Below are 115,343 nucleotides of genomic sequence, written 5' to 3' on the forward strand. Positions count from 1 at the left end.
TTTCTCTTCTCTTTCTATTTCTAAAGTGTTTTGAGACATTGTTTATTTTTGGATTTTTGCAAAAATACACCTAAAAAACAGTTATTCATCTTATTTTAACGTAAAATAAATGATTTTTTTAAATAAGATTTTTTATGAGAAGTGTTTTTATAAGTCGATTTTATCTAAAATTGCCTCAAAATCATACTTATTTTTCCATTTCTGTTGAATAGTTTGCTGTTGAATTTCTAAAATCCGGGATTTAAATTCAGATAAAATTCCGTTAGAAATTATAAAATTTACAGCTTGTTCGAAAGAATTGAACATGCTTTTGTAGAATAATTCCTGCTTTATAAAATTTCCTGAAGAAAACGTTTGCGCTATTTCGATATTATACAACATCAAATCGGCAATAATAAAAGGATCAACTCCTAACACAATAAAATGTTTGATCATTTTTTGCGCTACAGAACGACGCATTTTTGCTTTTGGACGCCATTTTGCATTCGGTTTTTTAATCGGAAAATATTCGTGAGAAATCTTTGTTTTACTTTCCTGTAAAAGTTTGTCTTCTTTTGGATTAAAAACAAAATCGTAAAAGGTTTTTACCGGAACAAATTTCTCGTATAATTCGATAATTTGTTCTTCGAGTTGTTCCTTGTTTAATTCGGCTAAATATTTTTTTAAATCGCGCTTACTCATTATCAAAGTTTAAGAATACAAAAATAAATTAGTTTCCGGATTCATACCACAAAAACCAACGATAATACTTAATTTTGCTTGTATAAATTCAAAAAACAGATACATGCTCAAGATTTTCAAAGTTACTGCAATTTTAGAAGGAATCTCCTATTTAGTTTTATTCGCAAACATGCTTATTATTAAAAATAACAATCCGGAACTTTATCATACTATATTACGCCCGCTAGGAATGACGCATGGTGTATTGTTTATTGGATATATTATATTGGCATTTTTACTAAGAAAATCTCAAAATTGGGATTTAAAAACCTTTGGAATTATTTTGATAGCCTCTCTTATTCCGTTTGGAACTTTCTACATTGAGAAAAAATATTTAGAAAATAATGCATAAGCCTTTGGATAAAATATTTAACTTTTTATATCCGCTCTTTAGAGATTGGGGAATGAGCCGCAACTTTGCGTCTTATATCAGCCTTATCTTTAATATCGCCATTATGGTGGCTTTGGCTTTTGCCATTTATTATGTTGCAAAATTTGTGTTAGTTACTTTGACCGCCATTTTTGCACAAAAAACCAAAACAAAGTTTGACGACTATTTAATTCACAACAAAACCACAAAATACACGGCGTATTTAATTCCGTTTTTCTTTATTTATAAAGCCGTTCCAATAATTTTGGATCGATACGAATACTGGGAATCTTTGTTTGGAAAAATCGTTGGGATTTACATCGTTTTGATCAGTTTGTGGATCATTAGAACGATTTTTAATGCTTTACGTGATTACTTAAAGCAAAAACCAGAATACAGCGATAAACCAATCGATAGTTTCGTTCAGGTTATTATGATTGTGCTCTGGATTTTTGGAGTTGCGATGATTATTTCCACTTTATTCGGAATCAAGAAAGGCGAATTGCTCACTATTTTAGGAACACTTTCGGCAATTATTATCTTGATTTTCAGGGATACAATTTTAGGATTTGTTTCGAGTGTTCAGGTTGCCATTAACGATATGGTTCGTATTGGTGACTGGATTACGATGGATAAATTTGGTGCCGATGGAGATGTTATTGAAATCAATTTAACAACGGTAAAAGTTCGAAATTTTGATAATACAATAACTACGATTCCAACGTATGCCTTAAGTTCAGATTCTTTTCAGAATTGGCGCGGTATGCAAAAATCGGATGGAAGACGTATTAAAAGACATGTTTTGATTAAAAGCAGCAGCATTCGTTTTTTGAATGATGAAGATTTGAATCAGATGAAAAAGGTACAGCTGATTAGCACTTATATTGAAACCAGACAAGCTGAAATTGAGAAATATAACGATTTACGCGGCATTGATAAAACTCTGGCGTTAAACGGACGTAATATGACTAATTTAGGTTTGTATCGAAAATATATCATGCAATATTTGATCACACATCCAGGTTTGAATAAAGATATGCATATGATGTGTCGTCAACTACAATCGTCTGCACATGGTGTTCCTTTGGAAATTTATGCGTTTTCGAGTGATAAACGCTGGGCAAACTACGAATATATTATGGCTGATATTTTTGATCACATAATGGCTTCTGTAGAATATTTTGATTTAGAAATATTCGAATTGCCTTCAAAGATTGGTCGATTCGAGTAGGTTTATTTTGTTTCAGGTTGTTAGCCTTTGGACATAATTTAACTGCAAAGTTCGCAAGGTTTTTTCGCAAGGTTCGCAAAGACAGCTTTGCATTCATAGCGTAAATCTTAGCGAACTTTTCGGTTAAATTATGTTAAAGTAAAAAAAACTGAAACTAATTTTCAATCCTTTCGAAAACAAACTGAGAGTTGTTGTACTCTATAGGAACGTCTGGAAGAAAAAGCGGAAGATTAAAATAGGTTCCAATAACACCTTTCCCTAAAATCAGTTTATTATCCTTTTGCAATAAAGCGATTGGAGTTCTTTTCCAGCTTCCTCCATTTGAGATAAAATGAAAATCACCTCTAAGTGTGTCTCCATGCATGTCTCCTCTTACATCGCCTGAATCTTTTCCGATTTTATGATATAGTATTTCATAACGTCCGTAAAATCTTTTATCGTTTATTTTAAGGTCTAGAATTGCGGTGTCTTTGCCATTTACTGCTCGATAAAAAACATGATTGTATTTATCCTTTTCTTCTTTAGAATTGCAGGAAAATAAAAATGCAGAAAATAAACAAACGGTAAGAAAATTTTTAAGCGTCATCAATTGTTTTTTTAAGCCTGGTTAAAATGAAGTTATACTACTTACTATGTTGGGAAAAATTTATAAGCGATCTTTTACGAATTCGATTTGGGTTTTTCCGTGGGCTTTTGGTTTACCATCTTCATCCAGATTAACCATCGTGGTTTGATCGATTGTAATAATAATTTCACGTGTCATCATGTTTCGTACGGCACATTTTAAAACCAGTGATGTATTTCCGAATTTAACGACATCTATTCCAATTTCTACAATATCACCTTGGCGTGCAGAGCTTTTAAAATTGATTTCCGACATGTATTTAGTAACCACTCTGGTGTTTTCTAACTGAATAATGGTGTATAATGCCAGTTCTTCATCAATCCACGCTAATAATTTTCCGCCAAATAAAGTTCCGTTTGGATTTAAATCTTCGGGCTTAACCCACTTTCTGGTATGAAATCGCATAATTTTAATTTATAAGAATAAAAATAGATTTTTTGTATTGGAATTTTTTCTAAATTTAAAGAAAAAACATGGCAGATAGAGACACTTTTTTAAGAGAATTCAGAGGCGAAACTTTAGGAACTGTAAGTGCTCAATCTTCGGCAGATGAGTTGTTTCAAAATCAGACGATTAGGCCTATTTTAAAACTGCAAAATGATTTGTTTATTGCGGTGTTTGTCAACTATGTAAATAAAAACAAAGCCGATTTCTATTCGTACACCGTCGAAAAGAAACTCCAGGTCATAGAAAATTCCATTCAGAAAGACATTAAATTCAGAAATTCTTTAAAAGGAATTGTGATGGCACTTTTTACGATTGAAGAATATGAAACGTACATTCAAAATTCTTCAAGCTTAAACAAAAGAATGATGAATTTATTGATTGATCGCTTGAAAAGTCAGGTGCAGTTGTTTGAATTGGAATCGAATTCGAACTAGAGATTTATGTTAATAAAACCTTACCATTATTTGTACTATAGAACATATGAAGTCATTTTAAAAACTAATAAAACTTCTCCTGAATCATCTACAGCAAGATTTTTATCTATTTTGTTTCTAATTAATATAGGAAGCATATATCTATTTTTTTTTAAAGAATATAATAATATTATTTTTTTTGCCTTTTGTAGCATTGGTTTTGGTTTGTCCATTTATAATTTGAAATATTTTAATAACGCAAGAAGTAAATCAATTATTTATGAATTTAAAAATTTAAAAATAAATTTTGTTACTAGATTTTTAGTAGATAGCTACCCATACTTAACGTTTATAGTATTTTTTAATTCTTTGAAATTAAGTTACATTACTATGATTTATTATTTAGCACTATTAATATTATTTAAGTTGATTACTTATTTTTGGAATGCCTAGTTTGATATTGTTACTAATTAATCGTAATTATGCTTGACCAATTCCGAAATAAATTCCCTCTAAACGATTCAAAATGGATTGAATATACAAACCATTTCAATCGGCTTGAAGTTGCTGCAAAAACGATACTTCTGGAAGAAGGAGAAATCTCAAAAAAGCTTTTTATAATTGAAGAAGGATGTATCAGGGTTTGGTTTAATAATAACGGAAAAGATTTAACAACTCAGTTTTTCTTCGAAAATCAAAGTGTAGCTTCTATCGAAAGTTTCATGAAAAAAATACCAAGTCCGGTTGTTATGGAAACCATTGAACCTTCTGTTATTTGGTGGATCTCTAAAAATGATCTGGATAAAATTTTGGAAGAAATTAAAGAAATTCCAGAATTAAGAGATCGTTTCATCAACATGCTTTTTGAACGTACTTTTGATTATATGAAGCATTTTGTTTCCTTTATAAAAGACTCTCCTACTCAGCGTTATCTTAATTTAATTGAAGAAAGGCCTCAGGTGCTGCAGCGAGTGCCACAACATTATATTGCTTCGTATCTCGGAGTAAGCACTGTTCATTTAAGCCGAATCAAAAGTCAATTGCTTCACGCAAAATAATTGAATTTTACTAAATAACTTATATGATAAATTATAAGCCAAGTTTAAATGAGCTTATATAACTTATATGGTGGGAAATTTCATTTGATAACAAATGTTATCGTCGGCTCCTGTAATGCTCTCTAACTTTGCATGATAAAATTAAATAATTATGAAAGCAGCAGTAGTTTATAAAAGAGGCGAATCGCCAAAATATGCAGAATTTGCAGAACCAATTCCACAGAATGAAAATCAAATTTTACTTTTGGTCAAAGCCGTAGCCATTACCAATTTAGATAAAGGAAAAGCAAACGGTAAACATTATTCTTCGGAGAATCTCAGTGAAAACGGATTTGTTGTAAGCAGTGATGCCGTTGGTTTATTGGAAAACGGAACAAGAGTTTACGCTCGCGGAATAACCGGTACAATGGCAGAGAAAACAATTATTGATAAAAATATTTTGGTGCCATTACCAGAAGGAATTAGCAATACGATAGCGGCCGCAATGCCAAATGCAGTTGCAGGCTCTGCGATGGCACTTAAATTTAGAGCACGAATAAATCCGGGAGAAACTGTTTTGATAAACGGAGGAGCTGGTTTTACAGGACAAATGGCTATTCAGATTGCAAAGCATTACGGGGCAAAAAGAATAATTGTTACCGCAAGAAATGAAAAAACATTTCAAAAGCTTTTAGAATTAGGTGCTGACGAGATTATCTCACTAAAACAAGACGATGAAGTAATTAAAAAACAACTGAAGGGAATTCATCAGACTACATCAATTGATATTATTTTGGATTATTTGTGGGGACACACAGCAGAATTAATTCTTTCAGCCTTAAAAGGAAATGGCTCCTTTTCTCATAAAGTTCGTTATGTAAATATTGGGGGAATGACTGGTGATTCGATTCAATTGTCAGCTGGAATTTTGAGAAGCGTTGATCTTCAATTATCAGGTTCAGGTTTAGGAAGCTGGTCGAAAGAAGAAGTGAAATTACTATTTTCAGAAATACTTCCGGAAATGTTTCTTTTAGCTGCTCAAAACAAAATCAAAGTAAATATCGAAGAAGGTGATTTAACAGATATTGAAAAGATGTGGAATGCCGAAGTTTCAGATGGTAAACGTATAGTTATAAATATCTAATAAAAGAAAAATGGTTTGATAAGATCGTAATCGCATCAAACCATTTCTTTAAAATCTTAGTAATTTATTCTTTTGAAAGCATTAACTCTTTAATATATTTCACGGGAGCGCTTCCAAAACTCAGGAATTTTTCATGAAATTTTTTCAAATTAAATTTATCTCCTTCTTGTTTTTTAAGTTCTTCCCTTAAATTATAAATCTCAGTATATCCTGTGAAATAAGAACATAGTTGTACCTGAGATAAAGTTACGCGCTTCCACTTCCCTTCTGCCTCTGCTTGTTGCTGAAAAGCTTCTCTCGTTAACAAAATCATCGCTTCTTCCTTAGACATATCCTTAGTATGAACACTAATGTCTAGAATAGTATTGCAAGTTGTTCTTAAATTCCATTTATAGTACATCAACCACATTTCATCAGAGTTTTTGTAGCCACTTTCCAACATCATTTTTTCAGCGTAAACCGCCCAACCTTCTACCATGGCACCGTTTCCTAAAATTGATTTTATAATACTTGGCGACTGATTACTGTAAACCAATTGTGTATAATGTCCTGGAATCGCTTCGTGAATATTTAAAATTTGAAGAATATAGTCATTGTATTCACGCAGGTAACTTTCGGCATTTTCAGCCGTCCAGCCTGACATACTACCTACGTTATAATAGGTATTTGCATTCTTATCATAAGGCCCGGCTGCAGAAATCGAAGCTCCGGCTACACCTGCCATATAAGCTGGTTCCTTACGCACTACTAAAGGTTTTGATGGATCTATATATAATAAATCTTTGGCTTTAACGTAAGCAGCTAGTTCCGGAATTTGTTTCTCAATTTCTGACTGAAATCTCTCCGGAGTTGTATGTTGCAATGAAATTTTATCAATTACCTGTTTGATTAATTCCAGTTTGTCTGCTGGTTTAGGAGCATTTCCTTTGTATTTTTTCCAAAGTTTATCAGCCAAAACAAACATTTTATCGTGCAAATCATTTTTATGATCAACGGCAATCTTATAGATTTCATCAGCAGTGTAACTGGACTGAATGTCAAAATTGAATTTTTTGGCATATAAATCAGCACCTAATCTAAAAGAACGAGGGGTTTTATTCGGAAGGTTTTGTAGCCATTCTGCATAATCTTTAATCGCTTTTATTGAAACTTTTGCTTTGTCCTGTATTTCTTTTTTCTCAGCAGCACTCAATTTGCTTTTTGCCAGTGCCTCATTTAAATCGGCTTCAAAAACTGTAGAACCTCCAATGTTTTGTGCAATGGCAAGATCTGTATGTTCAATTGTTGGATTTTTAATATTCTTTTTGGCAGCTTCATAATAAGCTGGTATAGCATTCATTTTAGCATTAAAAGCACGCAAACGAACTTCTAATGAATCATAATTTCCATTTAAAATTTCTGCAAAAGAACCGCAAACATTGTATTCAGAAGGATTCCATTCAGACGATTTTAATTCTTTGATGCTAAATACCGATGCTTCCAGTTGATTTTTTATCATTTGAAAGTCAGTCTTATTATTGTCAGACAAACTTTCAATATCGTATTGCTTTAAAGAGTCTAATTGGGTATTGGCAAAATCAAGTTGTACTTTTGTTTCAGTAGCATCTGGAACTACCAAAATACTATCTAATTTATGATAGCCAACACCGGAAGCCCAACCTGGATTTATTTTCCATAACGAAGTAACAAATCCCTCCTTGTATTTGTCAAACTTCTGATCTAAAGCTTTATCGGTAGTTTTAGTGTTTTTATTACAGGAAAAAAGTAATGAAATGGTAAAAATGGAAACAAACAGTTTTTTCATAGGTTAGGTTTTTATGTTTTAAAGATAGAAAAAATGTTCATTCTGCAAAGCAATTTGATCTTTGTAATTAATATTTCAATAAATCAAACAAAACCTCTTCAAAACGATTTTTCGACAAAAATTGATCTTCTAATGCTTTTGTAAACGGAATTGGTGAATCTAAACTGGCTACTCTTTTTACAGGAGCATCCAGGTATTCAAAGCATTTCTCCATAATTAGAGCCGAAATATCGCTGGCAATTCCACCAAACATAGTGTCTTCCTGATAAATAATGACTTTTCCGGTCTTTCTTACTGAGGCAAAAATAGTTTCCGTATCTAAAGGCTGAAGTGTTCTTAAGTCTATTAAATCAGCATCAATTTCAGGATTTTTTTCCAGGGTTTCTAATGCCCAGTGAACAGGAGCGCCAAAAGCAATAATAGTTACTTTATTTCCTTCTTTTAAAACTGCTGCCTTTCCTAACGGAATAGTATAATAATCTGTTGGAACATCCTGATAAATACTTCTGTATAATTGCTTATGTTCAAAAAACAAAACCGGATTCGGATCATTTACCGAACTATTCAATAAACCTTTTGCATCATAAGGAAAAGCCGGATAGACAACTTTTAAACCTGGCGTTTTGGTGAACCAGGCCTCGTTTGTCTGAGAATGAAAAGGTCCCGCCTGAGTACCACCACCACAAGGCATACGAACTACGACATCGGCTTTTTCTCCCCAACGATAATGTGATTTTGCGAGTAAATTTACAATCGGATTAAATCCTGTCGAAACGAAATCAGCAAACTGCATTTCTACAATTGCTTTGTATCCATTAATTGACAATCCCATTCCTGCTGAAACTATTGCACTTTCGCAGATTGGTGTATTCCGAACTCTGTCCTTTCCAAAAAACTCAACAAAGCCATCTGTAATTTTAAAAGCACCACCATATTCGGCAATATCCTGACCCATAATAATCAGGTTTTTGTGCTTTTGCATGGACTGCTCCAAACTGTTTCTGATGGCATCAATAAATCGAATATTTTTAGTTTCTGATGAAGGTGTAACTTCTTCAAAAATAAAGGATTTATAGACATCATCTAATTCTCCACTATAAGTTGGTGCGATTTCAGGTTCAGCATTTGATATAGCTAAATTCTCCTCAATTTCCAGTTTAATTTCATCATGAAGCTGCTCATCAAATTCAGCTGTTAAAACGCCAATTTTTGTCAAATAATCACGGTAATTTGTTACTGGATCTTTTACAGCCCATTCGGCCATCAATTCCTGAGGAACATATTTAGTACCGCTCGCTTCTTCGTGCCCACGCATTCTAAAGGTTTTAAATTCTAATAAAATCGGATGCGGATCGTTTTGCATTTCTACTTTTAATTCTGAAAGTTTATTATACACTTCCAGAATATTATTTCCATCAATAATATGGCTTTCCATGCCATAACCAATTCCTTTGTCAGCCAGATTTGTACATTGATATTGCTCGTTTGTTGGCGTTGAAAGACCGTAACCGTTATTTTCAATAATAAACATAACAGGTAATTTCCATACGGCAGCAATATTTAAGGCTTCGTGAAAATCTCCTTCACTTGTAGCACCTTCACCTGTAAATACGGCAGTTATTTTTTTATTGTTTTGAAGTTTATCGGCTAAGGCGATTCCGTCTGCAACTCCTAATTGCGGCCCCAAATGCGAAATCATTCCTATAATTTTATATTCCTGAGTTCCAAAGTGAAAACTACGATCCCGACCTTTTGTAAAGCCATTTGCCTTTCCTTGCCACTGAGAAAACAGACGATGTAAAGGAATATCGCGTGTAGTGAAAACGCCTAAATTTCGGTGCATTGGCAAAACATATTCTGATGCATCCAAAACAGAGGTCACTCCTACCGCAATTGCTTCCTGTCCTATTCCAGAGAACCATTTTGATACTTTTCCCTGACGAATAAGGATTAACATCTTTTCTTCGATCAAACGGGGTTTGAGGAGTTGTTTGTATAATTCCAGCAATTTTGCATCAGTAAGGTCTTGTCTGTAAAAGATCATAAGGGGTTGGTTTTTAGTATTCCAAATATAGATATATATAACAATTTTATTTGTTTTTGTTATATATTTTTTATTTTAATATAACTTTTAAAATTCAATTCTAAAATATTCTCTACCTTTGTTATTGAAAGGTTTTACGACACCTTTCCTCTTAAAATAAAAAATGTAAAGTATGCAAAACATTCCTAGTGTAGACTTACGTGATTTCCTTTCGGACGACCCGAAACGTAAACAAAAATTTGTAAATGAAATCGGCAGTGCATTTGAAAACATTGGCTTCGTAGCCCTAAAAGGTCATTTTCTTGACGACCAGTTAGTAGACGAGCTTTATAGCGAAATTAGAAAATTTTTCGCTTTGCCAGTAGAAACTAAGCATAATTATGAAATTCCCGGTATTGGCGGACAAAGAGGTTATGTATCTTTTGGAAAAGAACATGCCAAAGGACGTAAAGAGGGAGATTTAAAAGAGTTTTGGCATTTTGGTCAATATGTTGATGCAGCTTCAAAATATGCTTCAGAATATCCGGACAATGTTGAAGTAAAAGAATTACCACGTTTTAATGTTGTTGGTAAAGAAGCGTACCAAATGCTTGAAAAAACAGGCGTTTATGTATTAAGAGCTTTGGCTTTGCATTTAGGTTTAGACGAGTTTTATTTTGATCAGTATGCTAAAGATGGAAACTCAATTTTAAGACCAATTCATTATCCTCCAATTACTTCTGAACCAGAAAACGCTATTCGCGCAGCTGCTCACGGTGATATCAACCTGATTACACTTTTAATGGGTGCTCAGGGAAAAGGACTTCAGGTTCAAAATCACGATGGAGAATGGATCGACGCTATTGCAGCAGATGACGAATTAGTAATTAATGTTGGTGATATGTTGTCAAGACATACCAATAACAAACTAAAATCAACAATTCATCAGGTAGTAAATCCGCCAAGAGAATTATGGGGAACATCTCGTTTTTCTGTGCCGTTTTTTATGCATCCTGTGAGTGATATGCGCTTAGATTGTTTAGAAAACTGTATTGATGCAGAAAATCCTAAGAAATTTGAAGATATTACAGCGGGCGATTATTTATACGAACGTTTAGTAGATTTAGGTTTAATTAAAAAATAAACTTTTAAATCACATTTTTTTAAATTCCAAATTCCAATGCAAACTTGGGATTTGGAATTTAATTTTTTACAACCTAAATTTATTGGAATTTATTTTTAGAATAAAAATTTATGGACTTACAAGATCAATTAAAAAACTTATTTCCGGATCACGTTGAATCAAATGAACCTGAAGAAATTCAGGAACAAGAGCACATGCTTTATGTTCAGAAAGAACCGATGATCTGCAAATTTGAAAAACGAAAAGGAAAAGCAACCACCATAATTGAAGGTTACGAAGGATCTGATGAAGATTTTAAAATTCTGGCAAAAGAAATTAAAACAAAACTTAGTGTTGGCGGAACTTTTAAAGACGATTCCATCATCATTCAGGGAGATTATCGCGACAAAATAATGGCGATTTTAAAAGAAAAAGGCTTTAAAACGAAGAGAGTTGGTGGATAAAATGTTTTTTTAGTTTCATGTTTCAAGTTTCAAGTTGTTCGTGAAGTTAGAAAACCTAAGAACCATAGCCACTCAGAACCTTAGCACCTTAAAAAAAATGATACAACAATCAGAATTAATACTAAATCCAGACGGAAGTGTTTACCACTTAAACCTACGTCCAGAACATATTGCACACGATATAATTTTTGTGGGAGATCAAAATCGAGTAGAGAAAATTACTCAGTTCTTTGATACTATTGAATATTCGACGCAAAAAAGAGAATTTAAAACGCAAACCGGAACTTATAAAGGGAAACGAATTTCTGTAATTTCAACCGGAATTGGTCCTGACAATATTGATATTGTTTTGAACGAATTAGATGCTTTGGTAAACATCAATTTAGAAACTCGTCAGCCAAAAGAACAATTAACTTCACTTAATATCATCAGAATTGGAACTTCGGGTTCTTTACACGCTGATATTCCTGTAGATAGTTTTGTAATGTCAAAATTCGGACTAGGATTAGACAATATGCTTCGCTCCTATTTAATTGATGCTGTTTCGCAGGATGCATTGGAAGATGCTTTTATAATGCATACCAATTGGGATATCCGAAAAGGAAGACCTTATGTAATTCCGTGTTCTGAAACATTAGAAAAAATTATTGAATCAGATAAAATGTTTAAGGGAATAACAGCAACTGCGGGTGGATTTTATGGTCCGCAAGGGCGCGTATTACGTTTGAATATTCAGGACGGGGAATTAAACAATAAAATGGATAGTTTCAATTTTGATGATCACAGAATCACCAATTTAGAAATGGAAACTGCTGCTATTTATGGACTTTCTGCACTTTTAGGTCATAATGCACTATCTTTAAATGCTATTATTGCAAATCGTGCTTCAGGAACTTTTAGTGAAGATCCTTACAAAGCTGTAGATGCGCTTATCGCCTATACATTGAATAAATTGGCTCAAAAGTAATTAAGGATTTATCAATTAGAAAATTAGATAATTCATGCAAAATGCTATTCTTAAATTTGATCAATTGTTGAATGAAAATTCAAATTATTTTCCAACAATTGATCCGGTTATATTAGAAGAAAGAAAACCTGGAAAATGGTCTAAAAAAGAAGTTTTAGGGCATTTAATTGATTCTGCCATTCATAATTTAGTTCGTTTTACAGAAATTAATTATGTAGCAAAACCTTATCGTCACAGACCTTACAATCAAATTGATTTAGTGAATTTAAATCAGTATCAAACAAAAGATATTAATGAGCTAAACCAATTATGGCTTTCGTTAAACAAACAAATCATACGAATTATGAAATCTGTTGATGAAGAAGCTTTAGATTATAAAATTATCTTAAGCGATGATTCAGTTATTGATTTAAGATTTCTGATGACAGATTACGTAGAACATTTAGAACATCATATAAATCAAATTAGATCATAGATTATGTTTTTAAGAGTTGCACGACATACTAATGATTTACAGAGAATCGAAAATTTTTATATTGATATTCTCGGTTTTGAACGATTAGGAGGTTTTCAGAATCACAATAATTACAATGGTGTTTTTATTGGGAAATCGGGTTTGGACTGGCATTTTGAATTTACACAATCTGACTCAAAAGCCAAGCATACTTTTGATGAAGAAGATGTAATTGTGCTTTATCCGAAAACAATTTTAGATTATAATAAATTGGAAGATAAGCTTGTACGTAATAACATTTCAATAATAACTGCAATTAACCCATTTTGGAATGAAAATGGAAAAATGTTTCAGGATCCTGACGGATATCGAATTGTTATATCACCGTTGAAAGCAATAATTGACGAAATAATTAGATAATTAGTCAATTAGAAAATTAGATAATTTAGGTTATCGCCAAAAAAATGAAGCTTAAAAGAATTACAAAATTAAATAATGGCAGAGACGCATAAAAAAATCCTATTTAGATATTATAGTGATTTATTAGAAGATACGGTTGTAGAAACCATGTGGGCAGAAATTATTGATTTAGAAAAGGGATATTTTAAATTAGATAACATTCCGTTTTTTGGACCTTTAATTGCAACGGATGACATTTTCTTTGCAGAATTTGATGAAGATGAACAGCAGCTGACATATAGAAAAACTATAGAAACTTCTGGAAACTCAATTGTTCAGGTCATAATTTTAGAAAAAGGTTTTGACAAGGAAATTATAAGGGAAAAGCTCACAGAAGTTAATTGCGAATCTGAAGGCATGAATGAAACGCTCTTTGCCGTCGAAATAACGGCAGAAATTGATTATTCGGTTGTTAAAAACATCTTGAATGAGTATGTAGAGCTTGAGGTTATTGATTTTGGAGAACCTTGTCTTTCAGAAAAACACAGAACAGACTTATTAAAAAACTAAACAAACTTAAAATACGCATACCAAACATCTTAACTTAAACTTAAACTAATGAAAACTGTAAAAATTGTAGGTGTTCCCGAACACTTCAATTTGCCATGGCAACTATGCATTGAAAATGGCGAATTTGAAGCAGAAAATATTGATTTACAATGGAAGAATATTCCTGAAGGTACAGGAAAAATGTGTCAGATGTTGCGTGATGGTGAAGCTGATATTGCCGTTATTTTGACCGAAGGTATTGTGAAGGATATTGTAGCAGGGAATCCAAGTAAAATTGTTCAAATTTATGTGCAATCTCCTTTAATTTGGGGAATTCACGTTGCTGCGAAATCGGATTTTCAGACTGTTAAAGATCTTGAAAATAAAAAAGTAGCAATTTCCAGATTAGGCTCAGGTTCACAATTGATGGCATATGTAAATGCACATGAACAAGGCTGGGAAACAGATGATTTGCAATTTGAAATTATAAATACAATTGATGGTGCTGTTGAAGCTTTGACAAACGAAACAGCCGATTATTTTATGTGGGAACGTTTTATGACAAAACCGCTTGTTGATAAAGGTATTTTTAGACGTGTCGGCGACTGCCCTACTCCATGGCCTTCCTTTGTAATTACAGTTCGTGATGAATTTTTGAAAAAAAATCCAAAGGTTGTAGAGAAAATCCTTGAAATCATCAACAAAACAACGCATGATTTTGCACAGATTCCGGATATTGATAAAACTCTTGCGGATCTTTTCAATCAAAAAACCGAAGATATCCAGGAATGGCTGAAGTTAACACAATGGTCTCAAAAACATTTAAGTGAAAAAGCATTCGATAAAATTCAAAATCAATTATTTGATCTGGGAATTATTGATAAAAAAAGTACTTTTGTTGAAACGGTAAAAGCGCTGTAGAAACTGCTTTTAATTCTTATGATGAAATTCCCTAAAATCGACTTTCCGCAATTAAAATCCAAATTACAGGTGAAATCACCTTGGGATAGGATTATTATTATGCTGTTGAGTCTTTTAATTACCATTCCGGTTTTCATTATTCTGCATCAAAATTTAATCGATCTGAAATGGGCATTCAATTTAGATCGTGTTTTTATTTTTATAATCGTTTTTGCCGCAATTTTCTTTTTTTTAATGTTGCTGCGAACGATTATTATTTTGTGTATTGCTTTGTATCTCCTGGTTTTATTCTACGGAACGGTAATTGGGAATTATGGTTTCAATGAAATTTCGGAAGATTACAATTCGATGATTTATACCATGTCTGATAATCCATATCCGCAAGATATTATTGCAGCAAAACTGCTTCCTTTTCCAAATAAATCCAAAATTATCAACGCTATAGAATATCAAAATCCGAAAGTTCGCAATTTTGCTATTATGGCCACAACCAAGCATTTTAAAAACGTAAAAGGATATTCAGATTACAGAACTATTATTCAGTGTTTTGCTGTTTTTAAAGAGATTAATGGTCGCTGGAATTATGTCAACGATCCTAAGGAAGGAGATTATATTGCCACTGCCAGCGAATCACTGGCTTATTTTTCGGGGGATTGTGATGATCACTCTATTTTAATGGCTGCTGCTGTACGTTCTATTGGGGGAACCCCAAGACTTATACATACAAAAGGACACATTTATCCTGAAATTCTAATTGGCTCTTTAATTGATTTGGAAAAGGTCAATTATCTAATTAAAAATGTGCTTTTCGTAAAAGAAAGTTATGGCAAAAAAATCCATTATCATATAGATGATCGTGGTCAGGTATGGATGAATCTTGACTATACTGCAACTTATCCCGGTGGACCATTTTTGTATGAAGAGATTTTAGGAGCCCTTACGTTAAACTAGGTTTTTAGAAGATAAAAGTAGTCTGAAATAATTATTTAAAAATCACTAAGAGACTAATTATTAGATATTTTCCTAAAAAAAAATAAATCGAATATATTTTTTTTGTAACTTTTCATGTTTAATTTTTAATCTCAAAACCATGAAAAAATCTAAATTATTTATCCTCGGAATTACATTGTTGACATTATTAATGATTTCATGCCACAGTAAAAGAAATAAATTGGTGAATTCCTGGAAAATAACAGCTGTTGAAAGTAATCACGTCGCACTTTCGGATTCAGCAAAACATGTTATTTTAACATCCGGAAATCTAACTTTTACAGAAGATGGACATGTAACAGGATTCTTACTGCAGCCCATTACAAATGGTACTTATGCATTGACAAAAGGAGGTAAAAGTTTAGTTATTAAAGACGAAACTGGTACACCGTTTCCAAGCGAAAGCACTATAACTGATGATGAGCTGATATTAAAATTAAAAGAAGTAAAAATTACACTAAAGAAAATTTAAGTACAAAATCCATTTTACAGCAATTTAAAATAAAAGAATAACATACCACAACATACAATAAGCTCCTGAATAACTTAGTTATTAGGAGCTTATTTCTGTTTATAAACGAGACATTTTATCGTAAATTTGAGTTCTGTCAGTTTAAATAAAAAAGATGCTTCAAATCGTTGAAAAAAATAAAAATCACATAACCGATTTACAAAGAATATTTCTGGAAGTCCGCCAAAAAACATTTTACTGGCTGGATACTCATAATTATAAGCTTACCGATTTTGATTCTGAAACGGAAGCTGAGTTTGTTCTCGTAGCGATTTATAATGATAAAGTTGCCGGATTTATTTCGTTATGGCTTCGGGGCAATTTTATACATCACTTTTACATTGATGATGAATATCAGCAGCATAAAATTGGATCCAAATTACTTGAAGAGGCTATTCAAATAATGAAAGCTCCTATTACATTAAAATGTTTAGAAAGGAATACCAGAGCTGTTGAATTTTATAAAAACAAAGGTTTTGTGATCACAGAAAAAGGAGTTTCAGATCATGGCGACTATCTTTTATTTACGCTTCATAATAAAGAATAAAACTTAAAAAGCCCTAAAAACTAAATTGTTCTTAGGGCTTTTTAAGTTTGTATCAGAGTTTATTTTGCTTCAGACAGCCCTCTCGTTAGCCAGCCTCTTTTGTTGGCTGTGGCAATAGCATAAGGTGTAATCCAGAATAAACTGAAAGTATAAAAAATACTGTATGAATATGCCCAGAAAGCCTCAGACAAGCTGTATCTTTTGGCATAGAACAATACAGAGAAGCTAGAAACTATTAAAATGCTTAAGAGTGTAGAACTAAAGAATAAAATTGGATGTATCGCTATAAAAAACAGCATAAACAGCAAGAATGGATATGCCATAACAATCTTTAGTGATTGATTTAAGAATAAAAGACGTGCTCCAAATTTAGATTCCTTTCTAAAATCCGTGAAAACGTATTTTGCCATCATTAAATTCTCACGTACATTACTTCTACCCCATCTGATAAACATTTTGTATAAACCAACATATTCTTCGGGAACATTTGTAAGTACGACTGCATTTCTTTGAAACAGAACGTGTAATCCTTGTTTCAAAATCATATTCGTCATTGCGCGATCTTCACCAATGTCAGACGGTTGTCCCATAAAAGTTTGCTCAATCCATTCTGGCAAACAATTAAATACCGCATCGCGTCGGTAAGCTGCTGCCGCGCCCGGTGTACATAGTACTGAACCCAACATGCTCTCGGCAGAACGCATGAATTCAAAACTCATTACGAAACTTACATTTAGCATTTTAGGCAATAACGCTTTTTTATTGTTTAAAACGTGAACATTTCCTGCAACCGCACCACATTTCTCATCGATAGCAAACGGGCTTACAAGATTTCGTAAAGTATCTTTTTTTACAATGGAATCACTATCAACTGTTACGAAAATTTCTCCCGTACCCAATTCAAATCCACGGTATAAAGCATGACGTTTTCCTTTATTTTCCGGCTGTTGGTAAATCTCCAAACGATCTCCTAATTTTAGTTTGGCTTGTTGCATCCAGTACCAGGTATCATCTTTACTTCCATCATCGATTGCTAGTAACTGTAGTTTTTGTTCCGGAAAATCACTGTTTGCAAGACTTAATAAAGTGTCCCATACTAATTTCCCTTCGTTATACGCCGGTACAATTACGGTACAAGTTGGTAATAATTCATCTGAAACAGATTCAATTGGTTTATATCTAAAATACAAGTATAAATTATATAGAAATGAACCTGTCTGAAAGAAGAATAAAGCTGCTGTTACAATTAAAAAAGGCAGTCCCCAGGCAGAATTTATTCTGTCTATATGAAACTGATCAAAATCTGATTGTAATTTATAAACTAAGAAAGACCCCGCAAGCATTAGTACAAATGTGCCGAGAAGCACAATAAAACTTAATGGGTTTACGTTTTTCTTAAAATCTTTATGAAAATATTGATTCTTAATATTAAAAATGGAACTGTTTAATGGAAGTTCATTTTTATTGCTAATATTGTTTGAAGTGTAAAATTGTTCCTGAATAATTGTTTCGCTTTTCATAATGGGCAATTGCTGTTTCTTAATGGCTTTTATTAAATTGGCATTCCTTTTGAATATTATCTAATCGTCAAAATGATAATAATATACTATTCGCAGAAATTGACTATATCCCATTTTACAAGCCTTATGCCATTATCATTTAAAATTGACAATGAGTATATTAGAGATTTTAAACTAAAATAACTATGTGTAAAGATTATACACTTGTGAAAAGTTTATACTAAAATGCTCAAAAAAAAAGCCTCCAAATCTCTTGATTTTGGAGGCTTCTCATTTTAAAAAAGAATTACTTGACGTTATTATTTTTATCTTTTAGAATTTTACCTTCTTTGGTAAATTCAAGGTCGATGTCATTTGTTAAATCAACATCCAGATCTTTGTGTCCAAAATCAATATGCGTTATTTTTTCATTTGGATAATTTTTAAAAACATAATCTTTGATAGAAGCAGGAATAAATTCGGTCGGAATTGGTTTATCATCGCCATCAACTTCACGATAAGATCCATCTTTCCAGAATTCAACTTCAGTTCCGTCTTTTAGTTTCACCTCATATCCTTTTTCACCGTGTTCGGCATCTTTTTTAGCAATTTCTACGGACGTATAACTGAAATATTTTTGAAGAAATTCCTGTGCTGGTTTAGGCAATTCCGTTGTTTCAATTTTTTTCTGCGCTTTCGCCGATATTACAAAACCTAGTAATAAAACGGCCATTATGATTTTCGTTTTCATGATTTCTATATTTTATTTATCGTATATAGCTAATTTACAACAACTAAAAATGTATACAAATCAATTTAAGAAAGCTTTAATTTTTAATGAAGCGCTTTTTTATCTATTTTTATTCCTTTAAATAACAACTTCAAAAGATAGAATGACTATAGAAAAAGCAATAAGCGCCGATCATCAAATTTTGACAGATATCACCAAAAAATCAAAAGCTTACTGGGGATATTCTGATGAACAAATTGAAAACTGGTCCCAATTTTTAACCGTAACTTCAGTTTATATTGAGGCAAATGCCGTTTATAAATTAACTCTGGAAAACAAAATCGTGGGTTATTACTCTTTTCTTTTTGAGGATGAAGAAACGGTGAAACTGGATAATTTATTTGTCTTACCGGAATATATTGGCAAAGGGTTTGGAAAAATCTTAATGAGACACTTTTTATCAGAAGTTGATAAAACAAGCATTACTAAAATAGTCCTTAATTCAGAACCTAATGCAGAGCAGTTTTATGCAAAATTGGGTTTTGTAAAAACAGGACAAATTGAAACTTCTATAAAAGACAGATATATGCCAATAATGCAATTAGAATTAAAACCTATAGAATTATAAATAAACAAATTATATGAAACTTATAGCAACTTTTTTTATTCTGTTTTTAAGCCTGAATATTTCTGGGCAAGAACTACCAAGTCCATACAATGCTGGCTATGAATTTCCTATTGGCGCAAAATTTACCATTAAATTAAATACTACTGATCCAAAAAACATCACATACTCTATTATTAAATTTGAACCTTTTACAGAGATAATCAATACTTTTGGAAAGGATGATTTATTTGAAAAAACGGGTGAAGAAGGGACAATTGACTTCTATTTTTACATAGGAACTCATGGAGAAAGTGAAAAGGAAAAGAATAACAACATGCAAGTGCTGCTGACTTTTAAAAACAGGACAAAATTTTCTTTGAAATACATTTCAGAAATTCAGCGTAATGAAGATGGTGGTTTTAAAGAAACATCAAATATGGGGGCTTATCCTGGTGCTGTAGGAAACGAAATGTGGCCTTACATGATTAATATGATACGTTTACGAGATTTTGAAATCTCTAATAAATAATTTAAAAGATTTGCAAAAATGGCAACAGTGACTTTTCCGGCAACTCCAGACTGCGAAATTGTAAGTACCCGAATTTTAAATTTTTCTCAGGAACTTGTTTTTAAAGCCTGGACAGATCCAAATCATTTAAAAAACTGGTGGGGACCAAAAGGATTTACCAATACATTTGAAGAGTTTGACCTTAGACCTGGCGGTAGATGGAAATTCGTAATGCACGCACCGGAGCAAGGAAACTTTCAAAATGAATGCGAGTTTGTGAAAGTTGAAAAACCAACTGAAATCGCCTGGATTCGAATTTCTAAACCTTTATTCAATATAGTCGCTACATTTGAAAAAATAGCTGATTCTGAAACTAAAATTGTTTTCAGAATGGTTTTTGAAACTGCAGAAGAATGTGCTAAACTAAGGCCATATGTTGTAGATAAAAATGAAGAGAATTTTGATCGTCTTGAAGCTGAATTGGATAAAATGATAGTATAAAATTACATTTCACTATTTGCCAAATGCCAAATAATCAAAAAATAAATTTGACTAAATTGCAGTATGAAAGAGTTTATAGAATACATATTGCAATTTGGAAACCTAAACCAGCAGCAACTTGATTTAATTTCAAAAAAAGCAACAGAAAGAGTTCTTCATAAAGACGAATATTTTTCTGAAGCAGGGAAAATTGCACAGGAAGTTGGTTTTATTCTGGAAGGAATTATCAGAGTTTGTTACTATAACAACAAAGGCGAAGAAATTACTAAATATTTTATTGATGAAAATAATCTGGTAGTTGATCTGGAGAGTTTTGACAATGATATTTGCTCTAACGCTTATGTTCAAGCTATTACAGACTGCAAAATGCTAGTCTTTTCCAAAAAGGACTGGAAGGATCTTTTAGATATTATCATTCCATGGGAAGCCATTGTAAATAAGATTATTTCAAGAGCATTGCGACAAAAAATAGAAAGAAGAAGTCCGTTAGTTTCAGAAGATGCTACAACACGTTACTTGATGTTTCTCAAGATTTATCCAAATGTTGTAAATCGAATACCCCTTTCTTATATCGCTTCTTATTTGGGAATTACACAATCTTCTTTGAGCAGGATAAGAAAAAACATTCATTAAAATGCTTTTTGTCATTTGACAAATGATTCTATTTTTAAAGTACGCAACTTTGCTTCAATAATTTAAAACAATAAAAAAATGAAGATAGTATTAATTACAGGAGCTAATAGAAGCATTGGCTTAGAAATAACAAAACAGCTTTCAAAAAAAGGATTATTTATTTATTTAGGTGCGCGTGACCTTGAAAAAGGTAACGAAGCTGTGCAGCAATTAAATAAAGAAGGATTTGAAAACATCAAAGCGATTGAAATTGATGTTACAAAGCCTGTTTCAATAGAAGCTGCCAGAAAAACAGTTGAAACCGAGCAGGGAAAATTGGATATACTAATAAATAATGCAGGTATTAGTGGCGAATTTCCTCAAAGTGCGTCAAGTGCATCAATTACAGCCATTCAGCATGTTTTTGATACCAATTTTTTTGGTGTAATTAGTGTTACACAGGCATTTTTAGAATTGCTTAAAAAATCAGAAGCTCCAAGAATTAGTAATATTACTTCTGGTTTAGGATCTTTGACCTTACACAGCGATCCAAGTTGGAAATATTACGATTTTAAAGCAACGAGTTATGTGACCTCAAAAGCTGCTTTAAATGCTTTCACGATTACACTGGCCCACGAACTTAAAGATTTACCATTCAAAGTAAATGCTATTGATCCTGGTTACACAGCAACAGACTTTAATCACCACAACGGACCGGGAACTGTTGAAAGCGCTGCAACCTTCATCATAAAACACACAGTAACAGCTAATGATGCGCCTACCGGTATGTTTTATAGTAATGATATTGAAGATGAAACCGAGGTTAGTCCTTGGTAAAAATCTAGTTTGACCTTTATTCGAAAAACCTCCATTATTTCTAATGGAGGTTTTCTGTATAATGAATTGAGTAAATTATTTACCGGTAACTTAAAAAATCCAGAAAACATACACCAAAAATAAAACAGTAACATTCGTATGTGTTTTTATTTTTCGAGTAATTTCAATTCCAGTTCTTTTACCTTGTTTTCCAGATCAGTAATGTATTTTTTTTGAGGTAATAAGGCTTCTTCTATTTCTTCTGTTGTATAACGCGGTGTAATATGTTGTGGGCAATTCCAATCGTAAGCCTGAATTTCAAAAATCATCATTCTTTCAGGACGGAATTTATAATCTTCAGGTTTTAAAGAATCATATAATGCTTCATGGTCTTTCAGTTCTACAATTTTTGCCTTAGCATAGATTTTTAATCGTGCTCTTTGTGGATACGAAACCATTATAAGCGCTACTTTTTCATTTTTAGAAATATTCCCTGTCGAGATATATTGCCTGTTACCTGCAAAGTCAACGATTCCAATTGTTTTGTTGTCAATTACTTTAATAAATCCAGCCGGTCCGCCGCGATGCTGAATGTACGGATAATCATTTTCTCCAAAACTTGCCATATAAAAACTATCCCTGTCGCTAATAAAGTTACTTTCATTTTCTGTCAATCCATCCACAACTGACATTTTTTCCATTCGATCATAAGAGTTTCTGCTTCCCGCTTCTTCCTGAATCTTTTTAATGTTATCTGTAAAGGCTAATTGTGCGTAATTCATAACTAATATTTTAGATTTTACAACTTTACTTCTGGAGAATTCGAATTTTATAATTCCTGAATCTGTCTGATCATCTGGTTAGTAAACCCCCATTCATTGTCGTACCAGGCCATTACTTTTACCAAATCCCCATCGACAACTCTTGTCATTTCTAAATCGACAGTAGCGGCAAAAGGGCTTTTTATAATATCAGTGGACACAAGTGGTTCATCTGTTACAGCAACTACTTTATGATAACGCGCCGTTTTTGATTCTTCGATTAAAATCGAATTAATTTCTTCAACAGTTGTTGGTTTTTCTGTTACAAAAGTAATGTCAGATATTGAGCCAACAGGAACCGGAACTCTCACGGCAACCCCATCAAATTTTCCAAGATATTGCGGTAATGCTTTAGTAGTTGCTATTGCAGCACCCGTAGCGGCTGGCGCTAAATTTATTCCTGCTGTTCTTCCCATTCTGGGTTCTCTTTTAGACGGAGCATCAACCAATGTTTGTGATGCTGTATAAGCATGTGTAGTATTTAAAATGGCTTTTTTAATACCTATTCGTCGTCCTAAAATTTCAATAATCGGACTTATATTATTCGTTGTACAGCTTGCACATGAAAAAACAGCAACTTTTCCATCTTCGGTATTGACACCATGAACCACTGTTGGTGTATCTTTAGTCGGCCCAGATATCACAACAAATTTAGAACCAGCGGTTAAATGTTTTTCTGCGTCTGCTTTATTGGTAAAAAATCCTGTACTTTCTATTACTACATCAACTTGTAAGTCTTTCCAGGGTAATTCTGCAGGATCTTTTATTGCTGTATATTTTATCTTGTGATCATCAATTAATATAAAATCGCCTTCAAAACTTACTTTCTTATTGTACTTGCCATAAATACTATCGTATTTTAATAAATAAACTGCATTTTCAATTGTCATTAAATCATTAATTCCTACCACTTCTAAATCTGGAGAATCCAAAATTATTTTCAGTGATGATCTTCCAATTCTACCAAAACCATTAATTGCTATTTTTTTCATGTTGTTTGATTTTAATTATATAAGACATTACAAAGTTCAAAATATTTCAGTCATTGGGGTTTAACAGATTTTCCCGAAGAGTTGGCTATTTTTCTTTAAGTACGAAAAAATCATCAATTCTTTTTAATCCTAAATGTGAATTAATAAATATACAACATTAATAATCAATAAAGTAGTACGTTTTTATTATGAAATAATTAAATCCTGCAAATGAAGAAGTCTAGTTAATAATTACATTTACACTTTATAACTTAGACAAGTATTTATGGTTTATAAAGGAACTTCATATGAATTTTTATTGTTGACAGAAATCAATGCTGAAAATAAAAAACTGGCTTTTGGAGCGAAAGACACTGAATTAACATTACTTTGGAATACAGGTTCGGAGATGAATATTTCTGTTGATAAAGTCAAATACAGATTAGCTCAAAATGAAATTATTTTTCTGACTGAATTCCATCAAATTGATTATTTAGAAGTTGAAAGTGCCAGGATGTTACGATTCAATCAGAACTTCTTTTGCATTATTAATAATGACAATGAAGTGGGAAGCAAAGGACTTTTATTTTACGGAGCGATGGGAATTCCGATAGTTCCTCTTTCAGAAAACCATATTCAAAGTATGGAAACTACTTGGGATATTTTGTTATCTGAAATGGATGCCAAAGACAATTTACAGATCGATATGTTGCAGTCGATGCTAAAACGTGTATTGATTTTGTGTGCAAGAAGCCTGATGGCTACAGCAAATTATGTCAAACTTGAAAATAGTCAGGCCGATATTATAAGAGAATTCAATTACCTCGTTGAAGGTCATTTTGCTAAACATCACGATGTAGCCTTCTATGCTTCTAAATTGAATAAATCGCCAAAAACCTTATCTAATCTTTTTGCTGTTTTTTCTGAAAGACCTCCACTGAGTATAATTCATGATCGTATTATGATTCATGCCAGAAAGCAAATTGCGTATACACAATTATCTATAAAGGAAATTGCTTATGATCTTGGTTATGAAGATTTGCAAACTTTCAGTCGGTTTTTTAAAAACAAAGAAGGAATTTCTCCAGTTCAATTTAGAGAAAAAATTAGCTGATTGTGTTTAATATTGTAGGATTAAGTATTCATAATAAAGATATTGCTTATATTCACCAAAAAGAAATTAATCAGGAAACAGCTGTATTAAAACTAGTAAAACATGAAAAATTTTCTACTTCTTTCTCTTATATTAATTACTCAATCCTTTTATGGACAAGACAAAGTCGTCAAAAAACCCGAATATGTAATCGTAATAAACAATGACATCGTGTCTATGGAAACAGTCGAAAAATATGGTGCCGATGGGTATGTAAAATCGATGACCAAAGGAGTTTCAGAAAAGGAAAGAAATGAATTAGCTAATAAATTTGGAGATAAAATTGGAGATAAGGAATTTATAATTATAGTGGGAATTTACACAGAACAGGAAAAAATTGAAAGAGACAAAGAAATCAATTCCCAACCAGTAGCAAGCAAAAGTGTAGCTCAAAATGATGAAAAAGAATATATTTTAAATGTAAATGACAGAGCAACAGATTTTACTTTAAAATTAATAGATGGTAAACAAATAAAACTTTCTGATTTAAAAGGGAAAGTTGTTTTGGTAAATTTCTGGGCAACCTGGTGCGCACCGTGTTTAATGGAATTTTATGATATTCCATCAAAAATCATCGAGCCATTTAAAAAGGATGATTTTGTGTTTTTAGCAATTTCGAGTGGAGAGACACAAGAAAAAGTATTAAATAAAGTGACCAAATTAAGAAAAGACGGAATTAACTTTAATTATGGCGTTGACTCGGATAAAAAAATATGGAATAACTATGCAACGGCTTCTATTCCTAAAAACTTTTTAATAGACCAAAATGGGGTTATAAAATATGTGGCAACAGGAAATGCTCCGGATAATTTGGATATTATAGCAGCTGAAATAAAAAAATTGCTTGCTAAATAAAGTACATTAGTTATGTTTAAATTGCCTCTTATGAAGTTAAACCTTATCGTTACAGGACTTTTTGTTATTTTTTCTAATTGCCTTTTTGGGCAAAATAATTTTTCAAGCAATCCTTTAGATGCCATCTTTGAAACCCGGGATTCAAAAAATTTCTGGGAAGCATTTGACAAAATGGACCAATCAAAACAAAATCCGTTTGTTGAATACATGCAAAAAGGTTCACCAGGTGTTAAAGGATTTACGGAGAACAGAATACTTAATGCAGATTCTCTTTTTTCTGCTGTAAAGAAAAGAAAAGCAGATTATGAACTTTCAAGAAATGTTTTAGAGGGTCTTCCTTCTAAGGAAAAGAGAGTAAGAGCTATTTATAGTGCCCTAAAATATTGGTATCCGAACGCAAAATTCCCTCCTATTTATTTTGTTTATGGAAGATTCAATTCTGGCGGAACTTCTTCTCCCGAGGGAATTATTATAGGAACTGAAAAACTTACAAATTTAGATGGAATTTCAGGTTTAATTGCACACGAACTTGTTCATTACCAGCAGAAAATAGAAGGTAAAGACATGTTATTGAAATGGTGTTTACTTGAAGGTGGCGCAGATTTTATAGGAGAACTTATTTCTGGAGACGCAATAAATCAGCAATACTATCAATATGGAGAACAAAACAAGGATAAATTAGCTCAGGAATTTGTAACGAGACTAAAAAATGCTGATTATCAGGATTGGTTGTATGGAACCTCTAAGAAAGATGACAGACCAAATGATTTAGGATATTGGATGGGCTATAAAATAACAGAAGCTTATTTCAATAAACAAAAAGATAAACAAAAGGCAATTGAAGAAATACTCAATATAAAAGACCCGATGCTATTTTTAAAACAAAGTGGTTTTTTAGATGTTTATATTGAAAAATATCAAAAATCGAAAAAAGAAAGTTTTGATGATTTTTTCAAATAAAAAAAACTCCTTAATTTCTTAAGGAGTTTTTTGGTGGGCGATGAGGGGTTCGAACCCCCGACCCCCTCGGTGTAAACGAGGTGCTCTGAACCAGCTGAGCTAATCGCCCTATTTTACTAGGTTGCTATCGTTTGTGATTGCGAGTGCAAATATACAGCTAGAATTCGTATTTGCAAGTGTTTTTAGAAAAAAAATGAAATATTTTTTAATGATTTTATTTACCTTCCTATTTTTCAGCTTCTTAAAAAGGAAATAAAAAGTATCGTTTTCTTATTATTTAGTTAAAAATTGAAAACTGAAAAGGTAATTTAGAATATTCTTTTGTATTCACTTGTTAGAGTCTTACATTTGCATACCTTAATTGTATACTCAAATGGCTAGATTTCAAGAAAACGATTTACCTAAAGCTAAATTAGACTCTAATTCCCTTCAAAAAGCAATCCGAATTTTTAAATATGGTAAAGGCCACAAATGGAAATTTTTCCTTGGCTTGATTTTCCTTTTATTGACCAGTGCTACTGCCCTCGCCTTTCCTAAGTTAATGGGAATGTTGGTTGACTGTGTAACTAATAAAGACTTAAGCAGGGCAAATGAAATTGCTGTTGGACTTATGGTAATCCTAACGTTACAGGCCATCTTCTCCTTCTTTAGAATTTCTTTATTTGTGAATTTTACGGAGAACTCGCTTTCAAATATACGTTTTGCGTTATATGAAAACCTGGTAAAACTACCAATGGGGTTTTATTCTCAAAAACGTGTTGGAGAATTAAATAGCCGCATTAGCGCTGATATTTCGCAATTGCAAGACACTTTTACAACTACAATTGCCGAATTCTTACGTCAGTTTATTTTAATTGTTGGAGGTTTTGTTATTTTAGGAAACATTAGCCCTAAATTAACTTTAATGATGTTGGCTATTGTGCCAATTGTGGCCGTAGCAGCTGTTATTTTTGGAAGATTTATTCGTAAATACGGAAAGAAAACACAAGATAAAGTAGCAGAAAGCCAGGTAATTGTTGAAGAAACTTTACAAGGAATCAGCAACGTTAAAGCTTTTGCCAATGAATGGTACGAAATTCAGCGTTATAAAAATAAAATCAAAGAAATTGTAAAAATCGCGATCAAAGGCGGTCAATACAGAGGTTACTTTGCTTCCTTTATCATTTTATGTCTTTTCGGATGTGTGGTTGCTGTTGTTTGGTACGGTATTACATTAACAATTAAAGGAGAAGTTGAAGGTGTGGGCGATTTAATTTCATTTGTACTTTATACAACCTTTATTGGTGCTTCTTTTGGTGGAATTGCCGAGATGTATGCTCAAATTCAAAAAGCAGTGGGAGCAACAGAACGTGTTTTTGAATTATTAGAAGAAACTCCGGAAGCCATCAATGCAAATCCAAAAACAACACCTATTGAAAAAATAAAAGGTACTGTTTCTTTCAAAAATGTAGCTTTTAGTTACCCGTCCCGTAAGGAAGTTGAAGTTCTAAAAGATGTAAATTTCAGTGCCGAATTCGGTCAGAAGATAGCGATTGTAGGCCCTAGTGGTGCTGGAAAATCAACCATTTCTTCTCTATTATTACGTTTTTACGATATCACTTCAGGAGAAATCCTGGTGGACGGAAAAAACATTTACGATTATGACCTGGAAAATCTACGTGGAAACATGAGTATTGTTCCGCAGGATGTAATTTTATTCGGAGGAACAATTAGAGAAAATATTGCCTACGGAAAACCAGATGCTACCGACGAAGAGATTATGTTAGCAGCAAAACAGGCAAATGCCTTAAATTTTGTAGAAGGTTTCCCGGAAAAATTTGAAACATTGGTTGGAGAACGCGGTGTAAAATTATCTGGTGGGCAACGTCAGCGTATTGCAATTGCAAGGGCTTTACTTAAGAACCCAAGTATTTTAATTTTAGATGAGGCGACATCCTCTTTAGATAGTGAAAGTGAAAAATTAGTTCAGGAAGCTTTAGAAGTATTAATGCAAGGAAGAACAAGTATTATCATTGCACATCGTCTATCAACTATTAGAAATGCAGATAAAATTTTAGTTTTAGATAACGGAAAAATTACAGAAGAAGGAACACATCAGGAACTTATAAATCTTGAAAATGGTATTTATAAAAACCTTAGTAATCTTCAATTTAGTAATTCTTAATGAATTAAAAATAACACTAACTACCTTTAAACTATTGAAATGCCACATTTACGAATTATTCTGATTTTATTATTTATTGTCTTAAATACTATTAGTGTTCTTGCTCAAGATAAACCTTTCAACGTTGTCAATATCTCTAAAGACGGGGCCCAATATATAAAATTCGGGATGAATCTTCAGGTTTGGGGACGCTATTCAGAATTGAATGCAGGAAGTAAAATTGGCACAAATGAAGTGGATGATACATACGATATTGTAATCAGAAGATTGCGTTTGCAGGCAATGGGAATGCTTACAGAGAATATTTTCTTCCATTTGCAGTTTGGTCAAAACAATATCAATTTTACACAGAATAATGGTCCGTCTAATGCTCCTCTCTCTGTAATGGATGCTTTAGGAGAATATCATTTTAACAAAAGTCTTCATATTGGTGGTGGATTAACAGCTTGGGGAGCAGGAACAACACGTTATTCTGCAAACAGTTCTTCTTCTCAATTAACTTTAGATACGCCAATGTATCAGCAGTTTATAAACACATCATCAACTTTCGGAAATAGAAATTTAAGTATTTACGCAAAAGGAGATTTAGGAAAGTTTAATTATCGTACGGCTATTACGAATCCATATCGTACTACAGCAAATAATATTGGACTGAATTCTACTGTTAGTACAGAAACACCTAGAGCTCAATATTCCGGAATTCTAACATATTCTTTCTTCGATAAAGAATCACTGGAAGATGCTTATCATAAAGGAACTTATTTAGGAACAAAAAAAGTTTTCAATATGGCATTGGGTTATTTGACTCAGGCAAAAGCAATGTGGCACCTTACACCGGATGCAACAGTTGTTTATGATGATATGAAAGTTTTAGGTTTTGATGTTTTTTACGACAGTCCGTTAAGCGAAAAAGGCAATGCTATAACCGCATACGCAGCTTATAATAATTGCGATTATGGTAAAAATTACATTCAATCTGTGTCGACACCAAATCCTGCTGTTGGAGACGGAAATTTAATTAACGGTTCCGGAGCTGGTTTTATTGGTGTGGGTACAGGAAATATCTATTATGCTCAATTGGGTTATTTATTTGCAAAGTCAGACAATCAGACAAAAAAAGGACGTTTTCAACCTTATATAGCAACTCAAATTGCTGCTTTAGAAGCTTTAGACGAACCAATGACAATGTATGAATTAGGAGCAAACTATTATACCACAGGAACTTTAGGTCCAAAAATTAGTTTAAATTACCAGAATAGAGCTGTTTATGATAAAACACTGGTTGGGCAATACAAACAAAGTGATCGCTTAGGAATGGTCGTTTTACAATGCCAGGTTTCTTTCTAAAAAAACATAAAAATTCCAATAAAAAAAATCCAAATTCCAATCGTTACAATTGAAATTTGGATTTTTTTATTGACAGATAAGCACTGCGACTATAAACTGAGACTGAAAACTATTTTTTTCCTTTTCTTCTCTTACGTTCTGCTTTAATCATTGATAATTCACGGCTTGTTTGCCCGGCTACAGAAGTATTTTCTTCAGCACGACGAATTAAGTATGGCATAACATCTTTTACTGGTCCAAATGGTAAATACTTCGCCACATTATAACCGTTTTCGGCTAAATTATAACTGATATTATCGCTCATCCCGTATAATTGTCCAAACCAGATTTTGTTATCGTTTTTGGCAATTCCTTTTTGCTGCATCATTTCCATCAATTTATAAGAACTCAATTCGTTGTGAGTTCCTGCAAAAATGGACATTGTTTCCAAATGATCTAGCATATAATGAACAGCTGAATCATAATTTACATCCGTTGCTTCTTTAGATACGCAAATTGGCGAAACATAATTTTTCTCTTCTGCTCGTTTGTTTTCTTTTTCCATGTAAGCGCCACGAACTAATTTCATTCCAATAAAAAAGCCTTCTGCTTTAGCAATTTCATGTAATTTTTTCAAATAGTCCAAACGATCCCAACGGTACATTTGCAACGTATTAAAAACAATAGCTTTCTCTTTGTTGTATTTACGCATCATATCGGTAACCAAATCATCAGCAGCATCCTGCATCCAGCTTTCTTCACCATCAATCAATAAGGCAACATCTTTTTTGTGCGCTTCACTGCAAACTTTGTCAAAACGTGCTATTACTCTGTCCCACTCTGCTTGTTCTGATGGACTTAAAGTTTGTTTTTCGCCTAATTTTTCATACAATTCAAAACGCCCTAAACCTGTAGGTTTGAAAACGGCAAATGGAATTGCCAAACGTTCTTTAGCAAATTCGATTGTTTTTAAAGTCATTTCTAAAGCGGCATCAAATTGTGCTTCTTCTTCTTTTCCTTCAACTGAATAATCCAAAACAGATGAAACGCCTTTTGTAAACATTTTATCTACTACAGTTATACAATCATCCTCATTTACTCCTCCACAAAAATGATCAAAAACCGTTGCACGAATTAATCCTTCCACAGGAAGATGTGCTTTGATAGCAAAATTAGTAACAGCAGTTCCAATTCTTACCAAAGGTTCGCTATCAATCATTTTAAAAAGAAAATAAGCTCTGTCAAGTTCAGTATCACTTTTAAGTGAAAATGCTACCTGAGTGTTATCGAATATTTTTTCCATTTAGGTTGTTTTTTGTGCAAATATAGAGAGAGTTTTGAATATTATTTATAAAAATAGGCCCTATTTTGCATTCAATACTGTTAAAGTAGCAAAGCAGACTTTAACAAAAAAGCAATATTTTAAAAAATGACAAAAAATTACCACAAAATAGAATTTCGTTATTTAATACCATTTTATTTAAGCCGTTTTTACAACAAATTATAGACAAAGTTTGAATATTATTTAGTTAAAAATGCCGTATTTTGTGGTTCAATAAACCAAAGATAAATATGCAATCGATTCAAGCCAATAATTATCTCGTACATTTCAACCAAAATGCATACGAAGCTTTAAATACACACTTAAAAGAAAATAAATATTCTAATTTGTTTATTATAGTTGATAATGAAACAAATGAACATTGCCTTCCTAAATTTTTACCTTTACTTGAAACCGATTTAAATATCGAAATTATTGAATTTGAATCTGGAGAAGTAAACAAAAATATTGAAACCTGTATTCAAATCTGGAATGTATTAACAGAGCTTGGTGCCGATAGAAAATCACTTATAATCAATGTTGGAGGTGGCGTTGTTACTGATTTGGGCGGCTTTGTAGCTTCCACTTTCAAACGTGGTGTTAACTTTATCAATGTTCCAACAACATTATTATCTATGGTTGATGCTTCTGTTGGAGGAAAAACAGGAGTTGACTTAGGAAATCTTAAAAATCAGATTGGCGTTATCAACGTTCCTCAAATGGTTTTGATTGATACTCAATATCTGGAAACGTTGTCTCAGCCCGAAATGCGCTCTGGTTTGGCTGAAATGCTAAAACATGGTCTTATATATGATGCTGCTTATTGGAAACAGTTTTTAGATTTACAATCTATTGATTATGCTGATTTTGATGAACTAATTTATCGTTCGGTTGAAATCAAGAATGATATTGTAATTCAGGATCCAACAGAAAAAAACATTCGTAAAGCATTGAATTTCGGTCATACATTAGGTCACGCAATCGAAAGTTATTTTTTAGAAAGCGACGTTAAGACCACTTTATTACACGGCGAAGCAATTGCAATTGGAATGATTTTAGAAAGTTACATTTCTTTGCATAAAAATTTAATTTCTGCTGAAGAATATGCTGAAATTAAAACAGCTCTTAAAAATATTTACGACGATGTTGAAATTGAAGAAAATGACATCGATCCGATATTGGAACTCCTTATTCATGACAAAAAAAATGAGTACGGATTAATTCAATTTGCCCTGATTGAAGGCATCGGAAAAATTAAAATTAATCAATCCGTTGAAAATAAATTGATTCTCGATGCGTTTCAAGATTATAAATCTTAAACTTTTTTTAATCAAAAGGATTGCTTTAGGTATATATTATTTTTTACATTTGCCACGATGAAAACAAACAACAAACAAAGACACTTTAGTTCTTATAGAAACCGTCTCAATAGTTCTTTATTAAGAATGTTGAATCGTTTTTATAATAGTAAAAGTCCGTTTTGTTTTGAGGTTTTTCTTTATTCAAAAGCAGAGAATGAAAAATTAGAAATTGTATTTGCCAATATTAGGGTTTGAATTTTAGATTTTGCAACGTATAAAATCTAAAAATTACAATTTAAAATATATTAAATGAATACTAAATATTCTGATCTAATTAATCAAACTTATTATTTCCCACAAGAGGAATTTAAATTAAACAAAGACAACTTACAATTTCACAATATCGATTTGATGAAATTGGTTGAACAATACGGCACCCCATTAAAATTTACCTACTTGCCACAGATTTCTGAAAACATTAATAAGGCAAAAGCCTGGTTCAGAAAATCGATGGAAAAAAACAAGTACGAAGCAAAGTATTACTATTGCTATTGTACAAAAAGCTCTCATTTTGAATATATTATGAATGAGGCTTTTAAAAACAATATTCATGTTGAAACTTCATCTGCTTTTGACATTAATATTGTGGAGAATTTGTTAGAAAACGGTAAAATCAACAAGAGTACGTATGTAATTTGTAATGGTTTTAAAAGAGACGAATATATTACCAATATTGCAAGGCTAATCAATAACGGACATAAAAATACTATTCCGATTATTGATAATTACGAAGAATTAGATTTGCTTCAGGCTGAAATAAAAGGTAAATTTAAAATTGGAATTCGTATTGCAGCTGAGGAAGAGCCTAAATTTGAGTTTTATACTTCAAGATTAGGTATTGGATACAAAAACATCGTTGCCTTTTATAAAAAACAAATTCAGGAAAATGATAAATTAGAGCTTAAGATGCTTCACTTTTTTATCAATACCGGAATTAACGATACAGCATATTACTGGAATGAGTTAGTAAAATGTATTAAAGTATACATCGCACTTAAAAAGGAATGCCCTACTCTTGATGGTTTGAACATCGGAGGTGGTTTCCCTATTAAAAACTCTCTTGCATTTGAATATGATTACCAATATATGATTGATGAAATTATCAATCAGATTAAAATTGCATGTGATGAAGCCGAAGTTGATGTTCCAAATATTTTCACAGAATTTGGATCGTTTACTGTAGGTGAAAGCGGTGGCGCAATCTATCAGATTTTGTATCAAAAACAACAAAATGATAGAGAGAAATGGAACATGATTGATTCATCATTCATTACCACTTTGCCGGATACTTGGGCTATAAATAAACGTTTTATCATGTTAGCGGTTAACCGTTGGAATGATACATACGAGCGGGTTTTATTGGGAGGATTGACTTGCGATAGTGACGACTATTACAATTCAGAACAAAATATGAACGCTATTTATTTGCCTAAATACAACAAAGAAAAGCCATTGTACATTGGTTTCTTTAATACCGGAGCGTATCAGGAAACAATTGGAGGATACGGAGGTTTACACCACTGTTTGATTCCGCAGCCAAAACATATCTTAATAGATCGTGATGAAAATGGAATTATTGGAACCGAAGTTTTCTCTGAACAACAGACTTCTGACGATGTTTTAAAGATTTTAGGCTACACAAAAAAAGTATAAAAAAAAACTTGCAAATTAAATGTTAATATCCATAAAATTATTAATTTGCAGTATCATCTAAAAGGTTAAACTTTTAATTCAAAAAAAAACAAAAAAAATGAAAGGACCAATCAGTCAGTTTATTGAAAAACATTATTTACACTTTAACTCTGCTGCTTTAGTTGATGCTGCAAAAGCATATGAACAACAATTGGCAAACGGTGCTAAAATGATGGTAAGTATGGCTGGCGCTATGAGTACAGCAGAAATTGGTAAAATTTTTGCCGAAATAATTAGACAAGATAAAGTACAGATTATTTCTTGTACCGGAGCCAATCTAGAAGAAGATGTCATGAATTTGGTTGCACACTCTCACTACGAAAGAGTGCCAAATTATCGTGATTTAACACCAGAAGACGAATGGGCTTTGCTTGAAAGAGGATTAAATCGTGTTACAGACACTTGTATTCCGGAGCATGAAGCATTTCGTCGTTTACAAAAACACATTTACAAAATCTGGAAAGATGCTGACGATAAAGGAGAACGTTATTTTCCTCATGAATTCATGTACAAAATGTTATTGTCAGGTGTATTAGAAGAATACTATGAGATAGATTTAAAAGATAGCTGGATGTACGCTGCCGCTGAGAAAAATTTGCCAATTATCGTTCCGGGATGGGAAGATAGTACAATGGGAAATATCTTTGCTTCATATGTAATTAAAGGCGATTTAAAAGCATCTACCATGAAATCTGGAATTGAATATATGACATTCCTTGCTGACTGGTATCCAAAAAATAGCGCTAACGGAATTGGATTCTTCCAAATTGGTGGTGGTATTGCTGGTGACTTCCCTATTTGTGTAGTACCAATGTTGTACCAGGATATGGAAATGCACGATATTCCATTTTGGAGTTATTTCTGCCAAATTTCAGATTCAACAACCAGCTATGGTTCGTATTCTGGAGCAGTTCCAAATGAGAAAATCACTTGGGGTAAATTAGATATCAAAACCCCAAAATTTATTATTGAGTCGGATGCAACAATTGTTGCTCCATTAATTTTTGCCTATTTATTAGATTTATAGTATATTTTTATGAAAAGAGTTATAGTAGACTACGCTAAACTTACCAATGAAATTTTGAACCTTTTGGTTGAGAAATTTCCTGATGGTTATGATGATTCGGATGTTATCCGTTTTAGAAATGCTAAAAACGAATTGATCGAAGCTGTTGAAGTTCGTACTGAAGACACTATTTATTTAGTAAAAATTAGTACTAAACTTGCTGATAGAATCGAGAATTACGATGAAGATGATGATATTGATCTTGACGTTGATACAATTGAACCAGTAAAAGGTTTGGATCTTGATGATGATAGTGACGATGACGAAGAAGATGAAAAAGAAGACAAACCAGATGTTGATGGTGGTGATGACGATGATGAAGACAGAGATCCGGATGATATTGCAGACGAAGATGATGATGAAGACGATGAAGATTAATTTATCTCTTTCAAAATAAAGTAAAGGAACTCCTATTTGAGTTCCTTTTTTTTATTACCCCAATTAAACTTGATATTTAATATAGATAATAAATTTAATATTAATATATTTTGTAAGAAATTTCTTTAAATTTAGCGTTTAAAAATAACAGCCAAATGAATACAGAACTACTACACGCCAAATTAAAAGAGAATTTTGGATTTGAAAAATTTCGTCCCAATCAGGAAACAATTATCAATACCATACTTGCTGGTCAGGATACTTTAGCGATTATGCCAACTGGTGGTGGAAAATCAATATGTTTTCAATTACCCGCTTTAGTTTTGCCTGGAATTACGATTGTTATTTCACCCTTAATCGCCCTGATGAAAGATCAGGTGGATAGTTTGAAAACTAACGGAATCAATGCCTGTTATATTAATAGTAGCCAATCAAGTGAAGAACAGCAATTTTATATTGACAATTTAAAATCGAATAATTTTAAACTTGTTTATATTGCTCCGGAAAGTTTATCTTATTTAGATGTTATTTTTAATGAATTGACAATTAGTTTGATTGCAATTGATGAAGCGCATTGCATTTCATCCTGGGGACATGATTTTAGACCCGCTTATACCAATTTAGGTTATCTAAAAAACCGCTTCCCTTCTACTCCAATCCTTGCATTGACTGCCACAGCTGATAAAGCAACCCGAACTGATATTACCAAACAACTAAATTTAAAAAATCCAAAGACTTTTGTTGCTTCATTTGATCGACAAAATTTAAGTTTAGAAGTTCGCCCGGCACTTGATCGCGTAAAACAGATTATTGATTTTGTAGAAAATAAACCCAACGAATCTGGAATAATTTATTGCTTAAGCAGAAAAACAACAGAAGAATTAGCTCAGAAATTACAAAAAAGTGGTGTTTCGGCAAAAGCATATCATGCAGGTTTAGAAAATAAACTTCGTGCAAAAACACAGGATGAATTTATAAATGACGATTGTCAGGTGGTTTGTGCTACAATTGCTTTCGGAATGGGAATTGATAAATCGAATGTGCGCTGGGTTATTCATTATAATTTACCCAAAAATATTGAAGGCTATTATCAGGAAATTGGTCGCGCCGGACGTGATGGATTACCAGCAGAAACAGTCTTATTTGAAAGTTATGCCGATGTAATACAGTTGCAAAAATTTGCTTCTGAAGGTTTAAATTCTGATGTGCAATTGGCAAAGTTAGAAAGAATGAAGCAATATGCCGATGCATTAAGCTGTCGTAGAAAAATTCTACTTTCTTACTTTGGAGAATTAGTTAAAGAGAATTGCGGTAATTGCGATATTTGCAAAAATCCTCCAAAATTTTTCGACGGTACGATTCTCGCGCAAAAAGCACTGTCAGCTATTAGTCGCTTAAAAGAATCTGAAACCTTAGCTGTGATTGTAGATTTTTTAAGAGGTTCAAAAAACGCCTATATCTACGAAAAAAATTATCAAAGCTTAAAAACGTACGGAATTGGTGCTGACATTTCATGGTACGACTGGAATCAATATTTGATTCAGTTAATTAATTTAGGATATTGCGAAATTGCGTTTCATCAACACAACAAGATTTTATTAACAGCTTTTGCGAAGAAGGTTTTGTTTGAAGGAGAAAAAGTAAAATTAACAACAGTCGTTAAAAAAGTAATTGATAAAAATGAAATTAAAGAAGTAAAAGCTAAAACAGTTAAAAATTCTCTTTTTGAAATACTTCGAAAACTACGTTATGAGATTGCCAAGGATGAAGATGTTCCTGCTTATGTAATTTTTAGTGACGCTGCATTAAGACAAATGGAAACATTACGGCCAATGAGTGATGAGGAATTCCTGGCAGTTGAGGGAGTTGGTAAAGCTAAACTTGAAAAATACGGCTCAGAATTTATAGATGCAATTATTTATTACGAAAAAGTAAAAAAGGAAAAAACTAAAGTAAAAAAAGAGGGTAACACTTATAAAACGACTTTAGCACTTTTTAACGAAGGTAATAGTATTGAAGAAATTGCAGGAAAAAGAAATTTAGGACAAACAACGATTATTTCACATTTGGCAAAACTATATGCAGATGGTGAAGATATAGATTTAAGTCCATTTGTGACAGATGATGAAGTGAAACAATTACATAAAGCGCAAATTGAGCTTGAATATCCAACAGCATTAAAACCTTATTACGATCATTTTGAAGAAAAATTATCTTATGATAAGATACGCTTTGGCCTCGCTATTGTCGAAAGGAATAAATAGAATTTATTATATTTATAATTATAGAAATTTATGTGAATAGAAATTCTAAAAACAAAAAATCCTGTGAACATATTTTCACAGGATTTTTTTATTCTTAAATTTTTTCAGATTTTATAAATATCTTTCCTGAAAAACATTTTGATGATGCTTTTGATGTCCAATAATTACATGTCCCAAAGCTCGAGCCGAAAGCTGATGCGTTGAAGCTGTTCCTAATCTTTTAAGTTGTTCTTCAGAAAGACTTTTGTAAAACAATAAAGTTGAATGTCTTACCGCAGAAAATTCCGTCAACAATTCCTGAATGCTTCTTCCGTTTGCATTTGTATTAACTACATAATCATTTTCTTCAAATCCCGGTAAAGCTGTTTTATCATTTCTTGAAAAACGAAGCGCACGATAAGCAAAAATGCGCTCACAGTCAATTAAATGCTGAATGATATCTTTAATCGTCCATTTTCCTTCCGCGTAGCGATAATCAAATTTATCTAACGGAATATTTTGAACAAATTTTATAAAATCATGAAGCGAAATTTCTAATTCCTCAATCAAATTAATTTCTCCGGCTTCCTGAATGTAATTTGCAAAAGGTCCGGAATATTCAGTTTCTGGTAATTTCATTGATTCAATTTTTAAGCCGAGTTTCTACTCGCATTTGTATTTCCGAAAAGCGATCTCGTTACTATTTTTTCATAAACTTTGATCAACTCTTCATTCCCGCTTTTATTGTTATTCAATTCATTAATTCTCAACAAAGCATATTGTTGTATTGTCAACAATGGCAATACAATACGCTCTCTTATTTGAATTGATGCTATACCATCAGGATAGTTTTCCATTAGGGTTTTATGACCCGCAATTTTAAGCAGAAGACGTTTTGTTTCTGAAAATTCATCGTAGATAATTTGCCAGAATTCTCCAAACTCAGGATCATTTCGCATATATGCTGTTAATGGTAAAAATGATTTTGCCAATGACATCATACTGTTTTCCAGAAGTGTTTTAAAGAATAATGAATTATGATACAAATCACTCACTTTATCCCATTGCCCACTTTCTTCAAAATATTTTAAAGCAGAACCTACTCCAAAAAATCCAGGTACATTTTGTTTTAACTGACTCCATGAACCAACAAACGGAATCGCTCTTAAATCAGCAAAATCCAATGATTCTGATTTGCTTCTTTTTGATGGACGGCTTCCAATATTGGTTTTAGAATAATATTTCAGGGTACTCATCTTCTCTAAATACGGAATGAATTTTGGATGATTCTTAAAACTTAGATATTTATCATATCCTAAATCAGCCAATTGTGTCAAAATTTGAGTTTCATCAGCACTTAATTCGTTATCTTCTTTACTAAAGACCTGATTAGTAACACCAGCACTTAACAAGTTTTCGATATTATAACGACAAGAATCAAGAGTTCCAAAATTCGAACTAATCGTTTGCCCCTGAACTGTAATCTGAATTTCGTTGTTTTCAATTTTTGGTCCTAAAGAAGCGTAGAATTTATGTGTTTTTCCACCACCACGTGCCGGAGGTCCACCACGTCCATCAAAGAAAATAGCATGAATTCCGTACTTTCTTGAAATTTCAGTCAATGAAATTTTAGCCTGGTAAATACTCCAGTTGGCCATCAAATAACCACCATCTTTAGTTCCGTCAGAGAAACCAAGCATAATAGTTTGTTTGTTTCCTCTTGCCTGCAAATGCTTCGAATATTCAGGATTGGTGTACAACTGCTCCATAATTTCGTGCGCATTCTGCAAATCATCAACCGATTCAAAAAGCGGAATAATATCAACAGTAGGATTCTCCCAATTATTCAAACGAATCATGGCGAAAGTTTCCATTACGTTCAGAGCGCTTTCGTTGTTACTAATAATATAACGATTGGCACCAAATTCACCATTAGCTTTTTGAATAGTCTTGATTGCCTGAACTGATTCTAATGTCGATCTTGTTATTTCATCATTAAAATCAGCTGGATTTAAATCTCCTTTAACTTTAGATAAAACATCTAATTTTTCACTTTCAGATAATTCAAAGTAGTTTTCCGGGAAAATTTTTGAATCTGAATTTAAATAATGATTTACAACATCTTTAAAAACAGCATCATGAATTTTACTATTCTGACGAATATCTAAAGTTGCAAAATGAAAACCAAATAAATTGATTTTTACCAAAAAAGCTTCCAATTCATCAAGATATAGCGATTGGTGTTTTTCGATAATTATAGTTCTTATTTTATTTAATTGCGATAGTAATTCTTCTAAAGTAATGTAAATTTCACCTTTAGAATAAAAAACAGAACGGTAAAGTTTATGTTCAAGTTCGGATACCAAAGTATCTACACCTGAGAATGTTAACTTTCTTTTTAGGTTTCTCATCTCAACATAATAACACTTTAAAATAGAAGTACGCAAACGTTCTGCTACTTTCAAAGTAATTTCAGTTGTAACAAAAGGATTTCCATCACGGTCACCTCCCGGCCAGAAACCAAGTTTGATTAATTGATTTTTAATAGCACTTCCGTGTAGTATGTTTTTCTGTAAATAGTGCACAATTTCTCCCGAAGTTGCATAAAACACATTCTCTAAATACCAGATCAAACTTACCGCCTCATCGTATGGATTTGGTTTTTCATTCTGAATAAAAGGTGTTTTTCCTAATTGTGCTAATAATTGTTTTATTTTTAATAAATCATTTAAACGAATAGCATCCGTTAAATCATTGATAATTCCTAAAACTGGTCCAGGGTAAAATTGCGTTGGATGTGCCGTTAAAACGGTTCTTACATTAAAGTTTTCAAGAAACTCTATTAGTTCTTCATTCTTCTCTTTAGCATCTGTTTTTTCTTTGATATCACGCAAAGATCCGCGTCCTTCCATGTTATTAACAGCAGGAAAAGCAGCATCTTCAATAGCATCAAATAGTACAATCTGACGTTCTATATATTGAATAAATCGAAACATTAGATCGATTTTTTCTGTCTCAGAAGCGTTATTTAGGTATTTATTTGAGAAAAAATCAAAAATTTCTTTCGGTGTTTCCTGTTTTCTAAAACCCGTTTCGCAAGTTTCTGTAAATAAAGGAAGTAAAACTCCTGTATTATCAATAGAATCAAAGGGTAATGTTATAAAAACACTATTATAAATGTGGTATTTTGAGAGAACATCTTGATTAAAACGTTCAATTTTTGGCAACGTGTACATAATCGTGTTGTAGTTGGTTGGTTAATTAGTCATAAAAAAACCCCAAGAATAAACTTGAGGTTATATTTTAATATAGCATTCAAGAAAATATTACATATTTTTAAAAATAGTGTGCATCAAACGCTTCTTATCGTTTATACTTTCTTCTAATGAAATCATAGTTTCAGTTCTGTAAACTCCGTCAATATCGTCAATCATAAAGATAACTTCTTTTGCGTGTTTAGTGTCTTTTGCTCTAATTTTGCAAAAAATATTAAATTTTCCTGTTGTTACAGAAGCCACTGTTACGAATGGAATTTGATTGATTCGCTCTAATACAAATTTAGTTTGAGACGTATTGTTAAGGAATACACCTACATAAGCAATAAATGAATACCCTAATTTGTCGTAATCTAAGGCTAATGAAGATCCCATTATTATACCGGCGTCTTCCATCTTTTTTACTCTAACATGTACTGTTCCAGCAGATATCAATAGTTTTTTTGCAATGTCAGTAAACGGAACTCTCGTATTGTCTATTAACATATCTAAAATCTGGTGATCTACTTCATCTAAACGAAATTTACTCATAATTCTTTAATTAATATTACTAATTGCTATTACAAAGTATAAAAATATATATAAAAAACAACAAATTCACATAAAAATTAACTTTTTATCAATCCGTTAACAAATTTAACATTTTTATTTAAATAAAAATCTGCTTTTTCGTTCACTTTCGGAAAAGTATTATGATTATCTGAATAATTTGCTCCCTGAGCGTCATATTCGTAATGTCCAAAATAATTTTCCAATTCACCTACTTCTGCGATGTAAGCGTTAAAGTGAATCTCATTTTCAATCAATTCTTCTTTGTATTGTGCGACAAAATTCGTAATAATTTCGATACCATCATAATTTATTTTGATGTTTTTATACATAAAATCATAAAAAACCACTTTATTTTGTGAAATATTCAAATAATCATTAATTCTGTTATCAACTAAATCGTTTTCGCAAAGCAGTTTAAAACTCGAAATTAATGAGAAAAATAGGAACTTTCGGGTGATTTCGCGCTCATAATCATTAGGAAAATGACCTGCCTCAAATAAGATTGTAGGCACACCTAAAAATTGAAAAGTATCTCCTATACAGTTGATATTGAACGAATCATCAAAACGTCCAACCTGTCCAGGAATATACTGTTGTAGTGTATCATTGATTCCGGCAATTAGATTTATCGCTTTTAATCTGTTTTCGTTTATTTCTCTTTCTTCATTATACGAAGGCGCTAAAAAAGAAACTGTTGCGGGTTTACCAGTATTACCAGCTCCAAAAATAGTACGCTGATCATGAAGATTAAAACAATAATGCGGCATAAATGTTTCAAAAACCCCTCTAAGGATCTTACTCTCTGGCTGAGTCAGGTTTTGAGAGTCTCTGTTTAAATCAATTTTATTAGCATTTTCACGCGTATATAGTGCTGCTCCATCAGGATTTAATATCGGAATAGTATAGAAAGTAAATTTATCAAGTAATTGCCTCGCGAAATCAGAACCGCTGTTCAATACATTTATAAAGTCAAAAAGAGCTTTAGTTGTGGTACTTTCATTACCGTGCATTTGGGACCAGAGATAAATACGGGTTTCTCCTGTACCAATTTGGTAACTATATATAGGTTTATCCAAAACCGACTTGCCAATAATCTGGACCTGATTATTACTATTTAATTTGTCTAATAAAGGCTGAATATGATCTAATGTCAAGTAACGTCCTTCTATAGATTGTTCTTTGTGCAGGTTAAATAATTCTTCTAAATTCATTGTCTTTTGATTAGTTTACAAAAGTAAACATCTTTATTTTTACAATTGTAAACATTTAAAAAAGACGGTAATTTATAATTGTAAACAAGATTCTAGTGCGTTTTTAGACTATTCTACTATTATCAATTAACATTTGTTATTACTTCATGTTAAAACAGTTTAATTACTAAATTTCAATAAGTTACATATTGTTATTTAAAGCTATAATTCTCTATTTTAAAGCTTTAATATGCGATTTACATCTGTAAAATTGCTTTATTAGTTTCTTTTGATTACATTTGTAAACATGACTTTTTAAAACAATAATTTACAATGGTAAACATAGATGATTTTGTAAAACGACTTGAAATTATACTAGATTATTATGGTCTAAATGCGTCTTCTTTTGCTGATAAAATTGGGGTGCAACGTTCTAGTATGTCTCACCTACTTTCTGGCAGAAACAAACCTAGTTTAGATTTTGTTATGAAAATTATGGATGTTTTTCCTGATGTAGACTTATATTGGATATTAAATGGAAAAGGGAGTTTTCCAAAAGTGGAGGAACAAACTCAAAATTCAAATAACGAAATAGTTTCAGAAATTGTAAAACCACATTCCCCTCGTTCATCTTCAGAAAATTTTGCTTCAGAAGATTTATTTTCTGAAATGAATTATGAAGAAGAAATAAAAACAGAAACCAGAAATGCTGTTGAAGTTAAAAACTCAAATTTCATTTCAAAAGAAGACGAAATTGAGAAAATTGTATTTTTTTATAAAAACGGGACATTTAAGGTATATATCCCGTGATTCGAAATTTTCGCGTATTTTAAAATTTTTAAAATTATTTTTCGTTTAAGCGATTCTCACGCAACTGAAAAAATATTAAAAATTTACAATTTAAATCCATTTTGAGGAATTTTACCTAAGACTCCTTCATAATGTTTTTTCAAAATATTTAAATCGTCTTCATAGTCACCGGTCGGATAAAACGGCTTTCCTAAATTAACCTCTTTTTTACCCCAATCAAAAGCCACAGGAATAATAGGCACATTTGCTTTAAGTGCAATATAATAAAAACCACTTTTAATTTCGGTTACTTCTTTACGTGTTCCTTCAGGAGCTACTGCTAAACGAAAAACTTCCTTACGTTTAAAAATAGCCGCAATTGAATCAACTTTGTTTAAGCCACCTGAACGATCTAAAGGCTCACCTCCTACACTTCTGAAATAATATCCAAAAGGGAATTTAAACAACTCTTTCTTTCCAACCCAGTTCATTTCTAATCCTGAAATTCCACGGGTAAAAATTCCTAAATAAAAATCATGATTACTTGTATGTGGCATCACCATCATCACACATTTTTTCACTTCCGCATTTTCAATTCCTCTTATTTTCCAGCCCATTAGCTTAAAAAAGATGAATTTGTACAATTGTTTCTTCATTAAAATTTATTATTTCGTGCAAAATAAAAGATTTAAAATGGTATTTTTGAGTAAAAGCTTTACAAATGATCCAAAAAATTTTCAGTTATCTGATTCCAATCAAAATTTTCAAGAAAAAATCGGCAAGAAGCAAAATGATCGAGGTTACCTGGGCAAATGGCGAATTGGTTTTAGACTCTGAAAACACAAATTATTCGTACGGAAGTTTGCAGCGTATATTAAGGTATGGACTACGTAACATCGGGTATAAAGCCATACTTGATATGGATCATATTTTATTATTAGGAGTTGCCGGAGGAAGTGTTGTGAAAACGCTGGTTGATGAAATCGAATACAAAGGTAAAATTACCGGTGTCGAAATTGACTCAGATATGATCCAGATTGCAAATGATTATTTTAACCTAAATAAGATCAAACAACTTGAAATTATAATTGACGATGCTTTTGAATTTGTTTTAAAAACCAAAAACCAATACGATCTTATTATTATTGATATTTTTGAAGATACAAAAATGCCCAATTTTTTATTTGAACGTTTTTTTAGTGAACGTGTTTGTTCGCTTTTAAAAGATCAGGGTTTTGTACTTTTTAACACAATGATTCTGGATGAAGCACATAATGTCAGAAATCGGAAGTATATTGCAGAAATAAATTCTAAACTATTCTCCTCAAAAATGTTACCCAGAATAGAAGATCATAATGAATTAATAATAATTGAAAAAGTTGCCTAAATTTTACTTTTTATGAAGACCCTAGTTTCTATTTTAAAAGCCTTTCCACCTACTAAAATTATTGATGCCAGTATCGATTTTTCAAATTATATCCCTTTAGATTTATCAATTACGAATAAAGAGTTAATGGAAAGCAAACCAGAAAACGCTACTGAATTTGAAATTTTCATTTCTAATTACCTTAAAAACAATAATGCCGAAGTTGCTTTTGGCGGTTATATCGAAGGGCGGACCTTATATAAAAGAAGTACAATTTTTAAAAACGATTCTGTTCCGGAGCGAAATATTCATATAGGTCTTGACTTATGGACAAAAGTCAATACATCAGTTTTAGCACCGCTTGACGGAAAAGTACATAGTTTTAAAAATAATATTGGTTTGGGTGATTACGGACCTACCATCATTTTAGAACATGAAGTTGAAAATGAGAAATTTTATACTTTATACGGACATTTATCGTTAGAAAGTATAAAAGACCTTAGTGTTGGGAAGCAATTTAAAAAAGGTGAACAAATTGCAACTCTTGGAAATGCGGCTGTTAACGGAGATTATGCACCACACGTACATTTTCAGATTATACAGGATATTGAAGACTATTGGGGAGATTATCCCGGTGTTTGCAACAGTAATGATTTGAATTTTTACATCGAAAATTGCCCCGACCCAAACTTATTATTAAAAATAACATAAATAGTTATGAAGAAAGCAGTATTGATTATATGTTTGTTGTTGTTAATTGGATGCAAATCCAAAACGGTAAACCGCGACACCGAAGATTTAAAAATAAAACAAGTTCCAACTACCGAAGTTAATGCTAATCAGCAAAAGAAAGCATATGATTTGGGCAAGCGGGTTTTAGAAACGTGTAACACGTCAAAATTTAAACCTTTTAATGAAACGGAAGTTACAAAATCGGTTATGGATAATACAACCGAAGAAAGATTGACAAAAACCTGTCAACGATTTAGACAATATTACGGAAGTTTTATTGATTTGAAATTAGACGGTGTTTACAGAACTAAACAAGAAGTCATTTACCGCTATCATGCTTTGTATACAAAAAAAGTAGCGAACAAAGAATTAAGAGTTTTTGTAAATGAAGACAATTTGGTTTCGTCAATAAAATCAATGGATTGGGATGAAAAATTTGATTCTAAAATAGAAGGTCAATAAACTAAAACTATGAAATTTAAAATACCCTTTTTAATATTGCTGTTACTTTCAACTTTTGCAAATGCTCAGGAAACAATGAGTGTAAAAGGCTCAAAAGGGTATCCGGCGACACAAAATTATACTTTTATCTGTGAAAAATATGCTTTTTCAGGAGAGACAAATGTTCAGGTTGCGAAAACAGAAAAAGGTGGTATTTTAAAATTATCAATTGCTACTGCCAATGCCGAAGCAAGAATTTCCGGAGGTGTTTATGTCGATTTGGCCAATGGCGATGTTATTGCCTGCGTCGACAAAAATATAAAAGAAACTGTCGATGGCAAAACAACATCATACTACTACTTCACTCCTGCCGAAGTGCTCAAACTTAAAAAGTCAGACATTCAGGGAATCAGATTTATTGTAACCGGAACTTCGAAATCTTTTGGGAATCAAACGGGTTATTTTACGGCAGTGAACAAAATCGATTATTTTTCGACAGCATACGATAAATCAAAAAAAACATTTGATACAGCAATTGCAATTAGTGCATTATAAATAAAATATTTAGTATAATTAATCTTATATTTATATTCTAATTTTATTTTAATGAACGCCAACGAAAATTTAATTGCAAAATTTTACACTGCTTTTGCAAATGCCGATGCCAAAATAATGAGTGAATGTTATCATCCAAAAGTTCATTTTATAGATCCTGCTTTTGGTTTACTAAAAGAAGACCAGGTCTCTAAAATGTGGGAAATGTTAATCCTTAAGAGCAAAGGCAATATCAAAATTGAGTTTTCAGCTATTAAAGCAGACGATTTTACAGGCTCCGCAAAATGGGTTGCTACTTACAACTTCAGTAAAACAAATCGAAAAGTAATCAACAAAATTTCAGCTGAATTTGTTTTTCAGGATGGCTTAATTATTAAACATACCGATCATTTTGATGTATGGAAATGGTCCAAACAAGCTTTTGGAGTTTCAGGATATTTGCTGGGCTGGACAGGTTTTTTTCAGGATAAAATTCAAGAGCAGGCCTTATTGTCACTTAAAAAATTTCAGGAATCAAAATAATTTTCATAAATTGAAAATTCAAAATTTGTGATTAGTTAAATATATTTCCGCCTTTATAAAATATCTGCCTCATTCAAGATTTATTTTAGTTGCTTTTATTATTGAATTAATCGTTTTAATTTTCAATACTCATGAAAGAAGTTTTACATAAAAAATTAAATCAATTACAGGCAACGGCAATTTGCGGAAATGACATTAGTTCTTCCTGTTTGTATGTTTCAGCGCTAACTATTTTATATGCAGGACAATATGCCTGGATTTCTTTATTAATTGTAGCTGCTGTATTATTCTTGTTCAGGCGAATTTATGGCGAAGTTGTTGGTGCAATACCTTTAAACGGAGGTGCTTACAACGTTTTATTAAATACTTCTACAAAACGTCTTGCTTCTCTTGCTGCAACATTAACTGTTTTGTCTTACATGGCAACCGCCGTAATCTCGGCATCTGAAGGAATGCATTATTTACATGGAATTTTCGAAGGATTAAATGTTACCATAGCAACCGTAGTTGTTTTGATATTGTTTACCGGACTTGCTATTTTAGGAATTGGAGAATCGGCATTTGTTGCCGTCATTATTTTTCTAACCCATCTTGCAACTTTAAGTCTCCTTGTTTTAGCATCACTATGGTTTTTATTAAATAATGGTCTGGAAACATTTCATGTCAATTGGCAAACTCCACTTGCGTCCGGAAATATAAAAACAGCTCTTTTTCTGGGCTTTTCAGCTGCTATGCTTGGGATTTCAGGTTTCGAAAGTTCTGCTAATTTTGTTGAAGAACAGGAACCGGGTATTTTTCCAAAAACACTACGAAATATGTGGGCAATTGTCAGCTTTTTCAATCCTGTAATTGCCATATTATTAATAAGTGTAATTCCGCTTACTGAAGTGGGTGCAAACAAAGAATCTCTTTTGGCACATCTCGGAGAAACTACAGGCGGATCCTGGCTCGCATGGCTAATTTCTATAGATGCTGTTTTAGTTTTATGCGGTGCTGTTTTAACTTCATTTGTTGGTGTTTCGGGATTGTTAAACCGAATGACCTTAGACCGAATCCTTCCAAATTTTTTCCTGAAACAAAATAAAAGAGGTTCACATTATAGAATTGTAATTAGCTTTTTAGTGCTTTGTATATCAGTACTTTTTGCCACAAGTGGCCACTTAGAATCGCTTGCAGGTGTTTATACTTTTTCATTTTTGGCCGTAATGGCCCTATTTGGAATTGGGAATTTATTACTCAAATTCAAACGCCGAAAATTACCAAGACCCGAGCGTGCACGCGGTATAGCCGTTGTTGTTGCAGTACTTTTCATCATAGCAGCCTTTATCGGAAATATGAAACTGAACATCAATGCTTTTTATACCTTTTTGCAATACATGATTCCGTCTCTAATTTTTATAGGAATTATGCTGAATCGTGTTATGCTCATTAAACTTTTAATTGAAGCTTTAGAATATTTCTATCAGCCATTGCGAAGAATGGTAATTGTGAGCAACCGATATTTGCAAAAAATGAGTGTCGAAATTAATTCTCAGGAATTTGTCTTTTTCACCAAAGGCGATGATATCGCAATTTTGAACAAAGTATTGCAATATGTTGAAAATAATGAGACAACCAAAAAACTAAAAATAGTTCACATCCAAAGTGATGGCGCAAACAACGAAGCTTTAAAGAAAGATTTAGAAGTTTTAGACCGTGCTTACGATGATATTGATATTGAATTCCTTGAAATAAAAGGTGTTTTTGGTCCTGAAATTATAGATGAACTCTCTGAGAAATGGAAAATTCCAAAAAACTTCATGTTCATCGGTTCACCCGGAAATAAATTCTCCTATCGCGTGTCCGACTTAGGCGGTGTTCGTTTAATCATGTAACTTTTGATTTTTCAGGAGCAAATCTATCTGTTTTTTCCAGACCACCCGTCCCGCTTTCGCCTATATCTTTGTTCGTTCCTCTCAAAGGATACCGGCTCTATCGGGGCTAAATTAGAAGTTTAGTTTTCATAATACAGACATAACGCATAATTTAACCGCAAGGTTCGCAAGGTATTTACGCAAGGTTCGCAAAGTTTTGATTTAATCTCGAAAAGAAGCCAAGTCGTAAAGTTTATTTTCAAGTTTTCACCCAAAGCTTTGCGAACTCTGCGTTTATCAACGTTTACAATATAAAAAAACTTTAGCGTACTTTGGGTAAAATTTCTACGATTTAAACCAGCCAGCAACTAATTCATCTTCAAATGAAGTAGCGTTCTTATGAACAAATTCATTGGTTTTATTATTATAAGCATAATCTAAAGCCCAGGTTTCATGATTCTTAGCCAGGTCTTTAATGCTTTCGCAAACATAAGCGATTTCTTTGTCTGTTGTAGTGGGGTGAATAGACATTCTAATCCATCCCGGTTTTTTGATCAAATCTCCAATGGTAATTTCGTTAACCAGTTTATTCGAAGTTTCCTGATCAACATGCAATAAAAAGTGACCGTAAGTTCCGGCACAACTGCATCCTCCTCTGGTCTGAATTCCAAATTTATCGTTTAATAATTTCACACCTAAATTAAAATGTAGGTTCTCAATAAAAAAAGAAACTACTCCTAAACGATTTTTATGTTGTCCAGCCAAAATTTTAATATTCTCAACAGGTTCCAACGTTTCAAAAACATACTCAACAATTTCGTGTTCACGTTGTAGAATATTTTCAATTCCCATTTCTTCTTTCAGTTCAATGGCCAAAGCGGTTTTAATAACCTGTAAGAATCCTGGGGTTCCGCCATCTTCACGATCTTCAATATTGTCTACATATTTATGTTCTCCCCAAGGGTTTGTCCAGCTTACTGTTCCTCCACCAGGACAATCCGGAATCATATTATTATATAATTTTTTATTGAAAATCAAAACTCCTGAAGTTCCGGGACCACCCAAAAATTTATGAGGAGAAAAGAAAATAGCATCCAAATACGCTTCCGGATCTGAAGGATGCATATCAATTTCTACATAAGGTCCTGAACAGGCAAAATCTACAAAACAAACTCCGTTATGTTGGTGCATTAATTTTGCAGCTTCATGAAAAGGAGTTTTCAAACCCGTTACATTTGAACAGGAAGTAATCGAAGCAATTTTTATCGTTCTGGTACTATATTTTTCTAATAATTGTTCTAAATTTTCAAGACTAAAAAGTCCTTTCTCGCATGATGGAATGATTTCAACATCTGCAATCGTCTCCAACCAGGAGGTTTGATTAGAATGATGCTCCATATGAGAAATAAAAACAACAGGTTTCTTTTCTGCCGGAACTGTGGTAAAATCTTTAAGGTTTTCAGGAATTTTTAAACCCAAAATTCGTTGAAATTTATTGATTACACCGGTCATACCGGTTCCATCAGTGATTAAAACATCATCCTGATTCGCATTAGCATGACGTTTAATAATATTTCTGGCATGATGATAGGCTTTTGTCATGGCAGTACCTGACACAGTAGTTTCAGTATGTGTATTCGCTACAAAAGGGCCGAAATCATTAAGAAGTTTCTCTTCAATAGGTCGATATAGTCTTCCGCTGGCAGTCCAATCCGTGTAAATAATCTGTTTTTTACCGTACGGAGACGTAAATTCCTGATTAATTCCAACGATATTTTTACGAAAATCCTGAAAATAAGTTTCTAAAGTGATGGTATTATTTTTGCTATCCATTAGTGTGCCTGAGTTTGATGCAAATATAATGTGTTTTTTATAAAATTGCGAATTTATCAATTGTAAACTTCAAACGTTCAATAACTGATTAGTATATTTAACTAATATGTGATTTTTTTAACAAATTATCATAATATTCTATCGGATTAATAGGACATGTAAAACTTAACAATACTATTCTATGGGAAATTTATCAGTAGCTACATTTGGTGGTGGATGCTTTTGGTGTATCGAAGCTGTAATTCAGCGTTTAAATGGTGTAGTGTCTTTAAAATCAGGTTATTCTGGAGGTTTCATTAAAAATCCTCCGTATCGTGAAGTTTGTACTGGCAGAACCGGTCATGCCGAAGTCATACAAGTTACTTTTAATCCTGACATAATTTCATACCATGACTTAATTTTTATATTTATGACTAGTCATAATCCAACAACATTAAATCGCCAGGGCGCTGATGTGGGAACACAATACCGTTCTATCGTTTTATACCACGATGCAGAACAAAAAGAAATAGCGGAACAGGTTTTTAAAGAAGTAAAACCATTTTACGAAGATCCGATTGTAACAGAATTGACAGCTTTTGAAGTTTTTTATGATGCTGAAGAAGATCATCAAAACTATTACAACAACAATCAGGATGCCCGTTACTGTCAAATCGTAATTGATCCTAAAGTTCAAAAATTAAAAAAAATGTACGCAGACAGATTGGTAAACTAATTTAAAAGCTTTTAACATAAAAATTTCCGCCACGAATTCACGATTTTTTTAATACTACACGCAATCATTCGTGAATTCGTGGCTGTTTTTATAGATATAGCAGTATTTTTAATCTGTGTACTTTGTAGCAAAAAGAAAAAAAATCTAATGAAAAATTTAAAAATAAATAATCGATTTACAGTTGAACTACCTGCTGATCCTGATGAAACCAATGAGATTCGTCAGGTAAAAAACACACTATTTTCCTTTGTAAATCCAACAAAGCCTTCTAATCCAACTTTAGTTCATGCTTCTGAGGAAGTTGCCGAAATGGTTGGAATAACCAAGGATGAAATTCAGTCAGAAGCATTTTTGAATGCCTTTTCAGGTAAAGAAATTCTTCCTGAAACACGTCCGTATGCCATGTGTTATGCAGGCCATCAATTTGGGAATTGGGCTGGACAATTGGGCGACGGTCGTGCTATTAATTTAACCGAAGTTGAACACAATAATGCCTTTTTTACCTTGCAATTAAAAGGTGCAGGAAAAACTCCTTACTCAAGAACTGCAGATGGTTTGGCAGTTTTACGATCTTCAATACGTGAATATTTATGTGCTGAAGCGATGTTTAATTTAGGCGTTCCTACTACCCGATCACTTTCACTTATCTTGTCTGGTGATCAGGTATTGAGAGATGTTTTATACAACGGAAATCCTGCTTACGAAAAAGGAGCTATTGTTTGTCGTGTAGCGCCATCTTTTATACGTTTTGGAAGTTTTGAAATGCTTACGGCACGAAACGAACTTAAAAATCTAAAAGAGTTTGTTGAATATACTATCAAACATTATTTTCCTGAAATAAAAGGAGAGCCAAAAGAGCAATATCTGCAGTTCTTTAAAACCGTTGCAGACACGACGCGTAAGATGATTATCGATTGGCAACGTGTTGGATTTGTTCATGGTGTTATGAATACGGATAATATGTCTATTCACGGATTAACGATTGATTACGGACCTTACGGCTGGCTGGAAAACTATGATCCAAATTGGACTCCCAATACTACAGACTCGCAAAACAGAAGATACCGTTTTGGTAATCAACCTCAGGTCGCACAATGGAATTTATATCAGTTAGCGAATGCACTTTATCCGTTAATTAATGAAGCAGAACCTTTAGAAAACATCTTACAATCATTTATCTCTGATTTTGAATCAGATTATAAATTAATGTATTTAAGTAAATTAGGATTATTTACTTCAACTGAAACTGACAGTAAGCTGATTGAAGGTTTAGAAACTGTTTTACAATTATCAGAAACAGATATGACGCTCTTTTTTAGAAATTTAAGTAAAATAACAAAAACAGATTCTGTCGAAAATGCTATTGAAAAAATTCAGGTTTCTTTCTATTTACCGGAAGAAATTAAAGGAGATATTTTAGATTCCTGGAAAAAATGGTTTACTGTATATCTTCAAAGATTAAATGCTCAGGAAGTTACAGATGAATCCAGAGCAGAAAAAATGAATCAAGTTAATCCTAAATATGTACTTCGAAATTATATGGCGCAATTAGCTATCGATGCAGCAGATAAAGAAGATTACTCTTTAATAAACGAACTGTATTTACTTTTACAAAAACCATACGATGAACAACCAGAATTTGAAAAATGGTTTGCAAAACGACCTGATTGGGCACGTTCAAAAGTAGGTTGTTCTATGCTTTCTTGTAGTTCTTAATTTATTTTGCCACAGATTAAAAGATTTTAATGATTGATCTGTCAAATCTTTAATCTGTGGCAAACTTTTTTTATTTAGAAGTTATGTGATCCACAATCATAGCGGCATGAACACGGGAGTTTTCTATAAACCACTTATGTGTTTGCATTCCACCACAAACTACTCCGGCCAAAAATAATCCCTCCACATTCGTTTCCATTGTTTCGGGGTGGTATATTGGTATTTTTAATTCATCTTCAGAAAGTTGAATTCCCATTTTTTCCAGGAAAGTCAAGTCTGGTTTGTAGCCTGTCAAGGCTAAAACAAAGTCATTTTCAATTGTTACTTTTCCGTTTGGCGTTTCAATTTCGACTTCATTCTCCCTAATTTCGCTAATATTGGATTCAAAATACGCTGTAATACTTCCTTCTGCAATTCGATTTTCGATATCTGGTTTTACCCAATATTTCACTCTGCTGTTGATTTCGTTTTTGCGAATGACCATCGTGACGTTTGCTCCTTTTCTCCAACATTCCAAAGCAGCATCCACAGAAGAATTGTTTGCGCCAACGATTAAAACATTGCGAAAAGCATATTCATGGGCTTCTTTGTAATAATGACGTACTTTTGACAGCTCCTCGCCTTTTACCTTCATTTCAATCGGAATATCATAAAAACCGGTTGCTATTACTACGTTTTTAGCTTGGTATGAATTCTTATCAGATACAATAGTGAAACTTGAATTTTGTTGTTTCTGAACACTAATTACTTTTTCAAACAAATGAATCGAAAAATTAAAGTATCTATGAATATTTCGATAATATTCCAATGCTTCCTGGCGTCCTGGTTTCGGGGCCAGACAGTTAAAGGGAATGTCTCCAATTTCTAACCTTTCGGCTGTAGAAAAGAAAGTCATATACAATGGATAATTGAAAATACTATTTACAATGGCCCCTTTTTCTATAATTAAATAACTTAAATTCTTCTTTTGAGCTTCAATTGCGCAAGCCAGTCCTATTGGTCCGCCTCCAACAATGATCAAATCATATTCTGTCATAGATTTATTATTTTACCCAGGTTTTAAAAGGATTTTTACTCAAATAGGCATTGTAATAACGTTCATCATTTGTAACTTCTTCTCCCAGCCACACTGGTTTCTCAAAAGATTCTGTTTCTGACTCCAGTTCAATTTCAGCCATCACCAGGCCTTCATTTTCACCATAAAATTCATCTACTTCAAAAACATGTTTTCCAGCTTTTATCTCAAAACGTGTTTTCTCAATTTTTCCTTTTTCGCATAATTTTAGCAATTCCTGCGCTTCATCAAGGGGAATTTCATTTTCCCATTCAAATCGGGACATACCACCCTGATGACCAATTCCCTTTATAGTAAGAAAGCCTTTTTGTCCTTTAATTCTAACTCGTACAGTTCGCTCCGGAAGAGAACTTAAATAACCTTGCGCAATTTGATTTTGGGTAAAAGCCTGCTCTTTAAAGTCATTAGATTTTACTAGAAACTTTCTCTCAATTTCTATCATTTTAATAATGTAATTATTTTTACTGCAAGTTACTCAATTTAATTCAGTGTTGAAATGGAGATGAAGATATAGATTGACAAAACAACATCGTTATAACTGACTCAAAACTAGGTAAATAACACAAAAATAACTTACTGGTAACACATTCTGTATTTATTTTTTTGTTAAATTTGATAGAATCTTAACTTCTTTCCTATGTCTAAAAAAGCACTTTATGTATTAGGCATTGCTATAACAATTATTTTAGGTACTTTTTTGTATGTAAAATTTTGTTGCAATTGCAGTATGACAACAACAGCAATCGATACTGAAAAAGTACCGTCGGTCGCAGTAAAGGACACAAACCTTGTTCCTTTTGTTCTTAATGGTTCAGGAATTGATTATCGAACCAATGATAATTTAAAATTCCTTAAAAGCAGCTCGGCAGTTATTATTCCTGTTAGTGATTCTGTTACAATTGGAATTGAAAATCTTAAAACATTTTTAGTCTCAAATCCTAAACAAAAAATTACGATAACAGGTTATGCAACTTCTGACGAAACCAACACAACCACTTTTGAAAATCTGGGATTAGCAAGGGCAAATGATGTGAAAAATTATTTCGTTTCTAAAGGTTTATCAGGTGCTCAATTTGATACTAAAGGTAAAATCATTGAAACGTGGAAAATGAATGCTGATACACTTTTGGGACCTGTCGAATATAACTTTGATACAGTTGATACTACAGCAGTTTCTAATGATGAATGGACTATTTTAAAAGATAGAATCAATGCCGATCCTTTAACGCTGCACTTCAATACTAATAAAACAAGCGACAATTTAACTGGCGTTGAAAAACAAAAAGTGACCGATATTGTAAAATATATGGATCATATTAAAGATGCTGCTATTTTAATTGTTGGACATACAGACAACGTTGGTAATCGTGATGCCAATATTGTTTTGGGGCAAAAACGTGCAGAATTTTCTAAAAACTATCTAAGCAAAAATGGCATTGATGGCACGAGAATTTCTTTGGAATCAAAAGGACCAGATGAACCAATTGGAGAAAATACTACTACAGACGGTAAAGCAAACAACAGAAGAACAGTAATTACAATTAAATAATTAAAATATACTATTATGAATATACCTTGTATCTTAATACCTGCGCTCGTGGGGTTAATCTGTGGAATTTTAGGCTATTTATTGGGAAAAATGGGATCATCCAAAACTGATGATTCGCTTGCTTTGTCCTTACAGGCAGATCTCGATGCCTGCAAAGCAAATACGAAGAGTTTAAATGCCAAGATTTCATCTTTAGAAGCTGATTTGGCTGCGAAAGCAACTGTAATAAATACATCTCATTCTTTTGCCGCAAACACAGCGCCTCTGTTTTTATTTGATGCCGGAGTGGCAGCAACTGCATTTGGCAAGAAAATAAAAGAAAATGATTTAAAAATTGTCGAAGGAATCGGTCCTAAAATTGAAGCTTTATGCAATGCGGCCGGAATTACAACCTGGAAAGATTTGTCTGAGTCTTCCACAGAAAAACTACAAGCTATTCTGGATGCGGGCGGCGAAAATTATGCTATTCATAATCCAAGTACATGGGCCAAACAAGCCTTGTTGGCTTATGAAGGTAAATGGCAGGAACTTAAGGATTGGCAGGCAGGATTGCTTGGCGGGAAAGAGTAAAAAAAGGTTGAATGTTCAAAGTTGCAGAGGGAAGTTTTATTTCCTCTGTTACTTTGATTTTTTTATACTTTTTATAAAAGGTTTTTACTCCAATCTTTAGAGCTATTGTACCATAATTTTCCTTTTGAAACTTCAAGCGGACAATCGAAATTGTTTGTGTATAGCGCACCTGTTCCTAAGCCTTGCGGCATTTTTGAGTGTAAGGTAAAAGTCCATTGTGCAATCGCGTTTAGACCAATATTACTTTCTAAGGCCGAGGTTATCCACCATCCAATATTGTATTTATTTGCTAGATCAATCCATTCCTGGGTTCCTGTAAAACCTCCAACAAAACTTGGTTTCAGAATAATATATTGTGGTTGAATTTTTTGTAATAATGCTTCCTTATCTTCTAATGAAAATACACCTATTAATTCTTCATCCAAAGCAATTGGAAAAGGTGTTTTTTTACACAATTGAGCCATAGCAGATATATTTCCTTTCTTAATGGGTTGTTCAATACTATGTAACTGAAATACTTTTAATTGATGTAATTTATCTAAAGCTTCATTTAAAGCAAAAGCACCATTGGCATCAACTCTGATTTCTATTTGTTCTGCAGAAAAATGGCTTCTGATAAACTGCAATAATTCAAGTTCCTTTTGAAAATCTATTGCTCCGATTTTAAGTTTTATACAATCAAATCCTTGTTCTAATTTCTCTTCGATTTGCGCTTTCATAAAAGAAGCTTCTCCCATCCAAACTAAGCCATTTATTACAATTGATTTAGAATTATTGGTGAAATCAGAAGGAAATAAAAGATAAGGATTTTCGCTTTTAAGAGATAAAAAAGCCATTTCTATTCCAAATTGTATCGAAGGAAATTCTAATAAGGCTTCCAAAAGTGCAGTTTCTCCCAAATGGATATTCTGGCAGGCCCAGTTGAGTTTTTCTTCGTAATCATCGCGATCATCAGCACTTAAGCCTCGCAAAATACCACACTCGCCTACTCCTTTTTTACCATTTTCTTCAAGAACAATAAACCAGGTTTCTTTTTCAGTCATAACGCCTCGTGACGTCCCCGAAGGACGCTTAAATTCGAGCATATATTTGTGGTAAGTCGCTTTCATTTTTTAGGTGCTAAGTTACTAAGACACTAAGATGCTGAGAAACTAAAAACTTAGTGTCTCAGCATCTTAGCAACTTAATTATAGAGCTTTAATACTTTTTCGAAGTCTTTGGATGGTAATCCCGCTTTTTGAAAAATTTCAAAGTCTTTTTTTGTCTTGTCCTTCCAGCTTAAACTGTCTGTTACGTTTTGAGTTTGGTATTTTTTATAGATTACTTTTGCTTCACTATAATCATCACTAACCAAATAAACATGAGCCAAATTTAATTTTACTAATAACTCGGTATCATCTAATTTTTCGCCTTCTTTAAGGAATTTAATGGCTTTTGCATATTGTTTAGTCAAAATATAGCAGTAACCAATAGATCCATAATCAATTGCTGTTGCTTTTCCGTCATTAATAATGGTGTTCAGTTTCTGAATTGCTTCGTTGTATTTTTGGAGTTTTATTAAAGTTGAAGCCTGAACTCTCAAATCGTTATAAACGTTTTTAGAAATATCGGCATCTTTATAACAAGCATTTCCAAAATCTTTATAGACTTTATTTTTTTCGATTGGCAATAATTTTTGAAACTCTGTGTAACGATATTGCTTTATAATTTTATCTAAAATGCAGACACAAAAATCATCAGAATTGGCCATTTTTTGAGCCATTGTTGATGTTTTACACAAACTGATAATTTCGTTTTTATTGTCCTGATTCCAGCCACGGTTTAATTTAGTATCGACCCAAGGCACAACCTCCAAAACAATTTTTTGATTCAGAAGCCAGTTTTTGCTGTGAAAACCAAACCAAATTGTACTGATATCTTGCCCTAAACAAGAAGATTTGTCTAATGATAAGCGTTTTGCATCTTTACTTACTTCGTTTACCTGTGCATAGCATGCTTTGTCTGTTTTTCCATCATCGATGTATTTTTTTGCATTTTCTTCTGAAGTAAAAAGCGCATAAGTACAATTATCGTCTCCGGAAATTTTTGACATTAAAAAAACTGCTCCGGCAGATCCCTGGCTGATTCCGGTTGGGTCTGGAATCGCTTTCAATACTGAAACCAGACTGTTTGCCATTTGCTGGTTTTCGTCTAAAAGTGTAATTCGGTACACAATTTCTGTGGTTCCAACAGGAAGATCTTCTGTTTTTAAAGTGATTCGGTCACGTGCAGAAACTATAATTTCTTTAGTAGTGGCGCGCTCTTTGTCCCAATAACCATCTTTTTGAGCAAAAGCGTTGTATGAAACTGTAATTAAAAGAGATAAAATTATTTTTTTGAAATTCATATTTCTGGTAATAAGTTTTTTAGCCACGAATGCACGAATTAAAATTGGATTATAAATTTATTTTGATCTTTTAATGATGACATATATTATGCCAAAGTAAAAATGCTCTTTTGAAACTAGCTACCCTAGCCCCGATAGAGGCGGTATCCTTTTTTGAGGCGATTTTTCATCGCCTCAAAAAAGATATAGCCGAAAGCGGGAAATAGCTCCTGAAAATTATTACAATTCAATAGATTCTCCGATTCCGAGAAGCATTAAGTCTTTTCCTTTATCGAAAAATTTGCGGATTGATTCTTCGTGATTGATTTCGATATAACCAAAAGTATCAAAATGATAGCCTAAAATTTTATCGCATTCGACAAAATCAGAAGCGATAATAGCATCTTCAACATCCATTGTAAAATTATTTCCAATTGGAAGAATAGCCAAATCTAATTTGGTACGCATCGGAATCAATTTCATATCCATTGTAAGTGCCGTATCTCCGGCGATATAAATATTTTTATGCTCGCCTTCTATTACAAAACCACCAGGATTTCCTCCGTAACTTCCGTCAGGAAAAGAACTGGAGTGAATTGCATTTACATATTTTACTTTTCCGAAATCGAATTTCCAGCTTCCGCCATGATTCATTGGGTGTGCATTATAACCTAGTTTGGCATAATAACTTGTAATTTCTGCATTAGAAACGATTACTGCATTGGTACGATTAGCAATAGCTTCAACGTCTAAAACGTGATCACCATGTGCATGTGTCAGTAAAATGTAATCTGCTTTTAATGTATTTATATCAATTGCCGCAGCCTGAGGATTTCCAGTAATAAAAGGGTCAACAAGAATGTGTTTTCCTCCAACTTCGATACCTAAAGAAGCGTGTCCGTAGAATGTAATTTTCATTTTTTTTAAATTTATAGTTAAACCTTGATTTTATCTTCCGCCAAGGAATAGATTAACAATGATGTCTGAAATTAATGAAATCATACATACTGTCAATAGTATTGAAAGTAAAAAAGTACTTAATGCCACCTTTTTTAATTCCGGATCTAAAAGTTTAGGGTTTTGATTTTTATAAACGGTAATTAAATGTTTAGTTAAAGGAATATAAGCTAATAAAAACAAATACTGATCAAAACGATAATCGCTTAAAATGGCAAAAACTACTACCAAAATCATTGCTGTAATGATTAATGTAAAATGATACATTTTAGCATTTGCATCACCAATTTGAACAACAATAGTGTTTTTTCCAGATTTTCTGTCTGATTCTTCATCACGCATATTATTCAGATTTAAAACCCCCACACTTAATAATCCGATAGCAATTGCAGGTAAAATTAAAAGTGGATCTACTTCTTTAGAATATAAAAAGTTAACACCCAAAGTACTTACCAATCCGAAGAAAATGAAAACAAAAACGTCTCCAAAACCTTTATAACCATAAGCTGAATTACCAACTGTATATCGAATTGCTGATACAATTGCAGCGATTCCTAACAACAAAAAGAAGATAGAATATCCGAAATTAGATTCGCCAAAAGCAAAATAAATCAATACAATAGCAGATAGTAAAGTCAATGCAGCAGTAATTATGATGGCTTTTTTCATGGCCTGAGGGGTAATTAATCCGCTCTGAATGGCACGTTGCGGACCAACACGGTCAGCATTATCGGTACCTTTTACACCATCTCCGTAATCATTTGCAAAATTGGATAAAACCTGTAAACCCAGCGTTGTTAAAAGAGCAAAACCAAAAATTTTCCAGCTAAATACCTCAGTTGGCGTATTGATTGTTGCAGTTGGGTTTGATAAGGCGTATATACTTCCTACTATAATTCCGGAAACTGATAAAGGCAATGTGCGCAGTCTGGCGGCTTCAATCCAATGTTTCATTCTTTCTATTTTGTTTTATTTTGTTTTTTTAGTTTCATGTTTCAAGTTTCAAGTGTTGGGTTTCGTAACCTGAAACCTGAAACTTGAAACAATTTTTAACTTTTTATGGCAACCATTTATTTTCCCCGAAGTTCGGTTTTCTTTTTTCAAGGAATGCATTTCTACCTTCTTTTGCTTCTTCTGTCATGTAAGCTAAGCGAGTTGCTTCACCAGCAAAAACCTGTTGACCAACCATTCCGTCGTCAGTAAGGTTCATGGCGAATTTCAGCATTTTTATAGAAGTTGGTGATTTTTGAAGAATTTCCTGGGCCCATTCGTAAGCAGTTGCTTCCAATTCATCGTGTGGAATCACAGCATTTACCATTCCCATATCCATTGCTTCCTGAGCTGAATAATTTCTTCCTAAAAAGAAAATTTCACGTGCTTTTTTCTGACCTACCATTTTAGCCAGATAAGCAGATCCGTAACCACCGTCAAAACTGGTTACATCAGCATCTGTTTGCTTAAAAATAGCGTGTTCTTTACTTGCCAAAGTCATATCGCAAACCACATGCAAACTGTGTCCGCCACCCACTGCCCAACCCGGAACAACGGCAATAACCACTTTTGGCATAAAACGAATTAAACGTTGTACTTCCAGAATATTTAAACGATGTTGACCATCTTCTCCAACATAACCCTGATGTCCACGTGCATTTTGATCGCCACCACTGCAAAAAGAATATACACCATCTTTAGTTGACGGGCCTTCAGCAGAAAGTAACACTACTCCTATCGAAGTATCTTCTTGTGCATCGTAAAAAGCCTGGTATAATTCTGAAGTTGTCTTTGGACGGAAAGCGTTTCTTACATTAGGTCTGTTAAACGCTATTCTTGCAACTCCATTACATTTTTTATAGGTGATATCTTCAAATTCTCTGGCAGTAATCCAATCCATTTCTATTTGTTTAGTTTTAATAATTATAGTGTAAAAATAAAGCATTTTTATATTTTGACCTACTCAAATCGACCTAAGTCTGCGCTAAAATAACTTTAGAATGTAACAAATACCCTTTACTTACAAAAAATAACATTATTTAACATTGGATTTTAAAAATAATTGAGTAATTTTACACCCTAGAAATCAATGAGATACATTTTATTTCACTGATTTAAGATTGATTTTCTTTCACTGATTTATTAACCTAAAAAATGACTTTTTTTGAGAAAAATTAAAAATTTTGTCGCTCATTTTTTTACGGTTTTTATTAGTAAACCTTTGACTAATGAGCAAATGATTTACGCGTTTGTTAAAACTTCAAAAAGGAGATAGTAACACCTAAGGTTAAATGTTAGAATTGTTTAAGTAATTAGTATAAAATTGATTACGAAAAGAGGAAAAATGCTAACCAAAACATTCTATAAGTTATTTATCAACCAAATGGATTAGCCGTGAAATTGATTTTTTGCTTTTAAGATAAACGTAATGATTGTTTAAAGACATACCAGAGGAAAGAGTGACTTCTAAAATTTTTAAAGTTGTTATTCTTTTGATGGATTCGAATAATTTTATTTCTGTTTTTTTTTAATTACAATTTTTTTTAAAACTGAATAAAAAGAGAAAGGCTGCTTGTAATGAGCAGCCTTTCTTGTTATAATAATTCTTGCGAATAAATTCCAATTTTTTAAATTCCAAATTCCAAAATGGAAATTCTCATTATTTTTAAGTTGGAATTTGGAATTTAGTTTTCTTTTACCAAATAAATCCCGTCATCTTTGATTTCGATAAGTTTATCCTTATACAACGCTCCAATTGCTTTTTTGAAGGTCTTTTTACTCATTTTTAAAACCGTTTTTATGTCTTCCGGATGTGATGCATCATTTAATCGTAAGAAACCACGATTGGCACGTAATTCATCCAAAATCTTTTCTGCATTTGGCTCAATGCTTTGATAACCTTGCACTTGTAATGCTACGTCAATTTTATTATCAGGACGAATGTTTTTGATAAACCCAATCATTCTGTCTCCAGTTCTGATCGCGTCATCATAAACTTCATCTTTATATAGTAAACCTTTATGTCTTTCATTGATGATTACATTGATTCCCAATTCAGTAATATGAGAAACAATCAAATCAACTTCTTCTCCTTTTTCAACGGTAAGCTGATCATTTGATAAAAACTGGTTCAATTTACTTGAAGCCACCAAACGATTGGTTTTTTCATCCATATAAAGGTAAACCAGATAACGCTTTCCTTTTTCCATAGGACGCGCTTGTTCTTTAAAGGGAACCAAAATATCTTTCTCCATTCCCCAATCCATAAAAGCACCTACCTGATTGATGTAATTTACTCTTAAAAGCGCAAATTCATTCAATAATATATAAGGTTCTAATGTAGTTGCAACCGGGCGTTGTTCGTGGTCTAAATAAACAAATACAATAAGCTCCTCGCCTATTTCAAATTCATTTGGCACGTATTTATTGGGTAATAATATATCGTGGATTCCTTCAGGATCTTTTTCAGGATTTCCTAAAAATAATCCAACTTTGGTATCGCGTAATATGGTAAGTGTATTGTATTTTCCTATTTCAATCATTATAATAAGGTTCTGAGGTGCTAAGCAACTAAGTTTCTAAGGTGCAAATGTACGAAGTTTGAAAATGGGAAACAGAAAAATATTTTGGATAAAAAAAAAGCAATAGCGATATCATCTTCGTTTAACCTTTTTAATTAAATTTGAGAACCTAAATTAACTCCAAATCAATGAAAAAAATTACTTTTTACTTCGTTTTCGCCTTTTTATTATTTTCTCAGATGGGTATTTCGCAGGTTGCTGAAGATCCTGAAATTAAAAAGATGATTTCAGAAGTTAAAGCCGAAAACCTCGAAGCAACTGTTCGAAAACTGGTAACTTTTGGAACCAGACATACTTTAAGCGACACCAAAAGCAAAACAAAAGGGATTGGTGCTGCACAACAATGGGTAAAATCTGAATTTGACAAATATGCATTAGAATCTGGGGGAAGACTGACTTCAACAATTGATTATTTTACCTATAAAGCAGACGGAAAGCGAGTAAAAGTTGATAGCCAGCTTGGGAATGTAATGGCGACTTTAAAAGGAACTGATCCTACTGATAGTCGTGTACTAATTATAAGTGGACATCTTGACTCGCGTGTTTCAGATGTAATGAATATTAAATCTGATGCACCGGGAGCTAATGACGATGGTTCTGGCGTTGCAGCTGTTATTGAATTGGCCAAAATAATGAGTAAACGATCTTTTCCTGCTACGATTATTTTTGTTGCTGTTGTGGGTGAAGAACAAGGACTTATTGGTGCCCGACACCTGGCTGAATTTGCTAAAGCTTCAAATTGGAATATTGTTGCGATGCTGAATAATGACATGATTGGTAACAGCTTATCTAGTGGAACTAATTTAAGAGACAATACACAAATACGCGTATTTAGTGAAACTATCCCTTATTTAGAAACGGAGGAAGAAGCTAAAATGCGTAAGTCAATTAATCGTGATAATGACAGCCCTTCAAGACTATTGGCGCGTTATATTAAAACAACTACAGAACAATATGTTGATCAGCTTTCTGTAAAATTAGTGTATAGAAACGATCGTTTTTTAAGAGGAGGCGATCATACTCCTTTTAGCCAAAACGGATTTACGGCAGTACGTTTTTGTGAAATGAATGAAAATTTTGATCACCAGCATCAGGATTTGAGAACAGAAAATAATACTAAATTTGGAGATCTTCCTGAATTTATGGATTTTGATTATTTAAGAAAAAATACCTGTGCCAACTTAGCCGTTTTAGCGAATCTGGCATGGTCTCCTAAAGCTCCGGTAAATGTTGGAATTGAAGTTAAAAATCTTTCTAATTCTTCTACTTTAATTTGGAGTGCTCCGGAAGATAAAACGCAATATGGTTATCAGATTCTAATGAGAGAAACGTCTTCATCGCATTGGGAAAAGACATTTTTTGTAAAAGATACTAAAGTCGAAATCCCTTATTCTAAAGACAATTATTTCTTTGCAGTACAGACCGTTGATGCTTTAGGTCATGCAAGTATACCTGTTTTTCCAATTCCGATAAAATAACAAGTCAGTATAAAAGAAAAGCGCCATCAGGCGCTTTTCTCTTTTTATATACTATTTTCTAAACCAACTCTTTAAAATATTGTTTTAGAATAACATCATTTTGTGCAGTAGGTGTGAAAATTTCTAAAATAACCGGTTTGTCATTTTGTGAATATAAATTATCTATTTCGGTTTCTAGCGATTCTGTATCAGACGCGGTCAAATACCCGAATTGATACATTTTGGCCAAATGCTCGGCAGTTAAATGATGAGAAGTTTCGAAATAGGTATTAAAAACAGGCTTTTCCTCATGTCCCGGTAAAATTCTGAAGATTCCTCCTCCTCCATTATTAATCAAAATAATTTTGAAGTTTTTTGGGATATAGGCATTCCACAACGCATTGCTGTCGTACAGGAAACTAATATCTCCAGTTATAAAAACATTTTGTTTTCCACTTCCTACCGACGCGCCAATTGCTGTTGATGTGCTGCCATCAATTCCGCTCGTTCCCCTATTACAGAAAACCTCTATTGATGGATCGATGTGAATTAATTGTGCGTATCGAATTGCAGAGCTGTTGCTAATTTGTAGCTGACTATTTTTTGGCAAGGATTCGATAACTTTTTCGAAAACTTTAAAATCTGAAAAAGAAGTTTTAGCTAAATATTCACTTCTTCTTACTTTTCTCAAATTGTAAATTTTCGCAATTTTTTTTGCATAATTGCTTTCAGTAAAAGTTGTTTGCGCTAATAAATCTTTAAAAAAATCATTTGGCTGCATTACAAAGTGTTTTGTCAAGGCATTGAATGTATCGTAAGCTCTTAAAGTATCGATATGCCAATGCTCTTTCGGTTTGTGTTTGCGCAAAAATCCTTTTATACGTTTAGACACAATCATACCGCCAAAAGTCACTAAAACATCCGGATTAAGCTCTTTAAAATCAACATCTTCAAACGGTGTAATTAAAGTATCAATGCTATTAATAAAATCAGGATGATGCAGGTTTGAAGTCGTTTCTGTCAATACTACAACAGACGGGTCTTTTGCAAGGTTATCTATAATTTCGTGATCAATAACATTAGCTTCGTTAACGCCAACCAGGATTAATTTTCGTTTGGCTGAATTCCAGATTGAAACAAATTGGGCTACATTTTCGATCGTTTTGGTTCCGAAAATTTCTTCTGAATGCGTAATTTTTGGTTCAACTGAAAGTGTTTCTACCATTTCATACAAAGGTTCTTCAAACGGAGCATTAATATGAACCGGACCTTTTTGAAGAATTGCCGTTTCTATGGCTTTATTGATTTTTAAATCATTTTCTTCAGAAGCTTCTTCGCTTAAATTGGCATTAAAAACCGAGTGATTCTGAAAAACATTTTGCTGACGAATCGTTTGTCCATCTCCAATATCTATCTTATTTTGAGGTCGATCCGCAGAAATTACAATCAGGGGAATCTGACTGTAGAATGCTTCGGCTACAGCCGGATAATAATTTAATAATGCAGAACCTGATGTACAAACAATTGCAGTTGGTTTTTTAGTTTGCTGTGCAATACCCAATGCAAAAAAAGCTGCGCAACGTTCGTCTGCAATACTATAACAGCTAAAATTAGGATTTTGTGCAAAACCAATCGTTAAGGGTGCATTTCTTGATCCGGGAGAAATAATAATATTGGTAATTCCTTTTGCTAAACAAATTTCGATAATGCTTTGTGCAAGCGGTATTTTGGGGTAAATCATTCTTATGGCGTATTATTTTTAAAGAAAATCTAAACTTGAAGATTTTTTTTGATACCACAAAGTTACAAACTTCGCATTTGATTTACTTATAAATTGGGAAGATATTAAGGCTGTTTTTAGAAAAAGGAAATATATTTGTAAAAGCGATTTTTCGATCAAAATAAATTTTATATGCGTTTTATTTATCTTTTTTTACTTTGTATTTCCTTACAAACCGTAAAGTCACAAAATCAATTTGTTCCTGACGACATGTCTTATAAGAAAGCTCTGGAAACTGCAAAAACAGAAGGAAAACCTCTTTTTATAATGCTTTATGCCGAATGGTGTCCGCATTGTAATCAGATGAAAAAAGAAGTTTTTAGTGATCCTGATGTCATGGCTTTTTTAAAGGAAAATTATGTTTGTATCTGGAAAAACATTGAAAAAGAAGAAGGATTAGCTTTAAAGAATAAATACAACACCAAATCACTCCCTACTTTTTTATTTTTGGATGATAATGAAACGCTTTTGTATGCCTTGAAAGGTGAAATGAAAACTGCCGAATTCATGACAGAAGTAAAATATGCATTGAATTCCAAAATGCAATTACCTTATTTAGAAAAGGAATTTCTTTCGGATCCAAGTAATCCAACCAAGTTTTTTGCTTACTTAAATACGTTAAAAAAAGGAAAAGACAGAACCGAATTATCTGTTCCTACACATATTTACCTTAAAACGCAATCTGACGCACAATTGGTTAGCGAAACCAATTGGAGAATTATAGCCAATGGAGTTACTGATATTAATTCGAGAGAATTTCAATATGTCTTAAAACATCAAAAAGAGTTTGCTGCTGTAGCTTCACAAAATCGTGTAGATCGCAAAGTTGAAAGTATTGTGACCGAATTGCTTCGACCGTTAGTTGATAATTTAGATACCGTAAACTATTACAAACAAAGAGAAGTTGCAAAATCAATACGATTGCAAAAAACAGATTCTTTGGTTTTTAAATTTGATTTGACTTTGGCTGAAAGAACTGAAAAATGGCAGTTTTATAAAAAAGTAACACTTGCAGATACACAGAAATTAGTTTGGAACGATGCCAGCTTTTTAAAAGATATTGGACAAACTTATTTGAAACATATTAAAGATACCGAAAGCCTTAAAAAATCTATTTTCTGGGTTAAACATTCTTTAGAACTAAATGATTCTTATGACGGAAATTTACTCGCAGCCAGACTTTACAATAAAATTAAAGACAAAAAATTAGCTTTACAATATGCCAACGATGCCAAAGTTATTTGTACCGAAATGACCTGGAATACGAAAGAAGTTGACACTTTGTTGGCGGAACTGAATACTAAATAAAAAAAGATAGTCACGAATTCACGAATTATTTGAAGAACATAGACAAAATGATTTGTGAATTCGTGGCGGAAAAAATAAAAATATTAAAAACCATGAGCCTTACTCTTAGACCTGCCGTAAAAAATGATTTAGGAAAAATCCTTGACATTGTAAACTATTCGATTTTGCATACTACAGCCAATTATAGCTATGATATTCAAACACTTGAAGTGCAAACAAAATGGTTTGAAGATAAAACTGCAAAAAATCTTCCTATTGTTGTGGCTGATTTAGATGGCGAAGTAGTTGGGTTTGGAAGTTATGGACAATTCCGTGAAAAAATCGGTTACCAATACACAGTTGAGCATTCCGTTTATGTGGTAGATAATGTAATTGGAAAAGGAATTGGATCTCAACTATTAACCGAATTAATTCGTCTGGCGAAAGAACAAGGATATCATGTAATGATTGGCGCTATTGATGCTGATAATGCGGGAAGTATTGCTTTTCATGAAAAATTTGGTTTTGTAGTAACAGGAACAATTCGCGAAGTGGGATACAAATTTGATCATTGGCTTGATTTGGTTTTCATGCAGCTGATATTAACTTAACCGCAAGGGGCGCAAGGATTTTTACCTTAGCTTAAAATGAGAAAACGCAATGTTCACAAAGCTTTATCAATAAACACTTTATGAACTTTGTATAGATGTTTCAAAAATAAAATTCAATCAAAAAAAATATTGGAGATAAATTCCTTATTAGAGAGCGGGTATCTTAAAGTTAGTGAAATTCATGATATCTATTATGAAGTTTGCGGTGCTGTCGATGGCGAACCTTATTTATTTGTGCATGGTGGTCCTGGTGCAGGATTTTCAGAGCAAGACAAGCGTTTTTTTGATTTTAAGAAACATAAAGTTATCTTTTTTGACCAAAGAGGATCTTCAAAAAGCAAACCTTTTGGCTGTATAAAAGAAAATACTACTCAAGATCTTGTTAATGACATTAATGTTCTTTTAAAACATTTAAACATCCATAAAATCAATGTATTTGGTGGTTCATGGGGAACAACACTAAGTCTTGTGTTTGCGATTCAGAATCCCGAAAGAGTAAAAAGCCTTTTATTACGAGGTGTTTTTTTAGGTGACAAAAAATCGATAAATCATTATCTAAATGGTGGAGTTGAAAATGAATTCCCGAAGGAATGGAGCAGATTTAAGCACAATGTTCCAATAGATTCAGCTGTAAGTATATCTGAATATTATTTGGATCAAATGCTGAATGGAACCGTAGAAAACAGGTTTTTTTATTGTTATGAATGGGTATTTTACGAAATATCTATTTTTAAAAAAGGAATCACGGAAAAGGAGATCAAAGCTATTATTGAAGAATTTCCGTTTGAATCCTTAGCGATTATGGAAGCGTATTATTTAAGTAATAAATGTTTTATTGAAGAAAACTACATTCTAAATAATACGTATGTTCTCGATGATATTCCGGTAACCATCATTCATGGACAACAGGATTCAATTTGTCCGGTTGAATATGCTGAAACATTCCATCATAAACTTAAAAGAACTGTTTTGTATATTGAAGATGCCGGACATTCAGATTCAGAACCGGCTATTGAAAAAAGAATTATTGAGGTTTTGAAAGGTTGAAACTGATTAATCGTAAATAAAAAAAATCCACAAACCTGAATTTACATTCAAGTTTGTGGATTTTTTGGTTTAGATCATTTTGAATTAACTTTTAATCCAATTGATTACTTCTGGTTCTGTAACTAGTGTTTTTGGTTTGATCACTTTTACTAACTCTCCTTTTTCGTTGATTAGGTATTTTTGAAAATTCCACTCCACTTCAGAATCCTGTAAACCGTTTTTAGATTTTTGCGTTAAGAATTTATAAACCTCGCACATATCGTCACCTTTTACAGATACTTTGTCCATCATTGGAAAAGTTACACCATAATTTTGTTGACAAAACGTTTGAATTTCTTCATTTGTACCTGGTTCCTGAGAAGCAAAGTTATTTGCCGGGAAACCTACAATTACAAACCCCTTGTCTTTATACTCTTTGTAAACAGCTTCAAGATCTTTATATTGAGGCGTTAATCCGCATTTTGATGCGGTGTTTACAATCATGACTTTTTTTCCTTTTAAAGAAGCAAAATCAAAAGTATTTCCTGATAAATCTTCCACTTTAAATTGATAGATGGTTTGTTTTCCCATAACTTTTTCTGTTTTAGATTTATTGATACTTGTTTGAGCCTGAAGTTGTGCTGCCATTAAAAAGACTGCACTACAAACTAAAAATGCTATTTTGTTCATCGTTTAATTTTTTATAAAATTAGTTAAAATCTATTTTACGGAAAGAATTTGATTGCTTTATTTTTATTAAACATAAGTTAAATAAAAAAACGAAGCCTAACGTTAATCAGACGTTAGGCTTCTCCCCATACAAACAAATCAAACCATGAATTAATATTGTCCTATTTATGTTATAAAATAAAAGTTGGTGCTATCCTGAATCTTATTTTATAGTTACTTTATATTTTATTATAGTTGATGCCTCCCGGTTATATTGAAAATTATTTTAAAACTCTAATTCATATTCCCCAGCTGATCTTTTCTAGTGGCATGTATAAGGAAAATTCTAATTCGTTTTAATCTGGAAAATACAGTCTGCAAATAATTTTCGGGTTGGAAGTCCGAGGACATCAACTATTGAATCTTATGTATTTATTTGAATAAAATCACTTTGACAAACTGAACCATTTAAGACCGAATTATAAAGCCTGACAATTCCTTTTCGGGGATTATGGCTATTAAAATTTGATAACGCCAAAACCGTAGTCAGACCTACAATTAAAATTTTTAATTTATTCAGATTTTTCATAGCTTTCTATTTTTTATCGTTTTTAAACCTAAAAAATTCTTTAAACAAATGTTAAAATAACTATTACTGTTTTATTCTTAACATGCTCATTATAGCGCAACAAAAAGAGCTTTTTATAAAAATTGCTATTTTATCAGGCAGTAATTTTCATGTTATAATAGCATTTACGTAATTGGATTGTTTTTGGTTTAAAAAAAATGAAAAAAAATACTATTTTTTTTAAAACCCCTTATTTTACTAGGGATTTGACTGTTAAAAAAAATGCGTTTTTCAAAAAAAAATCAATTATCTTTATCTCAGGTATTACAATATTGTTTAATAAATTTTGTTTAAACTTAAAAAACCTTAAATCTATGAGTCAAGAAGAATTATTAGTTTTGATCTACAAGAAAGACGAAAGAGCTTTTACCCACTTGTATGATATGTATTCGAAAAGTTTGTTTTCGGTAATTAATGTTTTAATACGTAACAGAGAAGAAGCTGAAGATGTTTTGCAGGAAGTTTTTGTCAAAATCTGGAAAAACATCGATTCATATAATGAAAGCAAAGGCCGATTTTATACGTGGATCCTTAATATCGCTCGTAATACCTCTATCGACAAGTTAAGATCTAAAGATTTTAATAACAGTCAAAAAAACCTTCCCTCAGATAATTTCGTACATCTGTTAGACGACAGTAATAAATTAGTGAATAGAATTGATACTATTGGAATTCAGGAATTCGTCAAAAAACTGAAACCAAAATGTATAGAAATAATTGATTTATTATTTTTTAAAGGATATACCCAACAAGAAGCTTCAGAAGAATTGGCAATGCCATTGGGAACTATCAAAACGCAAAACAGAAACTGTATTAACGATTTACGTAATTATTTAAAAATATAATGGAAGCACAAGAATATATTGACTCAGGAATTCTAGAACTATACGTTTATGGTTTGTTAACCGAAACTGAAAATATAGAAATAGCTGAAATGGCTAAAAAAAATCCGGAAATGGATCAGGAAATTATTGCGATAGAAAAGGCTATTGTAGCTTTATCATCGAGCTTCTCTCCTTTCCATTCGGTAGCCAATTTCGAGAAAATCAAAGCACGTTTAGAACTGAAACATGGTAAAGTAGTCGAAATGAAGCCAACTTCTAAATGGTCACAATATGTGGGCTGGGCTGCTGCAGTTTTATTACTTTTAGGACTTGGATACCAAACTTTAGAACTAACAAAAACCAAAGATGCAATTGCAACTGTTGGTAATGAAAAAAATAAAATTGAAAGAGATTTTGCTTACTTAGATCAACAAAATAAAGAAACCGAGAAAAATTTAACCATCGTTAGAGATATTAAAAATACCGGAGTAACTCTTGGTGGTCAAACAGTTTCACCAACATCATTTGCAAAAGTATATTGGAACAAAGACACTAAAACTACTTATATTGATGCTGCAGGTTTGCCAAAACCACCAAAAGGAATGGTTTACCAGGTTTGGGCTTTAAAATTAAGTCCGGTGCTTACGCCAACGAGCATTGGTTTATTGAGCGACTTTGAAGGAAACTCAAATAAAATCTTTGCTGTAGATCGCACCAACGAAGCTGAAGCCTTTGGAATTACGCTTGAACCAGCCGGAGGAAGCTTAACACCAACAATGACACAATTATATACTTTAGGAAAAGTTTAAAAACGTAGCCTGGCAAAATTCAAAACGCATATTAATTTATTTAATGTGCGTTTTTTTATTATTTTTAATTCCACTAACAAACAAAAATAAATCATGAACGGAACTTTATTATTAAGAATTGCTGTTGCCATAATACTTTTAACCCATTCCGTTTTTGGAATGTTTAATAATGGAATAAATGATTTCGGAAATTTATTTTTGAATCAGATAGGCTTCGCTCCTTTTGGCGTATTTCTGGCCTGGTCAATTAAATTATCACATGTTGTAGCAGCAGTGCTTTTAATTCTGAATAAATTTATAAAACTGGCCGGATTTGTAACCATCTTTGTGTTGATTATGGGGATTATTACAGTTCATTTTAAAGAAGGCTGGTTTGTTGTTGGTGGAGGAAGAAATGGTATGGAATATAACTTTTTACTAATTGTAGTACTATTGGCAATTATGTTCCCAAATGGCTGGAATAAAAATACGATCAAATAATCCGAATTAAAAAAAATAGAAACAGAATGGAAATAAACTGCAAAAACTGTCATCAGGTTTTCACTGGTCATTATTGCAATAACTGTGGGCAGCCTGCTGATACACATAAAATTAATGCACATTTTTTGTGGCATGATATTCAACATGGGTTGTTACATTTTGATGCAGGAATTCCATATTCTTTAAAACAGCTATTTACAAGACCAGGACATACCATCAGAGAATTCATTGAAGGAAAACGTGTCAAACATTTTAAACCTTTATCATTAGTTGCAGTTCTTGGGGCTTTTTATGGTTTTCTATTTCATTATTACCATATTGATTTATTTCCAAAGGATACTGATTCAGGTGTAGACTTACATGATTTTGGCGAATGGACTGCCAATCACTTTGCATGGACAACTATTGCAACTATTCCTATTTATACCATTGGAACTTATATAGCATTTAGAAAACAAGGTTACAATTTTTTTGAATTTTTTGTTCTGAATACCTTTAAAGCTTCACAAAGACTTTTTGTGCAAATTTTGACATTTCCGATCTTATTGTATTTAAATAGTACACATCATGGGGAGAAGTTTACAACGATAACTTATATAATTGGCCTCCTATTAATCTTTTGGACCAATGTTCAGTTTTTTAATAAAATGTCAAAAACAAAAGCCTTCTTTTTGACCATATTAAGTCATATTATTTTTTGGATTTGTTTTTTAATTATCTTGATTACAGCACTTGCAATTATGGGAAAACTTCCGAAATAGATTTTGAGTAAGAATAAAAAAAGAAAATAAAATATTATTTTCTTTTTTTATTTCTATCAATATCGTAATATTGCAATATAAATATAAAACAATGGGAGCAAGTAAATCTGATCATTTTACGGATCAACAAAACGAATTAGCTATTCTGACAAAAGCATTAGGTCACCCGGCGCGAATTGCTATTATAGAATATCTGTTAAAAGTAAATACCTGCATTTGTGGTGATATTGTAAACGAATTGCCTCTTTCGCAGCCTACAGTTTCACAACACCTAAAAGAACTTAAAAATGCCGGCTTAATCAAAGGTAACATTGACGGAAACGCGATTTGTTACTGTATAAATGAAACTGGTTTTGAAAAAATAAAAGGTTTCTTTCAAATTATCACGCTTCATATTGAGAAAAATAAAAAAGAATGTTGTTAATTATTAAATCAAATTATTATGAAACTTTCAGAAATTAAAAAATTACTTACTACTGTTGAAACAGTAAATTTTCAATTACCAAACGGAAGCTTTGTTCCGGAACATTTTCATGTGACCGAAGTCGGTTTAATTACTAAAAACTTTATTGATTGCGGCGGAACAGTTCGAAAAGAAACCGTTGTGAATTTCCAGCTTTGGGATGCTAATGATTTTGAACACCGTTTAAAACCACAAAAATTAATTCATATCATCGAACTTTCTGAAAAAGTTCTGGGCATAGAAGATTTTGAAATTGAAGTGGAATATCAGGATACTACTATTGGTAAATATGATTTGGATTTCAATGGAAAAAATTTTGAATTAATCAATAAAAATACTGCTTGCCTGGCACAGGAGCAATGTGGAATTCCATCAGAAAAATCAAAATTTAAACTTACGCAATTAAACGCCGCTACTGCTAATTCTTGCACACCTGGTGCCGGATGTTGCTAATTGATTCTATAAAAATGTCAAATTCAAGCACCTTATTTCCTGAATTAAATGAAATCGTTTCTTTATTTGATTTTGGACAGATTACAACAGAAAGAAAAGAAACATTACAACCTTTGATTGATTTTATCCAGTCGAAAGCAAATGATAATCTCGAAATTAGATTAAATTTTATTTGCACTCACAATTCAAGACGCAGTCATTTATCTCAGATTTGGGCACAAACAGCAGCTTATTATTTTGACGTGAAAAATGTTTTTTGTTATTCCGGCGGAACAGAAGCTACTGCTCTATTTCCAAAAGTTGCAGAAACCCTGAAAAAATCAGGGTTTCATATTGAAATACTTTCTGAAGGAAATAATCCTGTTTATGCTATCAAATTTGCAGCAACACAATCTCCGGTTATCGGATTTTCAAAAACATATGATGCAGTTTTCAATCCGGAAAGCGGTTTTGCCGCCATTATGACTTGCTCACAAGCTGATGACGGCTGTCCTTTTATTGCGGGAGCAGAAAAACGTATTCCAATTACTTTTGAAGATCCAAAAGCTTTTGATAATTCACCCCAACAAACTGAAAAATATCAGGAACGAAGCTTGCAAATTGGAACTGAAATGTTTTATGTTTTTTCTGAAATAAAAAAATGATATGCCCCTAAATCATTGTAAGCCAGTCGCAGTGGAGGTTCCAGCTTTAATTGCTTTAGTAAATGTTGCTTTTTGGTTTAGAAAAAAATATTTCTCTTAAACATTCAAAACCTATTTTTTCATTAAACAAAAATAAGTTTGCCTAAAAATAATTCATAAAAAAAGGTTCAACATTGCGTTGAACCTTTTTTATGAATTAATAATTACTCCGAAATAATTATCTATTTTTTGACTTTTTTAGTTTTGTAATATTTACGGTATTTTGGATAAGTAACAATTCCAATTAAAGTAATTGTTCCCAATGAATAATAAACCCAGCTTAATGAATGCGCTTCTCCACTAGCGTAGGAGTGTAATCCAACTAAGTGAAAATTTACTCCATAATAGGTAAACAAAATTGAAACAAAAGCATACATCGTCATTAGGTTAAAAAACCATTTTCCTCTCAAAGATGGTACAAAACGTGCGTGAATTACAAACGCATAAATCATAATCGAGATTAAAGCCCAGGTTTCTTTTGGATCCCATCCCCAGTAACGTCCCCAGCTTTCGTTAGCCCATTGTCCTCCTAAGAAATTACCAATAGTCAGCATGATCAAACCAATTGTAATTGACATTTCGTTGATATAGGTTATTTCTTTGATGTTTAATTCCATTTTGGCTTTGTTTTTCTCATTAGTGAAGAAAATCAATATCAGGGACACAAAACCTAAAATCATTCCAAGTGCGGTAGGTCCGTAACTTGCCACAATAACGGCCACGTGAATCATTAACCAATACGAATTCAAAACAGGTTGTAAATTTGCAATTTCAGGATCAATCCAGTTTGCGTTTGATGCCATGAAAATCATTGCCGTCACAAATGCTGCAGATGCTACTGTAAGTTTTGATTTGCGATCGAAAGCCAATCCAAAGAACATTGTCGACCACGCCACATATACAATTGCCTCATAAGCGTTACTCCAAGGTGCGTGACCTGAAATGTACCAACGTCCAATTAAAGCTACAGTATGAAACGCAAATATGATTCCTATTAATATATGAAAACCATTTACGGTGATACGCAACCACTTTTTATCAAAAAAGATACTAAAAAGTGTAAAAATCAACATAAAGATTCCTGCAAGCGAATACCAATAGAACATTTTTGGTAAAATATTGTATTTGTTATACGCAATTTCAAGATCAATTTTTTGTTCACTTGGACGTACTTTACTTCCGAATTTCTTCTGAAAACCGTTGATGCTTTCTACTAATTGATCGGCAGTTTTAAAATCTTTTGAAATTGATCCATTATTTAGTGCACTGAAATACAAAGGCAGAATTTGCTTCACATAAGTGGCATCCATTCCTTTTAAACCAGCGTGTTCAATCTCTAAATAAGAAATCCATTTGTTATTTGGGTCGTTTGGAATCGGGAAAATTTTCAAAATACTTCCGCTTAATGCCGATTCCATCAAGTTTACTTTTTTATCTGCTTCGATAAAGTCTTTCTCAAAACTATTTGGATTTCCTGCTTTATAAGCAGCATCTAAATAAGGTGCAAGTTTATAATTTCCGTTTTCATCAAAGAACTTTACAAAAGGTGCTAATTTCATCCCTTTTTCAATACCAATAATTTTACGAATACTATCATCTTTTGTATTAAGATAAATGATCGGAACTTGTATCCAAACCTGGGCATATTGTGTCATAGACAAAAATACCTGATCAGAATTCATTCCGTTATAAGTATCGCTTTGACTTACCTTTCTCAACAATTCAGATGAAAACGTATTTATTGGTTTCATTCTACCTCCGGCATCCTGAATAATCAAACGGCCAAATTTGGCTGCATGCTCTTCCGGAGCTTTGTAAATTGACAATAATGAATCTAGTTGCTTTTGACTTGGTGGTGCGGTAACATGATTAGCATGATCGTTTGGATCTGCAGTATGATTGTGATCATGACCAGGAGTGTGAACGTGTGGTGCTTGTGCAAAACCACTCAAACTGATCATTAAAACCAAAATAGTAATCAGTTTTTCTTTTTTCTCTTTTACTTTCTCTAATTTTCTTTTTAAATCTGTAAAACGAGAACCTTTGGTAAACATAATGGCCATCAATCCAAAAAATAACATAAAATATCCTAAATACGTAATTGAAGTTCCCCAGAAATCGTGGTTTACCGAAAGTACTGTTCCTTTTTCATCCGGATCAAATGAAGATTGGAAAAAACGGTAACCTTTATAATCTAAAACGTGATTCATATAAATTCTGGCATCAAAAGTTTCAGCAGAATCCTGAACAGTAACTTTACTTTCAAAAGAAGAATAACTTTTTTCTGTTCCCGGATATTTGGTAGCAATAAAATCATTTAATTTTACCTTAAACGGTAAAACATAAGCTTTACTTCCGTAGAATAAACTATATTCAACTTTTCCAATTTTAACGGTTTGTGGCTCTCCTACTGAACCTTTAGAACCTAAAAGGCGTACTTGTTTTTCTTCTCCGTCTGCTTTTACAGTTACAATTAAAGCATCGTGATGTGATTTTGCTTTAAAATCATTATTTGATTCATAGTCAATAACCCCTCTAACCGCAGGATCAGGAAAAACAATTCGGATATCGCCAATGCTGTATAAAGAACGCATCATTAAAGGCTGTACATTATCTTTTGTAACAGTTCCCTTCAATTTATCTGCCATTCGCATAAATTCTCCTTCAAAAGGTGTTTGAATCGTATATTTTTCTCCCGTTGTAGTGATATTGATTGCACCATCAGTATGCTTATTCAAAGCAAATAAAACATTGTGAATATTCTGAACTTCACCTTCTTTTAAGTAATGTTCTTCACGTCCGCCTGCTCCGGCTTCAACCAATTTAATATATAAAGTTCCTTTAGGATCTGGTTTCACGGTTTCTTTAGCTCCCATTATATAGTTTACGTACGAAACTTCAAAAGGAGTTTCATCAAATTTTCCTGAAAGCGTAAAATCATTATTAGTAACAGGTGAAAATAAAAGACTTTTCTCAAAAACCCTGCGTTTCATTTCTCCTTTATATTCTCCGTCTGCAAAGACAGTAAGGAAGGTTTTGTCTGAATAAATTTGATTTTCTGCAGCGCCTTCACGAATGGGCATCATACCTTCATAACTAATATAGCGCGTAATAAAAGCTCCTAAAAGAATAAAAATAAAGGCAATATGTAGTAATAATGTTGCCCATTTTTCCTTTTTTAGTAATTGGTAACGTTTGATGTTTCCGAAGAAGTTGATTAGGAAAAAGACCATTATAGCCTCGAACCACCATGTATTGTAAATTAAAATTCTGGCAGTATCAGTATTGTACTTACTTTCGATAAAAGTTCCAACACCCATTGCGATTGCAAATGTTAAAAAAAGAACGGCCATTAATCGTGTAGAAAACAAAAAAGAGAATATTTTTTTATTCATTTCTGAGGAATTACATTGTATAAAAGTGCCACAAAAGTACTTAAAAATGTTGAGTTTCAATATTTGCCTTTTGTTAATAAAAACCAAAAAAGAATACTTTGATATTTAAATTTCATTAACAATCATAATGTAAATACAGTTTAATAATTTCTTTGATACTAAATATTTTTTATTAGATTTGTGTAATCGATTACATTATGTATTTGTTTTTTATGCTAGTTATTTTTTTGATATTACTAAAAAACAAACTCATTTATAAGAATTAGCTACTAACAACCAACCTTCATATAATTAAAAGCATGAAAACAAAACCAATTAACTTCCTCTTTATTGCCCTGACCGTTTTGCTGTCAAACTGGTCAATGAATGTAACTGCCCAAAATTCAAAACCTTATGATTCTTACGAAAACATTGAATTTAAAATGGCAAAAATTCAGGAACCAAAAATTCCAAATAATACAGTAAACATAAAAGATTTTGGAGCTATAAATGGCGGGTATACCTTAAATACTAAGGCTTTCGTCGATGCCATTGATGCCGTTTCAAAAAAAGGTGGTGGAAAAATCATTATCCCACCAGGAATCTGGCTGACTGGCCCAATTATTTTAAAAAGTAATATAGAATTGCATGCCGAAACTGGCGCCCTAATAAAATTTTCAACGGACAAGAGTTTATATCCGCTTATTCAAACCAGTTTTGAAGGATTAAATACGTGGCGTTGCATCTCTCCTATTTATGGTAAAAACCTTGAAAATATTGCCTTTACGGGAAATGGTGTCTGGGATGGTTCCGGAGAAGTTTGGAGACAAGTTAAAAAAAGCAAACTAACTGAAAGTCAATGGAAAAAATTTGTCGCTTCAGGTGGTGTTTTAAATGACAAAAAAGAAAGCTGGTATCCCTCTGAAACTTTTATGAAAGCTTCTGTTGGTGCAGATCAAAATGTACGTCTGGATTTAAAAACCAAAGAAGAATTTGAAGCCATTCATGACTTTCTTCGTCCGGTAATGGTGAGCATTCAAAATAGCAAAAGAGTTCTTTTTGACGGACCTGTTTTTCAAAATTCACCAGCCTGGAATATCCATCCTTTGATGGTAGAAGATTTAATTGTTCGTAATGTTACGGTCAGAAATCCTTGGTATTCTCAGAACGGAGATGGCCTTGACGTTGAATCCTGCAAAAATGTACTGGTCGAAAATTCTAGTTTTGATGTTGGTGATGATGCCATTTGCATCAAATCTGGAAAAGATAAAGATGGTCGTGAAAGAGGCATTCCATGCGAAAATATTATTGTGAAAAATAATATTGTATATCACGGTCACGGCGGTGTAACTGTTGGAAGTGAAATGTCCGGTGGCGTAAAAAACCTGCACGTTTCGAACTGTACTTTTATGGGAACTGACGTTGGACTTCGTTTTAAAAGTAACAGAGGTCGTGGCGGAGTTGTTGAAAACATCTTTATTTCGGATATTTTCATGACTGATATTCCATCTCAGGCAATTTCTTTCAACCTTTATTATGGAGGAAAATCTATCGAAGAAACATTGGCCGAAGGAGATACGAAAATTAAAACTCAGGTAGTTCCGGTAAATGAAGAAACACCGCAGTTTAAAAACATCTCCATAAAAAATATTACTATTAAAGGTGCCCAACAAGCTGTGTTTTTACAAGGTTTACCTGAAATGAATCTTCAAAATATTGAGCTGTCTAATTTGATTATTACCGCTGAAAAAGGTTTTTCTATAATTGATGCGAACGGAATTAAAATTATGAATGCAAAATTAGATATTAAAAGTCCAACGATATTTGAAATCTATAACGGAAAAAATATGACGTTAAAAGATGTTGAATTTAACTCTACTTCGCCAAAAGCCGTTACAATTGATGGTGCTGCGAGTGAAAAAATAGAATTGATTTCTTCTAAAAAAACAGAGTATGCTAAAAAAACAACTATTAGCGAAGCCGTTTCAAAAGGAGCCGTAAAACTTTAATTACACTAAAATTCAGAATAAACCCGTTACTTATAAATAGTTAAGTAACGGGTTTTCTTTTTGTATAAAACCTAAATTAATAAACAGGTTTTTAAACGTAAGACAAACCGTCTAAAAGCAATCCACTTTAAAAAAAATAATGTTAATTTTGCCATATGATTCGAATAACGTTAATTGGTTCCGGAAATGTTGCGCAGCATTTAATAAAGGCTTTCTCTAAAAGTGAAGCCGTCGAAATTGTACAGGTATTTTCGAGGAAAAAAGAAACTTTGAGCTCTCTTATTGATTACGATAAAATTGTAAATGATTTTGAAGATTTAAAAGAAGCTGATCTGTACATTATTGCTGTTTCAGATAACGGCATTGCCGAAGTTTCACAAAATTTACCTTTTAACAACCAACTTGTAGTGCATACTTCAGGTACTGCTTCACTTAATACTTTGGATAATAAAAACCGCAGAGGTGTTTTTTATCCGCTGCAGACTTTTTCCAAAAATAAGGATATTGATTTTTCTGTAATTCCGATATGTTTAGAAGCCGAAAACACCTTTGATTTTCGTATTTTAGATACGGTCGCCAAAAGCATTTCAAATGCCGTTTTTCCAATAAATTCAGAACAACGAAAAGCATTGCATGTAGCGGCAGTTTTTGTGAATAATTTTACGAATCATCTTTATCAGATAGGTCAGGAAATTTGTGATGCCAATCAGGTTTCATTTGAAATTTTAAAACCACTAATTCAGGAAACGGCTGAAAAAATTAAAACTTTAGATCCAATTGATGCACAAACCGGACCTGCGAAACGCAATGATTCTAGTACAATTGAAGCACATTTGGAGTATCTAAACAATGAAAATCAAAAGAATATTTATAAAATACTAACACAATCTATACAGCATAATGGCAAAAAGTTATAAAGAAATAATGAATGACATCACAACGTTTGTTTTTGATGTTGATGGCGTACTTACAGACAGTTCCGTTTTTGTAACCAATGAAGGAGAAATTCTTCGCACAATGAATATTCGTGATGGTTACGCCATGAAAGCAGCTGTAGAAAGTGGCTATAATGTTTGCATTATTTCTGGCGGAAGCAATGAAGGCGTTCGCATTAGACTACAAAATTTAGGAATTACCGACATTCATTTAGGAACACCTGACAAAGTTGAAACCTTTAAAGAATATACCAATATTAATAGTATCAAACCAGAACAGGTATTGTATATGGGAGATGATATTCCGGATTTTCATGTTATGAAATTAGTTGGATTACCAACTTGTCCGCAAGATGCAAGCCCTGAGATCAAAAATATTAGCCGCTACATTTCACACGTTAAAGGAGGCAGAGGCGCTGCAAGAGATGTAATTGAACAAGTAATGAAAGTGCAGGGAAAATGGATGGAATATTTTAATGGGAAACACGATTAAAAATAATTATAAATTAGTTTCATTGTCAATCACAATTTAGTAAAAACCTAAGAATCTTAGCAACTTAGCCCCTCAGAACCTTAAATATGAAATACCTCAAACTTATTCGATACCAAAATTTATTGATGCTTGCTTTTATGCAGCTTTTATTTCGTTACTCGTTTTTAAAGCAGCAAGATATTCCTTTGGCTTTGACTGACTGGCAATACGGATTATTAGTTTTGAGTACCGTTTTATTGGCCGCAGCAGGATATGTAATCAATAATATTTTTGATGTTGCCTCAGATAGTATCAATAAACCTAATGATGTTATTATCGGAAAAGGAATTTCTGAAACCAGAGCTTATAATATTTACTTCGGATTAAATATTACTGGCGTTGCTATTGGATTTTATTTGTCAAATGTAATAATGAGACCTGGTTTTGCTACAATTTTCATTCTGATTGCTTCTTTGCTCTATTTCTATTCTACAACCCTAAAACAAATCATGCTTGTTGGGAATTTCGTAGTAGCTTTATTATTAGCATTGAGTGTTATTATCATTGGTGTTTTTGACATTTTTCCTGCAACGAATGCAGACAATCAGGCGCAAATGGCTAGTTTGTTTTCAATATTAATTGATTATGCTTTGTTTGCTTTCATGATTAATTTTATTCGTGAAATAGTTAAAGATATAGAAGATGTAAATGGAGATTATAACCAAGGAATGAATACGTTGCCAATTGCAATAGGAATAAGTAGAGCTGCAAAAATTGCATTAGGATTTGCAATTATTCCATTTATTTTATCGCTGCTTTATATCAACAAATATTTCATGGAAAACGATCTTTTAATCGTTACACTATATGCCTTTGCTTTTGTACTGGCGCCACTTTTATATTTTATTGTAAAAATATTTGGTTCCAAATCTCAAAAAGAATTTCACCATTTAAGTATGGTTTTAAAATTGATTTTACTTTTCGGAATTCTCTCAATTCTGGTAATCACCATAAATATTAAGTACAATGCTTAAAGAAAAATTAAAAAAATATACCCTAATTCTGGCTTCGGGTTCACCTCGCAGACAGCAATTTTTCAAAGATTTGGATCTGGATTTTGAAATCAGACTTAAAGATATAGAAGAAATTTATCCGCCGGAACTAAAAGCAGTTGAAATAACTGATTTTTTAGCCGAATTAAAAGCCAGTGCCTTTGAAGGAGAGCTCAAAGAAAATGAAATATTGGTTACCAGCGATACCATTGTTTGGCATCAAAATAAAGCTTTAGGGAAACCAAAAAGTGCAGAAGAAGCTTTTCAAATGATCAAATCGATGTCAAATACTACTCATGAAGTAATTACATCTGTCTGTTTTAAAACAAATACTGCTTCTACCCTTTTACATGATAGTACAAAAGTAACTTTCAATGATTTATCAGACGAAGCTATTTTATATTACATAGAAAACTACAAACCTTATGATAAAGCGGGTGCATATGGTATTCAGGAATGGTTTGGTTTTATGGCAGTTGCAAAAGTAGAAGGTTCTTATACTAATGTTATGGGACTACCGACAGCCAAAGTTTACGAATATTTGAGTACTTTAGTGTAAAAATTAAATATGTTTTCTTTTAAAGAATATAGTCAGGAAATCTTAACAACAATAATACTTCTTGTGGCCTTAGTGGCTTTAAGGATGATTATTGCCAAACTGATTCGTCGTTACGCCAGCAGCAGTCAATTGTTAGAACACAGAACAAATTTGGTAATCAAATACATTCACATTTTAATGAATATTTTGGTCACTATAAGCTTAATCGTAATTTGGGGTGTTGACACAAAAGATATTTTTATTACTGTTTCATCAATCGCTACGGTAATTGGTGTTGCCATGTTTGCGCAATGGTCTATTTTGAGTAATATAACTTCAGGAATGATTTTGTTCTTCTCCTTTCCTTTCAGAATTGGCGATACGATTAAAATTCACGATAAAGATTTTCCAATAGAAGCTGAAATTGAAGATATCAGCGCTTTCCACATTAATTTAAAGACTAAAGAAGGCGAACGAATTATTTTTCCGAATAATTTGCTACTTCAAAAAGGAATCTCAATAATGCCAATAAAATACGAAGACAAAGAGTTTTTTGATTAAAAAACAGAATGGGAATTTTGTAACGTTAACATAGAAACGTAGAACGTTTTTTTTTGAAAAAATAAAGAATTTTGTTTTGATCTGTTCAGATTATTAAACCTAATTTTTCTACCAAAATGATTCGTTCAATACAATTGCCATTTTATGCTAAACTTTCCCTTATACTTGTAAGTTTAATTTGTTTTGCTGCTATATTCTGCCTAGGAAAAGATATCATTACCCCTGTTTTAATGGCTTTTTTATTTGCTGTTTTATTACTCCCTATTTTTACTTTATTAAATGTAAGATTTAAATTTCCCCGGCATCTTGCTGCGATAATTTGTGTGCTTATATTCGCTGCATTTATTGTGGGCATATTAGTTTTCATCTCTTATCAGGTTAAGGATATTGCAAACGATTTTGATGCCATAAAAAAGAATACAAATTACTTCATCACAGAAGTGCATAAATTTGTAAAAGAGAATTTTCACATAAGCATTGGAGAGCAAAAAAAATATATTGACACGGTAACAAAAGATTCAGTAAAAAATGGAGGTGCCGTTACGGTTGGTTCGGCTATTTTATCTATTACTGATTTACTTATAGATTGTACTATAATTCCAATTTACACCTTTTTGTTTTTACTATATAAAGACCATTTTATTCTTTTTCTGGCAAAATTAGTTAATAAAGAAGACCATGCTGCCTTAAAAGATATTTTGTCGCAAATAAGACTTTCAATAAACAATTACATTGTTAGTTTGTTATTAGAAATGGTTGTCGTCTCAGTTCTAACAGGTTTAGGCCTTTGGATTGTTGGTGTTAAGTATTTTATTCTGTTAGGATTAATAACCGGAATCTTAAATTTGATACCTTATATCGGGATTGCAATTGCTGGCGTTATAACCCTTTTAGCTTCTTTAACCGGAACTCCGGAAATGTCGATAATTTTGAGCATTTTGCTCGTTAACGTTGTGGTTCAGTTAATTGATAATAATTTGCTTGTGCCACTTATTATTAACTCGAAAGTTGAGATCAATGCCTTTGTATCGATTATGGGAATCATTGTTGGAGGTGCAGCAGCAGGAATTTCGGGTATGTTTTTAGCAATTCCGTTATTGGCTATTTTGAAAATTATTTTTGAGCGAATTGAGTCCTTAGAACCTTGGGGTTATTTGATGGGCAACCATATGCCTCGAAAATTTACCTGGCGGGTTAGAAAACCTAAAATTGAAGTAAAAGTAAACCCATAATAATCGTATCTCTCTTATTTTACTTATATTCATACAAAAATCATCCATTATATAGCAAAAAAACTACCTGAATGTCTCTAATTAAAAAAATAGTATTTTTTATCTCATTATGCTTCTGTATGCAAATTGCACAAGCACAGGTAGATTCTAAAAAAGAAGACAGTAAAGGTAAAAAAGACAGTACTGAAATTTATACTAAGATTAGAAATTACTCTAAGAAAAATAAATTTACGCAAACACTTCATAAATTACTTTTCAGAAGTAAAAAACCCCGAAAGAAAGAAGATTTAATTATTCCACATGATTCAGCTGACTATAACGGTAAAATCATTAGAAAAATAAACATTATTACTTTAGATCCTTTTGGGCATTCACTTACCGATACGACTCAGGTACCCAAAAACTGGGGAGAAAGAACAGGAAACCGGCTGCATTTAAAGACGAAAAGAATTGCGATTACAAACTTATTGTTATTTAAAAAGAATTCAGCTTACGACAGTTATAAAGTGCAGGAATCGGAGCGTTTAATTCGTGCTCAAAAGTATGTCACTGCAGTTAGGGTTACACATGAATTAGTTGGTGTAGCTTCTGATTCTGTTGATGTTACCATTAGGGTTTTAGATTCATGGAGTACAATTCCGAGATTTTCAATCTCCAGCAACCAGGTTTCAGTTGGATTTAAAGAAAAAGATTTTTTTGGGTCAGGCCAACAATTAGAATATCGTTTTACAAATCGTTTCGACGACGGACGAAACGGTAATGATGTAACCTATACGGTTCCGAATATTAAAAACACTTATATCGGAACAACCCTTCATTATGATATGGATCTTGACAATAATTATAAAAAGACCATAAATATTGAACGTTTGTTTTATTCTCCATTAACAAAATGGGCAGGAGGAGTATATGTGGGACAGATCTTCAGGAAAGATACTTTGCAGGCTCCAGATATGACTTATGAATATCAGCCTTTCAAGTACAATTTTCAGGATTTTTGGGCAGGACACGCAACGAAGGTATTTGAAACCGAAAATGGCGGCATAACAAATCTAATTGTATCAGCACGTTTTTTAAATGTGAATTTTAGCGAAAGTCCCTCCGATCTATACGATCCGACACACTTTTATTCGGACGAAAAGTTAATACTATCCGGAATAGGACTTAACACCAGAAAATTTATCAAAGACAGTTACATTTTTAGAAATGGACAAACAGAAGACGTTCCCATTGGTCGAATTTATGGGATTACACTCGGCTATCAATATAAAAATACAATGTGGCGACCTTACATAGGTGGACAATTTTCTTTTGGAAACTATTATAGATGGGGATTTTTTAGTACTAATTTTGAAGCAGGCACTTTTTTTCATCAGTCTAAAACTTATGAAACAGCCTTTGCAATTGAAAGTAATTATTTTACAAAACTCTATAGTATCGGAAAATGGAAACTACGACAATTTGTTAACCCAAGAATTGTTATTGGGGTAAATCGCGAAGATATTGTAGGTGATCAATTGAATATAAACGAGCAAAATGGTTTAGCAGGATTCGACAGTGCCATATATGGTACAGATAAAATGGTTTTGTCGCTCCAAACTCAAACTTATTCTCCTAATGCGCTTTGGGGATTTCGTATGAATCCGTTTTTTAACTATTCGATTGCTGTTTTAGGAAGTCCAAATAATGCAATGGGACGAAATAAAGCGTATTCTAAATTCACTCTTGGTTTAGTAATCAGTAATGACTATTTAGTTTTCAGTTCTTTTCAATTGTCACTGTCATACTACCCTACTATCCCTAATGACGGAGACAATGTTTTCAAAACCAATACGTTTGAAACAACAGATTATGGCTTACAGAATTTTGAACTTGGAAAACCAAGAGTTGTCGATTATAAATAGAGATAAAATATTTTAAATTTTATTTCATTTTTCAAACTTTTCAAAACAATTTAAAAATCAAATACTTAAATAATACTTAGCGAATTAAAAATCGTTAAAGTGTGTATTTTATCCGACCAAATACATTTCGTTTTCATTTTTGGCACAGTATATGAATATTACTAAACAAGAGTAACATTAAAACTTTAAAAAAATGAAAACAATAAAAATAGCAATCGCCGGATTATTCCTTTTGGTTGCAAATGCCACGCAAGCCCAAGTATCTATTAATGTTAATATAGGAACACCTCCAGCTTGGGGTCCTGCAGGATACACAGAAACAGAATTCTATTACTTACCAGACATTGAAGCTTACTATGATGTTAGAGCATCACAATTTATTTATTTTGGTGGAGGAAGATGGGTTAGAGCAACTTACTTACCAAGACAATATAGAAATTATGATTTATATGGAGGTTATAAAGTAGTTTTAAATGATTACCATGGAAGAACACCTTACACGTATTTTGATCGTCATAGAGTAACTTACTACAAAGGATATCATGGTGCGCCTCAAAGACCTTACAGACCAAGACCGGTTTATGGATATAATGACCGTCATGATTATCACAGAGATTACAAACATTATGATAAACACGATCGCGATGATCATCATGATAAACATGATAAGCATGATAATCACGGACATGGACGAAGATAACAAATTGCTAAATAGCTATTTTTCAACACAAAAGAGTATCAAAAATTTGATACTCTTTTTTTATGCATGCATAGTATTTTGTTAAAATGTTAATTTATTAAACATTACATATAAATACATGAAATACAAGTTGTTAAGTTAAAGTATTCCTAATAATTAGCTTATTATACTATAATTATGGCGTATCTTTGCACAATATTTGAAACCAAAATTGAAATTATGAAAAAGAGCGTTTATTTATTTTCGTTTTTAGCTATGTCACTTTTCACATTCTGTGATAGCAATGATGACAAAACTAATGATAACCAGGCAAAAGAAAATAATATCGAAATCAACAGTGATATTACATCTTTGAATAAAAGATTAGATTACACAAATTCTGGAGTTATTACAATTACAAATACTTCAACATCAAAATTATTAAAAAGCAGTCAGTCAACTACTGATCTTCCATTAGTACAAATTGCCGAAGTAAATCCACCAACAGACAGTAACGGAAGAACTTTACAAGCAAATCACGTAGCTGTAAACGGAAACTATGCTTATGTAGCTTATACAATGAGCGGTGATGCTTATTCTGGTGCAATTGATGTGATCGATGTTTCAGATCCTTATAAACCTAAATTAATAACATCAGCATTAATTGCTAATACTGATATTACTTCGCTTACTTATTCTAACGGAAATTTAATTATTGCCGGAGCAACAGATATTGACAAGAATGCTACTTTAACAAGTCCATCAATTGTAATCAATATGCAGTTGAGTTCAGGTTTGCTTACTGATAAATATACTATTAATAACCTTGAAGGTAAAGTTACAACTGATGTTGCTGCAAATTCATCATCTTATTTTGCTGTAACCGGAGATGCAGGAAGCTTGTTTAAAATTAATAGTTCATCTAAAGCTATTGCAGGAAAAGTTGCGTTGGCAGATTTGCGTTCTGTAGCCGTAAGTGGTGACAAAATTGTTACTTTAAGCGGAACTAAAGGTGTAAATATTTACAACGAATCAAGCTTAGCTTTGCAAAAAAGCTTTACAACATCTACAGATGTTAGCGCTGCAAAAAGAACAATGGATTTTGATGGTACAAAATTATTAGTTTCTGAAGGATATAATGGTTTAGGTGTATACGATATCAACAGTGGTTCTAAACTACAAACTTTAAGTATAACAACGGCTGGTGAAGAAAATGTAACCAATGCAGTATCTGTAAATGATGGTTATGCTTTTGTAGCAAATGGTGCTGCTGGATTAAATGTTTACAAATCAGGTTCACAACTTAGTTTAGTTGGAACTGTGGGAATTACAGGTTCGTCAAATTATGTAAAATCTAGTGGTGATTATATTTATGTTGCCAGCGGAAAAGGTGGTTTGAAAATCATAAAAATGGAAAAACCAAACGCTACATTTGCAAATTGTTCTAATTACGGAACTTATAATCAAGGTCAGGATTTGATTTTGAATTCAAATGAAGTAAAATCATTTTCAGGCTCAACAGCTATTAATTCTGTAATTGTGAATTCTGGTGGAGTATTAACACATTGTGGTTCTATATCAGTTCAAAACACGCTAATTTTAAACAGCGGAGGAACTTTTAATATGAGAGGAACTTTAGCACAAGGTAAATACCAACAACAAAACCCAACAGAATTAATTATCAATAGTAATGCGACATTGCAAATTGAAGGTTCTGTCGTGATTTGGGGAGATTTAAGATTAAATAGCGGTGCTAAAATTAACTTTATCGGAAACGACTCTTCTATTACCATTTACGGAAAAGTAACAAAAAACAGTGGTGTAACCATTACTGGAAATTATAAAGACACAGAAAACAAATTGAAATAATTTCTGTAATCCTAAGAAATACCACATGATTTAAATTTTTAGATCAATTCTCTTAAAAGCTGCCAGATAATATCTGGTAGCTTTTTTTTTTGGAATAAATTTTGTTGAAAGAAATTCAATAACTAAACATTAACATTTCATTTAAATCGTGTTCAACAATATAATTACTATTTTTGAACCTCTTTCAAAAACACCACAACACGCTATGCGAAAAATTCAGTTACAAATTCTTTTCTTTTTTTTAACAGGGATTTCTATTTCTTTTGCACAACAACCACAAAAACCAAGTTCTGTTGAGATTTACAATCAAATAAAAAAATTGAACTTTTTAGGTTCCGTTTTATATGTTGCCGCTCATCCTGACGACGAAAATACACGTTTAATTTCGTATATGGCAAACGAAATGAATGCCAGAACAGGTTATTTGTCACTGACGCGTGGTGACGGAGGTCAAAATTTAATTGGACCTCAATTACGTGAATTACTTGGTGTTATTAGAACGCAGGAATTAATCGAAGCCAGAAAAATTGATGGTGGAGAACAGTTTTTTTCAAGAGCAAACGATTTTGGCTTTTCAAAAACTCCAGATGAAACTTTACAAATCTGGGATAAAGATAAAGTGCTTGCGGATGTAGTTTGGACAATCAGAAAATTTCAGCCAGATGTAATCATTAATAGATTTGATCACCGTTCGCCAGGAACTACACACGGGCATCACACATCATCAGCGATGTTGAGTGTCGAAAGCTTTAAATTGACAAATGATCCTAAAATATATCCGGAACAATTAAAATTTGTAAAACCATGGCAGGTTAAAAGTCAATTTTTTAATCCATCATGGTGGTTTTATGGAAGCCAGGAAAAATTTGATGCAGCCAATAAATCAAAATTTACCAAATTGGAAACTGGCGTTTATTATACCGGAATTGGAAAATCAAATCAGGAAATTGCAGCTTTAAGCCGAAGCCGCCATCAATCGCAAGGTTTTGGGAGCACTGGTGCTCGTGGTGAAGAAACAGAATATCTGGAACTTATAAACGGCGAAACTCCAATAGAAAGAGATAATTTATTTGATGGAATCGACACTTCATGGAATCGTGTTAAAAACGGAAAACCAATTGGTGAATTAATTTCAAAAATAATTTCAAAATACGATTTCAGCAATCCTTCGGCAAGCATTCCTGATTTAATAAAAGTATACACAATGATTGAAGCTTTAGAAGATGATCATTGGAAACCTTTAAAAGCTACAGCAATAAAAAATATTATTGCTTCGTGTTCTGGTTTATATCTCGAAGCAGTTGCTACCGAACAGGAAGCAACACCCGGAAGTATAATCAAATTAAGCCTTGAAGCAATTAACAGATGTTCGGTTGAAATGCAACTGATAAGCGTAACTTCTTTGCCAGACAATAAAACAACCGTTCAAAACAGCATTTTAAAAAATAATAACGACCAGAAAAGTATTCTTCAAATTCAGCTTCCTGAAAATTTAGAATACACGCAACCGTACTGGCTTAAAGAAAAAGCAAGTGTCGGAATGTATACGGTTTCAAATCAGGAAAACATTGGAATTCCGGATATTATCAGGCAAGTAAAAGTTGTTTTTAATATAAAAATCAATGGCGTTGAAGTTCCGTTTGAGCGCACTGTTGTTTACAAATATAATGACGGCGTAAAAGGCGAAATGTACAATTTCCTTGATATTGTACCTGAAGTTACCACTGCAATTTCTGAAAGAGTATTGATCTTTAAAGATACCAAAAGCAAAATGATTCCGGTAAAAGTTCGTGCCGGAAAAGATGCTATTGCAGGGAATTTACAATTAGATTTACAAAAGAGCTGGGTTATTTCTCCAAAACAAATCCCGTTTTCTTTAAGCAAAAAAGGAAATGAACAAACATTTTACTTTGAAGTTACACCTCCTGTAAATCAGGAAGAGACTATTGCAAAAGCAGTTGCCATAGTGGATAATAAACGTTTTGACAAAGATGAAACGATTATTGATTACCCTCATATTACCAAACAAATGGTTTTAAAACCGGCTGAGTCAAAATGCATTCGAATCGATTTAAAAACTTCTGGTGATGCCATTGCTTATATTATGGGCGCTGGCGACGAAGTTCCGGAAAGTCTGGCTCAAATGGGCTATAAAGTTACCATTTTGAAACCCGAAGAAATTACGCCCGAAAGACTAGACTCTTTTAGCACTGTTATCACCGGAGTTCGCGCTTACAATACTGTAAATGCTTTAGCCAACAAACAAAAAATACTTTTTGATTTTATAAAAGGCGGTAAAAATATGATTGTGCAGTACAATACTTTCGGCAGAATGGTAACAGATCAGATTGCACCATATCCTTTAAAAGTTTCAAATGATCGTGTAACGGAGGAAAATGCGAAAGTAACTTTCTTAGCGCCAAATCATCCCGTTTTAAATACACCAAATAAAATCAGTGAAAAAGATTTTGAAGGATGGACACAGGAACAAGGCTTATATTACCCAGATCAATATGACCCTGCCTTCACTCCTATTATATCGTCACATGACAAAGGAGAATCGGCTAAAGATGGTGCTTTATTAGTCGCACCATATGGAAAAGGATATTATATTTACACAGGTCTAAGCTTTTTTAGAGAATTACCGGAAGGTGTAGCAGGTGCTTACAGATTGCTTTCGAATATTATTTCGCTGAAACAACCAATAGAAGCTCCTAAACAAGAATTAAAGAAATAAAAATCACAAAACATGGAAGCCAAAAAACAAAAAAAATGGAAGAAAAGCTACACGTACGTTTTGGTGGCCAACGCCATTTACATCCTGATTTTTTTCTTAATCATGCAATTATACTCATAACCTATGCAACTATTTGATTGGATCGTACTGATTGTCACGCTTTTATTCATTGTTGGTTATGGTTCCTGGAAAACCAAAGGAAGTAAAAACGTTGAAGATTTTATTTTAGGAAACAACGAAACGCCTTGGTATACGGTGGGACTTTCTGTGATGGCAACTCAGGCCAGCGCGATTACATTTTTATCTACACCTGGTCAGGCTTATCATGACGGAATGGGATTTGTACAATTCTATTTTGGTTTGCCAATTGCAATGATTGTGATTTGCGTGACTTTTATTCCGTTATATCATAAAAATAAGGTCTATACCGCTTATGAATTTTTAGAGAAACGTTTTGATGTCAAAACCCGTTCATTGGCTGCTATCCTATTTTTAGTGCAAAGAGGTTTAGGAACCGGATTGACTATTTATGCTCCGGCCATTATTCTGTCAGCACTTTTAGGATGGAATTTAACGATCATGAACATAATAATCGGGCTTTTGGTTATTATTTATACTTTTTCAGGAGGAACAAAAGCGGTCAATGTAACTCAGAAACAACAAATGTTTGTGATTATGTCCGGAATGTTTATCACCTTTTTCCTGATTTTGCATTATCTGCCAAACGATATGACCTTTACCAGCGCCATGCATATTGCAGGTGCGAACGATAAAATGAATATTGTTAATTTCTCTTTTGATCCGGAAGAAAAATATACTTTTTGGAGCGGAATCACCGGTGGTTTTTTCCTGGCCCTTGCCTATTTTGGAACAGATCAATCTCAGGTTGGTCGCTATTTATCCGGAAAATCAGTTCGCGAGAGTCAGATGGGATTAATCATGAACGGCCTTTTAAAAGTTCCGATGCAGTTCTTTATTTTACTGACCGGAGTTATGGTTTTTGTGTTTTTTCAATTCAATCCTGTTCCGTTAAATTTTAATCCGAATAATAAAATTGTTATTGAAAAATCGGCTTATAAAGAAGAATATCATGCCTTAGAAAAAAAATTGATTACACTTTCAGAAGATAAAAAGGTTATCAATTTATTGTATATCGATCAGCTAAATCAGGATTATGATAATCCGATTTTACGAAAAGAATTAGTAGCATTATCCAATAAAGAAAAGGATCTGCGTGATCGTGCCAAAGAAATTATTTTGAAAGCGGATAGCAATAGCGAAACCAACGACAAAGACTATGTTTTTTTCCATTTCATTCTGCACTATTTGCCAAAAGGTTTAATTGGTCTATTGTTAGCAGTAATTCTATCGGCAGCAATGTCATCAACAGCTTCAGGATTAAATGCTTTAGCTTCAACAACAGCAATTGACATTTACAAACGAAACCTGAAAACGGAGAAATCGGAGAAACATTATTTGAACGCAACCAAATTCTTTACCTTGCTTTGGGGAATTGTAGCCATACTTTTCGCCTGCGTAGGAACTTTGTTTGAGAACCTAATCCAGTTGGTAAACATTATTGGATCCATTTTCTATGGAACCGTTTTAGGTATCTTTTTGGTCGGATTTTATTTGCGCAGAGTTCAGGCAAAGCCAATGTTTTACAGTGCCATTATCAGTCAAATTACCATTTTTATTATCTATTATTTTATGATTGCCATTTACCCAAGTGGTCAGGAAAAACTTGGTTATTTATGGCTGAATTTTATTGGAGCAATTTTGACAATAGTATTGGCGTGGTTGATGCAGGTTTTGTTTTTTAACGGAAAATCGGATGTAGAGGAAGTAGTTCTGGAATAATTAAACAGCCATTCATGACAAAGCAAGATTTCTTATTCCATCTACAAGGAGCTAGTTTTATAGCACTAAAATTTGCTGAACGTTATGTTAAAGATAAACTTATTACTGATTTCAAATACAATGTAATTTTTACTCCCTCACATCACACTATTTATCCAGATCATTTTGATTTTTATCCGAAAGATGAAGGAACTATAAAACTAAATCTAACTGATAATGAAGTAGTTGATTTGCTTTATCGAAATAATAAAATCCCAATTTGGATAGACATAAATGTTATTAAATCAAGTAGAAAAAGTACAACATTTAATCTTCTTTGTGCCGGAAGATATTCCAATAATAAAGAAGAGTTTTATTATAAAGACAATGGATCGGCTCCGTTTGGTATAAAAAGCCCCCAATTACCTATTAATTATAAGGAGGGTAAAAAATTTGGATTGTAAAAATTGACTAACGAATGAAAAAGAAACATCCAATCCTAAAAATAGTAAAAGGAATATGGTTTCTTATTGCCATTTCATTTACAATTTGGTTGGTCTATTCTTATCAATCTAAAGGCATTTCGGATTCATTATTAAAAAGTAATGCTGAAATTTCAGTTGAAAGTAAAGATGATTATTTTCTATTTGAACCCAAACAAAAATTTAATAAAGTCTTTATTTTTTATCCCGGTGCCATGGTTGATCCAAAAGCTTATGTTCCTTTGTGCAGAAAGATTTCTGAAAACGGAATTAAAGTTTATTTGATTAAAATGCCCTGGAGATTGGCTTTTAAAGGATATGAGATTCCAAAACAACTTCATTTATTTGCGGATGCATCCAAAACCTATATTTTAGCCGGACATTCTCAAGGCGGCAAAATGGCGGCACAATTCGTAAAAGAAAATCCAGGTTTGATTGATAAACTAATTTTAATTGGAACCACACATCCACGAGATATTTCGCTTGCCGACAGTACAATTCCAATTCTAAAAATTTATGGTTCATATGATGGTGTAGCCGATCAAAAAACAATTCTTCAGAATAAATCAAAACTTCCCGCAACTGCAAAATTTGTAAAAATTGAAGGTGCCAATCATGCTCAGTTTGGTTACTATGGTTTTCAGTTTGGAGATAATTCTGCCACTATTTCTCGTGAGAAGCAACAATCAGAAACTTTGAGACTTATTTTGAATTTCATTAACTAGATTTACAGAACCAAAAAAGTAAAGTTTCGATATGCTACTTATTCTAACACCATACATTTTAGTTCCTTTCATCATAACATTCCTTTTTCGACAATTTAATTTGGAGTCCAAAAAACTAACTTATCTTATAACAGGATTACTAATGTTTTTTTATCCTATTTTATTTTTCTGGATAAAGGATTTAATTGATCCGCCAACTTCCGGTTTTAGATGTGGAAATCCTCAAATGGCATTTATATTTTTAAACATAATATTTTTAATGCCACTTTCATTACTATTTCAGCTCGCTTTTAATAAATCCTATTTATAAACAAAATCTTAAAAATGGCTATTAAAAGCTTCTTTTTGTGTAATTTAAAATCTTTATCTTTGAGATACTAACTTTAGTCAGTATGAAAGATCTTAAAAAATATAGTAATAAAACAAAAGCGGCTTTCGTATTACTCATTGTGATGTTGATCATCTTACTAAGTAATTTCAATACTTTGCAAAACTCCAAAAAAGTAAACGAAAACATCAATGCCATTTACAACGATCGTTTGATGGTTTCACATTATATTTTTCAATATGCTAAAGAACTTCACTTTATAAAAAGCGAAGCTGAAAAACTGGATTTAAGTGACAATGTTAAGAAATATGAAATCATCAATACTTTAAAAATCGTTCATAGCATTGATGATTTGTACGCCAAAACAGTTTTAACGAATAAAGAGAAAGAGCATTTTGACACTTTTTTAGCTGCCTGTAAAGAAATAAATAATCAGGTTGAAAATAAAAACTGGAGTAAAATTGCATACTCCAGCGGTGAAGCTCTAAAAACCCTGGAATCATTATCTCAAATTCAGATAAAAGAAGGCAAAGCTAAACTAGCCAGCGCAAATAAGATGTATAACGACAATAATAGTCTTGGACAGCTCCAGATTGCATTGTTGATTATTTTAGGAGGCATTACGTTCTATCTTTTGATTGTAAAAAAAATCAAAAGAAACATCAGGATTCCAGAACCGCCGAGTATGAATTAATTATTACAGTTTTCGATCTTTCTCCTTAATTGGAAGATCATTTATGCTGGCAAATCTTTTTTGCATTAAACCGTTCTCATCAAATTCCCAATTCTCATTACCGTAGGCTCTAAACCAGTTTCCGTTAAGATCTTGATATTCATACTCAAATCGAACCGCAATTCTGTTTTCTGTGTGTGCCCAATATTCTTTTTTTAATTTATAATGGCTTTCTTTTTTCCATTTTTCAGTTAAAAAAAGAACAATCTCTTCTCTTCCATTTACAAACTGATCTCTGTTTCTCCATTCGCTATCAATCGTATAAGCTTTTGAAACGCGTTCAGGATCCTGACTATTCCAGGCATCTTCAGCTAACTGAATTTTTTCTTTTGCCGTTTCTAAAGTGAAAGGTGGCAATGGTAATTTTTGTTCCATTTTTATGCTAGTAAAGTTTGTATGATTTCTTTTGATTGTTCGATGAGCTGATTTGATTTGAATAACTGACTTTCGATTATGCAACTCTCAAACAATAAATAAATATGATCGGATAACAGTTTATCCACTATTATATTCTGAAAATAAACTCTCAAATCCTGTTTATGACTTTGAAGTACACTCAGAATTTTAGTATTGTCTGAAGGAATTTCAGAAAGTATATTTAAAAAACTACAACCTCTGAAATTCTCCTTTTCATTCATAAAAATTAAAAAATCGAACGAAGTCAACACTTTTGTTTTTGGTTCTTTTTCTTTAGAAGTAAACTGTTCCAATTGCTTAAACCAGTAAGAATGACGTTCGTTTAAAAAGGCAACACACAAATCTTCTTTTGATTTAAAATGCTGATAAAAACTAGCCTTGGCCACTTTTGCCTCCTCAATAATTTGATTAATACCAGTAGCATTGTAACCCCGCTGGTGAAACAAAATAAGTGTTTTTTCTAAAATTCGCTCTTTTGGTGACATGTACTAAATTTATGAATCACAAAGATATGATTTTTTTAAAAAAAACAGACAAGTCTGTCTGTTTGTTTGAAAAAAAATTATTGAACCGATATCTTTGTCAAAGTTTTAAAATTTGACAAAGATTACTCAGAACAAAAAAAATCCAAATTCCAAAGCTTTTATGAGCTTTGGAATTTGGATTTTAAAAATATTGGAATTTTGAAATTTAAAGCATTATCTGCTCCACTCCGCAATACTATCTTTGTTCATTTTTACGTAATCCTGATTGTTAGCCGTTTCTGCAGCTGCCAAAGAAGCTTTTGCTGTTTCGATTGCTCCTTTTTTATCACCTTGTTTTGCCTGAATTAACGATTTCAATCTTAAGATAAAGTATGGCTTTTCAGCACTCATTTCTAGAGATTTGTCAACGTATGTTCTTGCAGTTTCAATGTTTCCATTGGATTGGAATAAGTATTGAGCTGAAGCAAAATAGTCATTTGCAGATGGGCCGGCCAAAGTTTTCTCGATACTTGTAGTCGCTGTTTTTGCTGTAGGAACTTCAAATTTTAAGGCTACATGAGAATTTTCCCAAGACATTTCTAAGTAAGCAAAATTCGGATCCAAACCGTTAATTCCAATTGTAAAAGTCTCAACCGGTGTTGGCAACGCATTTTCTTTAACCGTAGTTCTTAAAGCTACATATGAATCGCTCCAGTTTTCCGGCAATCCCCAGTTGTCTGTAGAAAGATAGAAAATCACTTCCCAGCTTTCGATTTTAGGAATAGTATAAATTGCATATTTTCCTTTTTTTAATGTTTTACCATCGATAACAACATCATCACTAAAATTAATAATTGTGTTTTCGTTAGCCCCTGTTCTCCATAATTTACCAAACGGAACTAAATTTCCAAATACAGCTCTTCCTCTCGCACCTGGTCTTGAATAGGTAACTTCAACATCTGTTAAACCAACAGTTTGTTTAATATAAGCTTTAGGACTCGCCTGTGGTGTTTTTATTTGTGCTTCTGTAGCAAAAGGAGCTATAATAATAGCTAATGCAATAAGTAGTTTTTTCATTATTAGGTTTTATTTGTTTGTTCAAATTTACAAATTCAATTAGGGAACAAATGTTAAATTTAACTTAATTCAGACACCTAAGTGTGATATTTTTTCTGCATTCAATTCGTGGAAATTATTGATAATTAAATCTGCATCTGATAAATCTTGCAGTTTAGAATGATGGCTGTTATAGCCCACGCAATAAATCCCTGCTGCTTTTGCTGCTTTGACCCCATTTGTACTATCTTCAATTATAATACAATTTTCTTTTGGGGCAATTGACAAAGAAGCCGCATGTAAAAAAATGGCAGGATTTGGTTTCGACTGAGGAAAATCTTCACCGCTAACAATATGCGTAAAATATTGACGCAAATTAAACCTTGAAAAGACACGTTCAATCGTAACTTTTGCTGCGGAAGAAGCCAGAATCAACTGGATTCCGCTTGCATATAAATCTTTAATTAAATCCTCAACTCCTTCTAATAAGTATAAGTCTTCTTTAGTATCAAAAGCTTCATTAAAAATACTTCTTTTTCTCTTAATCAAATCTTCCACTTCATGCTCAATAGCCGGGAAAAATCCTTTTAAACTCTGAAATGTATTTCGGGTCGAAAAACCAGTAAACGAAGTATACATTTCTTCAGGTACTTCAATATTTAATTCTGAAAATTGTTTGTAATAGGCATAACGGTGTACAGGTTCTGTATCAACGATTACACCATCCATATCAAAAATTACTGTTTTTATCATTTTTTTTAAGTTGCTAAGGTTCTGAGATACTAAGATTCTAAGGTTTTTGCTTTGCTACATATTCTCTGTTGACTGTAGCTTTGTCAAAGTTTTAAACTTTGACAAAGTTGTTATAAGTATTTTTTTTTAAGGATAAGAAATTAAGAATCAAAGTATTTTCAGATAAAAAACCTTAGAATCTTAGAGTCTTAGCATCTTAGTACCTATTTTTTAAGTAAGTGACGAATTACGGTTTCAGCTGCGTGAAGGCCAAATAATCCGGGCATATAGCTATTAGTTCCGTAGAAGGATTTTTTGAAGTTTTTTCCGTCTGTTAGTTTTAAGCTTTTTTCATCCTGAATTTCAGAAGAGAAAACCACTTTCAGTTTGTTGATTTTTACCGCTTTTAATCTTTTACGAATTGCTTTTGAAAAATAACAGTTTATAGTTTTAGAAATATCGGCAACTTTAACTTTCGAAGCCAGCATTTTTCCACCAGCACCCATACTGCTTATAATTTTTACTCTTTTACGTTTTGCTGCGATAATTAAATTCAATTTTGGCGTAATGCTGTCAATACAATCCAAAACATAATCAAATTCTGGAGAAACGATTTCAAAAGCTCTTTCCGGAGATAAAAATTCCTGAACTCTTGTTAGTTTTAATTCCGGATTAATATCCATCAAACGATCTCCAACAATAGTAATTTTAGGTTGTCCTACAGTTGAATGTAATGCAGGTAATTGTCTGTTAATATTAGTAATATCAACAACATCTCCATCTACAATTGTCATATTCCCTACTCCCGCTCTGGCTAAAAACTCAGCCGCAAACGATCCAACTCCTCCTAAACCCACTACCAAAACATTGGAGTTTTTTAAGTTTTCTAATCCTTCTTTTGTAAATAAAAGCTCGGCTCTTTCTGTCCACTCTGCCATAAAATCTTTTGTTTATTTTGTTTTTCTTGTTTAAAGTTTCAGGTTTCAAGTTTCAGGTTTCAGGTTTCAAGTTTTGTTGCGTACCTATCTTTTACCAGTTACTCTATATTCTATACTCTTTATTCTATGCTCTATATTCTATATTCTATATTCTATACTCTTTATTCTATGCTCTTTATTCTATGCTCTTTATTCTATACTCTTTATTCTATACTCTTTATTCTATACTCTATTTTCTATACTCTATATTCTATACTCTATATTCTATATTCTTTCAACCACGAAATATCCTTTCAAAATTACTTGAGATAATCTCTTGTAACTCTTTAATTGTTATGTTTTTATATTCTGCTGCTAAATTATAAACTTGCTGAATACCTTCTTCTATTGTATCAGTTTCTAATAAAAATCGATTGTTTGGAATTTGCTGAAAAACCGTTTTTAATTCTGGATTTTTAAGCAAATATTTTCCAAATGAAATATAAAAGCCTGCTGCAAGTAGTTGATTGGCCAATTGACTGTTTTTCGAAAATCCGTGAATGATCATCGGAACTGAAATTTTCAATTTCTTCTTAATTTCAATCACTTCCTGGAAAGCGGCAACGCAATGAATAACCACAGGTTTCTTGTGTTTTTCGGCTAAAATCAATTGCTTTTCAAAAACTATAATCTGTTGTTCCAGTGGAATTTCAATTCTTTTATCTAAACCACATTCTCCAATAGCCAGACAATTTTTCGTCTGCAACTTTTCTTCTATAATTCTCAGATCAGCATCAATTCTGTCTTCAACAATATACCATGGATGAATTCCGATTGAATAAAATGGAATCGAAGCATCAAATTCATTGGGATACTGATTGACCAACTCCAGAATATCGGGTTGATTTGTAAATTGGTGCGTATGAAAATTAAAGAATTCCATTAGTGAAAAGTTTTAACTCCCGCTTTGATTTCAACATTTAAGTCATTTTCTAATGGAACAAGCGGACAAGAATATTTGTGATTATAAGCACAATAAGGATTGTAAGCCTGATTAAAGTCTACAGCAATAATATTTCCTTTTGGAATTTTCAAATCAATATACCTTCCTCCAATGTAACTTTCTTTTCCTGAAGTTAAATCTGAAAAAGGCAGAAACAAATGATCTTTGTATTCTTCCGTTTTCGAAAGATCAATGCTTCTGTATACATTCAATTTCAGGCTCGTGCCATCCAAAGTAAAATATAGTGTTCCATATTTTATGTATTTTGGTGTTCTTGTTCCTGTCGTTTTCATTTCAAAAACCTTTTCATTTTTGGCTTTTACAAACTTAGCATTCACAAAATATTTAGCATTGATTGGATAAAAATCTAAAGTTTTAAAAACTTTTAAATCTTCTTCCATTAACGGACTCGTCTTAGGATCAGCATATTCTGAATTTATAGTCTTCTGAAATTTTTCAGTTTCTTTTTTATCAAATTTCTTTTGACTGAAGCCAAAATTAAAAGTTAATAATAAAGTAAGAAATGCGATTTTTTTCATCTTGGAAATTTTGAACAAAAATAGTTTAAAAGTAACAAAGCAGCAACCGCGTTACGTGACAAAGTTTCCTAACTTTGTTGCAAATAACATATTTTTATAATGCTCAAAACTGCAGCCAACCACTACATCAATAATTTTAGAGGATTTTCAAGAGAAATTTGGATACTTACACTGGTCACATTCATCAATCGCGCCGGTACAATGGTACTTCCTTTTTTATCAAAATACTTAAAAGAAGACCTACACTTTTCTTATAATCAGGTTGGTTGGATTATGGTTGCATTTGGTTTGGGATCAATGTTAGGATCCTGGCTGGGCGGAAAACTTTCAGACAAAATCGGGTTTTATAAAATCATGATTTTTAGTTTATTTACCAGTGGAGTTTCCCTTTTCTTCGTACAATACATAACGACATTCTGGGGATTATGTATTGCAATGTTCCTTTTAATGGTCATTGCTGATATGTTCAGACCCGCAATGTTTGTATCTCTGGGTGCATACGCCAAACCCGAAAACAGAACACGCGCCTTAACTTTAGTGCGTTTAGCCGTAAATTTAGGTTTTGCGGCCGGACCAGCTTTAGGAGGATTGATTATTATGGGAGTTGGTTATGCCGGATTGTTCTGGGTTGACGGAGCTTCTTGTATTGTATCAATTTCGATTTTTGCTTTACTGGTAAAAGAAAAGAAAAAAGTAGCACACGATGATAAAGTAGAGAGTGGTTCAGATAAAAAATCAGTTTTTCATGATCGCATTTTTTGGGTTTTCTTATTTGTGAGCTTTGTAACGGCTATGATTTTCTTTCAGCTTTTCACAACACTTCCTTTGTATCATAATGAGAAATTCGGTTTAAGTGAATTTCAAACCGGTTTATTAATGACTTTAAATGGGCTCTTGATTTTTGCTTTAGAAATGCCAACCGTCGGGTTTATGGAGCGAAAAGGATTTCCAAAAATTAAAATTATTATTCTGGGTTCCTTTGTTATGGCTTCCAGTTTCTTTTTGCTTCTTATAAATGTTTGGGCGGGAATTCTGGTTATTAGTATGATTTGTATCTCAATTGGAGAAATTCTGACTTTTCCGTTTTCGAATGCTTTTGCTTTAAGTCGTGCGCCACGTGGTCAGGAAGGGCGCTACATGGCATTGTATACGATGAGTTTTAGTTTAGCTCATATTATTAGCTCCAAAGTAGGCTTTGAAATCATTACCCGATTAGGCTATCAGATCAACTGGTTGTTCATGGCTTCTATTGGAGTTGTAGCAACACTTTGCTGTTTTTGGATTAAAAAAGCGTTGCTTCTCGAAAAAAAACACTAAACATCTTTAACCCTTAAATCATTAAAATTCAATTTATTAACTTTAAATTTGAATTGCATTTCTATGCTCATAATTCAAATCAAACTTAATTTTTAGTTAAATAACTATTTTTATAGTTGTGTAACTAGAAAAATAGTTGTAGGTTTGAATTAAAATTAGAAAACATGCAAAAGCTAACCAACAAGGAAGAAGAAATCATGCACATTTTATGGAAGCTTAAAAAAGCTTTTGTAAAAGAGGTTCAGGCTGAAATAACAGAAGATCAACCACATTACAACACACTTTCAACTATTGTTCGTAATCTGGAGGAAAAAGGTTTTGTAGCACATAATGCGTTTGGAAATACACACCAGTATTACCCGCTAATTACTTTAGAAGCCTACAGCAAAAAGTATATGAAAACAGCTATTGATAATTACTTTAATAGTTCTTATAAAAATATGGTTTCGTTTTTTGCCAAAGAAGAAAAAATCTCTGCTGCTGAATTACGCGAAATCCTTGCCATGATCGAAACTCCAAAAGAAGACAAATAAAAATCATTGTTTATGGAAGCACTTTTTATTTATATCGCAAAATCAGCTGGCTTAGTTATATTATTTTATTGCGCTTACTTTTTTTTATTACGCAAAGAAACTTTTTTCAATAGTAACAGATGGTTTTTATTAACTGGCTTAATCACTTCTGCACTATTACCACTTGCCGTATATACGAAAGTAATTTGGGTCAATCCTACTCCGCTTTCAAATCTAAATTATTCATCGCTATATTCTGCTCAGATCGAAAAAGATGCTTTTGAAATTAATTGGAGTTTGATTTTATTAGCCCTTTACGGACTCGGAGTTTTAGTTTTACTAATAAAATTTGCTTTTGATTTTTACAGTTTAAATTCGATTTTAAAAGGAAAACAAATAAAACAACAAGCTGATTTTAAATTTGTTGATATAAACGAAAACATAGCTCCATTTTCTTACTTCGAATATATAGTATACAACTCATCAATGTATACCGCTTCTGAGTTAGAAAGTATTCTGGAACATGAAAAAGTACACAGCGATCAAAACCACACTATGGATGTTTTGATTTCAAGAGCTTTCTCCATACTATTTTGGTTTAATCCTGTCATTTGGCTTTACAAAAAAGCCATAATCCAAAATCTTGAATTTATTGCTGATGCGGCAGCAGCACAAAAGATATCAGACAAAAAAGCCTATCAATACACGCTTTTAAAAATTACAACTCATGAGAGTTGTCTATCAATCACCAATCATTTTTATCAATCATTAATCAAAAAACGAATCGTTATGTTAAACAAAAATCAATCAAAAAAGAGAAATTCATGGAAACTATGTTTAATAATTCCAGCACTGGTAGCATTTGTATTATTATTTCAAATTGAAGTAATTGCTAAAGAAAAAGGAGAAATTTCAAAAAAAGAAGTCAATAAAAAAGAGAGTTCTTTAGACGTTTACAAAATCAGCAAAACAACAACGGACCAGGAACTAAAAGAAATGGCTGAAAAAATGAAGCTAAATCATAATGTTGACGCAAAGGTTTCTGATATTGAAAGAAACTCAAATAATGAATTAACAGCCATTAGATTTGATCTTAAAAGAGGCTCAGAACAATCACAATCTTACAGAGTTAAAGGAAGTACAGCAATTAAGAATTGTGAAATTGTTATTGAAACCGAAAAAGACGGGTCTAAGAAGATAGGTCTAAAAACGGATAATGAAAATGGTAACGTAAAGGTTATCAATAAAGAACATAAAATTAAAATAAACAAAGTTGTAAACTCTAATATTAATTCTAATGCTGAAACTACTGATAATACTAATACAAACATTAGTACAAATACTAGTACAACTACTAATGTAAATACGGATATAAATACGGACGAAAATACAAATGTAAAAGTTGGCCTTAGTAAAGATTTAAAAAATCCTGCTAAAATGACAAACAGCATCAGTATAACAACTAAAGGAAATGGTAATCCTAAACCATTAATTATTATAGATGGAGAAATTGTTTATGATGTAGATATCAAGGATCTTGATTCTGACAACATTAAGTCAATTCACGTATATAAAGATTCAGAGCTTATAAAAAAATACGGAGACGAAGGTAAAAATGGCGTAATTATAATTGAAACTAAATAATACTTTTCGATTCTTTTAAAAAACTAACCAAAGCCATGCAAAAACTAACCAACAAAGAAGAAGAAATAATGCATATTTTATGGAAGCTTAGAAAAGCTTTTGTAAAAGAGATTCAGGCAGAAATAACAGAGGATCAGCCGCATTATAATACGCTCTCTACTATTGTTCGAAATTTGGAAGAAAAAGGATATGTGAATCACAATGCTTTTGGAAATACGCATCAATATTATCCCATTGTAAGTATTGAAGATTACAGAAAAGGTTTTATGAGTACTGCTATTGATAATTATTTCAACAGTTCTTATAAAAGTATGGTTTCATTTTTTGCCAAAGAAGAAAAAATTTCTGCGGATGAATTACGTGAAATCTTAGCTATGATCGAAGAACCAAACGAAGATAAATAAGCATTATGGAAACACTTTTCATTTTTATAGCAAAATCAAGCGGGTTAGTCATACTATTTTATTTCGCTTACTTTTTTTTACTTCGTAAAGAAACTTTTTTCAGTAGCAACAGATGGTTTCTGTTAGCCGGTCTTATAACTTCATTAGTTTTACCTTTTGTGGTTTATACCAAAATTGTATGGGTCGATCCTACTCCAATGCCTGCTGCTATGAATTATGCTGCTGCTTTTATTCCGAATACTAATACTATTCCGGAAGAGACCTTTGAAATCAATTGGAATTATGTCGCTCTTGTTATTTATAGTATTGGATTTTTAGCACTTATAATAAAATTTGCAACTGATTTTTACAGTTTGAACTCTGTATTGAAAGGCAGAGAAATACAACAGGAAGCCGATTTTAAATTTATAGATATTAAAGAAAACATTGCTCCATTTTCTTATTTTGATTATATCGTATACAACTCATCACTGTATAGCGCAGCAGAATTAGAAAGTATTTTAGAACATGAAAAAGTGCATAGCGATCAAAATCATACAGTAGATGTGATTATTTCAAGAATATTTTGTGTACTGTTTTGGTTCAATCCAATTATTTGGTTGTACAAAAAAGCAATTCTTCAAAATCTTGAGTTCATCGCTGATTACGAAGCTTCCAAAAAAATAGCAGACAAAAAAGCGTATCAATACACGCTTTTAAAAATAACAACACATGAAACTTGTGTTGCCATCACCAATCATTTTTATCAATCATTAATCAAAAAACGAATTGTCATGTTAAACAAAAATCAATCAAAAAAAACAAATTACTGGAAATATTGTACCATAATTCCGGCACTTGCTGCATTTGTATTTTTATTTCAAATAGAAGTCATTGCTCAGGAGAAAAAAGAAACTCAGGAAATTGCTAAAACGACTGCAGATGATGTTTACAAAATCGAAAAAACAACAACAGATCAGGAATTAAAAGTAATTGCTGAAAAAATAAAACAAAAGCACAATTTTGATGTTGCTATATCGAATGTAAAAAGAAATACAAATAAGGAATTAACGGCCATTAAAATGAATATTAAAAAAGGAACTCAAGAGGTTCAAACTATTCAGATTGATGGAGAAGAAGCAATAAAAAGCTTTGGTCTGGTAGTATCAACGGAAGGTGATAATATAAAAAAAATTGGTGTTGTTACAGACGGTGAGACAAACAAATCAATGATGCTTCAGGATCGCATCGCCGATGTTGATGAAGTAAATAGTCAAGATGTTAACGAAATGCATGTTGCACCTCCTGCTCCACCTGCTCCTCCTGCAAGAATGGGTAATATTGCACCTCCAGCACCACCGGTAGCACCAGCTTTTCCTGGAGGATCTATGCCAAAATTACCATCTATAGACATGTCTAAAATGCCGAAAGCGCCAGCACCACCAGCAAACCCAAGGGATAAAGTAGCGATGGCAAACTTTGAAAAAAAAATGGCTGAATTTGAAAAAAAAATGGAAGCATTTGAACCAACTCTTTCTGCCTACGAAAAACAAGTGAATGAAATCATGTCTAAACATGAAGCATTATATGGTAAGGATATGGAAAAGTATGAAATTGCCATGGAAAAATTCAGCGTAGATATGGATAAATACGCTAAATACATCGAAGAAACAGTTGGAAAAGACATGAAGGATTACGAAAAAAACATGAAAGAATACGAAAAGGACATGAAAGCCTATGAAAAAGAAATGAAGAAACTGGATAAGGAAAGTAGAAAATCTTAGTTTTTTTAATTATTCAATTTCTAAAATTCATAAATGAAAAAATCCTTTTTAACCGTACTTCTCTTCGTTTTAAATCTATCGTTTGGTCAAAATAAACAAAGTAATTCTATAGAAGAGGAAATTGATCATTATATAAAAAATGTAATTGAAATAAACCAAATTCCGGGAGTGGCACTAGCTGTTATAAAAGACGGAAAAGTAATTTATGAGAACTATTTTGGGAAAGCCAACTTAGAAGAAAATAAAGCAGTGGATAAAAACACTGCTTTTAAAATTTTCTCGACAACCAAATTAATAACAACCGTGGGTGTTTTTCAACTTATCGAAACCGGAAAGTTATCTTTAGAAGATCCAATTTCTAAATATTTAGATAATCTGCCAAAAGAATGGCAGGAAATACAAATTAAAAATTTACTGACACATTCTTCTGGCCTTCCAGATGTTGTTCAGTTTGATGATATTCCGTTTACATTGCCGTATACTGAAAAGATTTCTTTATTAGCAAAAAAACCAATGCAATTTGCTACTGGAAATCAATACCGCTACAATCAAACCAATTATTTATTTTTAGCTAAAATCATTGAAAAAATTACAGGTTTAACTTTTGACGAATATATCCTGAAAAATCAATTTCCAGAAGCAAAATCTAACACTTTCTTTTTATCTGATTTTGGGCAACTTACCCCAAATGGTGCCGTTCGCTATAATTACAATATTGAAAATAAAAAATACGAGAAAAATAATTACAACAGCGGCCCCGATTCACATTCAGCAAATGGATTAAATATTACATTATCTGAATTTATTAAATGGAATGAAAATTTAGATAAAGATGTCTATCTAAAAAAAGAAACCAAATATTCGATGTGGCAACAATTTCATTTTGCCAACAATACAGATCGTTTTGCTTATGGGTGGGAAATTATTCCCGTAAATAAAATTCTTTCGTATGGTTTTACCGGAGGTAATGAAACTGCTTTTAGAAAATTCACAAATAATGATTTAACCATTATCTTTTTATCAAATGGTCATAAATATTCTAATTTATATGTGCAAAGTCAGGTTATAAATCATGTTGCTGCAATTGTAGATAAAACACTAAGAGACGATTATCTTTTAGCCGGAGAAAAAATAAATCAGGATTTTTTGAAATTAAAAATTTCAGCGTCAGAGCAAAATTATTTGACACTTAAAAAGAACCATCCAGATTGGAATTTTGAATATCGATTAAATATCATTGGTTATGCATTAATGAACGATGGCCGTCTAAATGATGCTATCAAAGTTTTTGAATTGAATGCAAAAGAAAATCCCAAATCAGGCACTGCTTTTGACAGTTTAGCTGAAAGTTATTTTAATAATAAGCAATTAGAAATAGCCAGGAAAACCTATGAAAAATCGCTAGAATTATCGCCTGATAATTCGAATGCAAAAGAAATGCTCGAAAAAATAAAAATACAGCTTTCTAAAAAATCATAATAACGCCTATAAAATCCTAAAAAAGACTTTGCACAACCGCAAAGTCTTTTTTTATATCTTTGAAAAAAACAAACCTACTATGTTTAAAATTTTAGCCAAAATAAATAAACTTCTTTTACCGAGTTTTACCAAACAAGGATTAGATATTTCTAAAGCAAAAAAATGGCAGATGGCGATTATTGGTTATCGCGCTTATGTTACAAAACGTGCTGTAAAATAACATACAACTTCCTTTGTAGTTGCTTCCTTGCAACGCATTTTTCTATTTGAAGTAAGTAGAAATGTCTCCTTCAAAACTTATTTCGTAGTTTTGCAATCCATTTCAATTTCTTATGAAAAATAAAGAATTCAACATCCCTCCTGTTCCGGCAGTACTCTTAGCAATTATTAGTGTACAATGTGGTGCGGCAATCGCTAAAACACTTTTCCCAGCAATTGGTGCAGCAGGAACAGCATCGATTAGAATCGGAATATCAGCATTAATTTTATTATTGGCGTACAGACCAAATCTAAAAGCAATTACACGTGAACAATGGAAAATTGTAGTTCCCTATGGCTTGTCTTTGGGTGCTATGAATTTAATTTTTTATTTTGCAATAGAAAGAATTCCGATTGGACTGGCTGTAACTTTAGAATTCATCGGCCCATTATTAGTTGCTATCATAGGATCAAAAAGAGTAATCGATTATTGCTGGGTTTTGCTTGCTGCAATGGGAATTGTATTAATAGCTCCATGGTCAAATGATAAAGTCGATTTACTAGGAGTTTTATTTGCTCTTTTAGCAGGAGCACTTTGGGCAGCGTATATCGTTTTAGGTGGAAAAATTTCTAAAATTATGAATAGTGGTCAGGCAGTTTCTACCGGAATGTTGTTTGCGGCTATTTTAATTCTGCCTTTTGGTCTTTTCGAAAATGGACTTGCTAATCTTACCACGAAGTTTTTCGGAATGGGAGTTGCGTTGGCACTTTTGTCTAGTGCTATTCCGTTTACGCTTGAAATGAAAGCTTTGGGTCAGCTTCCTCCACGTACTTTTAGTATTTTAATGAGTTTAGAGCCTGCCGCTGCAGCAATTTGTGCATTTATCTTTCTGCAGGAAAAGCTGAGTTTTTATGAAGTTTTAGCAGTAGTTTGTGTTGTTGTAGCGTCAGCCGGATCAACTTTAACAGCGAAACGATAAAGCTATAAAATCTTCAAAATAAAAATTCCAAATTCCACTTTTAAAGTTTGGGATTTGGAATTTTTAAAAATAGGAATTTGAATAAGTATTACATTTTAGGTAATAAAACAGTATCTACTACGTGAATTACACCATTTGACTGATTCACATCTGCAATTGTAACTTTAGATTTGTTACCGCTTTCGTCGCTAATATATAACTCTTTTCCATCCATCCAGGCAGTTAAAGTTCCACCACTTACTGTTTTAAGAGTTGCTTTTCCTTTACCAGCTTTAATTGCTTTAGCGATATCAGAAGAATTCATTTTTCCGGCAACAACATGATAGGTTAAAATCGTTTGCAACGTTTTGATGTTTTCTGGTTTCAATAAAGTTTCAACAGTTCCTGCTGGTAATTTGTCAAATGCTGCATTTGTTGGAGCAAAAACGGTGAACGGTCCTTTACTTTGCAATGTTTCTACCAAACCTGCAGCTTTTACGGCAGCAACCAATGTTGTATGATCTTTTGAATTTACTGCATTTTCAACAATATTTTTATTAGGATACATTGCAGCTCCACCAACCATTACTGTTTTTTGTGCAAAAGATGTAAATGCAAATCCAATTGTTAAGATTGCTACGGCTAAAAAATTTCTAGTTTTCATAATTAATATTTTAAGTTATAAGCTCATTTACGGGATAGTTTTCGTTTTGGTTTTATTAAAAATTTAAAAAAGATTAAAAATCATTACAAAATCTTCAAGAGCAACTGTAAAACAAGCCTTTAAAGCATAAATTTATTTTCGAATCATTTTGCAATTAGCGAAGAGTTCATTGTGTAATTATTACTAATTTTAAGTAATAAATCAATTTTGATGGAAAAAGAAAACCAAAATGGTCATGGTACAAAACATATTATCCAAAGCTTATTAGTAAATATTGCAATAGCCGCATCAAAAGGCTTTGCTGCTTTTATGACTGGATCGGGAGCAATGTTAGCAGAAACTATCCATTCGACAGCCGATTGTGCTAATCAACTTTTACTTTTACTTGGTCTAAAACAGGCAAAAAAAGATGCTGATCAGGAACATTCTTTTGGCTATGGAAAAGCAGTTTATTTTTGGTCGTTCATGGTAGCAATGCTTTTATTTTCAATTGGCGGTATGTTTTCAATTTATGAAGGGGTTCATAAATATAATAATCCAGAACCTGTGCATAATATTGGTTGGGCGATTGGGATAATTATTTTTTCTATCGGAATGGAAGGTTATGCATTGATTTCGAATATTATCGAACTTCGTAAACGTAAAAAATCCATCCCTTTTTTCCGCTATCTCCATGTTACAAAAGACAGTGATTTGATTATTATTTTTGGAGAAAACGCCGCGGCTGTGTTAGGCCTTATAATTGCCTTAACTGCATTATTGTTATCACATTATACTGGCGATAGTCGTTATGATGCTATTGGTTCGCTTGCAATTGGCGTAGTTTTGATTGCGGTAGCAATCTTTTTAGCAAGCGAAGTAAAATCTTTGTTAATTGGTGAAAGTGCTGATGCTATAATTATTGATACTATTAATAAAATTGCTGCTGATAATAGCAACATTACAGAAGTAATTAATTGCAGAACCGTACAACAAGGTCCGGCAGAAGTGTTGGTTTGTATTAAAATAAAAATAATTCCGGATCTTACAACTCAAAAAATTAGTGTCTTAATTAATGATTTCGAAAAAGAGCTTCGCACACAGCATCCTGAAGTAAAGTATTTATACATTGAACCTGATTTTCAGGAATGGAAATAAATTAGAATTATTTCAATTTACAGTTCTTATTTCATATATTTATATAAATTTTAACTATTAAATAGAAATATTTTCATAAATATTATTAATTTAAAGCATTACTATTAGTCGCGATGTCAAATATAAATACTACAAAAGTAAGAAGTAAAAAGTTAAGCACAAGAGTCGATTTAACAGCTATGGTCAGCATATCATTTTTATTGATTATATTTTTTATGGTGACGATTGAGTTGTCGAAACCGAAAGCTATTGATTTAAGTCTGCCTGATAATGATGTAACTTGTGGTGGATGGCATGGCTGTGGCGAAAATAGAATTATAACAATATTACTAGGAGAAAATAACAAATTAATATCCTACATGGGTATTTTAGAATCTCCTATATCGCCTGCAAAAGAAATGAAATATGGAAAAGAAGGAATTCGTAAAGAACTTTTAAAAAGAAATAAAAGTGAAAGCGAATATTCTAATAGTCTTGGAAGGCCAAAAAGAGGTGCAATCGTAATTATAAAACCTAGCAAAAAATGCAACTTTAAAAATTTAGTTGATATTCTTGATGAAATGAAAATTGCAAATATTAACACGTACGCAATTGTAAATGAATTTTCTCCAGAAGAAACAAAACTAATAGCTTCAAAATAAAACATTTTTAAACCATGGAAATTTTACCTAAAAAAGTAAGAAGTAAAAAGTTAAGTACGAGAGTTGATTTAACTGCAATGGTCAGCATTTCGTTTTTGCTTATTATCTTTTTTATGGTGACAATTGAGTTAGCGAAGCCTAATGGTTTAGATCTCGGTCTTCCTGATAAAAATCCAACTTGTGGAGGATGGCATGGTGGATGTATTGATGGTAATCGTTTGTATACAATTCTATTAAATGATAATGATCAAATAATAACCTATTCGGGATTATTAGAATTTGAAAATAATGTCGTAAAAGAAATTGATTATAGTAAAAATGGAATTCGCAAAGAAGTATTTCGTAAGAAGAACGAAATAAGTGAGTATATGACCGCTATGGGAAAGCCTAAAAGTGGTGTAATTGTAATCATCAAACCAAGTAATAAATGCAATTATAAAAATTTAGTAGATATTTTAGATGAAATGAAAATTGCAAATATTAACACGTACGCAATTGTAAATGAATTTTCTCCAGAAGAAACAAAACTATTAGCTTCAAAATAAAACATTTCAAACTATGGAAAATTTACCTAAAAAAGTAAGAAGCAAAAAATTAAGTACAAGAGTCGATTTAACTGCTATGGTCAGCGTTTCGTTTTTGTTGATTATATTTTTTATGGTGACAATTGAGTTGGCAAAGCCCAAAATGATGGAGTATGAATATGGTTATCATGGAGGTTGTGGTCCTGAACCTGAATGTAACAAACCTGATGAAAATCGTATTCTTACTGTCTTACTAGATGATAATAATAAAATGATTACCTATATGGGATTATTATATGCTCCAATCCAGGAACCTAAACAAATTCATTATGGTAAAAACGGAATACGAAAAGAATTATTAGTCATTGATAAAAAGGTTCATGAATATTCAGCAAGCTTTGGAAGACCACAAATTGGAGTTACAGTTATTATTAAACCAAGTAAAAAATCTAACTATGGTAATTTAGTAGATATTTTAGATGAGATGAAAATAACAGGAATAAAATCTTATGCAATAGTAGATTATTATACTCCTGAAGAATCAAAATTGTTGGCTGAAAATAATCAAAACTTCTTTTGAAAACTACTGCCCTAGCCCAGATAGAAGGGAAAATCCTTTTGTGCCGGTGTTCGGCATAAAAGATTTGGAATGATAGCTGGAAATAGCTTCTAGTTTAAATTAAACTTCAGTTTTAAATTCCAACTGTTACAAATTTCTCGACTTCGGTCGAAGTGACATGATTGTGAATAATGCATTATCGATTTAGCAAATGAGATTGCTTCGTTCCTCGCAAAGACAAGAATAAAAAAATCTGTTTTAATCTGCGTTTTCGCTTGCGAATCCGTATCATCAGCGTTCCATTACAAAGAAAACCTGAAACTAAAAACATAAAAAAAGTCCCACATTGCTGTGGGACTTTCTATTTAGAGGAAACTAAGAATTATTTTTTCTCAGTTTTTTCCATTTTAGCTTTTAATGCAGCTAATACATCATTGTTATCTCCTAAAGTTGCAGCTGGTGCATTTGTGTTAGAAGAGTTAGATGAAGTATTTTCAGTTGCAGCTTTCACGTTTTTCTCTTCTTCTTCACGGAAGATAGCAGTGTGAGAAGCAACTACTCTTTTGAATTCTTTGTTGAATTCGATTACTTTGAAATCAGCAGTATCACCTTTTTTCAATTTCTTTCCGTCTTCTTTTTCAAGGTGACGAGTAGGAATGAAAGCAACGATATCATCTCCAAATTCTACAGTAGCTCCTTTGTCAACGATTTCAGAAATTTCACCATTGTGGATAGTTCCTACAGCGAAAGAATCTTCGTATTGATCCCAAGGATTAGCAGTAGTTTGTTTGTGACCTAAAGATAATTTACGTCCTTCAACATCTAATTCTAATACAACTACATCAAGTTTCTCACCAACATTTACAAATTCAGATGGGTGTTTGATTTTCTTAGTCCAAGATAAGTCAGAGATGTAAATTAATCCATCAATTCCTTCTTCTAATTCTACGAAAATACCAAAGTTTGTAAAGTTTCTAACGATACCTGTATGTTTAGAACCTACTGGGTATTTAGAAGTAATGTCAGTCCATGGATCTTGAGTCAATTGTTTGATACCTAATGAC

General features: G+C 32.5%; 116 protein-coding genes and 1 tRNA gene (1 of these 117 running past the window's edge). 79 read left to right on the top strand and 38 right to left on the bottom strand.

Annotated elements, in window-relative coordinates; genetic code table 11:
• Positions 1-147: 147 nt before the first annotated feature.
• Positions 148-681, bottom strand: a complete 534-nt coding sequence (locus B0A65_RS02395; RefSeq protein ID WP_074661332.1) for a DUF6155 family protein — start codon at positions 679-681, stop codon at positions 148-150.
• A gap of 103 nt (positions 682-784) precedes the next feature.
• Here B0A65_RS02395 and B0A65_RS02400 point away from each other — a divergent pair, with 103 nt between their 5' ends.
• Both B0A65_RS02400 and B0A65_RS02405 read left to right on the top strand, forming a co-directional pair.
• On the top strand, positions 785-1,072 hold the full coding sequence (locus B0A65_RS02400; protein WP_074661335.1) for a DUF3817 domain-containing protein: 288 nt from the start codon (positions 785-787) through the stop codon (positions 1,070-1,072).
• Complete coding sequence (locus tag B0A65_RS02405) at positions 1,065-2,321, top strand: mechanosensitive ion channel family protein (protein WP_074661338.1); 1,257 nt, start codon at positions 1,065-1,067, stop codon at positions 2,319-2,321. The genes B0A65_RS02400 and B0A65_RS02405 overlap by 8 nt, the downstream gene beginning before the upstream one ends.
• Before the next feature lie 154 nt (positions 2,322-2,475).
• Here B0A65_RS02405 and B0A65_RS02410 read toward each other — a convergent pair whose 3' ends face one another.
• Both B0A65_RS02410 and B0A65_RS02415 read right to left on the bottom strand, forming a co-directional pair.
• Positions 2,476-2,907 carry a hypothetical protein gene (locus tag B0A65_RS02410; RefSeq protein WP_074661341.1) on the bottom strand — a complete coding sequence of 144 codons (432 nt, stop codon included), beginning with the start codon at positions 2,905-2,907 and terminating at the stop codon, positions 2,476-2,478.
• Between the two features lie 60 nt (positions 2,908-2,967).
• On the bottom strand, positions 2,968-3,351 hold the full coding sequence (locus B0A65_RS02415; protein ID WP_026985105.1) for an acyl-CoA thioesterase: 384 nt from the start codon (positions 3,349-3,351) through the stop codon (positions 2,968-2,970).
• A 68-nt stretch (positions 3,352-3,419) separates the two neighbouring features.
• Between B0A65_RS02415 and B0A65_RS02420 the strand changes: the two genes are divergently transcribed.
• Positions 3,420-3,827 (top strand): glyoxalase, encoded by a 408-nt coding sequence (locus tag B0A65_RS02420; RefSeq protein ID WP_074661348.1) that lies wholly within the window; start codon positions 3,420-3,422, stop codon positions 3,825-3,827.
• Positions 3,828-3,862: 35 nt separating this feature from the next.
• On the opposite strand, the gene B0A65_RS23225 is transcribed toward B0A65_RS02420, so the two are convergent.
• A complete protein-coding gene (locus B0A65_RS23225) occupies positions 3,863-4,039 on the bottom strand; it encodes a hypothetical protein (RefSeq protein ID WP_207556402.1) in 177 nt (58 codons plus the stop codon).
• A gap of 249 nt (positions 4,040-4,288) precedes the next feature.
• On the opposite strand from B0A65_RS23225, the gene B0A65_RS02425 reads away from it, so the two are divergent.
• Both B0A65_RS02425 and B0A65_RS02430 read left to right on the top strand, forming a co-directional pair.
• Positions 4,289-4,864 carry a Crp/Fnr family transcriptional regulator gene (locus B0A65_RS02425; protein WP_074661351.1) on the top strand — a complete coding sequence of 192 codons (576 nt, stop codon included), beginning with the start codon at positions 4,289-4,291 and terminating at the stop codon, positions 4,862-4,864.
• A 151-nt stretch (positions 4,865-5,015) separates the two neighbouring features.
• Complete coding sequence (locus tag B0A65_RS02430) at positions 5,016-5,987, top strand: quinone oxidoreductase family protein (protein WP_074661354.1); 972 nt, start codon at positions 5,016-5,018, stop codon at positions 5,985-5,987.
• Positions 5,988-6,051: 64 nt separating this feature from the next.
• On the opposite strand, the gene B0A65_RS02435 is transcribed toward B0A65_RS02430, so the two are convergent.
• Positions 6,052-7,791 carry a DUF885 domain-containing protein gene (locus B0A65_RS02435; RefSeq protein ID WP_074661358.1) on the bottom strand — a complete coding sequence of 580 codons (1,740 nt, stop codon included), beginning with the start codon at positions 7,789-7,791 and terminating at the stop codon, positions 6,052-6,054.
• A 67-nt stretch (positions 7,792-7,858) separates the two neighbouring features.
• Complete coding sequence (locus tag B0A65_RS02440) at positions 7,859-9,835, bottom strand: alpha-ketoacid dehydrogenase subunit alpha/beta (protein WP_074661362.1); 1,977 nt, start codon at positions 9,833-9,835, stop codon at positions 7,859-7,861.
• Between the two features lie 172 nt (positions 9,836-10,007).
• Between B0A65_RS02440 and B0A65_RS02445 the strand changes: the two genes are divergently transcribed.
• From B0A65_RS02445 to B0A65_RS02490, 10 genes are all read left to right on the top strand, one after another.
• On the top strand, positions 10,008-10,958 hold the full coding sequence (locus B0A65_RS02445; protein WP_074661365.1) for an isopenicillin N synthase family dioxygenase: 951 nt from the start codon (positions 10,008-10,010) through the stop codon (positions 10,956-10,958).
• Between the two features lie 110 nt (positions 10,959-11,068).
• Positions 11,069-11,401 carry a translation initiation factor gene (locus tag B0A65_RS02450; protein WP_074661369.1) on the top strand — a complete coding sequence of 111 codons (333 nt, stop codon included), beginning with the start codon at positions 11,069-11,071 and terminating at the stop codon, positions 11,399-11,401.
• A gap of 97 nt (positions 11,402-11,498) precedes the next feature.
• The gene (locus B0A65_RS02455; RefSeq protein ID WP_074661373.1) at positions 11,499-12,368 is read left to right on the top strand and encodes a nucleoside phosphorylase; all 870 of its coding nucleotides are present in this window, start codon (positions 11,499-11,501) and stop codon (positions 12,366-12,368) included.
• Between the two features lie 34 nt (positions 12,369-12,402).
• On the top strand, positions 12,403-12,843 hold the full coding sequence (locus B0A65_RS02460) for a DinB family protein (RefSeq protein WP_074661376.1): 441 nt from the start codon (positions 12,403-12,405) through the stop codon (positions 12,841-12,843).
• Between the two features lie 3 nt (positions 12,844-12,846).
• Complete coding sequence (locus B0A65_RS02465) at positions 12,847-13,242, top strand: VOC family protein (protein WP_074661380.1); 396 nt, start codon at positions 12,847-12,849, stop codon at positions 13,240-13,242.
• Positions 13,243-13,317: 75 nt separating this feature from the next.
• A complete protein-coding gene (locus tag B0A65_RS02470; RefSeq protein WP_074661384.1) occupies positions 13,318-13,791 on the top strand; it encodes a DUF4265 domain-containing protein in 474 nt (157 codons plus the stop codon).
• A gap of 48 nt (positions 13,792-13,839) precedes the next feature.
• Positions 13,840-14,691 carry a substrate-binding domain-containing protein gene (locus B0A65_RS02475; protein WP_074661389.1) on the top strand — a complete coding sequence of 284 codons (852 nt, stop codon included), beginning with the start codon at positions 13,840-13,842 and terminating at the stop codon, positions 14,689-14,691.
• Between the two features lie 18 nt (positions 14,692-14,709).
• A complete protein-coding gene (locus B0A65_RS02480) occupies positions 14,710-15,642 on the top strand; it encodes a transglutaminase (protein WP_074661393.1) in 933 nt (310 codons plus the stop codon).
• A 139-nt stretch (positions 15,643-15,781) separates the two neighbouring features.
• Complete coding sequence (locus B0A65_RS02485) at positions 15,782-16,153, top strand: hypothetical protein (RefSeq protein ID WP_074661396.1); 372 nt, start codon at positions 15,782-15,784, stop codon at positions 16,151-16,153.
• Between the two features lie 154 nt (positions 16,154-16,307).
• On the top strand, positions 16,308-16,739 hold the full coding sequence (locus B0A65_RS02490; protein ID WP_074661400.1) for a GNAT family N-acetyltransferase: 432 nt from the start codon (positions 16,308-16,310) through the stop codon (positions 16,737-16,739).
• Between the two features lie 59 nt (positions 16,740-16,798).
• Here the strand turns inward: B0A65_RS02490 and B0A65_RS02495 are convergent, their stop codons facing one another.
• Positions 16,799-18,259 carry a glycosyltransferase gene (locus tag B0A65_RS02495; protein ID WP_074661404.1) on the bottom strand — a complete coding sequence of 487 codons (1,461 nt, stop codon included), beginning with the start codon at positions 18,257-18,259 and terminating at the stop codon, positions 16,799-16,801.
• A 286-nt stretch (positions 18,260-18,545) separates the two neighbouring features.
• Positions 18,546-18,989, bottom strand: a complete 444-nt coding sequence (locus B0A65_RS02500) for a PepSY-like domain-containing protein (RefSeq protein ID WP_074661408.1) — start codon at positions 18,987-18,989, stop codon at positions 18,546-18,548.
• Between the two features lie 142 nt (positions 18,990-19,131).
• On the opposite strand from B0A65_RS02500, the gene B0A65_RS02505 reads away from it, so the two are divergent.
• The 5 genes from B0A65_RS02505 (at position 19,132) to B0A65_RS02525 (ending at position 22,033) form a co-directional block, all read left to right on the top strand.
• Positions 19,132-19,596 (top strand): GNAT family N-acetyltransferase, encoded by a 465-nt coding sequence (locus tag B0A65_RS02505; protein WP_074661412.1) that lies wholly within the window; start codon positions 19,132-19,134, stop codon positions 19,594-19,596.
• A 13-nt stretch (positions 19,597-19,609) separates the two neighbouring features.
• On the top strand, positions 19,610-20,104 hold the full coding sequence (locus tag B0A65_RS02510; protein ID WP_074661416.1) for a hypothetical protein: 495 nt from the start codon (positions 19,610-19,612) through the stop codon (positions 20,102-20,104).
• A gap of 18 nt (positions 20,105-20,122) precedes the next feature.
• Positions 20,123-20,584: an SRPBCC family protein gene (locus B0A65_RS02515; RefSeq protein ID WP_074661420.1), complete on the top strand. Its 462-nt coding sequence runs from the start codon at positions 20,123-20,125 to the stop codon at positions 20,582-20,584.
• 63 nt (positions 20,585-20,647) lie between these two features.
• The gene (locus B0A65_RS02520; RefSeq protein ID WP_074661424.1) at positions 20,648-21,217 is read left to right on the top strand and encodes a Crp/Fnr family transcriptional regulator; all 570 of its coding nucleotides are present in this window, start codon (positions 20,648-20,650) and stop codon (positions 21,215-21,217) included.
• A gap of 78 nt (positions 21,218-21,295) precedes the next feature.
• Positions 21,296-22,033 (top strand): SDR family oxidoreductase, encoded by a 738-nt coding sequence (locus tag B0A65_RS02525; protein WP_074661428.1) that lies wholly within the window; start codon positions 21,296-21,298, stop codon positions 22,031-22,033.
• A gap of 146 nt (positions 22,034-22,179) precedes the next feature.
• Here B0A65_RS02525 and B0A65_RS02530 read toward each other — a convergent pair whose 3' ends face one another.
• Both B0A65_RS02530 and B0A65_RS02535 read right to left on the bottom strand, forming a co-directional pair.
• The gene (locus tag B0A65_RS02530) at positions 22,180-22,794 is read right to left on the bottom strand and encodes a pyridoxamine 5'-phosphate oxidase family protein (RefSeq protein ID WP_074661431.1); all 615 of its coding nucleotides are present in this window, start codon (positions 22,792-22,794) and stop codon (positions 22,180-22,182) included.
• 47 nt (positions 22,795-22,841) lie between these two features.
• A complete protein-coding gene (locus tag B0A65_RS02535; RefSeq protein WP_074661434.1) occupies positions 22,842-23,825 on the bottom strand; it encodes a type I glyceraldehyde-3-phosphate dehydrogenase in 984 nt (327 codons plus the stop codon).
• Between the two features lie 265 nt (positions 23,826-24,090).
• Between B0A65_RS02535 and B0A65_RS02540 the strand changes: the two genes are divergently transcribed.
• The 3 genes from B0A65_RS02540 (at position 24,091) to B0A65_RS02550 (ending at position 26,772) form a co-directional block, all read left to right on the top strand.
• Positions 24,091-24,918, top strand: a complete 828-nt coding sequence (locus B0A65_RS02540; RefSeq protein WP_074661437.1) for a helix-turn-helix domain-containing protein — start codon at positions 24,091-24,093, stop codon at positions 24,916-24,918.
• A gap of 102 nt (positions 24,919-25,020) precedes the next feature.
• Positions 25,021-25,812, top strand: coding sequence for a TlpA family protein disulfide reductase (locus tag B0A65_RS02545; protein WP_083370478.1), 792 nt, complete (start codon positions 25,021-25,023; stop codon positions 25,810-25,812).
• Between the two features lie 30 nt (positions 25,813-25,842).
• On the top strand, positions 25,843-26,772 hold the full coding sequence (locus B0A65_RS02550) for a DUF2268 domain-containing putative Zn-dependent protease (RefSeq protein WP_074661735.1): 930 nt from the start codon (positions 25,843-25,845) through the stop codon (positions 26,770-26,772).
• Positions 26,773-26,803: 31 nt separating this feature from the next.
• Here the strand turns inward: B0A65_RS02550 and B0A65_RS02555 are convergent.
• Positions 26,804-26,881, bottom strand: a tRNA-Val gene (locus tag B0A65_RS02555).
• A 264-nt stretch (positions 26,882-27,145) separates the two neighbouring features.
• Between B0A65_RS02555 and B0A65_RS02560 the strand changes: the two genes are divergently transcribed.
• Both B0A65_RS02560 and B0A65_RS02565 read left to right on the top strand, forming a co-directional pair.
• Complete coding sequence (locus B0A65_RS02560; RefSeq protein ID WP_074661447.1) at positions 27,146-28,936, top strand: ABC transporter ATP-binding protein; 1,791 nt, start codon at positions 27,146-27,148, stop codon at positions 28,934-28,936.
• 39 nt (positions 28,937-28,975) lie between these two features.
• Entirely contained in the window at positions 28,976-30,283 is a 1,308-nt protein-coding gene (locus B0A65_RS02565; RefSeq protein ID WP_074661450.1) for a porin, read from the top strand.
• Between the two features lie 109 nt (positions 30,284-30,392).
• Here B0A65_RS02565 and B0A65_RS02570 read toward each other — a convergent pair whose 3' ends face one another.
• Entirely contained in the window at positions 30,393-31,565 is a 1,173-nt protein-coding gene (locus B0A65_RS02570) for a proline dehydrogenase family protein (protein WP_074661452.1), read from the bottom strand.
• A gap of 269 nt (positions 31,566-31,834) precedes the next feature.
• Between B0A65_RS02570 and aroB the strand changes: the two genes are divergently transcribed.
• The 5 genes from aroB (at position 31,835) to recQ (ending at position 38,344) form a co-directional block, all read left to right on the top strand.
• Entirely contained in the window at positions 31,835-32,902 is a 1,068-nt protein-coding gene (aroB, locus tag B0A65_RS02575) for a 3-dehydroquinate synthase (RefSeq protein ID WP_074661454.1), read from the top strand.
• 291 nt (positions 32,903-33,193) lie between these two features.
• Entirely contained in the window at positions 33,194-34,597 is a 1,404-nt protein-coding gene (locus B0A65_RS02585; protein ID WP_074661459.1) for a type III PLP-dependent enzyme domain-containing protein, read from the top strand.
• 97 nt (positions 34,598-34,694) lie between these two features.
• A complete protein-coding gene (locus B0A65_RS02590) occupies positions 34,695-35,663 on the top strand; it encodes a deoxyhypusine synthase family protein (protein WP_026985069.1) in 969 nt (322 codons plus the stop codon).
• Between the two features lie 9 nt (positions 35,664-35,672).
• Complete coding sequence (locus B0A65_RS02595; protein WP_074661462.1) at positions 35,673-36,080, top strand: DNA primase; 408 nt, start codon at positions 35,673-35,675, stop codon at positions 36,078-36,080.
• Positions 36,081-36,235: 155 nt separating this feature from the next.
• Entirely contained in the window at positions 36,236-38,344 is a 2,109-nt protein-coding gene (recQ, locus tag B0A65_RS02600; protein ID WP_074661465.1) for a DNA helicase RecQ, read from the top strand.
• A 111-nt stretch (positions 38,345-38,455) separates the two neighbouring features.
• On the opposite strand, the gene B0A65_RS02605 is transcribed toward recQ, so the two are convergent.
• The 4 genes from B0A65_RS02605 to B0A65_RS02620 form a co-directional block, all read right to left on the bottom strand.
• Positions 38,456-38,962: a DinB family protein gene (locus B0A65_RS02605; RefSeq protein ID WP_394335680.1), complete on the bottom strand. Its 507-nt coding sequence runs from the start codon at positions 38,960-38,962 to the stop codon at positions 38,456-38,458.
• An 11-nt stretch (positions 38,963-38,973) separates the two neighbouring features.
• The gene (locus B0A65_RS02610; RefSeq protein WP_074661469.1) at positions 38,974-41,559 is read right to left on the bottom strand and encodes a phosphoenolpyruvate carboxylase; all 2,586 of its coding nucleotides are present in this window, start codon (positions 41,557-41,559) and stop codon (positions 38,974-38,976) included.
• 90 nt (positions 41,560-41,649) lie between these two features.
• Complete coding sequence (locus B0A65_RS02615) at positions 41,650-42,129, bottom strand: Lrp/AsnC family transcriptional regulator (RefSeq protein ID WP_008468989.1); 480 nt, start codon at positions 42,127-42,129, stop codon at positions 41,650-41,652.
• A 77-nt stretch (positions 42,130-42,206) separates the two neighbouring features.
• The gene (locus B0A65_RS02620) at positions 42,207-43,361 is read right to left on the bottom strand and encodes a M14 family metallopeptidase (RefSeq protein ID WP_074661473.1); all 1,155 of its coding nucleotides are present in this window, start codon (positions 43,359-43,361) and stop codon (positions 42,207-42,209) included.
• A gap of 312 nt (positions 43,362-43,673) precedes the next feature.
• Here B0A65_RS02620 and B0A65_RS02625 point away from each other — a divergent pair, with 312 nt between their 5' ends.
• The gene (locus tag B0A65_RS02625; RefSeq protein WP_074661476.1) at positions 43,674-44,150 is read left to right on the top strand and encodes a helix-turn-helix domain-containing protein; all 477 of its coding nucleotides are present in this window, start codon (positions 43,674-43,676) and stop codon (positions 44,148-44,150) included.
• A gap of 83 nt (positions 44,151-44,233) precedes the next feature.
• On the opposite strand, the gene B0A65_RS02630 is transcribed toward B0A65_RS02625, so the two are convergent.
• A complete protein-coding gene (locus B0A65_RS02630; protein ID WP_074661479.1) occupies positions 44,234-44,785 on the bottom strand; it encodes a 1-acyl-sn-glycerol-3-phosphate acyltransferase in 552 nt (183 codons plus the stop codon).
• A 65-nt stretch (positions 44,786-44,850) separates the two neighbouring features.
• Here B0A65_RS02630 and B0A65_RS02635 point away from each other — a divergent pair, with 65 nt between their 5' ends.
• From B0A65_RS02635 to B0A65_RS02660, 6 genes are all read left to right on the top strand, one after another.
• Positions 44,851-45,516, top strand: a complete 666-nt coding sequence (locus B0A65_RS02635) for a spermidine synthase (RefSeq protein WP_074661481.1) — start codon at positions 44,851-44,853, stop codon at positions 45,514-45,516.
• A gap of 12 nt (positions 45,517-45,528) precedes the next feature.
• Positions 45,529-46,206, top strand: coding sequence for a peptidoglycan DD-metalloendopeptidase family protein (locus B0A65_RS02640; protein WP_074661483.1), 678 nt, complete (start codon positions 45,529-45,531; stop codon positions 46,204-46,206).
• 6 nt (positions 46,207-46,212) lie between these two features.
• Positions 46,213-46,689 carry a hypothetical protein gene (locus B0A65_RS02645; protein ID WP_074661484.1) on the top strand — a complete coding sequence of 159 codons (477 nt, stop codon included), beginning with the start codon at positions 46,213-46,215 and terminating at the stop codon, positions 46,687-46,689.
• Between the two features lie 9 nt (positions 46,690-46,698).
• Positions 46,699-47,223, top strand: coding sequence for a hypothetical protein (locus B0A65_RS02650; protein WP_074661487.1), 525 nt, complete (start codon positions 46,699-46,701; stop codon positions 47,221-47,223).
• Positions 47,224-47,274: 51 nt separating this feature from the next.
• Complete coding sequence (locus tag B0A65_RS02655) at positions 47,275-47,745, top strand: nuclear transport factor 2 family protein (RefSeq protein ID WP_074661490.1); 471 nt, start codon at positions 47,275-47,277, stop codon at positions 47,743-47,745.
• A 131-nt stretch (positions 47,746-47,876) separates the two neighbouring features.
• Positions 47,877-49,619 carry an APC family permease gene (locus B0A65_RS02660; RefSeq protein ID WP_074661492.1) on the top strand — a complete coding sequence of 581 codons (1,743 nt, stop codon included), beginning with the start codon at positions 47,877-47,879 and terminating at the stop codon, positions 49,617-49,619.
• A gap of 324 nt (positions 49,620-49,943) precedes the next feature.
• Here the strand turns inward: B0A65_RS02660 and B0A65_RS02665 are convergent, their stop codons facing one another.
• A complete protein-coding gene (locus B0A65_RS02665; RefSeq protein ID WP_074661494.1) occupies positions 49,944-51,431 on the bottom strand; it encodes an aminotransferase class V-fold PLP-dependent enzyme in 1,488 nt (495 codons plus the stop codon).
• 181 nt (positions 51,432-51,612) lie between these two features.
• On the opposite strand from B0A65_RS02665, the gene msrA reads away from it, so the two are divergent.
• Positions 51,613-52,146: a peptide-methionine (S)-S-oxide reductase MsrA gene (msrA, locus tag B0A65_RS02670; RefSeq protein ID WP_074661497.1), complete on the top strand. Its 534-nt coding sequence runs from the start codon at positions 51,613-51,615 to the stop codon at positions 52,144-52,146.
• A gap of 147 nt (positions 52,147-52,293) precedes the next feature.
• Positions 52,294-53,862 (top strand): protein adenylyltransferase SelO, encoded by a 1,569-nt coding sequence (locus tag B0A65_RS02675; protein WP_074661499.1) that lies wholly within the window; start codon positions 52,294-52,296, stop codon positions 53,860-53,862.
• 70 nt (positions 53,863-53,932) lie between these two features.
• Here the strand turns inward: B0A65_RS02675 and B0A65_RS02680 are convergent, their stop codons facing one another.
• Complete coding sequence (locus tag B0A65_RS02680; protein ID WP_074661502.1) at positions 53,933-54,898, bottom strand: YpdA family putative bacillithiol disulfide reductase; 966 nt, start codon at positions 54,896-54,898, stop codon at positions 53,933-53,935.
• Positions 54,899-54,905: 7 nt separating this feature from the next.
• Positions 54,906-55,379 (bottom strand): CYTH domain-containing protein, encoded by a 474-nt coding sequence (locus B0A65_RS02685; RefSeq protein WP_074661505.1) that lies wholly within the window; start codon positions 55,377-55,379, stop codon positions 54,906-54,908.
• 195 nt (positions 55,380-55,574) lie between these two features.
• Between B0A65_RS02685 and B0A65_RS02690 the strand changes: the two genes are divergently transcribed.
• Both B0A65_RS02690 and B0A65_RS02695 read left to right on the top strand, forming a co-directional pair.
• On the top strand, positions 55,575-56,486 hold the full coding sequence (locus tag B0A65_RS02690) for an OmpA family protein (protein WP_074661509.1): 912 nt from the start codon (positions 55,575-55,577) through the stop codon (positions 56,484-56,486).
• A 15-nt stretch (positions 56,487-56,501) separates the two neighbouring features.
• The gene (locus B0A65_RS02695; RefSeq protein ID WP_074661512.1) at positions 56,502-57,056 is read left to right on the top strand and encodes a hypothetical protein; all 555 of its coding nucleotides are present in this window, start codon (positions 56,502-56,504) and stop codon (positions 57,054-57,056) included.
• 71 nt (positions 57,057-57,127) lie between these two features.
• Here the strand turns inward: B0A65_RS02695 and B0A65_RS02700 are convergent, their stop codons facing one another.
• The 6 genes from B0A65_RS02700 to B0A65_RS02725 form a co-directional block, all read right to left on the bottom strand.
• Positions 57,128-58,165, bottom strand: a complete 1,038-nt coding sequence (locus B0A65_RS02700; RefSeq protein ID WP_074661516.1) for an o-succinylbenzoate synthase — start codon at positions 58,163-58,165, stop codon at positions 57,128-57,130.
• Positions 58,166-58,239: 74 nt separating this feature from the next.
• Positions 58,240-59,442 carry a tetratricopeptide repeat protein gene (locus B0A65_RS02705; RefSeq protein ID WP_074661738.1) on the bottom strand — a complete coding sequence of 401 codons (1,203 nt, stop codon included), beginning with the start codon at positions 59,440-59,442 and terminating at the stop codon, positions 58,240-58,242.
• A gap of 219 nt (positions 59,443-59,661) precedes the next feature.
• A complete protein-coding gene (locus B0A65_RS02710; RefSeq protein ID WP_074661519.1) occupies positions 59,662-60,339 on the bottom strand; it encodes a metal-dependent hydrolase in 678 nt (225 codons plus the stop codon).
• Between the two features lie 30 nt (positions 60,340-60,369).
• Positions 60,370-61,332 (bottom strand): 1,4-dihydroxy-2-naphthoate octaprenyltransferase, encoded by a 963-nt coding sequence (menA, locus tag B0A65_RS02715; RefSeq protein WP_074661522.1) that lies wholly within the window; start codon positions 61,330-61,332, stop codon positions 60,370-60,372.
• 103 nt (positions 61,333-61,435) lie between these two features.
• Positions 61,436-62,269 (bottom strand): 1,4-dihydroxy-2-naphthoyl-CoA synthase, encoded by an 834-nt coding sequence (locus tag B0A65_RS02720; protein WP_017498510.1) that lies wholly within the window; start codon positions 62,267-62,269, stop codon positions 61,436-61,438.
• A 784-nt stretch (positions 62,270-63,053) separates the two neighbouring features.
• Positions 63,054-63,911 (bottom strand): CvfB family protein, encoded by an 858-nt coding sequence (locus B0A65_RS02725; protein WP_074661524.1) that lies wholly within the window; start codon positions 63,909-63,911, stop codon positions 63,054-63,056.
• Positions 63,912-64,078: 167 nt separating this feature from the next.
• Between B0A65_RS02725 and B0A65_RS02730 the strand changes: the two genes are divergently transcribed.
• Entirely contained in the window at positions 64,079-65,428 is a 1,350-nt protein-coding gene (locus B0A65_RS02730) for a M28 family metallopeptidase (RefSeq protein ID WP_074661527.1), read from the top strand.
• 58 nt (positions 65,429-65,486) lie between these two features.
• Here B0A65_RS02730 and menD read toward each other — a convergent pair whose 3' ends face one another.
• Complete coding sequence (gene menD, locus B0A65_RS02735; RefSeq protein WP_074661530.1) at positions 65,487-67,148, bottom strand: 2-succinyl-5-enolpyruvyl-6-hydroxy-3-cyclohexene-1-carboxylic-acid synthase; 1,662 nt, start codon at positions 67,146-67,148, stop codon at positions 65,487-65,489.
• A gap of 171 nt (positions 67,149-67,319) precedes the next feature.
• On the opposite strand from menD, the gene B0A65_RS02740 reads away from it, so the two are divergent.
• From B0A65_RS02740 to pip, 3 genes are all read left to right on the top strand, one after another.
• Positions 67,320-68,495 carry a thioredoxin family protein gene (locus B0A65_RS02740; protein WP_074661532.1) on the top strand — a complete coding sequence of 392 codons (1,176 nt, stop codon included), beginning with the start codon at positions 67,320-67,322 and terminating at the stop codon, positions 68,493-68,495.
• Positions 68,496-68,587: 92 nt separating this feature from the next.
• Positions 68,588-69,085 carry a GNAT family N-acetyltransferase gene (locus B0A65_RS02745; protein ID WP_074661741.1) on the top strand — a complete coding sequence of 166 codons (498 nt, stop codon included), beginning with the start codon at positions 68,588-68,590 and terminating at the stop codon, positions 69,083-69,085.
• Positions 69,086-69,214: 129 nt separating this feature from the next.
• Positions 69,215-70,132 carry a prolyl aminopeptidase gene (gene pip, locus B0A65_RS02750; protein WP_207556403.1) on the top strand — a complete coding sequence of 306 codons (918 nt, stop codon included), beginning with the start codon at positions 69,215-69,217 and terminating at the stop codon, positions 70,130-70,132.
• An 84-nt stretch (positions 70,133-70,216) separates the two neighbouring features.
• Here the strand turns inward: pip and B0A65_RS02755 are convergent, their stop codons facing one another.
• Positions 70,217-70,801: a glutathione peroxidase gene (locus B0A65_RS02755; protein WP_074661535.1), complete on the bottom strand. Its 585-nt coding sequence runs from the start codon at positions 70,799-70,801 to the stop codon at positions 70,217-70,219.
• A 921-nt stretch (positions 70,802-71,722) separates the two neighbouring features.
• On the opposite strand from B0A65_RS02755, the gene B0A65_RS02760 reads away from it, so the two are divergent.
• The 7 genes from B0A65_RS02760 to B0A65_RS02790 all read left to right on the top strand — a co-directional run bounded on the left by B0A65_RS02760 (position 71,723) and on the right by B0A65_RS02790 (position 75,842).
• A complete protein-coding gene (locus B0A65_RS02760; RefSeq protein WP_072970683.1) occupies positions 71,723-72,253 on the top strand; it encodes an RNA polymerase sigma factor in 531 nt (176 codons plus the stop codon).
• Complete coding sequence (locus B0A65_RS02765) at positions 72,253-73,041, top strand: anti-sigma factor (RefSeq protein WP_074661537.1); 789 nt, start codon at positions 72,253-72,255, stop codon at positions 73,039-73,041. The genes B0A65_RS02760 and B0A65_RS02765 overlap by 1 nt, the downstream gene beginning before the upstream one ends.
• Before the next feature lie 93 nt (positions 73,042-73,134).
• Complete coding sequence (locus B0A65_RS02770; protein ID WP_074661540.1) at positions 73,135-73,521, top strand: DoxX family protein; 387 nt, start codon at positions 73,135-73,137, stop codon at positions 73,519-73,521.
• A gap of 26 nt (positions 73,522-73,547) precedes the next feature.
• Positions 73,548-74,282 carry a DUF3667 domain-containing protein gene (locus tag B0A65_RS02775; protein ID WP_074661543.1) on the top strand — a complete coding sequence of 245 codons (735 nt, stop codon included), beginning with the start codon at positions 73,548-73,550 and terminating at the stop codon, positions 74,280-74,282.
• 91 nt (positions 74,283-74,373) lie between these two features.
• Entirely contained in the window at positions 74,374-74,706 is a 333-nt protein-coding gene (locus tag B0A65_RS02780) for an ArsR/SmtB family transcription factor (protein WP_074661545.1), read from the top strand.
• A gap of 18 nt (positions 74,707-74,724) precedes the next feature.
• On the top strand, positions 74,725-75,198 hold the full coding sequence (locus B0A65_RS02785) for a DUF6428 family protein (protein ID WP_074661548.1): 474 nt from the start codon (positions 74,725-74,727) through the stop codon (positions 75,196-75,198).
• 14 nt (positions 75,199-75,212) lie between these two features.
• Positions 75,213-75,842, top strand: a complete 630-nt coding sequence (locus B0A65_RS02790; protein ID WP_074661746.1) for an arsenate-mycothiol transferase ArsC — start codon at positions 75,213-75,215, stop codon at positions 75,840-75,842.
• Between the two features lie 221 nt (positions 75,843-76,063).
• Here B0A65_RS02790 and ccsA read toward each other — a convergent pair whose 3' ends face one another.
• On the bottom strand, positions 76,064-79,276 hold the full coding sequence (ccsA, locus tag B0A65_RS02795; RefSeq protein WP_074661550.1) for a cytochrome c biogenesis protein CcsA: 3,213 nt from the start codon (positions 79,274-79,276) through the stop codon (positions 76,064-76,066).
• A 299-nt stretch (positions 79,277-79,575) separates the two neighbouring features.
• Here ccsA and B0A65_RS02800 point away from each other — a divergent pair, with 299 nt between their 5' ends.
• The 15 genes from B0A65_RS02800 (at position 79,576) to B0A65_RS02875 (ending at position 97,311) form a co-directional block, all read left to right on the top strand.
• The gene (locus tag B0A65_RS02800) at positions 79,576-81,264 is read left to right on the top strand and encodes a glycoside hydrolase family 28 protein (protein WP_074661553.1); all 1,689 of its coding nucleotides are present in this window, start codon (positions 79,576-79,578) and stop codon (positions 81,262-81,264) included.
• 155 nt (positions 81,265-81,419) lie between these two features.
• Positions 81,420-82,181, top strand: a complete 762-nt coding sequence (locus B0A65_RS02805) for a Rossmann-like and DUF2520 domain-containing protein (RefSeq protein WP_074661555.1) — start codon at positions 81,420-81,422, stop codon at positions 82,179-82,181.
• Positions 82,165-82,692 (top strand): KdsC family phosphatase, encoded by a 528-nt coding sequence (locus B0A65_RS02810; protein ID WP_074661558.1) that lies wholly within the window; start codon positions 82,165-82,167, stop codon positions 82,690-82,692. Before B0A65_RS02805 ends, B0A65_RS02810 begins: the two co-directional genes overlap by 17 nt.
• Positions 82,693-82,778: 86 nt before the next feature.
• The gene (locus B0A65_RS02815; protein WP_074661560.1) at positions 82,779-83,705 is read left to right on the top strand and encodes a geranylgeranylglycerol-phosphate geranylgeranyltransferase; all 927 of its coding nucleotides are present in this window, start codon (positions 82,779-82,781) and stop codon (positions 83,703-83,705) included.
• A complete protein-coding gene (locus B0A65_RS02820) occupies positions 83,698-84,282 on the top strand; it encodes a Maf-like protein (protein ID WP_074661563.1) in 585 nt (194 codons plus the stop codon). The genes B0A65_RS02815 and B0A65_RS02820 overlap by 8 nt, the downstream gene beginning before the upstream one ends.
• Before the next feature lie 9 nt (positions 84,283-84,291).
• Entirely contained in the window at positions 84,292-84,822 is a 531-nt protein-coding gene (locus B0A65_RS02825) for a mechanosensitive ion channel family protein (protein ID WP_074661565.1), read from the top strand.
• A gap of 116 nt (positions 84,823-84,938) precedes the next feature.
• Positions 84,939-86,054 (top strand): AI-2E family transporter, encoded by a 1,116-nt coding sequence (locus B0A65_RS02830; RefSeq protein WP_074661568.1) that lies wholly within the window; start codon positions 84,939-84,941, stop codon positions 86,052-86,054.
• 71 nt (positions 86,055-86,125) lie between these two features.
• Entirely contained in the window at positions 86,126-87,958 is a 1,833-nt protein-coding gene (locus B0A65_RS02835; protein WP_074661570.1) for a hypothetical protein, read from the top strand.
• Positions 87,959-88,151: 193 nt separating this feature from the next.
• A complete protein-coding gene (locus B0A65_RS02840) occupies positions 88,152-88,658 on the top strand; it encodes a hypothetical protein (protein ID WP_074661573.1) in 507 nt (168 codons plus the stop codon).
• Positions 88,659-88,877: 219 nt separating this feature from the next.
• Positions 88,878-90,506: an LVIVD repeat-containing protein gene (locus B0A65_RS02845; protein ID WP_074661576.1), complete on the top strand. Its 1,629-nt coding sequence runs from the start codon at positions 88,878-88,880 to the stop codon at positions 90,504-90,506.
• Positions 90,507-90,711: 205 nt separating this feature from the next.
• The gene (locus B0A65_RS02850) at positions 90,712-93,243 is read left to right on the top strand and encodes a PIG-L family deacetylase (protein ID WP_074661578.1); all 2,532 of its coding nucleotides are present in this window, start codon (positions 90,712-90,714) and stop codon (positions 93,241-93,243) included.
• 123 nt (positions 93,244-93,366) lie between these two features.
• Positions 93,367-95,103, top strand: coding sequence for a sodium:solute symporter (locus B0A65_RS02855; protein WP_074661581.1), 1,737 nt, complete (start codon positions 93,367-93,369; stop codon positions 95,101-95,103).
• A 14-nt stretch (positions 95,104-95,117) separates the two neighbouring features.
• Positions 95,118-95,546: a hypothetical protein gene (locus B0A65_RS02860; protein ID WP_074661584.1), complete on the top strand. Its 429-nt coding sequence runs from the start codon at positions 95,118-95,120 to the stop codon at positions 95,544-95,546.
• Positions 95,547-95,560: 14 nt separating this feature from the next.
• Complete coding sequence (locus B0A65_RS02865; RefSeq protein WP_083370480.1) at positions 95,561-96,289, top strand: alpha/beta hydrolase; 729 nt, start codon at positions 95,561-95,563, stop codon at positions 96,287-96,289.
• A 392-nt stretch (positions 96,290-96,681) separates the two neighbouring features.
• On the top strand, positions 96,682-97,311 hold the full coding sequence (locus B0A65_RS02875; protein ID WP_074661591.1) for an MCP four helix bundle domain-containing protein: 630 nt from the start codon (positions 96,682-96,684) through the stop codon (positions 97,309-97,311).
• Between the two features lie 3 nt (positions 97,312-97,314).
• Here B0A65_RS02875 and B0A65_RS02880 read toward each other — a convergent pair whose 3' ends face one another.
• From B0A65_RS02880 to B0A65_RS02915, 7 genes are all read right to left on the bottom strand, one after another.
• The gene (locus tag B0A65_RS02880; protein ID WP_074661595.1) at positions 97,315-97,725 is read right to left on the bottom strand and encodes a nuclear transport factor 2 family protein; all 411 of its coding nucleotides are present in this window, start codon (positions 97,723-97,725) and stop codon (positions 97,315-97,317) included.
• 2 nt (positions 97,726-97,727) lie between these two features.
• Complete coding sequence (locus B0A65_RS02885) at positions 97,728-98,252, bottom strand: TetR/AcrR family transcriptional regulator (RefSeq protein ID WP_074661599.1); 525 nt, start codon at positions 98,250-98,252, stop codon at positions 97,728-97,730.
• A 213-nt stretch (positions 98,253-98,465) separates the two neighbouring features.
• On the bottom strand, positions 98,466-99,308 hold the full coding sequence (locus B0A65_RS02890) for a DUF2911 domain-containing protein (RefSeq protein WP_074661603.1): 843 nt from the start codon (positions 99,306-99,308) through the stop codon (positions 98,466-98,468).
• 69 nt (positions 99,309-99,377) lie between these two features.
• Positions 99,378-100,040 (bottom strand): HAD family hydrolase, encoded by a 663-nt coding sequence (locus tag B0A65_RS02895; RefSeq protein ID WP_074661606.1) that lies wholly within the window; start codon positions 100,038-100,040, stop codon positions 99,378-99,380.
• Between the two features lie 203 nt (positions 100,041-100,243).
• The gene (locus B0A65_RS02900) at positions 100,244-100,957 is read right to left on the bottom strand and encodes a tRNA threonylcarbamoyladenosine dehydratase (RefSeq protein ID WP_074661610.1); all 714 of its coding nucleotides are present in this window, start codon (positions 100,955-100,957) and stop codon (positions 100,244-100,246) included.
• 274 nt (positions 100,958-101,231) lie between these two features.
• Complete coding sequence (locus B0A65_RS02910; RefSeq protein ID WP_074661613.1) at positions 101,232-101,879, bottom strand: TatD family hydrolase; 648 nt, start codon at positions 101,877-101,879, stop codon at positions 101,232-101,234.
• Complete coding sequence (locus B0A65_RS02915; RefSeq protein ID WP_074661617.1) at positions 101,879-102,478, bottom strand: DUF1684 domain-containing protein; 600 nt, start codon at positions 102,476-102,478, stop codon at positions 101,879-101,881. Before B0A65_RS02915 ends, B0A65_RS02910 begins: the two co-directional genes overlap by 1 nt.
• A 99-nt stretch (positions 102,479-102,577) precedes the next feature.
• Between B0A65_RS02915 and B0A65_RS02920 the strand changes: the two genes are divergently transcribed.
• The 8 genes from B0A65_RS02920 to B0A65_RS02955 all read left to right on the top strand — a co-directional run bounded on the left by B0A65_RS02920 (position 102,578) and on the right by B0A65_RS02955 (position 110,775).
• Positions 102,578-103,795, top strand: a complete 1,218-nt coding sequence (locus B0A65_RS02920) for an MDR family MFS transporter (RefSeq protein WP_074661620.1) — start codon at positions 102,578-102,580, stop codon at positions 103,793-103,795.
• Positions 103,796-103,959: 164 nt separating this feature from the next.
• Positions 103,960-104,328 (top strand): BlaI/MecI/CopY family transcriptional regulator, encoded by a 369-nt coding sequence (locus tag B0A65_RS02925; protein WP_074661623.1) that lies wholly within the window; start codon positions 103,960-103,962, stop codon positions 104,326-104,328.
• Positions 104,329-104,340: 12 nt separating this feature from the next.
• The gene (locus tag B0A65_RS02930; protein WP_074661625.1) at positions 104,341-105,951 is read left to right on the top strand and encodes a M56 family metallopeptidase; all 1,611 of its coding nucleotides are present in this window, start codon (positions 104,341-104,343) and stop codon (positions 105,949-105,951) included.
• Between the two features lie 35 nt (positions 105,952-105,986).
• The gene (locus B0A65_RS02935; protein WP_074661628.1) at positions 105,987-106,355 is read left to right on the top strand and encodes a BlaI/MecI/CopY family transcriptional regulator; all 369 of its coding nucleotides are present in this window, start codon (positions 105,987-105,989) and stop codon (positions 106,353-106,355) included.
• A gap of 5 nt (positions 106,356-106,360) precedes the next feature.
• Complete coding sequence (locus B0A65_RS02940; RefSeq protein WP_074661631.1) at positions 106,361-108,118, top strand: M56 family metallopeptidase; 1,758 nt, start codon at positions 106,361-106,363, stop codon at positions 108,116-108,118.
• A 33-nt stretch (positions 108,119-108,151) separates the two neighbouring features.
• Complete coding sequence (locus B0A65_RS02945) at positions 108,152-109,597, top strand: serine hydrolase domain-containing protein (protein WP_074661633.1); 1,446 nt, start codon at positions 108,152-108,154, stop codon at positions 109,595-109,597.
• Between the two features lie 79 nt (positions 109,598-109,676).
• Positions 109,677-109,817, top strand: a complete 141-nt coding sequence (locus B0A65_RS02950; protein ID WP_074661636.1) for an SsrA-binding protein — start codon at positions 109,677-109,679, stop codon at positions 109,815-109,817.
• Positions 109,818-109,929: 112 nt separating this feature from the next.
• The gene (locus tag B0A65_RS02955; RefSeq protein WP_074661638.1) at positions 109,930-110,775 is read left to right on the top strand and encodes an EamA family transporter; all 846 of its coding nucleotides are present in this window, start codon (positions 109,930-109,932) and stop codon (positions 110,773-110,775) included.
• Between the two features lie 88 nt (positions 110,776-110,863).
• On the opposite strand, the gene B0A65_RS02960 is transcribed toward B0A65_RS02955, so the two are convergent.
• Positions 110,864-111,418 carry a fasciclin domain-containing protein gene (locus B0A65_RS02960; RefSeq protein WP_074661641.1) on the bottom strand — a complete coding sequence of 185 codons (555 nt, stop codon included), beginning with the start codon at positions 111,416-111,418 and terminating at the stop codon, positions 110,864-110,866.
• Between the two features lie 210 nt (positions 111,419-111,628).
• Here B0A65_RS02960 and B0A65_RS02965 point away from each other — a divergent pair, with 210 nt between their 5' ends.
• The 4 genes from B0A65_RS02965 (at position 111,629) to B0A65_RS02980 (ending at position 114,300) form a co-directional block, all read left to right on the top strand.
• Positions 111,629-112,555, top strand: a complete 927-nt coding sequence (locus B0A65_RS02965) for a cation diffusion facilitator family transporter (protein ID WP_074661644.1) — start codon at positions 111,629-111,631, stop codon at positions 112,553-112,555.
• A gap of 113 nt (positions 112,556-112,668) precedes the next feature.
• Positions 112,669-113,196, top strand: coding sequence for an ExbD/TolR family protein (locus B0A65_RS02970; RefSeq protein ID WP_074661647.1), 528 nt, complete (start codon positions 112,669-112,671; stop codon positions 113,194-113,196).
• A 14-nt stretch (positions 113,197-113,210) separates the two neighbouring features.
• Positions 113,211-113,741 carry an ExbD/TolR family protein gene (locus B0A65_RS02975; protein ID WP_074661649.1) on the top strand — a complete coding sequence of 177 codons (531 nt, stop codon included), beginning with the start codon at positions 113,211-113,213 and terminating at the stop codon, positions 113,739-113,741.
• Positions 113,742-113,754: 13 nt separating this feature from the next.
• Entirely contained in the window at positions 113,755-114,300 is a 546-nt protein-coding gene (locus B0A65_RS02980) for an ExbD/TolR family protein (protein WP_074661652.1), read from the top strand.
• Between the two features lie 361 nt (positions 114,301-114,661).
• Here the strand turns inward: B0A65_RS02980 and rpsA are convergent, their stop codons facing one another.
• On the bottom strand, positions 114,662-115,343 hold the end of the coding sequence (gene rpsA / locus B0A65_RS02985) for a 30S ribosomal protein S1 (protein WP_074661654.1). The gene runs 1,100 nt beyond the window's last position; the window shows 682 of its 1,782 coding nt (coding positions 1,101-1,782); its start codon lies beyond the right edge, outside the window — the gene reads right to left on this strand; its stop codon occupies positions 114,662-114,664.

The sequence above is a fragment of the Flavobacterium frigidimaris genome, assembly GCF_002217275.1.
Lineage (GTDB): Bacteria > Bacteroidota > Bacteroidia > Flavobacteriales > Flavobacteriaceae > Flavobacterium > Flavobacterium aquidurense.

Bases quoted from the DNA above. Each gene is read 5' to 3' on its own strand.
- B0A65_RS02700 (WP_074661516.1), bottom strand. From the start codon at position 58,165: ATGAAAGCGACTTACCACAAATATATGCTCGAATTTAAGCGTCCTTCG.
- B0A65_RS02515 (WP_074661420.1), top strand. From the start codon at position 20,123: ATGGCAACAGTGACTTTTCCGGCAACTCCAGACTGCGAAATTGTAAGT.
- B0A65_RS02410 (WP_074661341.1), bottom strand. From the start codon at position 2,907: ATGACGCTTAAAAATTTTCTTACCGTTTGTTTATTTTCTGCATTTTTA.
- B0A65_RS02680 (WP_074661502.1), bottom strand. From the start codon at position 54,898: ATGACAGAATATGATTTGATCATTGTTGGAGGCGGACCAATAGGACTG.
- B0A65_RS02745 (WP_074661741.1), top strand. From the start codon at position 68,588: ATGAGCCTTACTCTTAGACCTGCCGTAAAAAATGATTTAGGAAAAATC.
- B0A65_RS02550 (WP_074661735.1), top strand. From the start codon at position 25,843: ATGAAGTTAAACCTTATCGTTACAGGACTTTTTGTTATTTTTTCTAAT.
- B0A65_RS02830 (WP_074661568.1), top strand. From the start codon at position 84,939: ATGATTCGTTCAATACAATTGCCATTTTATGCTAAACTTTCCCTTATA.
- B0A65_RS02970 (WP_074661647.1), top strand. From the start codon at position 112,669: ATGTCAAATATAAATACTACAAAAGTAAGAAGTAAAAAGTTAAGCACA.
- B0A65_RS02460 (WP_074661376.1), top strand. From the start codon at position 12,403: ATGCAAAATGCTATTCTTAAATTTGATCAATTGTTGAATGAAAATTCA.
- B0A65_RS02945 (WP_074661633.1), top strand. From the start codon at position 108,152: ATGAAAAAATCCTTTTTAACCGTACTTCTCTTCGTTTTAAATCTATCG.
- B0A65_RS02980 (WP_074661652.1), top strand. From the start codon at position 113,755: ATGGAAAATTTACCTAAAAAAGTAAGAAGCAAAAAATTAAGTACAAGA.
- B0A65_RS02565 (WP_074661450.1), top strand. From the start codon at position 28,976: ATGCCACATTTACGAATTATTCTGATTTTATTATTTATTGTCTTAAAT.
- B0A65_RS02530 (WP_074661431.1), bottom strand. From the start codon at position 22,794: ATGAATTACGCACAATTAGCCTTTACAGATAACATTAAAAAGATTCAG.
- B0A65_RS02615 (WP_008468989.1), bottom strand. From the start codon at position 42,129: ATGAGTAAATTTCGTTTAGATGAAGTAGATCACCAGATTTTAGATATG.
- B0A65_RS02420 (WP_074661348.1), top strand. From the start codon at position 3,420: ATGGCAGATAGAGACACTTTTTTAAGAGAATTCAGAGGCGAAACTTTA.
- B0A65_RS02930 (WP_074661625.1), top strand. From the start codon at position 104,341: ATGGAAGCACTTTTTATTTATATCGCAAAATCAGCTGGCTTAGTTATA.
- B0A65_RS02955 (WP_074661638.1), top strand. From the start codon at position 109,930: ATGAAAAATAAAGAATTCAACATCCCTCCTGTTCCGGCAGTACTCTTA.
- B0A65_RS02920 (WP_074661620.1), top strand. From the start codon at position 102,578: ATGCTCAAAACTGCAGCCAACCACTACATCAATAATTTTAGAGGATTT.
- B0A65_RS02940 (WP_074661631.1), top strand. From the start codon at position 106,361: ATGGAAACACTTTTCATTTTTATAGCAAAATCAAGCGGGTTAGTCATA.
- B0A65_RS02640 (WP_074661483.1), top strand. From the start codon at position 45,529: ATGAAGACCCTAGTTTCTATTTTAAAAGCCTTTCCACCTACTAAAATT.
- B0A65_RS02630 (WP_074661479.1), bottom strand. From the start codon at position 44,785: ATGAAGAAACAATTGTACAAATTCATCTTTTTTAAGCTAATGGGCTGG.
- B0A65_RS02720 (WP_017498510.1), bottom strand. From the start codon at position 62,269: ATGGATTGGATTACTGCCAGAGAATTTGAAGATATCACCTATAAAAAA.
- B0A65_RS02690 (WP_074661509.1), top strand. From the start codon at position 55,575: ATGTCTAAAAAAGCACTTTATGTATTAGGCATTGCTATAACAATTATT.
- B0A65_RS02865 (WP_083370480.1), top strand. From the start codon at position 95,561: ATGAAAAAGAAACATCCAATCCTAAAAATAGTAAAAGGAATATGGTTT.
- B0A65_RS02400 (WP_074661335.1), top strand. From the start codon at position 785: ATGCTCAAGATTTTCAAAGTTACTGCAATTTTAGAAGGAATCTCCTAT.
- B0A65_RS02655 (WP_074661490.1), top strand. From the start codon at position 47,275: ATGAACGCCAACGAAAATTTAATTGCAAAATTTTACACTGCTTTTGCA.
- B0A65_RS02805 (WP_074661555.1), top strand. From the start codon at position 81,420: ATGATTCGAATAACGTTAATTGGTTCCGGAAATGTTGCGCAGCATTTA.
- B0A65_RS02760 (WP_072970683.1), top strand. From the start codon at position 71,723: ATGAGTCAAGAAGAATTATTAGTTTTGATCTACAAGAAAGACGAAAGA.
- B0A65_RS02710 (WP_074661519.1), bottom strand. From the start codon at position 60,339: ATGAAAATTACATTCTACGGACACGCTTCTTTAGGTATCGAAGTTGGA.
- B0A65_RS02855 (WP_074661581.1), top strand. From the start codon at position 93,367: ATGCAACTATTTGATTGGATCGTACTGATTGTCACGCTTTTATTCATT.
- B0A65_RS02800 (WP_074661553.1), top strand. From the start codon at position 79,576: ATGAAAACAAAACCAATTAACTTCCTCTTTATTGCCCTGACCGTTTTG.
- B0A65_RS02705 (WP_074661738.1), bottom strand. From the start codon at position 59,442: ATGAATTTCAAAAAAATAATTTTATCTCTTTTAATTACAGTTTCATAC.
- ccsA (WP_074661550.1), bottom strand. From the start codon at position 79,276: ATGAATAAAAAAATATTCTCTTTTTTGTTTTCTACACGATTAATGGCC.
- B0A65_RS02730 (WP_074661527.1), top strand. From the start codon at position 64,079: ATGAAAAAAATTACTTTTTACTTCGTTTTCGCCTTTTTATTATTTTCT.
- B0A65_RS02455 (WP_074661373.1), top strand. From the start codon at position 11,499: ATGATACAACAATCAGAATTAATACTAAATCCAGACGGAAGTGTTTAC.
- B0A65_RS02765 (WP_074661537.1), top strand. From the start codon at position 72,253: ATGGAAGCACAAGAATATATTGACTCAGGAATTCTAGAACTATACGTT.
- B0A65_RS02880 (WP_074661595.1), bottom strand. From the start codon at position 97,725: ATGGAACAAAAATTACCATTGCCACCTTTCACTTTAGAAACGGCAAAA.
- B0A65_RS02755 (WP_074661535.1), bottom strand. From the start codon at position 70,801: ATGAACAAAATAGCATTTTTAGTTTGTAGTGCAGTCTTTTTAATGGCA.
- B0A65_RS02845 (WP_074661576.1), top strand. From the start codon at position 88,878: ATGAAAAAGAGCGTTTATTTATTTTCGTTTTTAGCTATGTCACTTTTC.
- B0A65_RS02535 (WP_074661434.1), bottom strand. From the start codon at position 23,825: ATGAAAAAAATAGCAATTAATGGTTTTGGTAGAATTGGAAGATCATCA.
- B0A65_RS02770 (WP_074661540.1), top strand. From the start codon at position 73,135: ATGAACGGAACTTTATTATTAAGAATTGCTGTTGCCATAATACTTTTA.
- B0A65_RS02725 (WP_074661524.1), bottom strand. From the start codon at position 63,911: ATGATTGAAATAGGAAAATACAATACACTTACCATATTACGCGATACC.
- aroB (WP_074661454.1), top strand. From the start codon at position 31,835: ATGCAATCGATTCAAGCCAATAATTATCTCGTACATTTCAACCAAAAT.
- msrA (WP_074661497.1), top strand. From the start codon at position 51,613: ATGGGAAATTTATCAGTAGCTACATTTGGTGGTGGATGCTTTTGGTGT.
- B0A65_RS02815 (WP_074661560.1), top strand. From the start codon at position 82,779: ATGAAATACCTCAAACTTATTCGATACCAAAATTTATTGATGCTTGCT.
- B0A65_RS02610 (WP_074661469.1), bottom strand. From the start codon at position 41,559: ATGTACACGTTGCCAAAAATTGAACGTTTTAATCAAGATGTTCTCTCA.
- B0A65_RS02780 (WP_074661545.1), top strand. From the start codon at position 74,374: ATGGGAGCAAGTAAATCTGATCATTTTACGGATCAACAAAACGAATTA.
- menA (WP_074661522.1), bottom strand. From the start codon at position 61,332: ATGAAACATTGGATTGAAGCCGCCAGACTGCGCACATTGCCTTTATCA.
- B0A65_RS02820 (WP_074661563.1), top strand. From the start codon at position 83,698: ATGCTTAAAGAAAAATTAAAAAAATATACCCTAATTCTGGCTTCGGGT.
- B0A65_RS02965 (WP_074661644.1), top strand. From the start codon at position 111,629: ATGGAAAAAGAAAACCAAAATGGTCATGGTACAAAACATATTATCCAA.
- B0A65_RS02695 (WP_074661512.1), top strand. From the start codon at position 56,502: ATGAATATACCTTGTATCTTAATACCTGCGCTCGTGGGGTTAATCTGT.
- B0A65_RS02525 (WP_074661428.1), top strand. From the start codon at position 21,296: ATGAAGATAGTATTAATTACAGGAGCTAATAGAAGCATTGGCTTAGAA.
- B0A65_RS02675 (WP_074661499.1), top strand. From the start codon at position 52,294: ATGAAAAATTTAAAAATAAATAATCGATTTACAGTTGAACTACCTGCT.
- B0A65_RS02635 (WP_074661481.1), top strand. From the start codon at position 44,851: ATGATCCAAAAAATTTTCAGTTATCTGATTCCAATCAAAATTTTCAAG.
- B0A65_RS02975 (WP_074661649.1), top strand. From the start codon at position 113,211: ATGGAAATTTTACCTAAAAAAGTAAGAAGTAAAAAGTTAAGTACGAGA.
- B0A65_RS02405 (WP_074661338.1), top strand. From the start codon at position 1,065: ATGCATAAGCCTTTGGATAAAATATTTAACTTTTTATATCCGCTCTTT.
- B0A65_RS02465 (WP_074661380.1), top strand. From the start codon at position 12,847: ATGTTTTTAAGAGTTGCACGACATACTAATGATTTACAGAGAATCGAA.
- B0A65_RS02490 (WP_074661400.1), top strand. From the start codon at position 16,308: ATGCTTCAAATCGTTGAAAAAAATAAAAATCACATAACCGATTTACAA.
- B0A65_RS02840 (WP_074661573.1), top strand. From the start codon at position 88,152: ATGAAAACAATAAAAATAGCAATCGCCGGATTATTCCTTTTGGTTGCA.
- B0A65_RS02560 (WP_074661447.1), top strand. From the start codon at position 27,146: ATGGCTAGATTTCAAGAAAACGATTTACCTAAAGCTAAATTAGACTCT.
- B0A65_RS02900 (WP_074661610.1), bottom strand. From the start codon at position 100,957: ATGGCAGAGTGGACAGAAAGAGCCGAGCTTTTATTTACAAAAGAAGGA.
- B0A65_RS02590 (WP_026985069.1), top strand. From the start codon at position 34,695: ATGAAAGGACCAATCAGTCAGTTTATTGAAAAACATTATTTACACTTT.
- B0A65_RS02540 (WP_074661437.1), top strand. From the start codon at position 24,091: ATGGTTTATAAAGGAACTTCATATGAATTTTTATTGTTGACAGAAATC.
- B0A65_RS02510 (WP_074661416.1), top strand. From the start codon at position 19,610: ATGAAACTTATAGCAACTTTTTTTATTCTGTTTTTAAGCCTGAATATT.
- B0A65_RS02430 (WP_074661354.1), top strand. From the start codon at position 5,016: ATGAAAGCAGCAGTAGTTTATAAAAGAGGCGAATCGCCAAAATATGCA.
- B0A65_RS02935 (WP_074661628.1), top strand. From the start codon at position 105,987: ATGCAAAAACTAACCAACAAAGAAGAAGAAATAATGCATATTTTATGG.
- B0A65_RS23225 (WP_207556402.1), bottom strand. From the start codon at position 4,039: ATGGACAAACCAAAACCAATGCTACAAAAGGCAAAAAAAATAATATTA.
- B0A65_RS02960 (WP_074661641.1), bottom strand. From the start codon at position 111,418: ATGAAAACTAGAAATTTTTTAGCCGTAGCAATCTTAACAATTGGATTT.
- B0A65_RS02650 (WP_074661487.1), top strand. From the start codon at position 46,699: ATGAAATTTAAAATACCCTTTTTAATATTGCTGTTACTTTCAACTTTT.
- B0A65_RS02495 (WP_074661404.1), bottom strand. From the start codon at position 18,259: ATGAAAAGCGAAACAATTATTCAGGAACAATTTTACACTTCAAACAAT.
- B0A65_RS02440 (WP_074661362.1), bottom strand. From the start codon at position 9,835: ATGATCTTTTACAGACAAGACCTTACTGATGCAAAATTGCTGGAATTA.
- B0A65_RS02950 (WP_074661636.1), top strand. From the start codon at position 109,677: ATGTTTAAAATTTTAGCCAAAATAAATAAACTTCTTTTACCGAGTTTT.
- menD (WP_074661530.1), bottom strand. From the start codon at position 67,148: ATGATTTACCCCAAAATACCGCTTGCACAAAGCATTATCGAAATTTGT.
- B0A65_RS02605 (WP_394335680.1), bottom strand. From the start codon at position 38,962: ATGAAATTACCAGAAACTGAATATTCCGGACCTTTTGCAAATTACATT.
- B0A65_RS02875 (WP_074661591.1), top strand. From the start codon at position 96,682: ATGAAAGATCTTAAAAAATATAGTAATAAAACAAAAGCGGCTTTCGTA.
- B0A65_RS02910 (WP_074661613.1), bottom strand. From the start codon at position 101,879: ATGGAATTCTTTAATTTTCATACGCACCAATTTACAAATCAACCCGAT.
- B0A65_RS02435 (WP_074661358.1), bottom strand. From the start codon at position 7,791: ATGAAAAAACTGTTTGTTTCCATTTTTACCATTTCATTACTTTTTTCC.
- B0A65_RS02425 (WP_074661351.1), top strand. From the start codon at position 4,289: ATGCTTGACCAATTCCGAAATAAATTCCCTCTAAACGATTCAAAATGG.
- B0A65_RS02485 (WP_074661396.1), top strand. From the start codon at position 15,782: ATGAAAAAATCTAAATTATTTATCCTCGGAATTACATTGTTGACATTA.
- B0A65_RS02850 (WP_074661578.1), top strand. From the start codon at position 90,712: ATGCGAAAAATTCAGTTACAAATTCTTTTCTTTTTTTTAACAGGGATT.
- B0A65_RS02685 (WP_074661505.1), bottom strand. From the start codon at position 55,379: ATGATAGAAATTGAGAGAAAGTTTCTAGTAAAATCTAATGACTTTAAA.
- B0A65_RS02895 (WP_074661606.1), bottom strand. From the start codon at position 100,040: ATGATAAAAACAGTAATTTTTGATATGGATGGTGTAATCGTTGATACA.
- B0A65_RS02810 (WP_074661558.1), top strand. From the start codon at position 82,165: ATGGCAAAAAGTTATAAAGAAATAATGAATGACATCACAACGTTTGTT.
- B0A65_RS02545 (WP_083370478.1), top strand. From the start codon at position 25,021: ATGAAAAATTTTCTACTTCTTTCTCTTATATTAATTACTCAATCCTTT.
- B0A65_RS02885 (WP_074661599.1), bottom strand. From the start codon at position 98,252: ATGTCACCAAAAGAGCGAATTTTAGAAAAAACACTTATTTTGTTTCAC.
- B0A65_RS02445 (WP_074661365.1), top strand. From the start codon at position 10,008: ATGCAAAACATTCCTAGTGTAGACTTACGTGATTTCCTTTCGGACGAC.
- B0A65_RS02570 (WP_074661452.1), bottom strand. From the start codon at position 31,565: ATGGAAAAAATATTCGATAACACTCAGGTAGCATTTTCACTTAAAAGT.
- B0A65_RS02415 (WP_026985105.1), bottom strand. From the start codon at position 3,351: ATGCGATTTCATACCAGAAAGTGGGTTAAGCCCGAAGATTTAAATCCA.
- B0A65_RS02505 (WP_074661412.1), top strand. From the start codon at position 19,132: ATGACTATAGAAAAAGCAATAAGCGCCGATCATCAAATTTTGACAGAT.
- B0A65_RS02835 (WP_074661570.1), top strand. From the start codon at position 86,126: ATGTCTCTAATTAAAAAAATAGTATTTTTTATCTCATTATGCTTCTGT.
- B0A65_RS02860 (WP_074661584.1), top strand. From the start codon at position 95,118: ATGACAAAGCAAGATTTCTTATTCCATCTACAAGGAGCTAGTTTTATA.
- B0A65_RS02395 (WP_074661332.1), bottom strand. From the start codon at position 681: ATGAGTAAGCGCGATTTAAAAAAATATTTAGCCGAATTAAACAAGGAA.
- B0A65_RS02470 (WP_074661384.1), top strand. From the start codon at position 13,318: ATGGCAGAGACGCATAAAAAAATCCTATTTAGATATTATAGTGATTTA.
- B0A65_RS02625 (WP_074661476.1), top strand. From the start codon at position 43,674: ATGGTAAACATAGATGATTTTGTAAAACGACTTGAAATTATACTAGAT.
- B0A65_RS02480 (WP_074661393.1), top strand. From the start codon at position 14,710: ATGATGAAATTCCCTAAAATCGACTTTCCGCAATTAAAATCCAAATTA.
- B0A65_RS02785 (WP_074661548.1), top strand. From the start codon at position 74,725: ATGAAACTTTCAGAAATTAAAAAATTACTTACTACTGTTGAAACAGTA.
- B0A65_RS02585 (WP_074661459.1), top strand. From the start codon at position 33,194: ATGAATACTAAATATTCTGATCTAATTAATCAAACTTATTATTTCCCA.
- B0A65_RS02620 (WP_074661473.1), bottom strand. From the start codon at position 43,361: ATGAATTTAGAAGAATTATTTAACCTGCACAAAGAACAATCTATAGAA.
- B0A65_RS02740 (WP_074661532.1), top strand. From the start codon at position 67,320: ATGCGTTTTATTTATCTTTTTTTACTTTGTATTTCCTTACAAACCGTA.
- B0A65_RS02790 (WP_074661746.1), top strand. From the start codon at position 75,213: ATGTCAAATTCAAGCACCTTATTTCCTGAATTAAATGAAATCGTTTCT.
- B0A65_RS02660 (WP_074661492.1), top strand. From the start codon at position 47,877: ATGAAAGAAGTTTTACATAAAAAATTAAATCAATTACAGGCAACGGCA.
- B0A65_RS02825 (WP_074661565.1), top strand. From the start codon at position 84,292: ATGTTTTCTTTTAAAGAATATAGTCAGGAAATCTTAACAACAATAATA.
- B0A65_RS02890 (WP_074661603.1), bottom strand. From the start codon at position 99,308: ATGAAAAAACTACTTATTGCATTAGCTATTATTATAGCTCCTTTTGCT.
- B0A65_RS02915 (WP_074661617.1), bottom strand. From the start codon at position 102,478: ATGAAAAAAATCGCATTTCTTACTTTATTATTAACTTTTAATTTTGGC.
- B0A65_RS02925 (WP_074661623.1), top strand. From the start codon at position 103,960: ATGCAAAAGCTAACCAACAAGGAAGAAGAAATCATGCACATTTTATGG.
- B0A65_RS02450 (WP_074661369.1), top strand. From the start codon at position 11,069: ATGGACTTACAAGATCAATTAAAAAACTTATTTCCGGATCACGTTGAA.
- B0A65_RS02645 (WP_074661484.1), top strand. From the start codon at position 46,213: ATGAAGAAAGCAGTATTGATTATATGTTTGTTGTTGTTAATTGGATGC.
- B0A65_RS02775 (WP_074661543.1), top strand. From the start codon at position 73,548: ATGGAAATAAACTGCAAAAACTGTCATCAGGTTTTCACTGGTCATTAT.
- B0A65_RS02520 (WP_074661424.1), top strand. From the start codon at position 20,648: ATGAAAGAGTTTATAGAATACATATTGCAATTTGGAAACCTAAACCAG.
- recQ (WP_074661465.1), top strand. From the start codon at position 36,236: ATGAATACAGAACTACTACACGCCAAATTAAAAGAGAATTTTGGATTT.
- B0A65_RS02595 (WP_074661462.1), top strand. From the start codon at position 35,673: ATGAAAAGAGTTATAGTAGACTACGCTAAACTTACCAATGAAATTTTG.
- B0A65_RS02500 (WP_074661408.1), bottom strand. From the start codon at position 18,989: ATGAAAACGAAAATCATAATGGCCGTTTTATTACTAGGTTTTGTAATA.
- B0A65_RS02665 (WP_074661494.1), bottom strand. From the start codon at position 51,431: ATGGATAGCAAAAATAATACCATCACTTTAGAAACTTATTTTCAGGAT.
- B0A65_RS02475 (WP_074661389.1), top strand. From the start codon at position 13,840: ATGAAAACTGTAAAAATTGTAGGTGTTCCCGAACACTTCAATTTGCCA.